This window comes from Nitrosopumilus cobalaminigenes (assembly GCF_013407145.1).
In the GTDB taxonomy this organism is placed as follows: Archaea; Thermoproteota; Nitrososphaeria; order Nitrososphaerales; family Nitrosopumilaceae; genus Nitrosopumilus; species Nitrosopumilus cobalaminigenes.
Genome location: NZ_CP026993.1, coordinates 1,296,522 through 1,411,864 on the forward strand (window position 1 = coordinate 1,296,522; position 115,343 = coordinate 1,411,864).

127 protein-coding genes, 6 tRNA genes and 1 pseudogene (2 of these 134 cut by a window edge) are annotated in these 115,343 nt (G+C 33.2%); 56 read left to right on the forward strand and 78 right to left on the reverse strand.

Annotation, left to right across the window (positions count from 1 at the left end; genetic code table 11):
* A protein-coding gene (locus tag C5F47_RS08010; protein ID WP_179360564.1) for an aconitate hydratase crosses the window boundary here: on the reverse strand, positions 1-1,539 show its 5' portion. The gene continues 726 nt to the left of window position 1, outside the view; 1,539 of the gene's 2,265 nt are visible here — the first part of the coding sequence; it begins with the start codon at positions 1,537-1,539; its stop codon lies off the left edge, out of view.
* A gap of 155 nt (positions 1,540-1,694) precedes the next feature.
* Between C5F47_RS08010 and C5F47_RS08015 the strand changes: the two genes are divergently transcribed.
* The gene (locus C5F47_RS08015; RefSeq protein WP_179360565.1) at positions 1,695-2,327 is read left to right on the forward strand and encodes a hypothetical protein; all 633 of its coding nucleotides are present in this window, start codon (positions 1,695-1,697) and stop codon (positions 2,325-2,327) included.
* Positions 2,328-2,338: 11 nt separating this feature from the next.
* Here C5F47_RS08015 and C5F47_RS08020 read toward each other — a convergent pair whose 3' ends face one another.
* Genes C5F47_RS08020 through C5F47_RS08030 form a run of 3 tightly spaced genes read right to left on the reverse strand, consistent with a single transcriptional unit; the run spans position 2,339 to position 3,629 of the window.
* On the reverse strand, positions 2,339-2,908 hold the full coding sequence (locus C5F47_RS08020) for a hypothetical protein (protein ID WP_179360566.1): 570 nt from the start codon (positions 2,906-2,908) through the stop codon (positions 2,339-2,341).
* Positions 2,909-2,926: 18 nt separating this feature from the next.
* Positions 2,927-3,166: an Lrp/AsnC ligand binding domain-containing protein gene (locus C5F47_RS08025; protein ID WP_014963852.1), complete on the reverse strand. Its 240-nt coding sequence runs from the start codon at positions 3,164-3,166 to the stop codon at positions 2,927-2,929.
* A 43-nt stretch (positions 3,167-3,209) separates the two neighbouring features.
* Positions 3,210-3,629 (reverse strand): EVE domain-containing protein, encoded by a 420-nt coding sequence (locus C5F47_RS08030; RefSeq protein WP_179360567.1) that lies wholly within the window; start codon positions 3,627-3,629, stop codon positions 3,210-3,212.
* A gap of 369 nt (positions 3,630-3,998) precedes the next feature.
* On the opposite strand from C5F47_RS08030, the gene C5F47_RS08035 reads away from it, so the two are divergent.
* A complete protein-coding gene (locus C5F47_RS08035) occupies positions 3,999-4,199 on the forward strand; it encodes a hypothetical protein (protein WP_246271224.1) in 201 nt (66 codons plus the stop codon).
* On the opposite strand, the gene pheT is transcribed toward C5F47_RS08035, so the two are convergent.
* Positions 4,161-5,810: a phenylalanine--tRNA ligase subunit beta gene (gene pheT / locus C5F47_RS08040; RefSeq protein ID WP_179360569.1), complete on the reverse strand. Its 1,650-nt coding sequence runs from the start codon at positions 5,808-5,810 to the stop codon at positions 4,161-4,163. The two genes, C5F47_RS08035 and pheT, sit on opposite strands and share 39 nt — an antisense overlap.
* Positions 5,801-7,189 (reverse strand): phenylalanine--tRNA ligase subunit alpha, encoded by a 1,389-nt coding sequence (pheS, locus tag C5F47_RS08045; protein ID WP_179360570.1) that lies wholly within the window; start codon positions 7,187-7,189, stop codon positions 5,801-5,803. The genes pheT and pheS overlap by 10 nt, the downstream gene beginning before the upstream one ends.
* Positions 7,190-7,240: 51 nt before the next feature.
* Between pheS and C5F47_RS08050 the strand changes: the two genes are divergently transcribed.
* Positions 7,241-8,353, forward strand: coding sequence for a tryptophan--tRNA ligase (locus tag C5F47_RS08050; protein WP_179360571.1), 1,113 nt, complete (start codon positions 7,241-7,243; stop codon positions 8,351-8,353).
* Positions 8,350-8,631 (forward strand): hypothetical protein, encoded by a 282-nt coding sequence (locus C5F47_RS08055; RefSeq protein WP_179360572.1) that lies wholly within the window; start codon positions 8,350-8,352, stop codon positions 8,629-8,631. Before C5F47_RS08050 ends, C5F47_RS08055 begins: the two co-directional genes overlap by 4 nt.
* 148 nt (positions 8,632-8,779) lie before the next feature.
* On the opposite strand, the gene C5F47_RS09690 is transcribed toward C5F47_RS08055, so the two are convergent.
* From C5F47_RS09690 to C5F47_RS08095, 6 genes and pseudogenes are all read right to left on the reverse strand, one after another.
* Positions 8,780-9,928, reverse strand: coding sequence for a CxxC-x17-CxxC domain-containing protein (locus C5F47_RS09690; RefSeq protein WP_246271087.1), 1,149 nt, complete (start codon positions 9,926-9,928; stop codon positions 8,780-8,782).
* Between the two features lie 52 nt (positions 9,929-9,980).
* The gene (locus tag C5F47_RS08075) at positions 9,981-10,310 is read right to left on the reverse strand and encodes a hypothetical protein (protein ID WP_179360573.1); all 330 of its coding nucleotides are present in this window, start codon (positions 10,308-10,310) and stop codon (positions 9,981-9,983) included.
* Positions 10,311-10,362: 52 nt separating this feature from the next.
* Positions 10,363-10,839 (reverse strand): phosphopantetheine adenylyltransferase, encoded by a 477-nt coding sequence (locus tag C5F47_RS08080; protein WP_179360574.1) that lies wholly within the window; start codon positions 10,837-10,839, stop codon positions 10,363-10,365.
* An 81-nt stretch (positions 10,840-10,920) separates the two neighbouring features.
* Positions 10,921-11,193 (reverse strand): annotated as a pseudogene (locus C5F47_RS09695) (hypothetical protein); the annotation flags it as partial.
* 480 nt (positions 11,194-11,673) lie between these two features.
* The gene (locus tag C5F47_RS08090; protein ID WP_179360575.1) at positions 11,674-12,741 is read right to left on the reverse strand and encodes a hypothetical protein; all 1,068 of its coding nucleotides are present in this window, start codon (positions 12,739-12,741) and stop codon (positions 11,674-11,676) included.
* A 308-nt stretch (positions 12,742-13,049) separates the two neighbouring features.
* A tRNA-Ala gene (locus C5F47_RS08095) sits at positions 13,050-13,123 on the reverse strand.
* A gap of 80 nt (positions 13,124-13,203) precedes the next feature.
* Between C5F47_RS08095 and C5F47_RS08100 the strand changes: the two genes are divergently transcribed.
* Positions 13,204-13,752, forward strand: a complete 549-nt coding sequence (locus C5F47_RS08100; RefSeq protein WP_179360576.1) for a thioredoxin family protein — start codon at positions 13,204-13,206, stop codon at positions 13,750-13,752.
* A 39-nt stretch (positions 13,753-13,791) separates the two neighbouring features.
* Positions 13,792-13,866 (forward strand) — tRNA-Ile (locus C5F47_RS08105).
* 7 nt (positions 13,867-13,873) lie between these two features.
* On the opposite strand, the gene C5F47_RS08110 is transcribed toward C5F47_RS08105, so the two are convergent.
* Entirely contained in the window at positions 13,874-14,767 is an 894-nt protein-coding gene (locus tag C5F47_RS08110) for a B12-binding domain-containing protein (RefSeq protein ID WP_179360577.1), read from the reverse strand.
* 116 nt (positions 14,768-14,883) lie between these two features.
* On the opposite strand from C5F47_RS08110, the gene C5F47_RS08115 reads away from it, so the two are divergent.
* Positions 14,884-15,270 (forward strand): hypothetical protein, encoded by a 387-nt coding sequence (locus C5F47_RS08115; protein WP_014965810.1) that lies wholly within the window; start codon positions 14,884-14,886, stop codon positions 15,268-15,270.
* Positions 15,271-15,272: 2 nt separating this feature from the next.
* On the opposite strand, the gene C5F47_RS08120 is transcribed toward C5F47_RS08115, so the two are convergent.
* Positions 15,273-15,394, reverse strand: a tRNA-Leu gene (locus tag C5F47_RS08120).
* A 91-nt stretch (positions 15,395-15,485) separates the two neighbouring features.
* Between C5F47_RS08120 and C5F47_RS08125 the strand changes: the two genes are divergently transcribed.
* Positions 15,486-15,559: transfer RNA gene (locus C5F47_RS08125), tRNA-Thr, on the forward strand.
* A gap of 146 nt (positions 15,560-15,705) precedes the next feature.
* Entirely contained in the window at positions 15,706-16,566 is an 861-nt protein-coding gene (locus C5F47_RS08130) for a DNA adenine methylase (protein ID WP_179360578.1), read from the forward strand.
* Between the two features lie 101 nt (positions 16,567-16,667).
* Here C5F47_RS08130 and C5F47_RS08135 read toward each other — a convergent pair whose 3' ends face one another.
* The 3 genes from C5F47_RS08135 to C5F47_RS08145 form a co-directional block, all read right to left on the reverse strand.
* Positions 16,668-17,318, reverse strand: coding sequence for an ammonia monooxygenase family protein (locus C5F47_RS08135; protein WP_067959013.1), 651 nt, complete (start codon positions 17,316-17,318; stop codon positions 16,668-16,670).
* A gap of 107 nt (positions 17,319-17,425) precedes the next feature.
* Positions 17,426-17,788: a hypothetical protein gene (locus C5F47_RS08140; protein ID WP_179360579.1), complete on the reverse strand. Its 363-nt coding sequence runs from the start codon at positions 17,786-17,788 to the stop codon at positions 17,426-17,428.
* 115 nt (positions 17,789-17,903) lie between these two features.
* Entirely contained in the window at positions 17,904-18,467 is a 564-nt protein-coding gene (locus C5F47_RS08145; protein ID WP_179360580.1) for a methane monooxygenase/ammonia monooxygenase subunit C, read from the reverse strand.
* A 253-nt stretch (positions 18,468-18,720) separates the two neighbouring features.
* Here C5F47_RS08145 and C5F47_RS08150 point away from each other — a divergent pair, with 253 nt between their 5' ends.
* From C5F47_RS08150 to C5F47_RS08160, 3 genes are all read left to right on the forward strand, one after another.
* A complete protein-coding gene (locus C5F47_RS08150; RefSeq protein WP_179360581.1) occupies positions 18,721-19,290 on the forward strand; it encodes a methane monooxygenase/ammonia monooxygenase subunit B in 570 nt (189 codons plus the stop codon).
* Between the two features lie 95 nt (positions 19,291-19,385).
* On the forward strand, positions 19,386-19,700 hold the full coding sequence (locus C5F47_RS08155) for a hypothetical protein (protein ID WP_179360582.1): 315 nt from the start codon (positions 19,386-19,388) through the stop codon (positions 19,698-19,700).
* A gap of 38 nt (positions 19,701-19,738) precedes the next feature.
* A complete protein-coding gene (locus tag C5F47_RS08160) occupies positions 19,739-20,278 on the forward strand; it encodes a hypothetical protein (protein WP_179360583.1) in 540 nt (179 codons plus the stop codon).
* Positions 20,279-20,383: 105 nt separating this feature from the next.
* Here the strand turns inward: C5F47_RS08160 and C5F47_RS08165 are convergent, their stop codons facing one another.
* Positions 20,384-20,653, reverse strand: a complete 270-nt coding sequence (locus tag C5F47_RS08165; RefSeq protein ID WP_014965818.1) for a hypothetical protein — start codon at positions 20,651-20,653, stop codon at positions 20,384-20,386.
* 141 nt (positions 20,654-20,794) lie between these two features.
* Complete coding sequence (locus C5F47_RS08170) at positions 20,795-21,127, reverse strand: hypothetical protein (RefSeq protein ID WP_179360584.1); 333 nt, start codon at positions 21,125-21,127, stop codon at positions 20,795-20,797.
* Positions 21,128-21,251: 124 nt separating this feature from the next.
* Between C5F47_RS08170 and C5F47_RS08175 the strand changes: the two genes are divergently transcribed.
* The 14 genes from C5F47_RS08175 (at position 21,252) to C5F47_RS08240 (ending at position 33,323) form a co-directional block, all read left to right on the forward strand.
* Positions 21,252-21,701: a 30S ribosomal protein S15 gene (locus C5F47_RS08175; RefSeq protein WP_179360585.1), complete on the forward strand. Its 450-nt coding sequence runs from the start codon at positions 21,252-21,254 to the stop codon at positions 21,699-21,701.
* Positions 21,701-23,122 carry a RecJ family nuclease gene (gene recJ, locus C5F47_RS08180; protein ID WP_179360586.1) on the forward strand — a complete coding sequence of 474 codons (1,422 nt, stop codon included), beginning with the start codon at positions 21,701-21,703 and terminating at the stop codon, positions 23,120-23,122. The genes C5F47_RS08175 and recJ overlap by 1 nt, the downstream gene beginning before the upstream one ends.
* Positions 23,085-23,327, forward strand: coding sequence for a KEOPS complex subunit Pcc1 (locus C5F47_RS08185; protein WP_179360587.1), 243 nt, complete (start codon positions 23,085-23,087; stop codon positions 23,325-23,327). The genes recJ and C5F47_RS08185 overlap by 38 nt, the downstream gene beginning before the upstream one ends.
* On the forward strand, positions 23,328-24,590 hold the full coding sequence (gene serS / locus C5F47_RS08190) for a serine--tRNA ligase (protein WP_179360588.1): 1,263 nt from the start codon (positions 23,328-23,330) through the stop codon (positions 24,588-24,590).
* Positions 24,591-24,630: 40 nt separating this feature from the next.
* Positions 24,631-25,242, forward strand: coding sequence for a 30S ribosomal protein S3ae (locus C5F47_RS08195; protein WP_179360589.1), 612 nt, complete (start codon positions 24,631-24,633; stop codon positions 25,240-25,242).
* Positions 25,243-25,268: 26 nt separating this feature from the next.
* A complete protein-coding gene (locus C5F47_RS08200; protein ID WP_179360590.1) occupies positions 25,269-25,697 on the forward strand; it encodes an RNA-binding domain-containing protein in 429 nt (142 codons plus the stop codon).
* A gap of 186 nt (positions 25,698-25,883) precedes the next feature.
* Entirely contained in the window at positions 25,884-27,347 is a 1,464-nt protein-coding gene (locus C5F47_RS08205; RefSeq protein WP_179360591.1) for an NAD(P)/FAD-dependent oxidoreductase, read from the forward strand.
* 34 nt (positions 27,348-27,381) lie between these two features.
* Entirely contained in the window at positions 27,382-28,176 is a 795-nt protein-coding gene (locus tag C5F47_RS08210) for an AAA family ATPase (protein ID WP_179360592.1), read from the forward strand.
* On the forward strand, positions 28,177-29,739 hold the full coding sequence (locus tag C5F47_RS08215; protein WP_179360593.1) for a vWA domain-containing protein: 1,563 nt from the start codon (positions 28,177-28,179) through the stop codon (positions 29,737-29,739). It begins immediately after the preceding gene.
* Between the two features lie 63 nt (positions 29,740-29,802).
* Positions 29,803-31,344, forward strand: coding sequence for a pyridoxal-phosphate dependent enzyme (locus C5F47_RS08220; protein ID WP_179360594.1), 1,542 nt, complete (start codon positions 29,803-29,805; stop codon positions 31,342-31,344).
* A 5-nt stretch (positions 31,345-31,349) separates the two neighbouring features.
* Positions 31,350-31,805 (forward strand): ASCH domain-containing protein, encoded by a 456-nt coding sequence (locus C5F47_RS08225; protein ID WP_179360595.1) that lies wholly within the window; start codon positions 31,350-31,352, stop codon positions 31,803-31,805.
* A 65-nt stretch (positions 31,806-31,870) separates the two neighbouring features.
* On the forward strand, positions 31,871-32,434 hold the full coding sequence (locus tag C5F47_RS08230) for a TATA-box-binding protein (RefSeq protein WP_014965831.1): 564 nt from the start codon (positions 31,871-31,873) through the stop codon (positions 32,432-32,434).
* 20 nt (positions 32,435-32,454) lie between these two features.
* Positions 32,455-32,676, forward strand: a complete 222-nt coding sequence (locus C5F47_RS08235; RefSeq protein ID WP_179360596.1) for a hypothetical protein — start codon at positions 32,455-32,457, stop codon at positions 32,674-32,676.
* 53 nt (positions 32,677-32,729) lie between these two features.
* Positions 32,730-33,323 carry a hypothetical protein gene (locus C5F47_RS08240; RefSeq protein WP_425489564.1) on the forward strand — a complete coding sequence of 198 codons (594 nt, stop codon included), beginning with the start codon at positions 32,730-32,732 and terminating at the stop codon, positions 33,321-33,323.
* A gap of 1 nt (position 33,324) precedes the next feature.
* Here C5F47_RS08240 and C5F47_RS08245 read toward each other — a convergent pair whose 3' ends face one another.
* A complete protein-coding gene (locus C5F47_RS08245; protein WP_179360597.1) occupies positions 33,325-34,020 on the reverse strand; it encodes a hypothetical protein in 696 nt (231 codons plus the stop codon).
* 46 nt (positions 34,021-34,066) lie between these two features.
* Positions 34,067-34,243 carry a hypothetical protein gene (locus C5F47_RS08250; protein ID WP_179360598.1) on the reverse strand — a complete coding sequence of 59 codons (177 nt, stop codon included), beginning with the start codon at positions 34,241-34,243 and terminating at the stop codon, positions 34,067-34,069.
* Between the two features lie 128 nt (positions 34,244-34,371).
* Between C5F47_RS08250 and C5F47_RS08255 the strand changes: the two genes are divergently transcribed.
* The gene (locus C5F47_RS08255) at positions 34,372-34,713 is read left to right on the forward strand and encodes a P-II family nitrogen regulator (RefSeq protein WP_179360599.1); all 342 of its coding nucleotides are present in this window, start codon (positions 34,372-34,374) and stop codon (positions 34,711-34,713) included.
* 159 nt (positions 34,714-34,872) lie between these two features.
* Here the strand turns inward: C5F47_RS08255 and C5F47_RS08260 are convergent, their stop codons facing one another.
* The 5 genes from C5F47_RS08260 to C5F47_RS08280 all read right to left on the reverse strand — a co-directional run bounded on the left by C5F47_RS08260 (position 34,873) and on the right by C5F47_RS08280 (position 43,086).
* A complete protein-coding gene (locus C5F47_RS08260; protein ID WP_012215907.1) occupies positions 34,873-35,112 on the reverse strand; it encodes an Lrp/AsnC family transcriptional regulator in 240 nt (79 codons plus the stop codon).
* 140 nt (positions 35,113-35,252) lie between these two features.
* The gene (dusB, locus tag C5F47_RS08265; protein WP_179360600.1) at positions 35,253-36,215 is read right to left on the reverse strand and encodes a tRNA dihydrouridine synthase DusB; all 963 of its coding nucleotides are present in this window, start codon (positions 36,213-36,215) and stop codon (positions 35,253-35,255) included.
* A gap of 55 nt (positions 36,216-36,270) precedes the next feature.
* Complete coding sequence (locus C5F47_RS08270) at positions 36,271-38,442, reverse strand: thrombospondin type 3 repeat-containing protein (RefSeq protein WP_179360601.1); 2,172 nt, start codon at positions 38,440-38,442, stop codon at positions 36,271-36,273.
* 84 nt (positions 38,443-38,526) lie between these two features.
* On the reverse strand, positions 38,527-40,695 hold the full coding sequence (locus C5F47_RS08275; RefSeq protein ID WP_179360602.1) for a thrombospondin type 3 repeat-containing protein: 2,169 nt from the start codon (positions 40,693-40,695) through the stop codon (positions 38,527-38,529).
* 12 nt (positions 40,696-40,707) lie between these two features.
* Complete coding sequence (locus C5F47_RS08280; RefSeq protein WP_179361830.1) at positions 40,708-43,086, reverse strand: thrombospondin type 3 repeat-containing protein; 2,379 nt, start codon at positions 43,084-43,086, stop codon at positions 40,708-40,710.
* A 195-nt stretch (positions 43,087-43,281) separates the two neighbouring features.
* Between C5F47_RS08280 and twy1 the strand changes: the two genes are divergently transcribed.
* A complete protein-coding gene (gene twy1, locus C5F47_RS08285; RefSeq protein ID WP_179360603.1) occupies positions 43,282-44,310 on the forward strand; it encodes a 4-demethylwyosine synthase TYW1 in 1,029 nt (342 codons plus the stop codon).
* On the opposite strand, the gene rdgB is transcribed toward twy1, so the two are convergent.
* Both rdgB and C5F47_RS08295 read right to left on the reverse strand, forming a co-directional pair.
* Positions 44,288-44,836, reverse strand: a complete 549-nt coding sequence (gene rdgB, locus C5F47_RS08290; protein WP_179360604.1) for an RdgB/HAM1 family non-canonical purine NTP pyrophosphatase — start codon at positions 44,834-44,836, stop codon at positions 44,288-44,290. The two genes, twy1 and rdgB, sit on opposite strands and share 23 nt — an antisense overlap.
* Positions 44,820-45,440 carry a KEOPS complex kinase/ATPase Bud32 gene (locus tag C5F47_RS08295; RefSeq protein ID WP_179360605.1) on the reverse strand — a complete coding sequence of 207 codons (621 nt, stop codon included), beginning with the start codon at positions 45,438-45,440 and terminating at the stop codon, positions 44,820-44,822. Before C5F47_RS08295 ends, rdgB begins: the two co-directional genes overlap by 17 nt.
* 37 nt (positions 45,441-45,477) lie before the next feature.
* Here C5F47_RS08295 and C5F47_RS08300 point away from each other — a divergent pair, with 37 nt between their 5' ends.
* A complete protein-coding gene (locus C5F47_RS08300) occupies positions 45,478-45,804 on the forward strand; it encodes a hypothetical protein (protein ID WP_179360606.1) in 327 nt (108 codons plus the stop codon).
* Here the strand turns inward: C5F47_RS08300 and kae1 are convergent.
* Together kae1 and C5F47_RS08310 are read right to left on the reverse strand one after the other, a co-directional pair.
* Positions 45,798-46,781 carry a KEOPS complex N(6)-L-threonylcarbamoyladenine synthase Kae1 gene (gene kae1 / locus C5F47_RS08305; RefSeq protein WP_179361831.1) on the reverse strand — a complete coding sequence of 328 codons (984 nt, stop codon included), beginning with the start codon at positions 46,779-46,781 and terminating at the stop codon, positions 45,798-45,800. The genes C5F47_RS08300 and kae1 overlap by 7 nt on opposite strands.
* Before the next feature lies 1 nt (position 46,782).
* Positions 46,783-47,970, reverse strand: coding sequence for a redox-regulated ATPase YchF (locus C5F47_RS08310; RefSeq protein ID WP_179360607.1), 1,188 nt, complete (start codon positions 47,968-47,970; stop codon positions 46,783-46,785).
* Positions 47,971-48,042: 72 nt separating this feature from the next.
* Between C5F47_RS08310 and C5F47_RS08315 the strand changes: the two genes are divergently transcribed.
* Both C5F47_RS08315 and tgtA read left to right on the forward strand, forming a co-directional pair.
* Complete coding sequence (locus C5F47_RS08315) at positions 48,043-48,591, forward strand: adenylate kinase family protein (protein ID WP_179360608.1); 549 nt, start codon at positions 48,043-48,045, stop codon at positions 48,589-48,591.
* 31 nt (positions 48,592-48,622) lie between these two features.
* Positions 48,623-50,134, forward strand: coding sequence for a tRNA guanosine(15) transglycosylase TgtA (tgtA, locus tag C5F47_RS08320; RefSeq protein ID WP_179360609.1), 1,512 nt, complete (start codon positions 48,623-48,625; stop codon positions 50,132-50,134).
* A 38-nt stretch (positions 50,135-50,172) separates the two neighbouring features.
* Here tgtA and C5F47_RS08325 read toward each other — a convergent pair whose 3' ends face one another.
* Positions 50,173-50,475 carry an ATP-binding protein gene (locus C5F47_RS08325; RefSeq protein ID WP_007403030.1) on the reverse strand — a complete coding sequence of 101 codons (303 nt, stop codon included), beginning with the start codon at positions 50,473-50,475 and terminating at the stop codon, positions 50,173-50,175.
* A gap of 141 nt (positions 50,476-50,616) precedes the next feature.
* On the reverse strand, positions 50,617-50,829 hold the full coding sequence (locus C5F47_RS08330; protein WP_179360610.1) for a hypothetical protein: 213 nt from the start codon (positions 50,827-50,829) through the stop codon (positions 50,617-50,619).
* 113 nt (positions 50,830-50,942) lie between these two features.
* On the opposite strand from C5F47_RS08330, the gene C5F47_RS08335 reads away from it, so the two are divergent.
* The 4 genes from C5F47_RS08335 to C5F47_RS08350 all read left to right on the forward strand — a co-directional run bounded on the left by C5F47_RS08335 (position 50,943) and on the right by C5F47_RS08350 (position 53,550).
* Positions 50,943-52,208, forward strand: a complete 1,266-nt coding sequence (locus tag C5F47_RS08335; RefSeq protein ID WP_179360611.1) for an MBL fold metallo-hydrolase — start codon at positions 50,943-50,945, stop codon at positions 52,206-52,208.
* A 1-nt stretch (position 52,209) separates the two neighbouring features.
* Complete coding sequence (locus tag C5F47_RS08340) at positions 52,210-53,052, forward strand: DNA-3-methyladenine glycosylase 2 (RefSeq protein WP_179360612.1); 843 nt, start codon at positions 52,210-52,212, stop codon at positions 53,050-53,052.
* A gap of 33 nt (positions 53,053-53,085) precedes the next feature.
* A tRNA-Arg gene (locus C5F47_RS08345) sits at positions 53,086-53,160 on the forward strand.
* Between the two features lie 39 nt (positions 53,161-53,199).
* A complete protein-coding gene (locus C5F47_RS08350) occupies positions 53,200-53,550 on the forward strand; it encodes a hypothetical protein (protein WP_179360613.1) in 351 nt (116 codons plus the stop codon).
* Here C5F47_RS08350 and C5F47_RS08355 read toward each other — a convergent pair.
* The 8 genes from C5F47_RS08355 to C5F47_RS08390 all read right to left on the reverse strand — a co-directional run bounded on the left by C5F47_RS08355 (position 53,547) and on the right by C5F47_RS08390 (position 69,064).
* Entirely contained in the window at positions 53,547-54,011 is a 465-nt protein-coding gene (locus C5F47_RS08355) for a cupredoxin domain-containing protein (RefSeq protein WP_179360614.1), read from the reverse strand. The two genes, C5F47_RS08350 and C5F47_RS08355, sit on opposite strands and share 4 nt — an antisense overlap.
* The gene (locus C5F47_RS08360; RefSeq protein ID WP_179360615.1) at positions 54,011-55,588 is read right to left on the reverse strand and encodes a cytochrome b; all 1,578 of its coding nucleotides are present in this window, start codon (positions 55,586-55,588) and stop codon (positions 54,011-54,013) included. Before C5F47_RS08360 ends, C5F47_RS08355 begins: the two co-directional genes overlap by 1 nt.
* Positions 55,572-56,177, reverse strand: coding sequence for a Rieske (2Fe-2S) protein (locus C5F47_RS08365; RefSeq protein ID WP_179360616.1), 606 nt, complete (start codon positions 56,175-56,177; stop codon positions 55,572-55,574). The genes C5F47_RS08360 and C5F47_RS08365 overlap by 17 nt, the downstream gene beginning before the upstream one ends.
* Positions 56,178-56,219: 42 nt before the next feature.
* On the reverse strand, positions 56,220-60,008 hold the full coding sequence (locus C5F47_RS08370; protein WP_179361832.1) for a S8 family serine peptidase: 3,789 nt from the start codon (positions 60,006-60,008) through the stop codon (positions 56,220-56,222).
* 31 nt (positions 60,009-60,039) lie between these two features.
* Entirely contained in the window at positions 60,040-61,011 is a 972-nt protein-coding gene (locus tag C5F47_RS08375; RefSeq protein ID WP_179360617.1) for a methyl-accepting chemotaxis protein, read from the reverse strand.
* A gap of 102 nt (positions 61,012-61,113) precedes the next feature.
* Complete coding sequence (locus C5F47_RS08380; protein ID WP_179360618.1) at positions 61,114-66,303, reverse strand: hypothetical protein; 5,190 nt, start codon at positions 66,301-66,303, stop codon at positions 61,114-61,116.
* Between the two features lie 215 nt (positions 66,304-66,518).
* On the reverse strand, positions 66,519-67,850 hold the full coding sequence (locus tag C5F47_RS08385) for a ThiF family adenylyltransferase (protein ID WP_179360619.1): 1,332 nt from the start codon (positions 67,848-67,850) through the stop codon (positions 66,519-66,521).
* Positions 67,850-69,064 (reverse strand): threonine synthase, encoded by a 1,215-nt coding sequence (locus C5F47_RS08390; RefSeq protein ID WP_179360620.1) that lies wholly within the window; start codon positions 69,062-69,064, stop codon positions 67,850-67,852. The genes C5F47_RS08385 and C5F47_RS08390 overlap by 1 nt, the downstream gene beginning before the upstream one ends.
* A 184-nt stretch (positions 69,065-69,248) precedes the next feature.
* On the opposite strand from C5F47_RS08390, the gene C5F47_RS08395 reads away from it, so the two are divergent.
* Positions 69,249-69,773 carry a hypothetical protein gene (locus C5F47_RS08395; RefSeq protein WP_179360621.1) on the forward strand — a complete coding sequence of 175 codons (525 nt, stop codon included), beginning with the start codon at positions 69,249-69,251 and terminating at the stop codon, positions 69,771-69,773.
* Positions 69,774-69,777: 4 nt separating this feature from the next.
* Here the strand turns inward: C5F47_RS08395 and hisI are convergent, their stop codons facing one another.
* The 11 genes from hisI to C5F47_RS08450 are packed head-to-tail and all read right to left on the reverse strand — an operon-like array spanning position 69,778 to position 79,524.
* Complete coding sequence (hisI, locus tag C5F47_RS08400; RefSeq protein ID WP_179360622.1) at positions 69,778-70,104, reverse strand: phosphoribosyl-AMP cyclohydrolase; 327 nt, start codon at positions 70,102-70,104, stop codon at positions 69,778-69,780.
* A gap of 23 nt (positions 70,105-70,127) precedes the next feature.
* Positions 70,128-70,931 (reverse strand): imidazole glycerol phosphate synthase subunit HisF, encoded by an 804-nt coding sequence (gene hisF / locus C5F47_RS08405; RefSeq protein WP_179360623.1) that lies wholly within the window; start codon positions 70,929-70,931, stop codon positions 70,128-70,130.
* Positions 70,928-71,635 carry a 1-(5-phosphoribosyl)-5-[(5-phosphoribosylamino)methylideneamino]imidazole-4-carboxamide isomerase gene (gene hisA, locus C5F47_RS08410; RefSeq protein ID WP_179360624.1) on the reverse strand — a complete coding sequence of 236 codons (708 nt, stop codon included), beginning with the start codon at positions 71,633-71,635 and terminating at the stop codon, positions 70,928-70,930. Before hisA ends, hisF begins: the two co-directional genes overlap by 4 nt.
* Positions 71,632-72,237, reverse strand: coding sequence for an imidazole glycerol phosphate synthase subunit HisH (gene hisH, locus C5F47_RS08415; protein ID WP_179360625.1), 606 nt, complete (start codon positions 72,235-72,237; stop codon positions 71,632-71,634). The genes hisA and hisH overlap by 4 nt, the downstream gene beginning before the upstream one ends.
* Positions 72,237-72,824 (reverse strand): imidazoleglycerol-phosphate dehydratase HisB, encoded by a 588-nt coding sequence (hisB, locus tag C5F47_RS08420; protein ID WP_179361833.1) that lies wholly within the window; start codon positions 72,822-72,824, stop codon positions 72,237-72,239. Before hisB ends, hisH begins: the two co-directional genes overlap by 1 nt.
* Positions 72,825-72,849: 25 nt before the next feature.
* On the reverse strand, positions 72,850-73,824 hold the full coding sequence (locus C5F47_RS08425; RefSeq protein WP_179360626.1) for an HAD hydrolase-like protein: 975 nt from the start codon (positions 73,822-73,824) through the stop codon (positions 72,850-72,852).
* On the reverse strand, positions 73,821-74,891 hold the full coding sequence (hisC, locus tag C5F47_RS08430) for a histidinol-phosphate transaminase (protein WP_179360627.1): 1,071 nt from the start codon (positions 74,889-74,891) through the stop codon (positions 73,821-73,823). Before hisC ends, C5F47_RS08425 begins: the two co-directional genes overlap by 4 nt.
* Positions 74,888-76,159, reverse strand: coding sequence for a histidinol dehydrogenase (gene hisD / locus C5F47_RS08435; protein WP_179360628.1), 1,272 nt, complete (start codon positions 76,157-76,159; stop codon positions 74,888-74,890). Before hisD ends, hisC begins: the two co-directional genes overlap by 4 nt.
* A complete protein-coding gene (gene hisG / locus C5F47_RS08440; RefSeq protein ID WP_179360629.1) occupies positions 76,159-77,136 on the reverse strand; it encodes an ATP phosphoribosyltransferase in 978 nt (325 codons plus the stop codon). The genes hisD and hisG overlap by 1 nt, the downstream gene beginning before the upstream one ends.
* A gap of 38 nt (positions 77,137-77,174) precedes the next feature.
* Complete coding sequence (locus C5F47_RS08445; protein WP_179360630.1) at positions 77,175-78,431, reverse strand: hydroxymethylglutaryl-CoA reductase, degradative; 1,257 nt, start codon at positions 78,429-78,431, stop codon at positions 77,175-77,177.
* Position 78,432: 1 nt separating this feature from the next.
* Positions 78,433-79,524, reverse strand: a complete 1,092-nt coding sequence (locus tag C5F47_RS08450) for a PQQ-dependent sugar dehydrogenase (protein ID WP_179360631.1) — start codon at positions 79,522-79,524, stop codon at positions 78,433-78,435.
* A gap of 82 nt (positions 79,525-79,606) precedes the next feature.
* Between C5F47_RS08450 and C5F47_RS08455 the strand changes: the two genes are divergently transcribed.
* Positions 79,607-79,681: transfer RNA gene (locus C5F47_RS08455), tRNA-Met, on the forward strand.
* A 1-nt stretch (position 79,682) separates the two neighbouring features.
* On the opposite strand, the gene C5F47_RS08460 is transcribed toward C5F47_RS08455, so the two are convergent.
* Positions 79,683-81,011, reverse strand: a complete 1,329-nt coding sequence (locus C5F47_RS08460) for a TiaS agmantine-binding domain-containing protein (protein ID WP_425489573.1) — start codon at positions 81,009-81,011, stop codon at positions 79,683-79,685.
* An 82-nt stretch (positions 81,012-81,093) separates the two neighbouring features.
* On the opposite strand from C5F47_RS08460, the gene dph2 reads away from it, so the two are divergent.
* Positions 81,094-82,089 carry a diphthamide biosynthesis enzyme Dph2 gene (gene dph2 / locus C5F47_RS08465; protein WP_179360633.1) on the forward strand — a complete coding sequence of 332 codons (996 nt, stop codon included), beginning with the start codon at positions 81,094-81,096 and terminating at the stop codon, positions 82,087-82,089.
* Here the strand turns inward: dph2 and C5F47_RS08470 are convergent, their stop codons facing one another.
* Positions 82,090-82,689 carry a tetratricopeptide repeat protein gene (locus C5F47_RS08470; protein ID WP_179360634.1) on the reverse strand — a complete coding sequence of 200 codons (600 nt, stop codon included), beginning with the start codon at positions 82,687-82,689 and terminating at the stop codon, positions 82,090-82,092.
* 5 nt (positions 82,690-82,694) lie between these two features.
* A complete protein-coding gene (locus C5F47_RS08475) occupies positions 82,695-83,771 on the reverse strand; it encodes a zinc-binding dehydrogenase (protein WP_179360635.1) in 1,077 nt (358 codons plus the stop codon).
* Positions 83,772-83,858: 87 nt separating this feature from the next.
* Here C5F47_RS08475 and C5F47_RS08480 point away from each other — a divergent pair, with 87 nt between their 5' ends.
* Both C5F47_RS08480 and pheA read left to right on the forward strand, forming a co-directional pair.
* Complete coding sequence (locus tag C5F47_RS08480) at positions 83,859-84,410, forward strand: exosome complex RNA-binding protein Csl4 (protein ID WP_179360636.1); 552 nt, start codon at positions 83,859-83,861, stop codon at positions 84,408-84,410.
* A gap of 3 nt (positions 84,411-84,413) precedes the next feature.
* Positions 84,414-85,229, forward strand: a complete 816-nt coding sequence (gene pheA, locus C5F47_RS08485) for a prephenate dehydratase (protein ID WP_179360637.1) — start codon at positions 84,414-84,416, stop codon at positions 85,227-85,229.
* Here the strand turns inward: pheA and C5F47_RS08490 are convergent.
* From C5F47_RS08490 to folP, 3 genes are read right to left on the reverse strand one after another with little or no spacing between them, the layout of a single operon-like run.
* Entirely contained in the window at positions 85,226-85,693 is a 468-nt protein-coding gene (locus C5F47_RS08490) for a hypothetical protein (protein ID WP_179360638.1), read from the reverse strand. The genes pheA and C5F47_RS08490 overlap by 4 nt on opposite strands.
* Before the next feature lie 35 nt (positions 85,694-85,728).
* Positions 85,729-87,159, reverse strand: a complete 1,431-nt coding sequence (gene guaB, locus C5F47_RS08495; protein WP_179360639.1) for an IMP dehydrogenase — start codon at positions 87,157-87,159, stop codon at positions 85,729-85,731.
* 49 nt (positions 87,160-87,208) lie between these two features.
* Positions 87,209-88,057 (reverse strand): dihydropteroate synthase, encoded by an 849-nt coding sequence (gene folP / locus C5F47_RS08500; RefSeq protein ID WP_179360640.1) that lies wholly within the window; start codon positions 88,055-88,057, stop codon positions 87,209-87,211.
* A gap of 33 nt (positions 88,058-88,090) precedes the next feature.
* Between folP and C5F47_RS08505 the strand changes: the two genes are divergently transcribed.
* Genes C5F47_RS08505 through C5F47_RS08525 form a run of 5 tightly spaced genes read left to right on the forward strand, consistent with a single transcriptional unit; the run spans position 88,091 to position 91,593 of the window.
* Positions 88,091-88,828: a 6-hydroxymethylpterin diphosphokinase MptE-like protein gene (locus C5F47_RS08505; RefSeq protein ID WP_179360641.1), complete on the forward strand. Its 738-nt coding sequence runs from the start codon at positions 88,091-88,093 to the stop codon at positions 88,826-88,828.
* A gap of 35 nt (positions 88,829-88,863) precedes the next feature.
* Positions 88,864-89,433, forward strand: coding sequence for a hypothetical protein (locus tag C5F47_RS08510; RefSeq protein ID WP_179360642.1), 570 nt, complete (start codon positions 88,864-88,866; stop codon positions 89,431-89,433).
* Between the two features lie 4 nt (positions 89,434-89,437).
* Positions 89,438-90,961, forward strand: a complete 1,524-nt coding sequence (guaA, locus tag C5F47_RS08515) for a glutamine-hydrolyzing GMP synthase (RefSeq protein ID WP_179360643.1) — start codon at positions 89,438-89,440, stop codon at positions 90,959-90,961.
* 2 nt (positions 90,962-90,963) lie between these two features.
* On the forward strand, positions 90,964-91,326 hold the full coding sequence (locus C5F47_RS08520) for a hypothetical protein (protein WP_246271089.1): 363 nt from the start codon (positions 90,964-90,966) through the stop codon (positions 91,324-91,326).
* Between the two features lie 6 nt (positions 91,327-91,332).
* The gene (locus C5F47_RS08525; protein ID WP_179360645.1) at positions 91,333-91,593 is read left to right on the forward strand and encodes a DUF2024 family protein; all 261 of its coding nucleotides are present in this window, start codon (positions 91,333-91,335) and stop codon (positions 91,591-91,593) included.
* Here C5F47_RS08525 and C5F47_RS08530 read toward each other — a convergent pair.
* The 4 genes from C5F47_RS08530 to C5F47_RS08545 form a co-directional block, all read right to left on the reverse strand.
* Entirely contained in the window at positions 91,590-92,264 is a 675-nt protein-coding gene (locus C5F47_RS08530; RefSeq protein ID WP_179360646.1) for a hypothetical protein, read from the reverse strand. The two genes, C5F47_RS08525 and C5F47_RS08530, sit on opposite strands and share 4 nt — an antisense overlap.
* 78 nt (positions 92,265-92,342) lie before the next feature.
* The gene (locus C5F47_RS08535) at positions 92,343-93,206 is read right to left on the reverse strand and encodes an ROK family protein (RefSeq protein ID WP_179360647.1); all 864 of its coding nucleotides are present in this window, start codon (positions 93,204-93,206) and stop codon (positions 92,343-92,345) included.
* 44 nt (positions 93,207-93,250) lie between these two features.
* Positions 93,251-94,873 carry a thermosome subunit beta gene (thsB, locus tag C5F47_RS08540; RefSeq protein WP_179360648.1) on the reverse strand — a complete coding sequence of 541 codons (1,623 nt, stop codon included), beginning with the start codon at positions 94,871-94,873 and terminating at the stop codon, positions 93,251-93,253.
* Between the two features lie 44 nt (positions 94,874-94,917).
* Complete coding sequence (locus C5F47_RS08545) at positions 94,918-96,633, reverse strand: adenine deaminase (RefSeq protein ID WP_179360649.1); 1,716 nt, start codon at positions 96,631-96,633, stop codon at positions 94,918-94,920.
* A gap of 118 nt (positions 96,634-96,751) precedes the next feature.
* Here C5F47_RS08545 and C5F47_RS08550 point away from each other — a divergent pair, with 118 nt between their 5' ends.
* Complete coding sequence (locus C5F47_RS08550; RefSeq protein WP_014964306.1) at positions 96,752-97,033, forward strand: 50S ribosomal protein L44e; 282 nt, start codon at positions 96,752-96,754, stop codon at positions 97,031-97,033.
* Positions 97,030-97,227, forward strand: a complete 198-nt coding sequence (locus tag C5F47_RS08555; RefSeq protein ID WP_179360650.1) for a 30S ribosomal protein S27e — start codon at positions 97,030-97,032, stop codon at positions 97,225-97,227. Before C5F47_RS08550 ends, C5F47_RS08555 begins: the two co-directional genes overlap by 4 nt.
* On the opposite strand, the gene C5F47_RS08560 is transcribed toward C5F47_RS08555, so the two are convergent.
* Genes C5F47_RS08560 through cobD form a run of 5 tightly spaced genes read right to left on the reverse strand, consistent with a single transcriptional unit; the run spans position 97,210 to position 101,395 of the window.
* Positions 97,210-97,794, reverse strand: a complete 585-nt coding sequence (locus tag C5F47_RS08560) for an NTP transferase domain-containing protein (RefSeq protein ID WP_179360651.1) — start codon at positions 97,792-97,794, stop codon at positions 97,210-97,212. The genes C5F47_RS08555 and C5F47_RS08560 overlap by 18 nt on opposite strands.
* A complete protein-coding gene (cobS, locus tag C5F47_RS08565; RefSeq protein ID WP_179360652.1) occupies positions 97,791-98,516 on the reverse strand; it encodes an adenosylcobinamide-GDP ribazoletransferase in 726 nt (241 codons plus the stop codon). Before cobS ends, C5F47_RS08560 begins: the two co-directional genes overlap by 4 nt.
* Positions 98,509-99,480 (reverse strand): cobalamin biosynthesis protein, encoded by a 972-nt coding sequence (locus tag C5F47_RS08570; protein WP_179360653.1) that lies wholly within the window; start codon positions 99,478-99,480, stop codon positions 98,509-98,511. Before C5F47_RS08570 ends, cobS begins: the two co-directional genes overlap by 8 nt.
* Complete coding sequence (locus C5F47_RS08575; RefSeq protein ID WP_179360654.1) at positions 99,477-100,316, reverse strand: cobyric acid synthase; 840 nt, start codon at positions 100,314-100,316, stop codon at positions 99,477-99,479. The genes C5F47_RS08570 and C5F47_RS08575 overlap by 4 nt, the downstream gene beginning before the upstream one ends.
* Positions 100,313-101,395, reverse strand: coding sequence for a threonine-phosphate decarboxylase CobD (gene cobD, locus C5F47_RS08580; RefSeq protein ID WP_179360655.1), 1,083 nt, complete (start codon positions 101,393-101,395; stop codon positions 100,313-100,315). The genes C5F47_RS08575 and cobD overlap by 4 nt, the downstream gene beginning before the upstream one ends.
* An 82-nt stretch (positions 101,396-101,477) precedes the next feature.
* On the opposite strand from cobD, the gene asd reads away from it, so the two are divergent.
* From asd to cyoE, 3 genes are all read left to right on the forward strand, one after another.
* Complete coding sequence (asd, locus tag C5F47_RS08585; RefSeq protein ID WP_179360656.1) at positions 101,478-102,554, forward strand: aspartate-semialdehyde dehydrogenase; 1,077 nt, start codon at positions 101,478-101,480, stop codon at positions 102,552-102,554.
* Positions 102,555-102,757: 203 nt separating this feature from the next.
* Positions 102,758-103,093 (forward strand): Lrp/AsnC family transcriptional regulator, encoded by a 336-nt coding sequence (locus C5F47_RS08590; protein ID WP_425489565.1) that lies wholly within the window; start codon positions 102,758-102,760, stop codon positions 103,091-103,093.
* A 2-nt stretch (positions 103,094-103,095) separates the two neighbouring features.
* Positions 103,096-104,025: a heme o synthase gene (gene cyoE, locus C5F47_RS08595; protein WP_179360657.1), complete on the forward strand. Its 930-nt coding sequence runs from the start codon at positions 103,096-103,098 to the stop codon at positions 104,023-104,025.
* Here the strand turns inward: cyoE and C5F47_RS08600 are convergent.
* On the reverse strand, positions 104,020-104,229 hold the full coding sequence (locus tag C5F47_RS08600) for a hypothetical protein (RefSeq protein ID WP_179360658.1): 210 nt from the start codon (positions 104,227-104,229) through the stop codon (positions 104,020-104,022). The genes cyoE and C5F47_RS08600 overlap by 6 nt on opposite strands.
* A 90-nt stretch (positions 104,230-104,319) precedes the next feature.
* Between C5F47_RS08600 and C5F47_RS08605 the strand changes: the two genes are divergently transcribed.
* Positions 104,320-104,475, forward strand: a complete 156-nt coding sequence (locus tag C5F47_RS08605) for a hypothetical protein (RefSeq protein ID WP_179360659.1) — start codon at positions 104,320-104,322, stop codon at positions 104,473-104,475.
* A gap of 70 nt (positions 104,476-104,545) precedes the next feature.
* A complete protein-coding gene (locus C5F47_RS08610; protein ID WP_179360660.1) occupies positions 104,546-105,016 on the forward strand; it encodes a hypothetical protein in 471 nt (156 codons plus the stop codon).
* Between the two features lie 20 nt (positions 105,017-105,036).
* Here C5F47_RS08610 and C5F47_RS08615 read toward each other — a convergent pair whose 3' ends face one another.
* On the reverse strand, positions 105,037-106,341 hold the full coding sequence (locus C5F47_RS08615) for a DUF5679 domain-containing protein (RefSeq protein ID WP_179359959.1): 1,305 nt from the start codon (positions 106,339-106,341) through the stop codon (positions 105,037-105,039).
* A gap of 152 nt (positions 106,342-106,493) precedes the next feature.
* On the opposite strand from C5F47_RS08615, the gene C5F47_RS08620 reads away from it, so the two are divergent.
* Together C5F47_RS08620 and C5F47_RS08625 are read left to right on the forward strand one after the other, a co-directional pair.
* Positions 106,494-106,868 (forward strand): hypothetical protein, encoded by a 375-nt coding sequence (locus tag C5F47_RS08620; RefSeq protein WP_179360661.1) that lies wholly within the window; start codon positions 106,494-106,496, stop codon positions 106,866-106,868.
* Between the two features lie 5 nt (positions 106,869-106,873).
* Entirely contained in the window at positions 106,874-107,557 is a 684-nt protein-coding gene (locus tag C5F47_RS08625) for a hypothetical protein (protein ID WP_179360662.1), read from the forward strand.
* 4 nt (positions 107,558-107,561) lie between these two features.
* On the opposite strand, the gene C5F47_RS08630 is transcribed toward C5F47_RS08625, so the two are convergent.
* The 10 genes from C5F47_RS08630 to C5F47_RS08675 form a co-directional block, all read right to left on the reverse strand.
* A complete protein-coding gene (locus C5F47_RS08630; RefSeq protein WP_179360663.1) occupies positions 107,562-108,227 on the reverse strand; it encodes a hypothetical protein in 666 nt (221 codons plus the stop codon).
* A gap of 234 nt (positions 108,228-108,461) precedes the next feature.
* Positions 108,462-108,875 (reverse strand): hypothetical protein, encoded by a 414-nt coding sequence (locus C5F47_RS08635; RefSeq protein ID WP_179360664.1) that lies wholly within the window; start codon positions 108,873-108,875, stop codon positions 108,462-108,464.
* A 54-nt stretch (positions 108,876-108,929) separates the two neighbouring features.
* Complete coding sequence (locus C5F47_RS08640) at positions 108,930-109,415, reverse strand: acyl-CoA thioesterase (protein WP_179360665.1); 486 nt, start codon at positions 109,413-109,415, stop codon at positions 108,930-108,932.
* Positions 109,416-109,472: 57 nt separating this feature from the next.
* Positions 109,473-110,804, reverse strand: coding sequence for a UbiD family decarboxylase (locus tag C5F47_RS08645; protein WP_179360666.1), 1,332 nt, complete (start codon positions 110,802-110,804; stop codon positions 109,473-109,475).
* Complete coding sequence (locus C5F47_RS08650; protein ID WP_179360667.1) at positions 110,797-111,138, reverse strand: proteasome assembly chaperone 4; 342 nt, start codon at positions 111,136-111,138, stop codon at positions 110,797-110,799. Before C5F47_RS08650 ends, C5F47_RS08645 begins: the two co-directional genes overlap by 8 nt.
* Positions 111,139-111,155: 17 nt before the next feature.
* A complete protein-coding gene (locus C5F47_RS08655; RefSeq protein WP_179360668.1) occupies positions 111,156-111,608 on the reverse strand; it encodes a hypothetical protein in 453 nt (150 codons plus the stop codon).
* A gap of 350 nt (positions 111,609-111,958) precedes the next feature.
* A complete protein-coding gene (locus C5F47_RS08660; protein ID WP_246271091.1) occupies positions 111,959-112,369 on the reverse strand; it encodes a hypothetical protein in 411 nt (136 codons plus the stop codon).
* 273 nt (positions 112,370-112,642) lie between these two features.
* Positions 112,643-112,969, reverse strand: coding sequence for a hypothetical protein (locus C5F47_RS08665; protein ID WP_179360669.1), 327 nt, complete (start codon positions 112,967-112,969; stop codon positions 112,643-112,645).
* Between the two features lie 81 nt (positions 112,970-113,050).
* A complete protein-coding gene (locus tag C5F47_RS08670; RefSeq protein ID WP_425489574.1) occupies positions 113,051-113,392 on the reverse strand; it encodes a nascent polypeptide-associated complex protein in 342 nt (113 codons plus the stop codon).
* Positions 113,392-113,865 (reverse strand): PUA domain-containing protein, encoded by a 474-nt coding sequence (locus C5F47_RS08675; protein ID WP_179360671.1) that lies wholly within the window; start codon positions 113,863-113,865, stop codon positions 113,392-113,394. The genes C5F47_RS08670 and C5F47_RS08675 overlap by 1 nt, the downstream gene beginning before the upstream one ends.
* 91 nt (positions 113,866-113,956) lie before the next feature.
* Between C5F47_RS08675 and C5F47_RS08680 the strand changes: the two genes are divergently transcribed.
* Positions 113,957-115,003, forward strand: a complete 1,047-nt coding sequence (locus tag C5F47_RS08680) for a phosphate uptake regulator PhoU (RefSeq protein ID WP_179360672.1) — start codon at positions 113,957-113,959, stop codon at positions 115,001-115,003.
* Positions 115,004-115,059: 56 nt separating this feature from the next.
* Positions 115,060-115,343, forward strand: partial view of a GTPase HflX gene (gene hflX / locus C5F47_RS08685; protein ID WP_179360673.1) — the start only. It continues 838 nt past the right edge of the window; the window shows 284 of its 1,122 coding nt (coding positions 1-284); the start codon lies at positions 115,060-115,062; its stop codon lies beyond the right edge, outside the window.

Sequence of the window (115,343 nt, forward strand, 5' to 3'; positions counted from 1 at the left end):
GAAACCTTCTTCAGGTACTTCAGGAGCAGGTTTTGGTGGTTCAAGTTTGAATTTTGTTCCATCAGATGCAATTAGATCATCCTTTAATGGATTAAATGATAGTTTTCCACCTAATGCTAATGCAATAATCATTTCAGGGCTGCCAATAAAATTAAGAGTATTTCTACGTCCATCATTTCTTCCAGGGAAATTTCTGTTAAATGTAGTTACAATAGTATTCTGTTGATCATTTTCTAATTCAGGTCTATTCCATTGACCAATACAAGGACCACATGCATTTGCTAAAACAGTTGCACCAATATCTTTTAGAGAATCCATTTGTCCATCTCTCTCTATAGTTCCACGAATTTGTTCAGAACCAGGAGTAACAAGTAAAGGGATTTTTGCTTTGATTCCTTTTGCTTTTGCTTGTTCAGCTATACTTGCTGCTCTTGACATGTCTTCATATGATGAATTAGTACAGCTTCCCATCAATGCAACAGAAATTGGATCAACATAATCTTTTGATACTACATCATCAGATAATTCTGAAATAGTTCTTGCCAAATCAGGTGTGTGAGGTCCAACAATATGTGGTTCTAATGTTGAAAGATTGATTTCAATTACTCTATCAAAGAATTTTTCAGGATTATTTTCAACTTCAGAATCGGCAACAAGTGATTCTTTGTTTTGATTAGCCAATTCAGCAATATTTTCTCTGTTTGTATATTTTAGATAAGTTTCCATTCGTTCATCATAAGGAAAGAGAGAACATGTTGCTCCAATTTCAGCTCCCATGTTTGTAATAGTTGCTTTTCCAGTACAACTGATAGATTTTGTTCCAGGTCCAAAGTATTCAACAATTGCATTTGTACCTCCAGATACTGTTAATTCATCAGCAACTTTCAAAATGATATCTTTAGGTGCCGTCCATCCATTAAGTTCGCCAGTAAGTTTAACGCCTATTCTTTTAGGATAAAGTAATTCCCAAGGCATGCCAGCCATAGTTTCAGCAGCATCTAATCCACCAACTCCAATAGCAATCATGCCAAGACCTCCAGCATTTGGAGTATGAGAATCTGTACCAATCATTAGTCCACCAGGGAATGCATAATTTTCAAGAACAACTTGATGAATAATTCCCGCACCGGGTTTCCAAAATCCACATCCATATTTTGCACAAGCTGATTGAAGAAATTTGAAAACTTCACTATTTTCATCAAGAGAAACTTTCATGTCTATATCTCCTTGAACTTCTGCTCGAATAAGATGATCACAATGTACAGTTGTAGGTAGAGATGTTTGTTTAAGTCCTGCTTGCATAAATTGAAGCATTACCATTTGACCTGTAACATCTTGTAATGCAACTCTATCTGGTTTTAAAAATACATAATCTTTGCCACCTGAGTATACAGTCTCATCAATATTGTTGAAATGCCCAGATAAGATTTTCTCAGTTAAAGTTAATGGTCTTCCTACAATATTTCTATATTTTACAATATTTTCTTTTAATTTCAAATAAACATTAGAAACAAGTTCTGAAGTTGTATCAGTTTCCATAATATGCGATAAATTTATCCCGAATTTAATATTTGCAATTAAAAAATTCAGAAAATTGTTTCAATAGGCATGTAAATTCTTAACAATTATAAGCCAAAAGCAGCTTTTTAATACAGTGTTGGGGAGTTGCAGGTTTTCTAAAATGAGGTATAATTATGGTCAATAAAGGATTTCCAAAATTTGGAATGTCACAAGCAGGAGCATTTGTTGCCGCCCTAAAAAATTACAATTTACCAGATTTCATTTTAGTATTAGTTGCAAAAGAGTGTAAATCTGAACTTTTGGAAAGAGGAAGAATTGATGATAGATTACAAAGTATGAATGATGATGCTTTAGAATTATTGCATAAAGTTTTTGTCGGATGTGAAGAAGATGATGCTGGAAAATATGCTCAGTATAGATTCTATGCATATGTATCTAGCATGTATCACAAATGTGAAGTAATTGTTAATGATACCATTCCTGGAGTGTCAGGTAAAAATCACAAAATTCCTGTTGCAGTTAAAAATAATGGCATGTACATTGCTGTTGCATACAATAAAGCAACTGGAAATCCAGTTAACAAAAAAGAAACTACTAGATTTTATGACATGGTAGATGACATCAAAAAAGGTGATCACGGAACAATGTTAACTGATGGAATTTACGGTTCTTCAGTTGGATTTAGAGGGGATGCATTAGTAGAACTTGAAACATTAAGTAAATCAAGAAATGATGATCCTGAAAATAAATTAGATTTTAAAACTGCAAATTTTGAAAATAATATTTATTCAGTTACAAAATGTTAACTGTAAAAATTTTATTGTAAATTAAATTGTGTAGTATCCATTGTTAGAAACATAGGTTTACCATCAGTTTTTTTAAAATCTTCACCATATTGTTCGAATTCTAATTGTTCAAAGAGATGTTTTGTCCACACATCATGAACATCTTGAATGAATTTTTTATGTCCTTTAATTCTCAACATTTCATGAATTAATTCGTGAGATACAGTAGTACAATTCTTTTCTGCAAGATACAAAGTGTCATTAGATTCTTTTGGAGTTTGCCAAAATACCATTCCAAAATTTTCAGCATGGTATCCTTCACAGGTACAATCAGTCCACCAAGGTTTGAAATGAGTTAGATAGAAATGAAAAACATCCTTTCCTCGTTGTTCATGATCACGTACAAGTGTGTGTGTATCAAGACGTTGAAGAATACTTCTAGGTTTAGTTATCATCTCATCACATTGAATTTCATATTCTTGACCAAACTTTTCCTTTAGCCAAACTTGATAAAATTTACTCATTTTTTTAACATATTCAAATTCAAATTGTCGTTTTTCACGATCTTCTTCAGGTACTACAAAAATAAAATGTAGAATCATAATAAGAAAAAAGGGTGTTTATGTTTGACCTTCAATACCCATCAAGGTAAGAGTTGAACGAATCTTTTCAATTTTTCGGATTTTCCAAGTAATTGTTTCTCTAAGTTTTTCAACAGTATCAGATTCGATCTTGGCCAAAATATCGTATGCACCAAAAGTTCCATGAACTTCCTTAACACCTTCCAAGCCCTTTAGTTGCTGAATAATAGCTTCTTCAGAACCCAATTCACAGTTTATTAAAACATAAGCTGTTGCCATACAGAAATTAAATAAATCGACTATATCAATAAAGCGATTATTGTTAGTTTTGAGACATCTTTAGGATAGCATCCCAGATAGCCTTTGGAACAGGCATTACAGACAATCTTGAAATTCTAATCAACTCCCAATCTTTGAATTTTTTCTCTTTTTTCATCTCATCAAGGGTCACTGGACGTTTTAATGATTTTTTGTATTTTACATCCACCACTATGAAACGTTCTACATCTTCTTTTGGATTTGGATATGGTTTTGAAGTCACTTGCATGATTCCTACAGCTTGCCTTTCATCACCGGTATGATAAAACAAAACTAAATCCCCAGATTTCATTTCTCTCATATGTTTTAGTGCAAGATTGTTATGAACACCATCCCATACAGTGGTTTTTTCTTTTTTTAGTTGCTCAAAATTATATCCTCTTGGGCCACTTGGTTCTTGTTTTGCTAACCAATAATTTACCATTAAATTTTCTGTAGAATTATCGTGGTTTAATGTTTTTGAAAAAGAAATGTTCCCCGGTTCTGACTCGCACAAAATCATTGGTCATAGCCATACGCCTCCTCGCGTTCTAAAACCGGGGTTGCCCATAATGTAGCACGCCTGGGTGAATTAGAAATCACTGGTATCATTACGATCGACTCATCCTAATCCGTCTGCATGCCTGCTCTTGGGCGCATAACGATAATCATACTCCTACTAAAAACCATTGAAATTTTTATTCAAAAAAATGAATTTATTTAAAAATAAATTTCGTGACAAAATATCATTTTTGTGGAACTCAAAAATGAAACGCTTTTTTTTGTTGGAATTTCCCTGTTAATTTTGGGGTTAATGATCATAATTTTCGATTATCCTCAAATTCAATTTCTTGATGAAGTAACATCAAATCAAGATTATGGATATCTTGAAATTTTAGATATACATGAAAGATTAAAAATTGAGATTTCTATTGGAATGGGATTTGTAATTATAGGAATAGTTTTGTTGATTATTTCATTTCTCAAGGGATTTAAGAACAGAATCAGACAATGAAATTTCAAACCCTACAACGGGTACACGGATTTTATAATTTTCAATAATCTTTGAATCAATTTTTCCAATGACACCTATTGGAATATTATTTAGAAGAACTGTTGCACAGTGACCTTTTTCAAAGGTAGGATTAGTGCTGGTTTTTGTTTCAATTTGAACATCAAATCCAATGTTCAATGCAGATTGAAGAATTGATTTAATTTCTGTAAAATTAGCATCTTTGTGGGCACTAATTCCTGAGAAATTAATTTTTTCAGAAATAGGATTATCAATATTAAAGATGGTTCCAGTCTCAAACATTTTTTGAGGATATGATTCATGAATATTTCTAGAAAGATTTTCTAATAATCCAGGAAGAATAGAGTCACGTAAAATTGTGTGTTCTTGACTTTTTGAATCCAATACAGAAATTACTTTTGTAGAATCCCTGTTTGTCATATCATATAATACTCGTTTGCTGGTTAAACTAGAATTCAATGCTTCAAGATATCCTAATCCAATCATTGTTTTGTCTAATGATTTTAGTTTGAGAGATATAGGATTAATTTCTCCAACAGTTTGAGAAGGAGTTAATGTAGGTTCAAGATTTTGAATTCCATAACCTAATGCGACTTCTTCAACTAAATCCATTGATCCAAAAATATCAAATCTATATGCCGGAACAGAACAAACTACGTTATTTCCTTTAGAGGATGCATCCAAACGGGATTTTTTCAAACATGAAATGATTTTAGGAGTTTTCAAATCCAATCCAAGTGTCTGGTTGATCAAGGATGAATTAACTGAAAGTTTTCTTGAATCAAATTTAGGTGAAGAGTTTTTAGATCCTGTAATATTTACTGATTCGAGTGAAAACCCTGCACTTTGTAGCATTGTAGCGACTACAGATAACATATCTTCAGCATCGTCTTTATTAATTCCAGTTACCTCTACGAAGAGATTTTTTGTTTTGGTAGTAACAATAGTTACGGCTGCATTAATTATAGGAGGAAAAGAGACAGTATTTCCATCATCATCTAAAATTAATGGAACTTTAGAAGATTGTCCCAGTAAAGGACCATAATCTTTTCCAACATCGGTATTTATCAAAATTTCTGAAATAGGAACTTCTGTTTCAGAATTTAGCGGGATGAATTTATGATTTCTATTTGTAGTAGTGTAAATGAGAGGAAATGAAATTTTATCAAGATCATGAATGCCGATTGAAGATTTCTTTCTCTTCCTACCTATTCCAAAATGAAGATCCTCTTGCATTGTCATTAATTGTTTGATAGTTTTATCATCGATTTTTCCATTTTTAGCTATAATTCCAGTTACAAATGGTCGAATTTTTGATACATCAGGTTTAACAGAAATTTTGTAGTTGTTTGATTTTTTTATTTTGAGTTTTACTGAACCAGTTTTAATTCCCAGTAATCCTTGTAATCCAAGTGCAATTCCAAAATCAGTAGAGTAGTCAGGCCTATTTGGACTATATTCAATTCTAACTAGATCTTTATCTTCAGATTCAATATCCAATCCAAGAAATGGTAAAGAATCAGAAATTTGTTTTTTTGATACTTTCCCAACTAATTTTTGAAGGCGAGAATAAGATAATTCGACTACTGGCATTTTGTAGTACTCCTTAACCATCCTAGATTATTATTGTAAAATTCCCTTACATCATCTAGATCATATTTTAGCATGGCAATTCTTTCAATACCTCCACCCCAAGCTAAAACAGGTTTAGTGATTCCAAGAGGTTTAGTTACTTCTGGTCTAAAAATACCCATACCAAATAATTCAATCCATTTTCCTAACTTTTCATTGTATACCATTGTTTGAAGAGAAGGTTCAGTATATGGGAAAAAGGTTGGCCAAAATTTTATTTTAGTAATTCCTATTCGTTTGTAAAATTCACGTTGAATTCCCATCAAGTTTCTCAGATTGGCATCTTTTCCAACCACTACCCCTTCTATTTGGTTAAATTCAACAAGATGTTTGTAGCTAACTTTTTCGTTACGGAATACTCTACCTAATGAGAAAATCCGTGCCTCGTCAGGTTTCTGTTCAGCTAAGTGTTTGATTGTAACACATGTTGTATGGGTTCTCAAAACCATTTTTCTTGCTTCGTTAATATCCCATTGATATCGCCAATTCTTTTTGTGAGACTCAGAAACTTTTCTAATTTGTTCAGGAGTTCCAATTTTTTTAGCATTTATTTTATCTAGATAAAATGTATCTTGTAATTCTCTTGCAGGATGATCTTGTGGTGTAAATAACGAATCAAAATTCCAAAAGCTTGATTGAGTCATGTTACCAAGAATTTCAGAGAAACCAAGTGTAACGAATATTTCTCGAATTTCATCTATTGTATCTTTGAGAGGATGTGTTCTTGCTACAAAAATTTCGGGAACTTTTGCTTCAACATCAATTCCCCCAGTGGAGTCAGAAAGAATAATTGATTTAGCAGAATCAGATAAAGTAATTTCTTGAGTCTTTAATACATCCTCAATAATAAAATCAGGTCGTTTCAAAAGTGTGGATAAATCATCTACATCAACTTTATCTTTGGATAATTTTCCATTTCCAATTAATTTGAGAGTTTTTTCTCCAGGTAGTTCAGATGGAGAATTTTTAAGATTGATTTGATCATTTGATGCTTCAACCCAATTATTTTTTCTAGCTAAACCCATTGATGGTCCAAAGACAAAACCTAATTCTTTTTGTAAATCAGATAATTTTTTTGGGCCATTCTTTAGTAGATTTAATAATCTTCTTTCAGGCAATCCTTTTTCAAAAGATTCAATTCCATTTTTACCCAAACTAATAACACTTGATTTTGATTCATTTACAATTGCCAATTCTTTTAATCTAAGCCACTCAATTCCTCGTCGAATTTGATCAGGTGAAAGTTGTGTTGATTTTTCAAGAGATGCAGGAGTTTGTTTGGAAGTATCTCTTAGAGAAGTGATAATTTTTTTTTCAATTTCATGAAAAACTTGCGACAACAGCAAAGAATCCGAAAAAGACTTTTTAAACCTTAACCTAAGTCAAGATGAATGTCAGCTGATGACTTTATTGTAACTCCTTGGCATGTAGAGGGGGATATTGACTATGATAAATTAATCAAGCAATTTGGAACAGAGAAAATTACTTCTGAATTATTAGACAGAATCAAGAAAATTACTGGAGAAGACCATTTTATGCTTAGAAGAGGCGTTTTCTTCTCCCATAGAGAAATGACTAGAATATTAGATGAATATGAAAAAGGTAACAAATTCTTTCTATATACTGGAAGAGGACCATCTGGACATACACATATTGGACATTTGGTACCTTGGATGTTTGCAAAATGGCTACAAGAAAAGTTTGATGTCAACATGTATTTCCAACTTACAGATGATGAAAAATTCTTCTCAAAACCAAATCTCACTTTGGAAGAAACAAAAAATTTTGCATATGAGAATGCTTTAGATTTTATTGCTTTAGGATTCAAACCAGAAAAAACTAAGATTATTATCAATACAAGAAATATTCAAACACTTTATCCAATTGCAGCTCAAGTAGCAAAAAAAATTAATTTTTCAAATACAAAAGCAACATTTGGATTTACTAATGATACAAACATTGGAATGATTTTTTACACATCTCTACAATCTGCTCCATGTTTTATTGAAGATAAGCCAGTATTGATTCCACTAGGAGTTGACCAAGATCCACATTTCAGACTAACTCGTGATATAGCACAAAAAATTGGAAAACAAAAACCTGCATTGATTCATAACATAATGATTCCAGCATTAGAAGGTCCAGGGGGAAAAATGTCAGCATCAGACAACAAGGGTACAGTTTACACAACAGATTCTCCAGATGTTGTTAAAAAGAAAATTAACAAACATGCATTTTCAGGTGGACAGCCAGATATTGAACAACATAGAAAGCTTGGTGGAAATCCAGACATTGATGTGTCATATCAATATCTTAGAATATTTTTTGAACCAGATGATCAAAAATTAAAAACAATTTATGAAGATTATAAATCTGGAAAATTACTTTCAGGAGAATTAAAAGCAATATTGATTGAAAAAATTAATGCATTTCTTGCAGTTCATCAAGAAAACAGAGAAAAAGCAAAAAACCAGATAGACCAATTCTTGTTTGAAGATAAATGAAAATCCAAATCACATGTGAAGATAAATACGAGGCTCAAAAATTAGCCAGCCTTATTTTCATCAAAGAAGGAAAAGAGACATACATTACAGGAATTCTAAACGTTGTTAAAAATGAGTTAGTAATTTCATTGAAGGATAAATCAGCTCACAGTATATTACTCAAAAATGAGGATGAAGTTGAAAATTTTGCAGATTTTATTCAGTCAGTAATCGATAAGGAACATACGTTAATTTCCACCAAAATTAATGAGTATGTTGTAGAAATAGTCAAAGAGTAGTTCTATAGATTAAGGAAGAAATACCCAGTTACAATTCCAACAACCGCAATTAGAGATACTCCTAATGCCTTGAAATCACTATTCATGAATTAATTTTAAAATAATTATAATTAAAGTGTTAACAAATTCTCAAAGATGATTTTACTATCTATCTAGGAAAATATTTACTCTTTTTTGATTTTGGTCTTGATTTATCTTCAGTTCGTTTTGGTGTAGGTTCTCTTATTTGATTACAATTTAGGCAAAATACCTTTAATTCTTCTCTAGCACGATCTGGTGCTGAAATATATTTTCCCCATGAAGCAGCATCACCACCACGACCTGAATTATCTGAAGTGACATCATCAGAAATTGGACTAATTCCTAATGCTCGTTCATCTTTAAAACCACAATTGGAACAAATTTTTCCTCCCAAAATTTCATATAATTTTTCTTTAATAGTTTCAAAAAATTTGTCTGAACCACCTGAAAAGAAACTCTCTTGTTTTCTCAAAAATTTGTCATTTCGTGGTTTACTAGATCTAGAATTACCTCTACTAGATTCTCGTCGAGATGAATTTCGTGAACCTCTGTCATCTCTTGAATATCTTGAACCTCTATCATCTCTTGAATATCTATCATTTCCTGAATCTTGTGGTTTGTTTTGTCTGAAACAATCACTACAGTAAACAGGTTTGTTACTTCTTGGAACAAATGGAACTGTACATTCATCACCACAATCAGCACAAGTTACAGTTGTGGATTCATCTCTACGGTCATTTCGTGAACCTCTGTCATCTCTTGAATATCTTGAACCTCTATCATCTCTTGAATATCTATCATTTCCTGAATCTTGTGGTTTGTTTTGTCTGAAACAATCACTACAGTAAACAGGTTTGTTACTTCTTGGAACAAATGGAACTGTACATTCATCACCACAATCAGCACAAGTTACAGTTGTGGATTCATCTCTACGGTCATTTCGTGAACCTCTGTCATCTCTTGAATATCTTGAACCTCTATCATCTCTTGAATATCTATCATTTCCTGAATCTTGTGGTTTGTTTTGTCTGAAACAATCACTACAGTAAACAGGTTTGTTACTTCTTGGAACAAATGGAACTGTACATTCATCACCACAATCAGCACAAGTTACAGTTGTGGATTCATCTCTACGGTCATTTCGTGAACCTCTGTCATCACCAGAATTTCTAAAAGAACGAGATGTTTTGTTATCTCGTCTGGAATTTCTTCCGTCTGTTTTTCCATCAGAATACTTTGATTTGTAGAGTTCCATTGATAGAGAATTTGTAATCAATTGGTTATAGATACTTAGAGCTTTGATTTGTGCCTAGAATAAAAAAATCACATTAAACTAGAGATTTGTCCATCTCAATTGACATTATTTCTTGTACTTTGAGAAAATAGAGTTTTGTCGAATATGGCATATCATCCAAATTATTGTCTACTACAATCATAAAATATCTTACAGCACGTTTTGAAATATCTAAATTAAATTTCATTGTTAAAACAGGATCTTGGTGCACTTTGATTTTATCTTGAAGCCAAGGAGGGGCCATCTCAATAGTTTCTTTGATAATTTTATCATACCAATATGACAAATTTTGAGGATGTAAACCCTGTTTGAGGTTAGATACATCAGTATCAATTTTTTTCATCATGTGATTAATGATTGCCATGAGGCTCAATCCAAGAATTTTGTTTTATTCCAATTACTCAAAGTTCGGTAAGCTATTTGTCAATTGATAGCAAGTTTCCATCAGAGTCAATTTCTGAGTTTTTGATTCGGGTGGTTGAAATTCTTGTTCCATCCTTTGCCAGAAACATAGGAACAGTGACAATTTGAACATGGGGGAGGTTTTTCTCAGATCTTAATTCATTTAGTTTGTTCCCTTGATTGCTTGTTTCATCACTGACAACTAAAGCCTCAACTTCTTTTTCCAAAACTGCAGGTCCAAAATCATTTTCCAATTTACTAATTTGAAAAGAATTGTCAGGAAATTCTTTTGAAATAATATTTGTCAAATTTTCAAAACGTTGATCATAATTGTTTGTGGGGATTTTGCCTTTTTTTGATGCAAATTCATCACTAGTTAGACCAATGATTACTTTATCGGCAATATCAAATGCATTTGAAAGTAATTTTAGATGACCTTTATGAATAATATCAAAAGTTCCACCCGTTGCAACAAGAGCATATTTTGACATACAAAGTAACAGTATTCTTTGAAAATAAATCTACTAGTCTTAGACGTGTGATTAGAATCTAAATTATTCAGAAATATTATTTTATTTTGATAATTTCATGAATCCTTCTTTGATTAAAAATTGGATTCCTTCAACAAAGGAATTGTCATCAATTTGACCATCAGCCCACCATCCTGCATTATTTTTAATCCAAGCAGGGATTTTGTTATCTTGAGAAACAGAACCTTGTTCAGTTATTGGAATTTTCATGAATCCTTCTTTGATTAAGAATTGGATTCCTTCAACAAAGGAATTGTCATCAATTTGACCATCAGCCCACCATCCTGCATTATTTTTAATCCAAGCAGGGATTTTGTTATCTTGAGAAACAGTGTTTTCAGATGAATTAATTTCAAATGAGATAATTGCAATCGTTGCCTTTGAGTTACCATATTGAGCTTTTACAGTAAATTTCCCTTCACTGAATTTTTCATTTAATGATACCTCATGAGAAAAATTCCTATCAGAATCTACAGAGGTTTTCTGAGTTACAATAAGACTATTTCCAGAACCAAAAATTGTAATTCGTAATGTTCTATCTTCATCATACTTGTTTACAGCTCCAGAAAATATTACAGATTCTCCAAGAAGATATGATTCTTTATCAGATTGAATATCTACAGTGTAATTATTTGAACTGTTTTGTTCAGGAGGTCCACCATATCCTAAGACCATTTGTCCAGTAGAAAATACCAGTATTGAAATTATTGAAATAATGAAAATATTTTTTGTCATCATGATTGAAATTTGATATATCTTTCTGCATTTAAACGGTTAGAAGATTGGGGTAATTTTCTATTTTACAATAATTAAAACAAATGGACCTTGCTCAGCAATTGGGATATTATTTCGATCCCATACAAAAGTTTCAATAAAATACAATCCAGATTTTGTAGGAATCCAATCTATTGTCTGAGTTTCTTCTCCAGTTCCAATAAATCGTCCATCAAATTTTCCAATATACTCAACGTATGGAGATTCACCAGATTCTTTTATCTGAACATAGTAGGTATAGGCAGTTTCATTTGATTCTTGATCTGCTGCAAATTGAATCCAAGTTTTACTCTTAATGTTTACAGGAGAACCAACAGTTAACTCAGATAACGGATTGCCATTAGAATCCTCTACAGATACACCAGAAATTGTAATTAGTTTATCAGGAATTCGTGATTCAGGAATTGGGATATCTACCAAGTCAGAAATAAAAACACTAGATTCTGCAAATAAGAAAAATCCTACTGCTCTAGAATCAATTTCTTCATCTAACTCAAAGGATACATCAGTGTTCAAATCTACGTTTCCTAGTTCTATTGTAGATACACTTAGAATTCTTGGAGGTTCAAAGCCATCATAAAATGCAAGATGGACTTTAGTATCAGAACTTGGAGCTCCTCCATTTTGAAGAACTCCTGAAAATCTAAAGGATTTGTCTAAAAATACATCAGTAGAATATACAGTAAGTCCTTTTTGTTTTTCTACAGAGGAATCAAATCCCAATAGAGAAACGGATGCCTCAGTGATGGCAGGATTTGGGGTTTGAGAACGTATTGAATAAGTAGATTTTCCATTTGGAGCAATTACCTCAAGAGTTGTATTTCCCTGTACAATTTCTAAAGGAGTTGGATCAAAATCATCATAGAAATTTACTTGAATTTTGACATTAGTTACAGGGGTTAAGGGATTGTTATTTTCAACAATTCCAACCACAACAGTATGACCTTCTGAATCTTGATACACAAATGGTGATTCATCTTGTAATGAGACGGTTAGTGTTGGAGCATTATCATAGTATTCTTGAGAAAAACCTTGTGAAATAGGAATTAAGAGTAATACCAAAAATGAGCATAAAATTACTTTCATCATAATTTTCTTTAGTTTGGAGATTAATTTCAGGTAGCATAACAAATAGTGAACAAGAAAGGTAACAACGTTAAACCCAGTTTACACTAAAAGTTAGAAGAATAAAAAGAAATTAAAAATAGATGTAATTATTTTATTTTCTCTTTGCGGTAATTGCTAACCAGTAAATCAAACCTGGTGCTAAACCAACAATGAGTGGAATCCATACAGGCCATCCATCGACTACACTTGCCATAAGAGAAAACCGAAACTTATCCTATTTAAATCCATCCAGCAGTCTGAATTTCAGCATAGATCGGGAAGTTAGAAAGTGGACCGGACGGAATTTGAATCCGTGACCCCCCGCGTGCAAGGCGGGTATACTACCAGGCTATACTACCGGCCCACACGAAGAATGAATAAACTGTGGATTTTAATTGTTGTCTTCTTGGCAAGGATTTTATTTGAAAACATGATCGATTCAACATGGTACTTTTAGAATCTCAAATCAAACTAAAGACAGGAGACATAGCTCCTGATTTTGAATTAATGGGAATTGATGATAAAAAACATTCATTGAATGATTATAGTAACTACAAGGGAATTTTAGTAATTTTCATGTGTAATCATTGTCCATATGTTAAAGCCAAAGTAGATGCACTCAATGAACTCTATGAAAAATGTGGAAAAGACATAGCAATAATTGGAATTAACAGTAATGATTCTATAGATTATCCAGAAGACAGTTTTGATGCAATGAAAGAAACAGCAAAAGAGAAAGGATTTGGATTTGATTATTTAGTTGATGAAACCCAAGAGATTGCTAAGAAATATGGTGCAATGTGCACTCCAGACCCATTCTTGTTTAATGCACAAAAACAACTAGTTTTTCATGGAAAAATAGACAATGCAATGAAACCAGATGATGAAGCAACTGAAAAAACAATGATTCTCAATATGGAGAAATTAATTGCAGGTGAAAAAATTGAAAAAGATTTTGACCCCTCAATTGGCTGCTCAATCAAGTGGAAATAAAATTAAACTTAAATGACTCTAGCCTAGAGATTTGTTCGTGGGCTCGTAGCTCAGCTTGGCTGGAGCGTTCGACTGATAATCGAAAGGTCATGTGTTCGAATCACATCGGGCCCATTTTTCATTATTTTAAATTTTCAGATACTGTATGAGACCATTGTAAAATTTCTTCAATTTTTTCAGATACCAAGTCAGAATTCATTTTTGTTTTTTTAGATGCTTTTCCACAAAGGACCAATTTCATTTTTTCCCCAGATTTCTCTTTTATTGGATTAATAGAATCTGCAAAAAAGTTTAGGCCTTCATCAGTTTGTGAAAAGACGACTATTACCAAAATACCAGGTTTTTGCTTCCAAATTTTAGATATTAATTTTTGAAAATCAAGATCAAACAATACATCAATTGCTGAGGACATATCTCCCAAATGAGAAACCTTCCAACCATCAGAATGGTAAACTGCAGATGCTGCTTCAGAATACAATCTACTTTGAGCATCAGATGCAATGACTACAATGTTCTTTTTTACATCAGAGACCACTTGAATCTGATTAAAAATTTGCAGGGATTTTGATATGGTATTCATTAAGAGGTTTTGTTCTGAAGTTCCAATTTTTCCATCATCAAATAATTTCTTCACATGATCAATTGATGGGAAAATCACTTCTAAAATCAAACGATTTACTGTTCCTCCAGAATGCAAACAATTACGAATTAAAGAATAAACTTGGTCCTCAGTTCCTTTAACCAAATATTCAAGATATTGTGGTGCCACTTTGAAATAATCATCAGGGAAATTGAATGATTCTTGTCCTGGTTCTAAAAACCACAAAGTAACATTTCCAATGTTTTTTTGTCGGAGCAATCCTTCAGCTGCAAAAACTTTGAGATATTTTGACATGGTAATTCTGTTAATTCCAATTTTTTCAGAAATCTCTACTCCAGACATTCCAGAGACGGCATCATCTAATACTGAAATCAGTTTTTGTCTTACCTCTTCTGTAGAGTAACCTTTTCCCATAGTGCTCTTGGACTATGGTATTCTATAAAGACTAATTTTCATTAGTGCCATGAGGCATGAGTTTAGAATAAAACATTATATACTTAGTACTGTATAGTACGGTAAGGAAAAGTAAATTGCCAAAAGCCGGATTCAAATCAATCACTGTCTCAGAAACTGTTTATGATAAATTCCATGAAGTTTATCAAAAGAGTAAAGACGACCTAACAATGAAAGGGGTCAACAGTTTTGCTGGCTATGTAACTTACATGTTAGAGGAGATGATGCAAAAGGACAAGACCTTTGCAAGATATGCTCCAAAGATTGAAAAAATTTCAATTGATGATGACCGTGTTGTACTAAAAGATAATATTAAAAATAGAATTGCCGAAGTTGCGATTCAGAAAGGAGAATTGTTTTGTCAACTATGTGATGAGAAAGATTGTGTCCACGTTGGATTTGTATTCTCATTACCAGATGTTTACGAAGTCCTAAACTCTAGAGGAATTAAAAATCCAAGATAGAGTGGAGGAGGTGGGATTTGAACCCACGAACTCCTGAGAGACAGGATCACCCATTATTTGATCTTAAGTCCTGCATGTCCAAAAGCACAAAGTGCTTACTTTGGCCAGGCTTGATTACTCCTCCAAAAGGATAAAAATCTGAGTGAAATTTAACAGTTTAGAGTAAATTCGCCCAGAATGAAGAATTATAAGGATTTTCTGCAGGGTGAATTTGTGCTTCGGTAGCTCAGTCTGGTAGAGCGTTACATTGGTAATGTAAAGGTCACGGGTTCAGATCCCGTTCGAAGCTCCTTATTCCTTAATTATGTAAATTATCATGAATTTCGAGTAAATTACAAAATTTGTATTTAAGCTATTCTGAGACTAGGAAAAAGTTAGTTCAAGATCAAATTATTTTATCTAAAGCACAGTTAATGATTTTTGCAATAGCAATTATTGAAACAAGTTTACCGACAAATTGCAACTACCCCAAAACCATTTGTAAAATGGGCAGGTGGTAAACGTCAACTAATTCCTATCTTAAATGAAAATCTCCCAAAATCTTTTGGCACGTATTTTGAACCATTTATCGGGGGAGGTGCATTATTGTTTCATATTCTTACTGAGAGAAATGCTCAAAAATGCAGTATCTCAGATTTGAACACAGATTTAGTTTTAACATACACTACAATTCGAAATAGAATAGATGAACTAATTTCGTCTCTAAAAAGCCATGAAAGAAATTATCAAAAAGATTCAAAAACATACTATTATTCAGTTAGAGAATCTAATCCTAGAAGCGAAATTGAAAAAACATCAAGATTGCTCTTTTTGAATAGAACTTGTTTCAACGGATTATACAGAGTCAATAGTAAGGGGAAATTCAATGTACCTCTAGGCAGTTACACAAATCCTAACATAGTAAATGAAGAGAATTTACGCTCAGTTAGTGCCATTTTGAACACAAGTAAAGTCGCTATCAAATGTAGAGATTTCGAAGCAGTTCTAAGAGATGCAAAAAAAGGAGATCTAGTATATTTTGATCCCCCATATCAACCAGTAAGCGAAACTGCCAATTTTACAAGTTATACAAATAAGAGCTTCACATATGATGATCTTAATAGATTATCTGAACTTTGTATGAAGTTAGACTCTAAAGGATGTAAAGTTCTATTATCAAATTCTGATTCAAAAGAAGTTGCAGAAATATTCTCAAACAAATCTTGGAAAATAAATAGAATCCAAGCTAATCGTTCTATCAATTCAAACTCCAAAAAACGAACTGGACACTTTGAGTTATTGATAAAAAATTATTAGGAAACTTCAAACAAGATTTTTTTAATTTTCATAATCAAAAAATTTTGTAGAGAATACTCTAAGGAATAGATAATAAAATGAAAAGGAAAAGGTTGGAGTTTTTAGTCCCACTTTGACCAAGCGGCCATCCATCTGTATGTCCAAGTGTTCAATTTACAACCTAAAGCTGCAAATGTACATGCCAATACTGCACCTGCACCTGCACCGAGAGCAACTGGGCTGTTATAGAATTTACCTACTTGCGGTTCGATTGGTGTCATATATGGTGGCAATGTTGGTCTTGGATATTTGAATGCCGTTTCTAGTGGGTCTGCTACTGTTATCAGGTTTACCATGTTGAACAATGGTAATGACATTCCTACTAGTACGCCGCCGAACAGTATCAAGCTGTGCTTGTTCTTCTTTGTTGCCCAGTAAACCAAGTCCAACAGCATTGCTGAAGGTAGCCAAACTGGAGTTACAATGAAGTCATATGGATAACCAAGTGCGAACCATGCGCCTTTTGCTACCCATGTGTATACCGTCATAATTAGAGCGTAGTACGTTGCTGTGCCTGGAACGCCTGTAAATGTAAGATAGTATGTAGCACCTACAATTAGCATCAACGTTTGCGATATTGAGAATACCGTGTACGAAGTCCAAGCCCAGTCAGTGTAGAAGATGTAGTCTCCTGCATTAATTGTTAACAGTGTTGAGTTAACTGCAACTACTACTATGAATAAGTAGTGTGTACATCGTCTTAACCAGACCATATGAAGGTGAAGAAACGGTCAGTATATAAAATTTTAGAGTTTGATGAAGATCGTTAATCTAAACTAAAAAGGAAAATGAAAAAGAAGTGTCTGAAGGGTTTATCCTTCTAGTTACCAACGTATAGTGATATGAATAATGTACCTGCTGTAACTGCAGCAATACTGCCTGCTACGATACCATTACTATTCTTGTTGGAACCTTCTTCCATGACTTTAACACAGAAGATGTAACCTATTGCCTCAATGATTGTCAAGACGATGAATGCAAAGTGACCACTTTGAGTTGGGTATGCCCATGGATAATAGAAGTATCCTGCTGCGGTACCACCAAAAGTTGCTAACCATGCTGCCCAGAATGAAATTGTAATCATACCAGTCATGTTTTCAACACGTCTACCAATCATTCGTTCTACGTCAGCGCTTGATGATCCGCCGCCACCGCCAGAACCGAATCCTTTAGGAAGAGTCATTATGGAATTATTCTAATTCAGAATCCTTTTAAGTCTTTCTTAAACTGGGGGGCTAAGTACGATCTACGGCTTTAAGAAAAATAATAAAAATAAAAAATGTGCTAATGCACTTTTTCTAAGGAATTGCTCTGCTGTACAATTTGCCTTCTAAGGCCATCTTGTACATCTCTGCAACGTATGGATTCTCTCCTGGAGTTTCTGCACCAAGTTCTACGAGTCGAGCATATACTCTAACTACGTATGCGAGTGCACCCATGAAAGCCACTACGACTCCCATGTTAAACATCCAGTGATTTGGAACTGCAAAGATTTCTTCTACAAACCAGAAATGCCACATCTCATTGACACCAATAGTAAACATGGTTGCAAGGTAACCAAGAATGGTCATCTTCAATCCAGTGTTCATTGAATTATTTGGGCCTCTAAGAACTGGGATTTTTCTATCATAGATTGCTGCTGCTCCCCATCCAAGTGGTAATGTGATGAAATGGGAATATAGCCACCAGTGAGCTGGTGTAAAAGCACTATCTCTGATAGAGGTTTGATGCAAAGAACCATCAACGAAGTTATCAACTTCGACTGATGCTGCAGTAGAACCCATAGCAATAACGATGAGCCAGATTTTCTTTAGTCTCTGGATCTCAACTTCTTTTGGGATTAATGCGGGCATCTGTGCCATGTATACAATCATGTGAATTCGGAATATAAAGTAAGAGTTCTAGATAGGGGATTTTTTATCCAATATTTTATAATAACTTAGAAATAATATCAAAATATTACATTTTATTATCTTTAAAACTATTTAAATTTGAACATTATTTTATTGATTTCAATGTTATACATCAACGATTAACATTAAAGATAGCATCGATCCTCGCTGTTAAGGTAAAACATATAACGACGTGTTTTGATTCCAAAACTTAGGGATAACTATGGTCGAAAAAAGAATTTTCGTATTTGGACTAGCTGTCGTACTTGCACTAGGAACATTAGGTTTCAACTGGGTTGAATCCGTACTTCCAACTGCAGATGCACACGGTGTCCAAGCACAACTCCAGAGTCGTTTCATCAGAATTGAGGATGAAACCTTCAACAGACAATCCCTACAAACTGGCGAAACCTTGACACTTCAAGGAACTTTAGTTAGTTTAGTAGAAAGAGACCTAAGAGGATGGCTATCCATTTTCACAGAGTCAACCAACGCAGGTAACAGATGGGAGATGTTGGCAAGAGATCCACCAGGAAACGTCTTTGACATTCCAGGTAACTCAGTCATCGATTACTCACTATCTGCCAAAGCACTTGAAGCAGGTGTATACCACGTACACACCCAACTCAATGTAGCAAAAGTTGGTCCAGGACTTGGTCCAGGTCAAACAGTAGTAGTTGAAGGAGATCCAATTATCAAACCAATCCCATATACTAACATCGCATATCAATCAATCATTATCGGTGTTGGATATGTCATTACGTTTGCAACACGACCCTGGCAAGTAATCTAAACCACCCACTTTTCCTTTTCATTTATTAGATATTCCTTACGTTTGGCGTAAGAAAACAGACCAAGTTTTATCTTCTAGAAAACAGTAATGAAAATATGCTAAGTTTCAAAATTACAAAGTTAGATATTTTTCAAAGTTATTTTTTTGGGGAAACAGAATTCCGTTCTGACAAATACAAAGTGAACATACAAAATCAAAGAAGAGGAAAAGTTCTAAAGTTACCTTTTGAGATAAAACCAAAAAGTGAAAAAATTGTTGTGAGAGTATCAGGAGAAGGAGGTTTGTTTATGGAAGATTATCTTCCTTACAAAGGAGAATCAGAATGGCTTGAAATTGACTCTGATGAAATTACCTATTTTCTTGCAGATCATCAAGATCAATGCGATACTATCGAAGTCATGTATGAATAAAGGAAAGGACTTTAAGGAATCTGGTCAAAGCCATCACGATGAAATATCCTGGAATGGGCGATCCCTTCAAAAGGAAAAAAACACTCAGATTTCTAGCAATCACAGCAATTATTGCAATCTCAGTAGGAGTCACCAGTTCAGTTCTTCAAGGTCAGTTTAGTCAAAACGATCCTCTCAAAGTCTGTATTAACGATAGAGATACACCTTACAAAATGAAAATCAGTTTAGAGTTAATTATTGATGGTCTCCCAACAGAGATTCCTGCAAATATCAATGCCGGATTAAATGAAGGAGAATGTAAGAGAACGATGTATACTTTGACAGATGATGGAACCATCTATGTTGAATGGGAAGAAGAATATGATTGGCAAATTGGACACTTTCTGTGGATGTGGGATTTCCCTCTAAGAGATATGGATCAGGATAAATCTACATTTTATGTAAATGATAAAGAATCATCACAATTCATCAATACTCCATTACAAGATGGATATCACTACAAAGGAGTATTCACTACAAAGGATTATGATTCATCCAAAGACAAAGACTTCCTCCCAGAACTAAAACCAGAAAACTAGAATTTGTAGACTTTGTAAAAATTTATTCTAATTTGTATTAAAGAAAAATTCCATAGTTTTCACTGAAGGATATTAAAAATAATGAAAAGATGAAAGTTGGTAATTTTACCAGTATTTACCGTTGTCTGGAATGAGACCGATACCTTCTCTTTCAAAGTGTCTGTCTAATTCATCAACCCATCTTTCACGGTTGTCTTTGTAAGCCCAGCCGTGTACACGTAACCAGAATGAGATAATTCCAAGAAGGAATATTGTGAACATAATGGTTCCGAAGATGTAAATCATTACATCGTAAAATAATGGATCATAGTTTGGTCCTAGTTGTCCTGTGATTGAAGACAGGATGCTTAGGAAAGTACCTACGATAGGAATCATAATAATTTGGCTCTATTTGTGCGATATATACATTTCTTTTATTATCATAAAGTACGAGATCAGTATTCACTATTAGAGAGAAATTTTGTTCTTAGTATCCACTAAGGATAGATAATAAAATAAGAGAAAAGTGAGGATTGATTATCCTCTTCCCATTGCTGCGTATTTGCCTGATCTTCCTCTAATGAAGAAGGCTCCTGCAATACCACCGAACACTGCACCTGCAATAACGGCTGCACCAACTACACCACTGGCATCAAGATATGGAGTTCCTGAACCAGAAGATGGATTTGCTTCAGCTGCTGCGATTCTTCTTGTTTGAATCTCAAGTGCTTCTTCTAATGTGTATGATCCGGTTTGTCCTTCGCTACCTACATTACCCATGTATTGTGCAAATGCTACGGATGAACTTGCAGACATTCCGATAGTGAAGACAGCGATTAAGGATGCTGCTAATAGTATTTTTGTATTCATACTGTTTACCTGCTCGTTTTGGCGCCAGAGACTTATTTAACTTTTATTCTGAACCCCAATTTCGAGTTCAATGTACGAGATCAGTATAAGTAACGTTTAATTCTGTTCTATTATGAGCCAAATCATGGGACGAATGCATACACATAGACACGGAAAATCACATTCCATTAGACCAGCTACACTTCGTGCACCATCATGGATTACTCAAAGTCCTGCAGAAATTGAAGAACTTGTAATAAAATATTCTAAAGACGGTTTAACTCCTAGTCAAATTGGAATTAAATTAAGAGATCAACATTCCATTCCTCTAATCAAACCAATTACCAAAAAAAGTATGGGTCAAATTTTAGAGGAAAATGATTTGAAAGCAGAAATGCCAGAAGATCTTGAAAACATTGTTAGAAAAGCAGTGGGTCTTCAAAAACACCTCAAAGCAAACAAGGGAGATAATAGAAATGTCAGATCTTTGGAATTAATTGAAGCCAAAGTTCACAGACTATCAGTCTACTACAAAAGAATTGGAAGAATTTCCAAAACATGGAAGTATAAATCCGTGGTTGCTCAACTAGAGTAATGACAAAATCACTTGATGAATCACTTTCATTTTTCAAAGATAAAATTACAGATTGTATAAAATCAAAAAAATCAATTTCAGTTACAACTCATATGGATTGTGATGGATTAACATCAGGAAGTATTATCACCAAAGCACTAATCAGAGCAGGAGCAAATTGTACTGTTAGAACATCTAAAGAATTTAGTAAAAATGTTCTAGAATCATTCAAAACAGATTCTCGAGACTTTCATGTAGTTACCGATTTGGGAGGAGGCTTTGCAAATGAATTAGACAAAACACTTGGAGATAATTGGATAGTTTTAGATCATCATCAAATTTCAGACGAAGAGAAAGAAAATCAAAATGTCATAAACTCTTGGAAATATGGAATTGATGGAGGAACAGAAATCTGTGCTGGAGGTATGGCATATTTAGCCTCAGTAGCCCTTGATGAAAGAAACTCAGATTTATCAGCACTAGCTATTGTTTCAGCATTAGGGGATAGGCAAGACCAAGGAGAAAGAAAATCATTTACTGGTAAAAATTTTGAAATTGCCAACATTGCAAAAGAGCAGGGTTTGGTCGATATTGATTTAGATTTGTTATTGGTAGGTAGAGAAACAAGACCACTTGCAGATGCATTGGCATTTACCTCACAGCCATTTATCGAGGGATTAACATGGAATAGAGAAGCATGTTTTTCAATCCTAAATTCCTCAGGAGTAAATCTGAAAGAAGAAGGCAGATGGAGAGTTCCAGCCGAACTAAATGAAGAAGAAAAGAGACAAGTGATTGAAGCAATTACAAAATTTGCCTCTGGAAAAAATGCCACGGAAATAATGACAGAGTTAATCGGATATACCTACACATTCCCAAGAGAAGATAATCGAAGTTTCCTACGAGATGGAAGAGAATATTCAACCATGCTAAACTCATGTGGAAGAATTAATCGTTCAGGTGTTGGAATGGCAGTTTGTATGGGAGATCGAAATAAAATTCTAAGAGAAGCTGAAACTATTCTAACAGATTATAGAAAAATGATTAGAGAATATATGAATATTTTATCTAATGAAAGATGGAGAATTTCTGAAAGTGAGACATGTGTTATGGTAAATGGTGAAGATATAGTCCCAGAAACAATGACTGGGACAATTTCATCACTCATTGCAGGTTCTCCTAAAAATTCAGGAAAAATTGTAATCTTGAGAACAAAGGCTGAAGAAAATACCATAAAGTTCTCGTCACGAAAATCATTTAGTTGTACATCAGATATCAACCTCAGTGAAATAATGAGAACAGGTGCTGAGAGATTTGATGGTATAGGTGGAGGTCACAATGCAGCAGCTGGAGCAAAAATAACTAAAGACAAATTGGATGAATTCCTCAAATATTTAGAAGTAAATGTCGTTAACGTGTCAAGTTCAGGTAACTCTCAATAACATATCTAAAGAAAAAGCCGAAACGGTGAAAAAAGCCTTAGAGCCAGACAATGTGGATTTTCCAGAAGGATTGAGTCTTTATGTTGAAAATATTGATAACAAACTAGTTTTTAATTTCGAAAGTAAAAAGAATATGAAACATCTTACCAGTACAGTTGATGAAGTAATGGAACATATCCAGGTTGCACTAATGGTGATAGAATAAATGCTAGATCCAAAAATTATCAAGGAAAAATCCCAAGTCATTAGAGATATGCTCAAAGCTAGAGCAGTGGATTTTAATTTAGATGCATTAATTGAGTCAGATCAAAAAAGACGTGAATTCATTCTCAAAACAGATGAATTACGAAAAAAGAAAAATGAGATAGGTATTCAAATTGCTCAAAAGAAGAAAGCAGGAGAAAACACAACTCAGATTTTAAATAAGATGGTTCAAGTTTCTGCTGATCTTACAAAATTAGAATCTGAACAAGAATCAATTGAAAAAATCTATTCTAAATTATCATTAACAATTCCAAATCTAATTCATGAATCAGTTCCAATAGGAGATGAAAGTGCAAACAAAGAAGTGAAGAAATGGGGGAATATTCCAAATTTTGATTTTAAAATAAATGATCATATCGATATTTCAGAAAATTTAGATTTAGTTGACCTTGAAAGGGCAGCAAAAGTAGCTGGTGCCAGATTTTATTATTTAAAAAATGATCTTGTAAGATTAAATCAATCACTGATTCACTATGGATTAGATTTTCTAGCAAAAAAAGAATATTCTTTGGTTCAGCCTCCATACATGATTAATAGAGAATCAATGGAAGGAGCAGTAATTGCTGATGATTTTGAAGAAGTCATCTACAAAGTAGAAGAAGAAGATCTGTACATGATTGGAACATCTGAGCATGCCATGGCAGCAATGAGAGCAAAAGAAATCATCGAAGGTAAAGAATTACCCTTAAGATATGCTGGTGTTAGTCCATGTTTTAGAAAAGAAGCAGGTGCACATGGAAGAGATCAAAAGGGGATTTTTAGAGTTCATCAATTTGATAAAATCGAACAGTTTGTATTTTCAAGACCTGAAGATTCTTGGAAAGAACATGAGAAAATGCTAGCTGTTGCTGAAGAATTTTATCAAAGTTTGGAAATTCCTCACAGAGTCATGCTATTATCATCTGTAGATATGGGAAAAGTCTCAGCAAAAACATATGATATTGAAGCTTGGATGGCAGGACAAAATGCCTATAGAGAAATAGTTTCATGTTCAAACTGTTTAGAATATCAAGCAAGACGATTGAAGATTAGATTTAGAGATAAAACAAATGAAGATACACAATATTTGCATACTCTAAACAGTACTTTGATAGCCACAACCAGAGTTATGGTATCAATTATGGAGAATTTCCAAACCAAAGATGGACACATTAGAATTCCTAGTGTTTTACAGAGTTACATGGGAAATCAGAAAGAGATCTAGTGATATACCCTTATATTTTGGGTTCAAAGGTCGTTAATAATTGGCACGTAGAAAAGGTCGAGTAAAGGACAAGTGGCGAGAAAAACGCTGGGTTACAGTATATGCACCAGATTCGTTCAACAATGTCCCGATCGCATATGTTCCAATAACAGATGATGAAAATGCAGTTGGAAGAGTTTTAGAAGTTACATTATATGATATTCTAAAAGGTGATCCTTCACAACATCAATACAAAATCTATTTCCAAATCAACAAAGTTGAAGGTGACAAAGCAACAACAATTTTCAAGAGATATGAGTATTCAAAAGAATTTTTGCGTAGTTTAGTTAGAAGAGGTTCTTCAAAAATTAATTTCATTATCGATATTAAAACAAAAGATGGCTATATCTTTAGAATCAAATTACTTGCATTAACACATAGACAACTTAACACATCTAGACAACATGCACTCAGACTTATCGCAAGAGATGTAATTAACAAAACAATTCCTGAAATGACAATTGATCAATTTGTTCAAGCAACATGTTATAGTAAAATTAATTCAGACATTATGGCAGCATTCAAGAAAGTAATTAGAGTAAGACATGTAGGTCTTGAGAAAGTCAAACTCATTAGAACTGCAGATAAAGAAACAAAATTACTTGAAGCATAATCAAGTAAAATTTATCTTTCATAATTATGGTTCATAAGATTGAAATTTCAATTCATGTGATAGTTCATGCAACTGAAGATATTACAAAAATTTTCCAATCTTTTGAAGATGTTTTGAATGTAAAAGAAGAAGATTTTGTAATTGAGGAGACAGAAGGACATTACGAAAATCCAATAACATTACTAAATGCAAATATTGTAAAAAAACAGGCTCAAAATCTTATAGATAAACTGCTTGAACTTCTCCCAGATGATCAAGTGGAAGATTTGATTGAAGAAATTGAAGACAGGATAGAAGATTCTAGATTCCATTTAAGATTAGACAAACAAGAACTTGTGAAAGGTAATCTAGTCGTAAAAGAAAAAGGCACAATAAAATTAAAAATTCACACACCCATTTACAACAAAAAAGACACTGTCAAAATATTTTCTGAAATTTTGAAGATTGTCAACTAGATTAAATAGTAATAAAACAACTATACAATTTGGGAATGAGGAAATAACAGCCGCTCCAGTCTGAGCGAAAGCTTTGAAGACGCCGCGACGAACCGACCCCTTTTATCGATCAATATTTTCAATATACAGATTTTGTAGACTATTTCATGGTATTATTTTAAATACGGATAAACAGACCGGAATATCGTGTCAGATTATGATGTTATCATAGCAGGAGGAGGTCTTGCTGGGACAATTACTGCACAAGCTATTGCTCATTATGGAAATCAAAATCTGAAAATTTTAGTTGTTGATAGAAATACAGAATTTCTACCAGGTAGAAAATCATTAGCTGGTTGGGTATGTGGAGATGCATGTTCAAAAGAAGCAGTTGATTTTATGTCAGAGAGAATCAAAGTTGAATGGACTAGACCTGAAATTGAACATGATGTAAAAGGAGTAATGGCATTTTCACCTGACAAAGAAACTTCAATTCCTTTTGATGGTGATGGATTTATGTTAAATCGTCAAAAATTACCAGAAATTCAAAATGAAAGATGTAAAAAAATGGGTATCGAATTTGAATATGAAATTAATCTTACAGGCTTAATCTACGAAGGACAACAAGCAGTTGGAATTCAAGGAGTAGATAATAAAACAAAACAGCCATACAAAAAAACAGCAAAAATTGTAATTGATGCTACAGGGGTTACATCCATGCTTAGAAATGGACTCAAAAATTCTACAAAAGTAGAAAAAAGAATCGATAGACGCGATTTAGAATCTACTGGAAGATACATCATGCATTTTGAAAAAGGTGAAAATGATCTTACTGAATTTGATCCAGATTATTGTATTATTCATTTAGATCAAGACATTGCACCAGGTGGATACGGATGGGTATTTCCAAAAGGAGACACTAAAGTTAACATTGGTCTAGGTGTTGAGAAATCTCTTTTAGATAGAAGGAACAAACGACTAGGTAAAAAAGACAATGTTGAATCACTAATGAAAGAATATCTTCACAGAAATACTGCAATTAAAAATCCAAAATTATCAGAGGAACCACAAGACATTAACAATAATTCAGGAGTATTCCAAGTTTCAGTTAGAAGACAAAATGATTGCATGGTATCTGGAGGATATATGATGGTTGGAGATTCAGCATGGATGCCAAAACCAATTGATGCTGGTGGTATAGGTCCTGCTTTGATTGCAGGTACAATTCTAGGAAACAATGTAGCTCAAGCATTAGAAGCAAATGATGTTTCTGAAGCAGGATTATGGCAATACAATTTAGATTACATCAAAGAGTATGGATACAAAACTGCAGGTCTTGAACTCTTTAGACGATTAATACAACAAATGTCCAATGAACAAATTAGTTATGGTATGAAACACTTTTTGGGTAAACTTGATGCTGAATCAATCAGTAAAGGTGAACATCCAGACTTTTCAGGATTAGGAAAAGTTGGCATGATAATCAGAGGTGCAATGAATAAAACAGTTGCAGATGGACTCAGATACACTTCTAAAGAAAATCAATGGTTAGTTGAACATTATAATAATTATCCAAAAGATCCATCAGGATTTGATGATTGGAATAAAACATTACATCAAAGACTAGAGGAAGCATTTACAAAAATAGAATCATTTGATTCTAAGAACTAATATTAAATATTGTAGAAATCATTGAAAACATACTTTGGAAGAAGCTCAATATCTTGATTGGAATAATTCAACTCAAATTCTAAACAAAGCATATGAAGCAGGTCTTTTTGTGCTCATTATCGGTCCAAAAGGAACTGGTAAAACATCTCTAGTCAGAGATTTTGCTAAAAACAAGAATATCAATCAAGAATCAATCAATTTTAGTCTCAGAACTAGAGAAAGTCATTTGATTGGAACTAAAACATTGACAGATGGTACTGTGAGTTTTGAAGAAGGATTACTCATAAAATCCATGACGAGCGGAGATATGCTTTATCTAGATGAAATTAATTCAGCAGAGGCAGATGTCTTACTCAGATTAGATGAGGCATTAGATGATAGACGTCAAATTGTATTAAAAGAATCAACGGGAGAAGTTGTTAAAGCAAAAGAAGGATGGTTTGTAGTTGCTACAATTAATCCACTATCACATAGTGGAACAAAAGAATTACCACCACAATTACTGAGTAGATTTCCAGTAAGAATAAGATTAGAATATCCACCAGAAAATATAGAATTAGAAATTGTGAAAAAATATGTTTCAGGAAATCATGAAGCAGAAATTATTCAAGCAATTAAACTAGCAAATACATTAAGACAAGCTGCCGCTGTTGAAGAATTATTTTATTCACCCAGCTTACGAGAGACCATTGCTTTTGGAAAATTATTAGACAAGGGAATGTCACCAAAAGAAGTTGCAGATATTGTTTTTGGAAATGTCTATACACAATGGGGCAATATTGAATATCAAAAGGTAAGTGACATTATTACTTCGATGTTTGGAAATTAAATGCAATTAATTAAACTACAAAACGATTCATTAGTTGAAATAGCAACTTTTCTTGTTAGAAGATGGTCTGAAAAAGACAACATTACAATAGAAATTTCAGATAAGACAGAAACTAAATCACGATTAAAAGAAAATAAAGTAATCATAACTCCATTAGAAAAAAGAATTGGGGACGATTTCCAAAAATATCGTCAATTTAGAACATCACTATGGTATGAAGCCATGAGAATAAAGTATTGTAAAAAAATTCTCAGTGATGATCATGCATTTGGTTTTATTCTCAATACAATGGAAACTCAAAGGATTGAACAGTTGGGAAGAAAAGTTTGGAAGGGGATGGATAATGAAATTCTATTCAATTACACCTACATGCTAGTTTCACGGCCTCAATTACACACAGTTTATGGAAAAGCAAGGATTGTAGAGGCATTTTATCAATATTTTATGTTCGGCGTAATCAAAGGAGAGATGCAATCAAGTAATTTTGAGAAAATTAAAAAAGCAACAATATTCGCAAAAAAAATTGTCAGTCAAGCAATTGATGAAAAACAAGATACTGATTGGGTTGAGAAAAAAGTTAGTGAAATAATCAAAATGCTGGATATTGATTCCCTTCTAACCATTCCAATATCATTACCATTTATGAAAGCTGGAATGGCATTATCAGAAGAAGAACTACTAAAGGTCTTAAAAATAATTTCAAAAAATAAAGAAGGAGACATAGGAACTGTTGATCCTTCGTCAATTCTTCGCGGGGATGATGTGTATGACGAATACAAAGTGTTGCTAGATGAAAATAAAAAAACAGAAAACAAAGGATTATCTTCTGAAACTATTGGGATTCAAATTCCATCTACAAGAAATGTAGATGAATCAATAATCTACGATATGCGATTGATAAATGGATTGAAAATAAAATTTAAAGAATGGAAATCAGGTTGGAAAGAACAACATCTTAGATCTGGAGATGAATTTGATGAAGAAAACTACATTGAAGGACATGAACCATTTTTTACAGATGTGAAAAAATCAATTAAAACAAAAATTGTAATTTTATTGGATCATTCCTCCAGCATTGCATCTGATGCTATTGAATACAAAAAAGCAACTCTAGCACTTTGTGAAGTCTTGGCTTTTCTTAAAGTAAAATTTGCAGTTTACGCCTTTAGTACAGAAAACAGAGCAATGGTATGCTGGTCAATAAAGCCTGATAACGTTAAATGGAATAGCATAACTGCAAAAAGACTAGCACAAATTGTTGCAAATGGTTCTACACCATTAGCAGAGGTATATGGCAAAATGTTTCCAACATTGCAATCAAAAAGACCAGATATTTTTTTGACATTAACTGATGGTGAGCCATCAGATCCAGATGCAGTTAGAAGTATGACAAAATCATTCAAAGGATTGGGGATAAACATGGTTGCGTTAGGATTAGGCCCAAACACTATCAGAGCTACCACAATAGCCAATAATCTAAAACATTTAGGATATGAAAAAACCATGGCAGTGAGTAGGTTAAATGATATTCCAAATAAGGTAATGAGTATTTTAGAAGGTTAATTTTTCAAAATTATATCAGGATGTTATATATGAAGCAAAAAATTGAATGGTTCTAGAGAAAATATGGCTGAAATAGATTTCGATAAACCATTACTTGAGAAGTTTGAGCAAGAAATTTGGAATAAAATTCCACATTTAGAAGGAGGAAAAGTGGTTAACGCAACTCCATTAGTTGATCTTACAAGTGATCTTAAAGAATGTGCAAAAAGTGTGTACAAATTGGATATTTCAGATTTAGATTTGAAAGTGTATGGAAAATTTGATGCTAATTTATTATCAGGTTCAATCAAAGTTAGACCTGCAATTCACATAATGCATGATGCCATTAAAACAGGTAAATTGAAAAGTGGTCAGACAATCATCGAGGCAACATCAGGAAACTTTGGAATTGCTTTAGGCCAAATGTCAAAGCTTGGATTAACTGTAGTGTCACTTGTTTCAAGAAAATTACAAGAAGGAGTCTTTAAGGAATTAAGAAATGAAGATATTCGAATTATGGATCTTGATATGGACATTTGTCCAGCACCAGGTATGAAAGACAGTGATGCTGATGCATTAAAAGCCAAAGCAACTGCAGGCAATGTTCGTTCTCAATTAGCAGAATTAGGTTTTGATCCTACAATTTTTGATAATTCAATTTCTGAAATTGAAACATTGCTAGCTGCACAAGACATTATCAATTTAGCAAAATTACTTGCAAAAATTTATGGATTTTTCTGTCCTGAACAGTATGATAATGAATTAAACATTAATGCTCATGAAACTATTACAGCGGTAGAAATTGAACAACAATTAAAAGAAAATTCAGATTCTTTAGAAGATTATAGAATTTGGTGTTCCTTTGGAACAGGTGGCACATCTGGAGGATTAAGCAGATACATGAATGAGAAATACGGAAAAAAGGCAATTCATGTTGTATTCCCAGTCCCAGGTCAAGATGTAGCAGGAATTAGAACAAAGGCCAAAGCTGATGGTTTGAAATTGTATAATCCAGATACATATGAAGCTGAACATGAAGTGGATTTCGGACAAGCAAAACATTTGCTAAAATTCTTTGTAGAAAAAGGTCACAATATTGGTGAAAGTACTGCACTTGCACTATATTCTATTCTAGAAAAGCTTAGTGACGGAGACAAGGGTAAATTCATAGTTGTAGTTGCTGATGGTATTGAAAAATACAAGAAAAACCTTGAAGCAATGTCAAAAAATCAACGCATTCAAGTCTCATTAGATGAAGCAGCATCAAGTGTTCAAGAATATGACAAAATAATTTGGGTTCACACTTCATACACTCCAAAAGAAGAAGGAATTGAAATGATTGCAAAATCGCTAGGCGTTGATAAAGAAAAAATTGCAATTCCAAAGGCAAGTACAATAAATCAATTATTATCTACACAACAAATTCCAGATGAATTAAACAAAGATCTAGATGGCTCTAAGGGTAAATCATTGTTAATTTGTATGGCTGGAAACACATCATTAATGACTGCTCAAGTGCTTGCAAGTAAAGGCATAGTAACAGAAAGTTTGAATGGAGGCATAACAAATTTGCCAGAAGGACAAGGCAAAAATCCAGGTCAATACATCAAAGCAGCTACTGAATAACAGCGTTGAAGTGTCTTTCAGTTTCACAACCATTTGCTGATTTAATTATTTTAGGAAAAAAAACTATAGAGTTAAGAAACTGGAATACTAATTTTCGTGGAGAATTTTTAATTCATTCTCCACGAAAAATTAGAGTGGAGGATTCTAAAAGACTAAAAATTGAAAAAAAATTTGTTACAGGTGCAATTATCGGTAAAGCACAATTGTATGATGTAAAACAATATAATTCAATTAAAGAAATAAAATCGGATCAAAAATTTCATTTTGCATCAAAAGAATTTCAAAACAAAACTTTTGGTTTTATGTTAAAAAATGCTAGACCATTAAGAATTCCAATATCTTGGAAAGGTCAATTAGGATTCTTTGATGTAAATATTCCTAAAACCAAAATCAAAAACAAAGAGATAGTGTCAGACATCATTGATGAAGAATACAGATACCAATGGATTGGACATCATTAGAAAAATTAAATCTTGAAACAAAATCGGACTAGTATATATAAAGGGCATATATAAAGTCCCACGTTATGCCTCAAACAAAACCAATTGTTAGTGTTGAAAATGTTGTAGCATCAGCATCAGTTGATCAAAAAATTGATCTAATTGAAATTACAGAAAAATTTCCAGATACTGAATATCATCCAGAACAATTTCCAGGATTAGTATTCAGATTAACAAATCCAAGAACTGCAACATTAATTTTCAGAACAGGTAAGATGGTATGTACTGGAGCTAAATCCGAAGAGATGGCAATAAAGGCAGTCAATACAGTTGTCCAAAAATTAAGAAAAGGCAAAATAAAAATTAAAAAAGATGCTGTAATTACAGTTCAAAACATTGTTGCAGCAATTAACCTAGGTGGCAAAATCCATTTGGAAAAAGCTGCAAGAACGTTACCAAGAAGTATGTATGAGCCAGAACAGTTTCCAGGACTCATTCATAGAATGTTAGATCCTAAAACAGTTATCTTGTTGTTTGCATCTGGGAAATTAGTATGTACTGGAGCTAAAAAAGAATCAGATGTTTACCGCTCTGTTCATAACTTACATGCATTATTAGAAGAAAAAACTCTAATGATTTATGACCAATAAATTATATGTTATTTTAAAAATTGACTAAAGATATTTTTGAAGATGAAAAGATCAAATTAACTCCTGAAAAAGGATTTGATTTGATTGGGATAGATTATTTTGCAGAGCCAGGTAATCAATTGTACTTAATTGAGCATTTTAAAATGTATCAAGATGCTTTGAATGCAAAAAAAGATAGAAAAAACCCAGATGAGTATTTTGTACTGTACAAGGGTACAGGAAATGAATTTTTTTGTAGATAGACTAGAAAAATCATAAAACTTTACAAAGTTTTACAAACTCTCTTATCATTCTGATGGAAGTTAAAAAAATATTGCCTAATGAAACAAGTGATTTAATCGATACACTGTATGAGAAAGATAATCAGGTTCAAACTGAACAAATCTCAAAACAAATTACTCGTAAAAGTGCAAAGGCAAAATATCAGATTTTTGATGAATCAGAATTTACACGTGGAAGAGAAGTTCTAGGAGACCTAATTGTGCACGGAATGATGGCCTCTGGAGGCACAGATATTGATTGGTTAATTGAACATAAAGGAAGTTTCATCATATTAGAATTCAAAGGATTTCATAATGATAAAATCAACATCGCAAAGGGTCAAATGATAGCATATGAAAAATTACACGAAAAACTGAATCTAGCTACAAAATGCTATCTTTATGTTGTAGGATGTGATGATATTGATTTTTCCAATCCTGATTCAACAATATGGATTTTTGAAATGAATCAATGGAAAGCAGATGCAATTCCCAAGAATACTACGGACATTTATGGTGATGATACAGGTAAACAAAACAAATTCATTGTTTACCGTGAATATATGGATGAAATTAGCGTAGAAAGATTACGAGATTTGGTTGATTCTCACTGGAAAGAGTTTGAATAAACTATGCAGTAAATGAAAAAGTATCAGATTTTGTTTCTTTTCCATTATCAACTATAATGGTATATGTTCCAGATTTTTCCCATCCGACACCACCCGCAATAGCCAAGGTTGAAAATCTACCATCACTTTTCAACGATATTTGTTCTGCCCAAACTAATTCATTGTTTTGATTTTCAATTGAAAGGTTTACAGTTCCAGATGTTTCAGATACACCACTTATTGATATTAGATCCTTGTTGGCATATGATGTTAAATCAGTTTCAATAGATAACGAAACTGGAGTTGTGTCTATCGGTGAATCAATTTTTGGAGTACCGATTGTAATGTCACTAAAGGATACTGCAGCTACAACGATTATTATCAAAGCTAAACCCCCAAGACCCATCATAATTTTTTTATTTTTTGATTTAGAGTATGATATTTCTGGTACAGAAGTTTGGAAAGATTGAGTTTGTTGTACAGATTGAGTTTCAGGAATTACAACATCTGGAATTACTGGTTTTTCTTCAGCAGGAGTTGGAGTAAATTCAGGTTTTTTACCCAAATGCTTTTCAGCTAATTTTCTCACATAGTTTCGCTCATAATTGCTAATGACTTCATTACGTTCACAAGCTCTACAGATTTGTTTTAGTATTCGATCGTCTCCAAAATCCTTATCCAAAAGAGCCTTTACATCATCCAGTAATGGATTAGTCATGTGTTTTTTCTCTCAAATTGATTATTTATGAATATATGTCAGAAAGCTATTTTGAATAGATTTTTTGGGCTTGGATAATGACGGTTCGAATGTAATCCTTGGCAGTTGAATCAGTAACACCCATTTGTTTTGCTCTTTGATATAGATCATTTTCTCTTGGATTTGTCAGATAACATTTCAAAAGATAGTTTAGTCTATGAGATCTTTTTTCATCACTTTTCATATTTTATTTTATTTTTTGGTACTAAAAAGGCCAGAGGATTATGACATAACCAATTAGAGGCCATTGTATCATAAAATTTGAATAAAAACATATGATCTTTTTTAAATAATACGAAAAAATGAATGCAAATGAAACGAATTGAGGCAACGGTTCAGGCAACTAAAATTGGTGCAGTCACTGAAGCAATCAGCGAAATTGTAGGTGGATTCACTATTCTGGAAGGAAAAGGTAGGGGTTCTGGAGCTAGACAAGAAATGAGATCTGGTAGAGGAACTGGTACTATTACTGCAGAATACAATGAAGTTGCAACTGTTAGTACAATTGTAGATGACTCAGACGTAGAAAAAATTTCCTCAGCTATTGCTGATGCAGCTTTTACAGGAAAAGGCGGAGATGGAATTATTATCGTATCCAATGTGGATACCGTCTTGAATATAGCATCTAAAAAGAGTGGTTCTGAAGCCCTCTAATCATTTTCTTTTATCAAATCTATATCATTAATTATTGAAAATTAAACTGCTGAGAGGGTGACAACCTCCTCTCAGGGGTGTTATCCCTTTGGGGGACATGTTTTTTGAAGGGATGGTGTAGTATTACAATTTGAGTATAAAAGCAAAGGATTTTGAAGATTATTGTTGACCTTCAATTCCCATTAAGGTTAGTGTTGATCTAATTTTTGGAATTTTTCTTATCTTCCAAGTAATAGTTTCTCGTAGGGCTTCTACTTGACTTGATTCTACTTTGGCCAAAATGTCATATGCACCAAAGGTACCATGTACTTCAACAACACCTTCAATTGATTTTAGTTCTGAGATTACTGCTTCTTCAGAACCAAGCTCACAGTTTATGAGAACATAAGCCGTTGCCAATTATGATTCAACTCCTATTTTCATACTTAAAATGCTCTCTTGAAATATATAAGAATAGTCCGATTTACTTAAAAATTCATTATAAAATTGGTCAGCATCATAAACAAATGTAAAGTAATTTTAAATTTTTTAAAAAACTTCTAAGGAGAGTTATAAGCATCATGCATAATTTTTTCTAATTCCTCAATATCTTTTGTAAAAGTGATTTTTGAACGTAGTTTAGAACCGCCATTCATTCCTTTAGTGAATCGCATAGCTTGACCTTTGATATTGGCAAATTTTATTTGGTATTTATTTGTGAGATGCAAATAATCAAAAAAAGAATTTAGTCTATCTTTGAATGAATATTCCTTGTAAGAATTGGTCTTCAAATAATCATTAATTTGTTCAAATAGAAATGGATTTCCCATTGCACCCCTACCAATCATTACATAATCACAATTTGTTCTATCAATCATGGTTTTAGCTTCTTCAGGTGTAGTGATATCACCATTTCCAACAATTGGAAGGCTAGAAATTTCTTTGAGTTCTTTGATTAATTCCCAATCAGCTTTTCCAGAATAACCCTGGCTAACGGTTCTTGGGTGCAATGTAATCATTTGAATTCCTTCATCTTCAGCAACTTCTGCAATATCTCGAAAAAGGAATTTGCTTGCATCAGTAACTCCTGAACGAATTTTTAGAGTTACAGGTTTTTTTACTGCATTGACAAGAGTGCTAAAAATTTGTTGAGTCAGATTAACTTCTTGTAATAGTGCACCTCCTGCCATTTGTGAAGTTATGTGAGGTGCAGGACAGCCCATATTGTAATCAATTATATCAAAATAAGGTTCTACAATCTTGGCTGCTTTTTCTAAAGCATGAAGTTCAGAACCGAACAATTGAATCGATAATGGACGTTCTTCATCAGAATATTCAATAAATTCTTGAATAGTTTTCATTTTTTCTCTAAGTTGATTTTCTTTAGCAATGATACTGTGAATGTTTGTAAATTCAGTTACTACTAATCCAGCACCCATTTTCTTACATTGTAATCGAAGTGCAGGATCACTTACTCCGGCCATAGGGGCCAAAAATGCTTGACTAGAAAATTTTGGAAGCATGGTGGAACTTTACAAATTGAATATATTTATCATTCAAAAATATGGAAAAATTGTATTAGTTATCTGGACAGCCGTCTTCATCTCTGTCACCATCATAATCCTCAGGGTCAAGAGGACACAAATCTTCATCATTTATGATATCATCTAGATCATCATCATGGACAAATCTTTGTTGTTCTGGAGCAGTATCTGGGCAGCCGTCATGATCATTGTATTTATTCCAGGTTTCTGGATTAGTTGGACATGAATCAATTGAATCATAGTAACCATCACCGTCAGAATCAATTCTTGTTGGAGTAGTAGATTCTGCGGCTAGTACATCAGGACAACCGTCCCAATCAAGATATCCATTAAAGTTTTCTTGTTCATCAATACATGCATCTTTTCTATCATCTATTCCATCACCGTCAGTGTCAGCAAAACTATGGGATGGTATAACAGAACCAGTAGAATCAGGACATCCGTCTTCATCCTGATAGAAATTATAAGTTTCAGGGTCTAATGGACATGCATCAGAAACATCAACAATTCCATCTAGATCAGAATCTAGAGTAAATACAAATTTGTCAGGACATCCGTCTTTATCTTGGAAGCCGTTAAATGTTTCAGGTTGACCAGGGCAGGAATCTAAATTATCTGGAATTCCATCGCCATCAGTATCTGGAGTGCCTTTGTTATCTGCCAAATTATCTGGACAGCCGTCAGTGTCTTGATACCTATTGTAAGTTTCTCTAGCATTAGGACACTGATCTACATTATCAGTAATACCATCAAAATCAGAATCGCCAAACGAGTCATAGGCTATAGTATCAGGGCAACCATCTTCATCTTGGAATCCGTTATATTTTTCAGCTAATGTTGGACATGCATCAAGTATATCTGGAATATAATCATAATCAATATCAGATAAAGCAGATTTTGAAAATCCTTCAATATCTGGACAGCCATCTGTGTCTAAGAAATTATTATAATTTTCTGGCTCATCAATACATGCATCCCATCTATCATCTATTCCATCTCCATCTTTATCTGGAAAAATGTAAGATGACACAATAGAGCCAGTAGCATCTGGACAGCCGTCACCATCTTTGAAAAAGTTGTATGTTTCTGGTTCATTTGGACATGCATCGTTAACATTTAGAATTCCATCCATATCTGAATCTAATTTAGAATCAAAGCTATCTGGACAACCATCAGTATCTAAGAATCCATTAAATGTTTCAGGTTGGTTTGGACAATGATCTAGATTATCAACTATTCCATCACCATCATTGTCTGATGTAAGTTTGTTATCTGGAATTAAATCTGGACAGCCGTCACTGTCAAGATATTTGTTGTAAGTCTCTTTGGAATAAGGACAAGCATCAAATTGATTTAATATTCCATCACCGTCAGTGTCACCAGTTATAGCAAGTTCGATTTCATCTGGACAACCGTCATGGTCTTGGAATTTGTTAAAATTTTCACGTTCTAAAGGACATGCATCAACAGAGTCAAGAATACTATCATAATCTGAATCAATTAATCCATTAGAAGCATTGCCAAGAACATCTATACAGCCGTCCCAATCAAGGTAACCATTATAATTTTCTGGTTCATTAATACATTGATCCCATCTATCATCTATTCCATCACCGTCAATATCTGGGAAAGAATATTGGGAATCAATTGAATCAACATTATCTGGACAACCGTCTGCGTCTTGGAATTTGTTGTAAGTTTCAGGCTCTAGTGGACATGCATCTAAAGCATCAGAAATACCATCTCGGTCAGAATCTCTTAAAGTAAAAGCATCATCTGGGCAACCATCTTTGTCGTCAATACCATTGAAAGTTTCAGCTCGACTAGGACACAAATCCATAAAATCAGGATAGCCATCACCGTCAGTGTCAATAATACCTTTTGGAGTATTAGGTGATAAATCTGGACAACCGTCATCATCTTGGAATTTGTTGTAAGTTTCTTTCACAGTGGGACAATTATCAAGATGATCTTGAATTCCATCATAATCAGCATCATACCATGGAACAAAGTCTGCCGGACAACCATCAATATTGTTACCATATTGTGGGTCATAATCTTCTAAAAGATGAGGACAAAAATCAAGAGCATTTGGAACACCGTCACCGTCAGAATCAATATCTTCAGCTGCAAAAACATTACCTGGCATCATGCCAATTGTGGATGTAAGTAAAAGTAAAAATCCTAAAAGATATTGTTTTTTCATGCTCTATGACTCCGCTATTATCAAGTATTTATTAAGTCTCACGTTGTAAGAGTTCTTCAAAAGTTAGAAATCAAGGAAACGGAGTTAGTTATCTGGGCAGCCGTCTAAATCTCTGTCACCATCATAATCCTCAGGGTCAAACGGACATAGATCTTCATCATTAATGATACCGTCTAGATCATCATCATGGACAAATCTTTGTTGTTCTGGAGCAGTATCTGGACAACCATCACTGTCAAGATATTTGTTCCAAGTTTCAGGACTAGTTGGACATGAATCAAGTATGTCAGGATATCCGTCACGATCAGAATCAGCATATTGTGGAGTAGTTGATTCAGCACCAGGAATGTCTGGACAACCGTCATGGTCTAAATAATCATTATAATTTTCTGGCTCATCAATACATGAATCCCATCTATCTTGAATACCATCACCGTCAGTATCTGGGAAGGTGTATTGTGGGTTTACAGAGTCAGTTGAGTCTGGACAACCGTCACTGTCAAGATATTTGTTGTAAGTTTCAGGCTCTAGCGGACATGCATCTACAATATCTGGAATTCCATCACCGTCAGTGTCAATTTTTGAAGATTGTTTATCTGGACAACCGTCTGCGTCTTGGAATCCGTTAAATGTTTCAGGTTGATTTGGACATAAATCTACAATATCTGGAATTCCATCACCGTCAGTGTCAGAAGTAAGTCTATTGTCTGCTATGTAATCCGGACAACCGTCATGGTCTTGGAATTTGTTGTAAGTTTCTTTTGCTAACGGACATAAATCTAAATCATCATAAATTCCATCACCATCAGTGTCAACTACTGCATTATAATCAACACTATCTGGACAGCCGTCTTCATCTTGGAATTTGTTATATCTTTCAGCTAAAGTTGGGCATTGATCTAAATGATCTGCAATACCATCATAATCAGCATCCAACATATCACCAGCTGTTGTACCAGGAATGTCTGGACAACCGTCATGGTCTAAATAATCATTATAATTTTCTGGCTCATCAATACATGAATCCCATCTATCTTCAATGCCATCACCGTCAGTGTCTGGGAATGTATACATAGAATCAATTGACATAACATTATCTGGACAACCGTCTGTGTCTTGGAATTTATTGTAAGTTTCAGGTTCTAGTGGACATGCATCTAGAGTATCAGAAATACCATCTCTGTCTATATCAGACATTAAACTTTTATCTGGACAGCCGTCACCATCTTGGAATCCGTTAAATGTTTCAGGTTGGTTTGGACATAAATCTAAATTATCAATTATTCCATCACCGTCAGTATCAAATGCAAATTTGTTGTCAGCAACATAATCTGGGCAGCCGTCTGTGTCTTGGAATTTGTTGTAAGTTTCAGGACTAAAAGGACAAGAATCATTATGATCTGCAATACCATCACCATCAGCATCACCAGTAATCATTAACTGTAAAACATCTGGACAACCGTCTGTGTCTTGGAATTTGTTGTAATTTTCACGATCTAGCGGACATTCATCTACATCATCTGGGATACCATCGTAATCAGCATCAGGAGCCTCCAAAGAGGTAACACCAGGAATGTCTGGACAACCGTCATGGTCTAAATAATCATTATAATTTTCTGGCTCATCAATACATGAATCCCATCTATCTTCAATGCCATCACCGTCAGTGTCTGGGAAGGTGTATTGTGGGTTTACAGAGTCAGTTGAGTCTGGACAACCGTCACTGTCAAGATATTTGTTGTAAGTTTCAGGCTCTAGCGGACATGCATCTAAAGTATCAGAAATACCATCTCTGTCAGAATCCTTTGAAGTCATTGTATCATCAGGGCAACCATCTTTGTCATCAATGCCATTGAAAGTTTCTGGTTGGTTTGGACAAGAATCCATAAAATCAGGATAGCCATCACCGTCAGTGTCAGCAATACCTTTTGGAGCATTAGGTGATAAATCTGGACAACCGTCATCGTCTTGGAATTTGTTGTAAGTTTCTTTCACAGTAGGACAATTATCAACATGGTCTTGAATTCCATCATAATCAGCATCGTACCATGGAACAAAATCTGCCGGACAACCATCAATATTGTTACCATATTGTGGGTCATAATCTTCTAAAAGATGAGGACATTGATCTAGACTGTTTGGAACACCATCACCGTCAGAATCAATAGACTCAGCTGCAAAGACATTGCCTGGCATCATGCCAATTGTGGATGTAAGTAAAAGTAAAAATCCTAAAAGATATTGTTTTTTCATTCTTAGATACTCCTAAGGGTCAGGACATCCATCAGTATCTCGGTCATTGTCATAATCCTCAGGTTCTAGAGGACACATGTCATTTTCATTTATTATTCCATCCAAATCAGCATCATGTTTGTAACGTGATTGTTCTGGTGCAATATCTGGACAACCGTCATGGTCTTGGTATTTATTGTAAGTTTCTTTTGAGGTACCACATGCATCTACATCATCATATATGCCATCCCCATCAGTGTCAACTCTAACATTTCCAGTTGGCAATATGTCAGGGCAACCGTCATAATCTACATACTTATTCCAAACTTCATTTTGATTTGGACACATATCCATTACATCAGGTACGCCATCACCATCTGAATCTGGTTGTGTATTATCAGTATCAGGGCAACCGTCGTCATCTTGGAAACCATTATAATTTTCAGCAACTAGAGGGCAATCATCATAAACATCGTTTATGCCATCATTATCAGAATCAATTACAAATGATTTTGATACTGAATCAGGGCAACCGTCGTCATCTTGGAATTTATTGTAAGTTTCTTTAGCAGTTGGACATGCATCGATTCCATCTGGAATTCCATCCATATCTCTATCATTCTTTAAGATATACTCATCAGGACAACCATCTCTATCTAGTATACCATTGAAAGTTTCTGGTTGATTTGGACAATGATCATCGTAATCATTGATTCCATCACCATCTGAATCTGGAGTACCCTTGTTGTCTGCTACATTATCAGGGCAACCGTCCAAGTCTTGGAATTTATTATAAGTTTCAGGAACAAGTGGACATTGATCATTTTCATCAATTATTCCATCAAAATCAGTATCCAATTTGGTAATAAAGTCAGGATAATCAGGACAACCATCGTCATCTTGGAAGCCATTGTATCTTTCCCTATCAAGAGGACATTGATCAACTGAATCTAATATACCATCAAAGTCAGAATCAGCCCCAGTTGGACTATCAGGACAACCGTCGTGATCAAGATAACGATTCCATGTTTCAGAAGCATCTGGGCATTGATCTAATGAGTCTCTAATCCCATCACCATCTGAATCTAAAACAGAAACATCAGGACAACCGTCGTGATCAAGATAACCATTTACAGTTTCAGCAGCAAGAGGGCATTTATCATTTAAATCAGAAATTCCATCACCATCATAATCTTGTCCAATTACTCCAGATACACTATCAGGACAACCATCAAAGTCATTAATTCCATTGTAAGTTTCTTTAGCTGTAGGACATTGATCCAAATTATCTGGAACTCCATCTCTATCTCTATCACCAGCGCCATAAGAATCTGGACAACCGTCTCTATCAAATACACCATTGAAAGTTTCTGGTTGATTAGGACACAAATCAGCAAAATCATTAATTCCATCACCGTCAGTATCAGGAACTCCTTTATCAGAACCTACAAAGTCAGGACAACCATCCAAGTCTTGGAATCTATTGTAAGTTTCTTTTACTTCAGGACATTGATCAATACTATTTGGAATTCCATCTAGATCAGAATCAACATCACTAGAATATGGTGGAATATCTGGACAACCATCGTCATCTTGGAAACCATTGTATCTTTCTGGATCTAATGGACAAGCATCATTAGCATCCATTATTCTATCACCATCAGCATCATTTAGTGTACCATCAAAAGATGGAGATGCATCTGGACAACCATCATAATCTGCAAATCGATTAAATGTTTCAGGATCATTAGGACATATATCAAATTGATCAGCTATGCCATCACCATCTTTATCATTAAATGAAGTATCTAATGCAACATCGGGACAACCATCAGTGTCTCTATAACCATTATACACTTCTGGTTCATTAATACACAAATCAATTTTATCTGGAATTCCATCATTATCAGTATCTACAAAACTAGAAGTGTTAATTGCATCTGGACAACCGTCTTCATCTTGGAATCTATTGTAAGTTTCAGCACTTAATGGACATTCATCAGCAAAATCTGGAACTCCATCTCTATCTCTATCACCAGCGCCATAAGAATCTGGACAACCGTCTCTATCGAGTACACCATTGAAAGTTTCTGGTTGATTAGGACACAAGTCAACTAAATCAATGAACCCATCACCATCGGAGTCAGGTGCGCCGCCGGCTCCAGCTCCAGGTAGAGTATCTGGACAACCGTCTTCATCTTGGAATTTATTGTAATGTTCTTTAAGATTTGGACATTGATCAATATGATCTTCTATACCATCATAATCTTCATCATACCAAGGGACAAAATTTGATGGGCAACCATCTACTGTTCCCTCATAATCTTCTTGTAAATTAGGACATGCATCCATAGAATCATCAACACCGTCTTTGTCTAAGTCATCAGCGGCATAAATTGGGTTAATAGGCATACTAGTTAATGTGGCTACAAGTAAGAACAGAAATGCTAAAGAGTGTATTTTTTTCAAAGCCTAAAAATACGTCGAGGATCCAGTTATTAAACCTCACTCTGAAATCGACTAAAAATTCGAATAGTTTTGGGTAAAGATTCCATGTTGGACAAAAATCTCGATCAATTTAAGTAAACCAGAACACGATCTGAACTCATGAGTTGTTCAGGGGAAACTGTCGAAGAAGAAGAGCAACTACTACAGATCAAACCAGTAATTTCTGCACAATTAAAAAAAGCAAAGTATGGCATAGCTGATCACTCAACAGTGGGACTTTGTCATTGGACAAAAAAATCATTCAAGCATGAAGGCAGTTGCTACAAACACAAGTTTTATGGAATTTCAACTCACAGATGCATGGAGTTTTCTCCGGCTGGAATGTATTGTGAAAATAGATGTGTGTATTGTTGGAGACCTATGGAATTTTATGATTCAATGAAAATGGAACCAGAACAAGTTGCAGAACCAAAACAAATTCTAACAAAGCTAATGGGTGAAAGAAAAAAATTGATCAATGGATTTTATGGAGATTCAAGAAATGATAAACAAAGATTAGATGAATCACTATTGCCTGCACATTATGCAATTTCACTTTCAGGTGAACCAACAATGTATCCAAAACTTCCAGAATTGATTAAATATCTTAATTCACTTGAAGCAACAAAATCAGTTTTTCTTGTTACAAATGGACAAGAACCAGATATGATTCAAAAGTTACAAGATGAAGATGCATTACCAACACAATTGTATCTTTCAACAAATGCTGCAGACTATGAATCATTTATGAGAATAAACAAGCCAAAATATGACGACTCATGGGAAAGATGGAATAGAACACTTGACATGTTAAAGGATTTGGATACAAGAACTGTATTGAGAATTACTTTGATTAGAGATTATAATGATCAAAAAGAATCAATCCCATTATTTGCAGAAATGTTCAGAAAAGCAAGTCCACATTTTATTGAAATTAAATCATATATGCACATTGGACGTTCAACTAATAGACTAGAGCACGAAAATATGCTAGAAATGGAAGAAGTGAAAAAATTTAGTGAAGAAATTGCAAAGCAGAGTAAAATATTTTCTATGATGGATGAAAGTATTGTATCAAGAATTTCAATATTACAAAATAATGAACGGTTTATTGATCGTTACATTCCTACTTATTCAAATACCATTTAGAAAATTTTTTTAGTGCTTTGTATCTATGAGATAATTCATTTTTATTATTCAGTTCAGCAAAAGTTTTCTTAAAATTATTTGGAATAAAAATAGGATCATATCCCCAACCTTTTCCTCTTTGGGTTTTAGATATAGTACCATTTTGTTTCCCATCAAAAGATTCCAAAAGTGTTTTGTCACAATAAGTAACGATTGAAAGAAATTTCGCCTTTCGATTATTTTTTATTAAATTAATAATTCCTTTGTTACCTATTGTTTTGAAAACATAGGATGAATATGGACCTGGAAAACCATCTAGAGAATCAACGAATAAACCATCATCTTCAATTATGATAGGTTTTTTGAATTTAGAAAAAGCATCTCTTGCTTTTACTATTGCTATGTCATGAAGTGAATTTGATTGAATTTCTTCTAAATCAGATTTTAAAAAACCAAGATTTATTCCAAAAGAATCTAAAATTTTTTTCGCTTCCTGATATTTGTGATTATTAGATGAAACAAAAAATAGATCAAACGACTTGTGCATATCTACCACGACTCTCTATATCTGAAACTAGTTTAGTAATTTTGGCATAATAGGCACTTCCAACGATGGATTGGTAACCATTAAGGAAATTTTTCCAAGAAGAAACCATGATTTTTGCATGTGCACTGTTGAGAATCTCTTTTATCAATCTTAAATCAACAGCATGATCTTCGGGTTTTATTGAAATTTGAGATAAACCAAAATCAATTACATAAACTCTGTTTTGAAACAAAATAAAGTTTGAAGTTGTTAAATCACCATGCATAACTCCATTCTTGTGTAATGTGCCTACTAATTTTCCAATATCTTTTGATAGTTTGATGATTTTTGATTCAGATAAATCATGTATAGGAGTTCCAGGAATTTCTTGCATTGTAATAGAAGTATTTTCTAAATTCACAAAGTAAACAAGAGGCGCATTGATGCCATACGACTTTACAAGAGATAACATTTGAGATTCTTTAATTGTTCTCTGTTTACGAATTTTGGAATCTAGTAAAGGATTTCTATATTTTTTGGCTTTTCTGATTTTCAATATTGCCTTTGAATTTTGCCAATTTGTTTGATATAGATCTGCTTCAGCACCTTTTTTGACTAATTTCATTAACATTATATCCAGAAGAATTCAATAAAAATTAATCATGGACGAGGGAGAGAAAAGAATCAAACAAGAAGATTGTAGTGAGGATAAATTAGGAGCAGGAATTTTAACATTAACAAATAAGAGATTAGCATTTGATAAAACAAATGCAAGAATTATGGATTTCTCCAAACGTTTTGGAGATACTGTACTAGATATTTCATTAGACAAGATAACAAAAACATGGAAAGAAGGATTGTTAATGAAAAAAGTGTGTTTTACAGCAAAAACAGAGGAAGGAGAACAAACTTTCAAGTTTGGTGTTTTCAATACAAAAAGCTGGGTCAAAATAATTGATCAAACAATTAGTGAAAACAAAAATCAGTAATCTACTTTAACAGAATCTAATCTCCAAGATTGTGTTACAAATGTATCTTTTAATGAAACACCCTGTTTAATTTGAGATTCTAATAGACCAGTCCAGCATATTTGACTACCACAGTCTCCAGCATATTTTAATGGGACTACAAAAAATTTGCAACCATGTCTTTTACATACATCTTTAAGCATTTCAGACAATCGTTTGTTAGCTGCAACGCCTCCAACAATCATTAATTCTTTTTTTCTAGTAAATGACAAAGCACGTTCTACGGCTTCACTAATCATTGCAAAAGCAGTTTCTTGAAGAGAGTAACATGCATCTTCTTTACTTTTCATTGCTACAGATTTTGTTGCTGACAATAATCCAGAAAAAGATACATCATTTCCCTTGACAGAATAAGGTAAAGTTACATAATTTGTAGAAGAATTTGCCAACTCTTCAATATTTTTTCCACATGGAGAGGCATATCCAATTGATCGTCCAAATTGATCAAGTAATTGACCCAGTGTAATATCTAATGTTTCACCAAATACTCTCCATTGCTTATTTAGAAATGCCAAAAGCATTGTATGTCCTCCAGAGACTAAAAGTACTAAGGGATTTGTTGCACCTGTAAGTAATTTTCCTAATTCAATATGTCCAATTGCGTGATTTACAGGATAAATAGGAATTTTGTAAAATGATGACAGAGATCTTGCAACCACAGCTCCAACCCGTAAACATGGACCCAAACCAGGACCAGCTGCATATGATATGATATCCAAATCCTTGATTGAAGCATTTGCTTCTTTCAGACAATCAGATAGAACTAGTGAACTGTTTTCAATATGATGGCGAGATGCTTCACGAGGATGAATTCCTTCCCCTTCTTCAGGTCGGTAAATTTTCCTAACATCAGATAATATCTTTCCTTTTTTCCCATTTTTTTCAATTATTGCACATGAAAACGTGTGAGCTGTGCTTTCAATTCCAAGACCCAACATATTAGCCACGACTTAGAGTAGAAACGATTTTGATAACATCGCCATTTTTTAGTTTTTGATCACCACTAATTCTTTGTTTTGTTTTGCAATCAATTGCATGTAAGAAGCCTTTTGCAATATCAGCATGGATTAAACTTGCCAAATCTTTTGCAGTAGAGTCTTGTGGAATTAATTTTGTATCAGGTAAAATAACACCATCTTTGTTTGTTAGCTTTGTCTCGTCTTCTACAGGATATACTACAATGAAATTTAGTGAATCAAACACTGCAGTGTTTAAAATTTTTTGAATTCCTGTGGAGGGGATTTTTGAAAAAACTGATGTTACTAAATCAAGAGCTTTTTGTTGGGGTGGAGGAATCTCTTTTCCTTCAACAATTGAAAATCCTTCATCACCAGAAGAATAGTTTACAATGCCAGCTTTTGATGCTTTACGTAAAAGTAATTCAGTTTCTGCACTACATGGTATAACATTATCTGATATTTTTTTGATAATATCAAGATCTTGACAAAGATCAGCTTTGTTTGCTGCAATTATCATAGGTTTTGTATTTTTTCTTAATTCTTTAACAAAAGTTTCAATATCATCATCATTCCATTCTTTAGGATTTTTAGCCATAAATCCTAACTTTTGGAGAATTTCTTGAACTTGAAAATCTTTAATTCCTAATCCAGAAAATCTTTTTGCAATACCATCAGTAAGTTTTGCTCTCTTTTGATCTATTTCACGAGTTATTTTATCCCATTCTCTTTTCAAAATATCTGCAAACCATTGATCGAATTCATCTTGAACAAATGCGACATCTTCTAATGGATCGTGAGTTCCAACTGGTACAGGTTGTCCTTGAATGTCTGTAGTTCCAGCAATATCAACAACATGAATTAAAACTTCAGCCTGTCTTGCATCATCAAGGAATTGATTTCCTAATCCCTTACCTTCATGTGCACCAGGAACTAATCCTGCGACATCAATGAGTTTAACTGGAATGAATCTAGTACCATTGACACATAAATCATTATCATGTTTAATTTCAAAATGTTTGCAAGCACAATCTGCTTTCACATATGCAACTCCAATGTTTGGTTCAATCGTAGTAAATGGGAAATTTCCTGAAGCTACAGGGGTTTCAGTTGCAGCTGAGAAAAATGTAGATTTTCCAACATTTGCTTTGCCTAGTAAACCAATTTGCAATAATTTGAAAAATCCAATTCTACTTATTAGTATTGCAGAAATCGTTTAATCTATGGATTATGATTTTAGGTCATGTCAATTGTAATTACAGGAAATCCAGGAGTAGGAAAACATACCATTACAGATGAAATTGTCAAGAGATTGAAATTAGATTTGTTAGACATCAATTCAATTGCAAAAGAGTCAGGATTATTTGAAAAAAATAGAGAGACAAATGACGTAGATATTGAAGAACTTGAAAAAATCCTAGATCAAAAAATTTCTGAAAAAAATGTGATTGTAGGACATTTGGCACCATATGTTTTAAAAAAGAATCAAGTGAAAACGATGATTGTGTTAAGACGAAGTCCTTACGAGTTAATTCAAGTTTACAGCACTAGAGAATATTCTGATCAGAAAATCAAGGAAAATACGGGAAGTGAAATTTTAGGAATTATCGCACATGACGCAATTAGTAAATTTCAAGAAAAAGTATTTCAAATTAATGTCACAGAGAAAACAATTTCAAAAGTAGTAGAAAATGTAATGGAGGTAATTACAAAGAATAATGGAAATGAGGAAGTTGATTGGTTAGAATTAGTACGAAAAAATAATGATTTGGGAAAATTTTTTGTTGATTGATTAAATAACGCCTTTGAATTTGATTAATTACTTGTTTGAAATATCCAAAACCGATTTAGCAGGAAGAATAGGCACACTCTACACAAATCATGGTAAAATTGAAACTCCAGCATATGTTCCAGTGATTCATCCTGTGAAACAAACTATACCATCTAAAAAAATTAGAGAAATTGGTTTTGATTTAGTTATTACTAACGCATACATTACTAGAAATAATTACGGTGAAGAAGCAGTTGAAAAAGGAATTCATAAAATAATTAATTTTGATGGAGGTATTATGACAGATTCTGGAGGATATCAAGTTCTTGAATACGGTGATGTTGACGTGTTGCCACCAGATATGGCAAATTTTGAAAAAGGTATCTTGACTGATTTTGCAATTCCACTTGATAAACCAACAGGGTATGGAATGCCAATTAAAAAAGCAGAAGAATATGTTAAACATACTCTGAATGTTTGTAAACAAACTCTAGATGATAGTGCAGACAATGGTCAAATTTGGATAGGTCCAATTCAAGGAGGGGAACATTTTGAGCTTGTTGGAAAATCTACGAAAAGTTTAGTCAATATGGGATTTCAAATGCTTGCATTAGGAAGTCCTGTGGAATTTATGGAATCCTACGAGTATAGATTATTAGCACAGATGATTGTAGCTGCAAAAAAACAGATGCCACATTCAATCCCATTACATCTATTTGGTGCAGGACATCCTCTCACCATTCCATTTGCAATAGCTTTGGGATGTGATACTTTTGATTCAGCATCTTACATGCTCTATGCTAAACAATTGAGATACATCACAGATGATGGCACACGATATTTATCAGACATTTCCGTATTTCCTTGTAATTGTGAAATATGTTCAAAATACACCCCTGATGAATTTCGTGAATTGGAGGCTACCAAAAAAATCAATGAATTGGCAATTCATAATTTGTATGCAATAAAGCTTGAAGTTGATAAAGTAAAACAAGCAATTCATGAAGGGAGATTATGGGAATACGTAATTAAAAAAGCAAGGGCCCATCCAAAACTATTTGAGATGATTGAGGTAATGACTGAAAATTATGAATTCCTTGGTTTGAGTACCCCTAAATTCAAAGAAAAAGCTATTTTCTTATTTAGTGAAGAGGATCAATATAGACCAGAAGTTCAATCTTTCCATAAGATTGTTAGAAAATTCAAATCAAAGAAAAAGAAATTAATCATAACTAAAGAATCCAGTACAAAACCAGGATATCTTTCTCGTCAATACACTGGATTGAAAAAGAAACTCAAAGATTTTGAATCATTTCAAATTTGTCAATACAATCCAATTTTAGGATTAATTCCAATAGAGATTTCAGATGTTTTTCCTGCAGCCCATCATGAAACATCAAGATTAGATTTTGAACCAAAAGTATTTCCTACATTTGAAAAAACATGGAATGAATTCTTTTCAAATAATAAATTCTCAGAGATACATTACGATAAGGAAAATGAATTTCTGAAGTATTTTGTAAAGACTTTACCAAAAGAGATCAAGAAAAAATCTTTTGCGTAATTAAAAATAAGAAAAAAGAATGTGCTAAAAGATGCTGCTTATAGAGCGGCGTCTTCTGCCCAACCTTTGATGAAGATACCGTTTTTGTGAAGAGGTACTGGTTGTCCAGCAGTGTAATTCATTGGTCTCATCCAAAAGATTGATTTTGTTGGGCATACACCGATGCATGCACCATCAGAAATACATCTTTCTGGGTAGAAAACAAATGCTTTACCTCTCTTCCAGCCTTCAACAGGTTTTACCCTAAGGACATCAGGACCAAGAGTTGTACAGATTTCTACACATAGTGCACATCCGATACATCTTTGTTCATCAATGTCTGGAAGTATTGCTATTGGCATTACAAAATTAAGATTGGTTGGTGACTATTTAAACCATGATTGAAATTCATAACCCTGTTATGAAAAAGATCGATTCAAAAAATATGCGCAGAATCTAGATTAAGAAATTTAAAAAACAAAAAGATAACGTGATGTGCACGTTTATTTTCTCATTGCGTCTATTTGACCAGAAGTTACCCAGTCAAGTAGTTCTGCTGAAGATGGATTAAGGTCTGCTTTTTGATTCATCAGATTGTTAACCCAGATCCAGTTAATTTGGTTTAGAAGTACTTTATTTCCTTCATCGCCTGCACGAGTTTTTGCTACGACAGCTTGATCTTGTTGAGCTATCCACTCATCATAGGTTCGTCCCATGAGGATCGGATCTTAGCTTACACTAATTAAAGCTTTTGTAGATTCCATGACAGGCATAATGATCGGATCGCCTCTAAGAAGGTATTAAGGTAGATTAGAATTCATTTTAATTCTTGAATGTTAAAGTTTTAGGTGCTGCAAACGAAGTAGGCAGATCGGGATTTTTAGTGGATTGTAATGGAACAAAATTACTGTTAGATTATGGCGTAATGTTTGGGCGTAGGGGTTCTCCTCCTCAATATCCACTTCATGTAAAACCAAAAGATTTGGATGCAATCATCATTACACATGCACATTTAGATCATTCTGGAAATGTTCCATCCCTTTTTGTAAGTGGGAATACTGACGTATATGCCACCCCTCCAACATTTGACCTTTCAAAATTACTGATTAATGATATGTTAAAAATTGAAAAAAATGCACATCCATTTGATCTGCCTGAATTGAATAATATGATGAAAAATGCTAAAGAAATCGGATTTAAACAAAAAGTAACCAAAGGAAATGCAACTTTCGAATTCAGAGAATCAGGACATGTGATTGGTGGAAGTACTGTATTAGTAGAATCAGAGAAAAAACGTCTTTTCTACACAGGAGACATCAAAACAAATGGCTCTCGAATGCTTAGAGAAATGGATTTAGACATTGGAGAAATTGATTTGTTAATTACCGAGAGTACATATGCAAAGACAGAGCAAAAACCAAGAATAGAATCAGAAACAGAATTAATTGAATTTGCAAATGAGGTAATGGATAGAAAAGGGATATTATTTATTCCTTCATTTTCAGTTGAACGTTCTCAAGAGATTGCTTGTATCTTAAGAAGTGCAAATTTCAAACATAAAATCATCATGGATGGTATGGCGCTCAAAGTAAATGAAATAATGTTTAAGCATCCAGAATATCTAAGAGATCCTAAAGTATTCTCTGAAGCAATCAAAAGTGCAACTGCAGTAAGAGAACATTCTGAAAGAAAACGAGCAATGGGTGAACCTTGTGTTGTAATATCTCCAGCAGGAATGTTAGTTGGAGGTAATGCAGTCTATTATTTACAACAATTATCTTTTGATAGTAAAAATGGAATTGCCCTAGTATCGTATCAAGGGGAAGGGACACCAGGTAAAAAATTACTTGATACAGGAATGGTGTCAACTAGAGGAAAAGATCTAAAGGTACAAGCAGAAGTAAAACAATTCCAGTTTTCTGGACACGCAGATAGAAAAGAATTGTTTGATATGATTAAACAAATTAAAGGAAATCCAAAGGTGTGTACTGTTCATGGTGATGCTGAATCATGCGAGATGTTTGCCAAAGAAATTCATGAACAATTTGGTTTAGAGACATTTTCACCTGCAGTAAATGATGAAATAACCATCTAAGATGCAAAAGAATCGCATCATAAACGTAGATAATTCAATTAACAGTGGTCAAGTATTTCTTTGGAGAAAAAATGGCAAATATTGGTACGGGGTCAATGGTCAAGATATTTTAAAAATAACTGATTCTGGAACGATCAAATCTTATCAAAATATTAAAACAGATTTTTTTCGAAAAAGAGATAATATTGAAGAAATAATTAAATCAATTTCAAAAGATGCCATTACAAAAGATGCAGTGAAACAATATCTAGGGTTAAGAATATTAGAACAAGATCCTTTTCAGTGTTTAATTTCATTTATTGTATCATCAAATTCTAACATTCAAAAAATTAAAAGTAGTTTAGAAAATATTTCAAGAAAATTTGGAAAAAGAGTAAAATTTGATAACCAAGAGTTTTTTTTATTTCCCAAACCATCTAAACTTGCAAAAGCATCAATAGATGAAATCAAAAGTTGTGGTGTTGGATATCGTGCCAAATTCATTAAAGAAGCAGCAAAGATAGTATTGTATAAAAAAATTGATTTTGAAACTTTACAAAAAGATAGTTATCAAGAAGCAAAAGAAAAGATATGTCAAATTCCTGGCGTAGGAAACAAAGTAGCTGATTGTGTTTTGTTATTTTCATTAAACAAACTAGATGCTTTTCCTTTAGATAGATGGATGATTAGAATATTAGAAAAATATTATTCTAAACAATTTCAACTTGAAACAAAAACAATCACAGAAAAACAATATGAAATTCTTCATGAAAAAATTGTGAAACATTTTGGTCCTTATGCAGGATATTCACAACAATTTCTCTTTAAGATGGAAAGAGAAAATTACCAAAAAAAGTGGCTGTAAACCCTTAAAATGGTAATTAATTGCTAGGTTTTTGGGCCCATAGCTCAGCATGGATAGAGTGCCGGACTTCTAATCCGATGGTCAAGGGATCGAAGCCCTTTGGGCCCGCTTAACAAAATTATTATTCAGAGTTAAGAGTAATTATTTATGAAAGATTTAGAATTCAAATTAAATTCAACAGACATCCATCCAAATTCAGAAATTAAAGGAACAATATCAGTATCATATCCAGGAAGATATGATGGGGTTGTGATAAACACACAAATTTTGGATTCAAATGAACACATCATTTACAAATCATATAACGATAAGAAAATCTCTCAGAATGTTTCAAGATTATTTATCAACAAAGATGTAATGCCTGAACATAAAGCAGAATTTACAGCATTGATTGATTTTGTACCAAATCAAGATCATGAAGTAAAATTTAGAGTTTCAATTATTGAACAGCACAAAGAAATTGAAAGTCAGATAATTTTTGCAAAGTATTCTATCTAGAATCTACTCTTTTCCACTGAAATAGAGCCAGTCATCCATGGATGTGGTTGACAGTGATAGTGTACTTCTTGGGGTTCAGTAAACAAAAACTCGTATGTATCTCCAGGTTTTAAGACTCCAGTAGAACCAAAGTCGCCTGAATAACCATCTGCATGACGATGATCAGGAGTTACAGTATGAGCAGTATCATCATCATTTACCCACCTTACATTATTTGTAAATGTCAATAGTACTGTTGGATCATTTGGAACATAATTCTCATTGCCCTCAATTACAGCACCTGGAACAATTTTTATTTCAAAAAATTCTTCTTCAGGATGCAAAATATGATCAGCTACAGATGGTTTTGCCATAGATTCAGGAAGATAAAATGAAGTGTAAAAGACGGTAACTGCACTCATTCCAACAATTAGTGCAATCAATCCTATACCATATGCATGACTTGATGTAGGTGAACTCATTATTTTTTCACTCCATTAACATCAGGATTTGTATCAGCTCCAACTCCTAAATCAGCCTGAGTTTTTGGTGTAGGTACTTCAGGTGCTAATTCTTTTGTTTCAGGTTTACTATTAGAAGTTCCTTCACCTTCAGGAAGTTTACTTTGTTCTACTGATTCTTCAGATTCTGCAAGCATTGGTTTTTCTTCAACTACAGGCATAGGTGCTGGTGGAGGGGCATTCTTTTGCTGACTCATTGCATATCTATACACATGGAAGAATGCTGCAAATACTAACAAAATGATTCCAATAAAGAATAGAGAGATATTCTTCATTCCAATCAATGCTGCATTGTATGCTGCAATATTCAAGAATACTTGGAATGCTAATAGTGCAACCAGTAACCAATTAATCCATTTTTCAGATAGATTAATGGTAGCTACCTTTTGTGGACCATTACTTTTAGCAAGTTTTGATTTTCTTTCTGCTTCATTTGCTAGCTTAATCATCATGTAAGTAAATCCAAATCCTAATGGAACTAGCAATATCATCACACCATAGAAGAATATTGGATCAATTACCAGACGTTCTACTAATGGAAGTGAGATATCAGGTGAGATATAGAATCCCCAGTATGTTGTAACCATAATTTGGGCAAGACTGGTAATACCAAATGCAGTGATTATTGGTCTATCCCTCCATGAGAATTTCTTGTATCTGTCGATGAATGGGATTAACACGAATGATATAATGAATAATAACGGCCACAGCAACCCAGTTACAAATTTGTCATATTGTGTCCTCATGAATGCATAGATTCCTGTAAGATACCATTCAGGGACAGTGACACCAGGCGGTACTGTGGGTTCAAACTTGAATCCCATATCAATTGGGAAGACACCACCAGTGATCAAAATAGCACCACCAATTGCCATTACCATTGGTACATCAAATACCAAGAATCTTGGGAAATGCACGGCCATTAATCCTAGCATTACAATAGGTAGCAAGAACACATGTTGTGCATAGAATCTTAATACAAAGTCGGAGAACCCACTACCCAGCGCCGCATCACGAATTGTTGGTCCGACAACTGGAATTGATGTGGTTAACGACGCTGCAATACTAATTGCAAGTTCCGCTCGTTCACTAAATATAACATCATATCCTGTAAATGCTTCAAGAATTGTAACAGTACCAAGAATGACACCAGTCATCCACAAAACTTCATTCCTAATTTTGTATCTTCCACTAAAATACTGATAATACATGTGAAGTACAGCTAAAAGAACCATAGCATTTGAGCCATGATAGTGAATATTTCTAATATGAAAACCAAATGGGACTTCATCATTAATGAATTGAACACTGTCCCAAGCTCTATCCAAAATTGGTTGATAGTAAAACATCAACAATGCTCCTGAAACTCCAAGAATTATGAATACAATGAATGTGAGCATTCCCAAGAATCCAAATGGACTTACAAATCTTGCAGGGAATGAAAATTTAATTGCAGTAAAGATAGTTCTGTCTACTCCATCCCAGAGCCAATAAAGGAATGCTACAACCCCAGTTCTTCTTTCAAGCGAAACGGCCATATCCAATTACTCCATTATCATTTGCGTTAAACTTTGGTGGCATGATGAATACAAGACCATCTGAATCAATATCTAAAGTTAATTTAGGCAATGTGTTTGATGGTGCAGCTTGAACTGATGCTGGACCAACAAATGCAGTTCCAGTTAGCGGGTCATACATACTACCATGACATGGACATTCACCTCTTTTTCTTCCATCATCAGGCCAATATTTCCAAAGACACCAAAGATGTAAACAAATCATACTAAAAGCTCGTAACGAAGAAACATCATTTTTTCCTCCACCTAGTTCTTCAGGAAGTCTAATGAATTGCCACTTACGAAATGCTTCTGCATCAAGTGCTGCATCACCAGTTGCCGGATATGTAATTACTTCAGCGTGATTAATTGGGTAAGTATTGATATTTGCTTGAGTGCCATCAGGTAAAATTACTGGAACTCTTTCAAGGGATGCCTGATTAGGGTTTGGCATGAAATTACCAAATGGAACAAAAGGCGCAAAAGCCAATCCTGTGCCTGCCGCACCCATCAATTTTAGAAAGTCTCTTCGGGATAATCCGCCAGACTTTTTTGTCCCCAGTTCTGACATTCAGCTTTCGTACTCGCCAAATTGCTTATAAACCTATTTCAATTATTTAGGAGGTTTTTGTCTCATGATGAAAATCAAAACAATTCCGATCGCAATTCCAATGACTATACCAATTCCCATACCAAGACTAAATGAGGGCTCTATTTCAGAATCAATAGAATCTTTTGGAGTTTTTGTTTCAATGATCGTTTCAGAATCTTCAGAATTTGTTGAGAATGGTTTTATTTCAATTTTATTTTGAGTTGAATCAATGTTCATGTCAGGAGAAATATTTGTAAATTTTGCTGCAAGTGTAATTGGCTCAGTAGTTGAAATTCCACCAAACAAAGTTGAATGTGTTAAAAGTGTGTAAGTACCAGTTTGATTTATTGGCACATACAAAACAGTTGAAGTATCATCTTTATTTTTCACTGGGAAAAAACCTCCACCTTGACTAAAAATTGAATTACCAAGCCAATCAAGCGAAGCCCATCCCATAAAATGTCCAAAGACTCCAGACGGAACATTAGTTTGTATTATTTCTCCAGACGGATCCATAACAAATACAGATAGATTTGTGTCATTACTTGTCCATGAAAGTTCTATAGCTGCTGTATTGATAGATTCATTTTGAATATCAAAATAATATTGTCTCCAATCACCTGCCATGTATCTATTAACCATATCAAATGCACCTTTTGTGTATCCATTTCCATAAAGAACATCATCACTAGAAGTTCCTTTGATTAGAATTGTAGAATCATTTTCAGTGACAGGTTGTTTAATGACAAAGGATATCGGGGCATTAACAGTATGTGTCTCACCTTCAAAAGTTAAAAAACCCTGATAGACTCCAGTTTGAAAATCATTTGGAGTTACTAATGTCATATCAACAGTTGATGAATCTTGAGGAGGAACGGAAATTGTATCAGATTTAGACCAAAGTAATGACCATTTTTCTTTTTCATAATGACTAGCAGAAATTGTGTAATCCATTGATGTAGAATTTTGTTTTGTATCACCTAACCAATATGAATATCTGGTTGGAACAGGGTAAACACCAACAAGTGGAACTCCATCAAATTTTTCATTAGGTTCTGAAACTCTAAGTTCTTGAACAGTTCCCCAAGATCCGGCTCTATTCACCATTGAAAGTTCATCACTTGTAATTTTTGTATCGTTATTATTATCAAGCCAATCATAAAGGTACAGAGAGGCAATTTTCAAATCATCTGCATAAACATCAGAGGTACTATTCATAAAATCATGAAATTTAAAATTAACATTTAGAATCATTAAAGAAGATTCATCAGGGATAGGATCATCATTATTAAAAAATGTCAATAGTTCAGAAGAGTTTCCAAGTTCAGATAATTTAACATAATTTGGAATGAATGTACCAGTATCATTTAAGATAGAATCTTGTTGTTGAGGAATTGTAGTACCGTTAAATTGTGTTTTTGAGATTAAAGACAAAGTTTGTGGCTTTACATTGATTGTAAGAGTATCATTTGTAGGGTTGTCAATAGTGAAAGTTGTTGTTGTTCGTTCTCCAGGAAGTAAATGTCCTGCAAACCAGCTTGTCATTGGAAATGAACGTATAGGTAGATTAAATTTTTCAAATCCTATTGAAGTGGAATTAATTTTTTCTATTGCAGGGTCAAGTATATTTTTTATATTTTTATACGAACCATCATTGTACACAATAAAAACTCCATGTTCCCCATTTACATAATTCAATGCAGTTTCAACATTTGTCAAACCAGATCCTTGAGTAAGTGGATCATTCTGAAGATCAGTTGCAGTAGACATTAAGATATTTTTGATAGTGAAAGAATCATAGTCTAAAGATTGTTTTTTCATTTCTTCAATTAGAACTGCTGCACTTCCAGATACAATCGGTGCAGCCATACTAGTACCTCCAAATAATGAAAAGGATTCTTCTTTGGAATCTTTGTTTACTTTTAACATGTTTGATGGAACAAATCCATGAGCCCCTATACTCATAACATCAGGTTTTGGATCTCCAATTATTCCTGGTCCTCTACTAGAAAAATCAACTACATTGTTTGAATGAGTTGTTGTATTTCCAAATCTAGGTTGATCTTTGAAAGGTCCATATCCAACAAAAACATTGTTTGTTGTGGCACCTACTGAAATTCCAAATGGTGATGCATTAGGCAATCCAATTGTACCATATCCATGACCAGAATTTCCTGCACTGGAAATTATTGTAATTCCAGGATAATCATCATCCAAAGAAGTAGGGGTTGTCAACATACTTAGAATTAGTGATAGAATATCCATTCCAGGAGATGCTTTGAAGGAAGGAAAATTTGAAACTCCCCAACTATTGGAAATTATATCAACTCTGGGTTGACCCAAAAATTTCCATGTGTGATCTTTATTTTCAAATCCTGCAGACCATAACCATCCGTATACAGTATCACCAAACCACAAAGCCTTTACTGGTACAATTTTTGCATCAGGTGCTACACCGGTAATAGAATATTTTTTTGAGTTGTTGTAAATGTCGTAAACTTCTTGTCCACGAGAAGTAATAGATGCCGCACTAGAAGTTCCATGACCCATAAAATCAGTCATCAAACCAAAAAATTCACCATTTGAGTCTAGTCCAGGTAAAAGAGTTCCATTAATTGCTTGTAGAGTATCATCAATATCTGTAGAATTATTTTTAATTACACCGTAGACATCAAGAACTTGTGCTCCAATGGTTCCCGCACTGTAATCATTTTTTCCATCATCATTTGAATCATAGACGAGGAATTCTTTTCCACTTCCTAATACAATTGGTTTCTCATCTGTGAAATCAAAATCATAATTTGGTTCTTGTCCTCGCTCTAGATCAAATCTAGTGTAATCTTCCCAAGAAGTACTCAAATCAGGAATTATAGTGTCATAAACTCCAGATGTAAAAGAGTCAACTACAAGAACTGGAACAACTTGTATTTTTGCATATTGTCCTCCTAATGCACCTTGATAAATAACACCTAAATGATAAATTCCACTTTTTGATTTGATATAATTTCTATTATCATCGCCAATTTTCATATCAATAGCAAGAGTTCCATTAAAAATTACTGATGAACCAATTTGTGGAAAAAAGGAATTGTATATTGGTATCTGGCTTCCTTGTCCTCCTTGAGAAACATCAAGGAATACACCTTCACGTGTAACATATGCTGATGATGTCATATGAGAAGGAATGGGTTTACTATAATTTCGTATAATTTCATTTTCATCAATATATGCAAAGAAAGTTGCATTCGTTAAAACAATCCCTTGTCCATCCGGATCAAGCATTATAGGATGATTAATTTTATCTCGAGCAAGAGAATGTTGAATGTCAGGATTTGAAAAGTCTACACCTGTATCAACAATAGCAATTATGGTTCCATTTCCTGAAGAATCATATTTTTTCTTTGCCAAATCAGAACCAGTGATGTCACCAATTCTAGAAGCATCTTTGATTTCTTTATCAGATGAATGATAATCCAATTTAAAATCTTCAACAACATAATACCCTTGTGAAATTAAATTAGAAGCAGAAGATTCAGAAAGAACAGATACTGAGAAAAATCCATAATCAGATTGAATATTATAAATTGAATTTGTTTTTAAAATATTATTTTTTTGTAAATCAGTACCAAAAATTAAATATCTTTTGAAATTATTTTCCAAGAAAAAATCAGAGTCTATTTCTATAATATCAGAATCAAAGGATAGTGTGTTTTCCATGTCTTGGTCCAAATCGACAGGAATGAAAGCATGTGAATTTGCAATCATTGGTGAAAAAAGTAATACTGCAAAGAAAATCGCCACTTTGGGCATTAATTGGTTTTTCATTCTTATGTTATTATAACTATCTTCTTCTTGCAAGGATTGCCACTTGTAGTGCAACAATTAATCCAACTGATGCAATGATGGGTAATAACAATGCGTTAAGTTGTGCAGAAGATTCACTGATAGATTTTGCGGATAGTGCAAAAGTTCCAATATTTTCATCAATTTGGCTACTTGCATATTCTAAAGTTGTGTCAAATCCTGCAATTTCAGATTTTAGAATATCTAGTTCGCTTGATGTTTCATCTAAAATTGAGTTCAGTTTAATTATTTGATCAGAAATACCACCCAAATCTTGGCTTAAGACATTAGTTGCAGCAGAGCCATGAGATGTTGTTCCTTGACTAAATGCCACTACATGAAATACATGGGTTCCTTCTTCAATTGGAGTGTAATCTACATAGTATAATCCCTGATGTAATGTTTTGAATGAATTTGTCAATGTAACAGATATTCCAGATGGGAGATGAACATGTGTTGTTCCCAATAATTCCTTAGGTTCATTTCCAATTAAAAGGCCATCACTAGTTGTTTGAACAAAAACTCGAATTGGTTGACCAATTGCTGCAGTTTCAGGAGCGAAAACTAAAGTATTCACAAATCTTTCTACAGTCACATCAAGTAAGTCTGTGGTAGATGAAAATTTAATATCAATTTTTTGTGATGCACCATTTTGTTCTGTACTGATCACTTCAACAGTATATGTTCCATATGGGAAATCAGTTGATGGTTCAGGCCATGTTAATAATGCATAATTAAATGAACCATCTTTTTCAGTAGTTATTTGGTCAAATTTTGCAATAGACTCATCTGGTGCAAAAACTCTAATTATTAGATTTTCTTCAGGTAAGCCATTTCCATAAACTTGTAAGTTATGTGCAGGAGAATACACTTTACTATTTGTAGATAAAACTAATTCTTCTGCAAAAGAATTCGGTATGTTTATTATTAATAGAACAAAAAGACACGAAAAAAGAATTTTAAATTTCAATTTAATTAATTGTTAATCTTCTCCTAGATATTACTTCTGGAAAAATTGTCTATAACTTACGTTAAGAAGGATTCAAAAAAAAGAAAAAAAGGATAATTTGAACTAGTTTACGTTGACAGTTGTACTAACTGGTGGTGATAATGCCGTTGGATTATCTACTGATTCCCACACGAATGCAGTTGCTGTGTAGCTACCACTTTCGGTTGGAATCCATGATAATGCCGGGCTGAATGATTGACCAGCAGATAGTGAACCTGTAATCCATGCTAGTGAGACTGTAACACCGTTACCATCTTGAATCTGTACCAAGTATGCGAATGTTTGCTCTCTATCCTGACCATTTGCTAAGTCAGCACTGATTTGTACCTGTTGGTCAACGGAGACAGTATCTAAACTGTTACCGAATGCATCAACGGTTCTCAAGTTAGCAGCTGGTGCTCTCTCGAGAGGTGGTACGACAGTGCCGATTAGTGAAGTGGCAGTAATATCGAGTTCATCTGCAGTTGTGTACGGATCTGGTAATGTATTGTCCTCATATTCTGCGGTGACAGTGTCACCTTCTGCGACTCTGAGTCTATGACCAGAAGATTCATCAGAAACTGTAAAGAATACAGTACCCTCGAAAATTCCAGTTGCCTCATTAGTCTCAGTTACAGTAAGGTCAATACCTCCGGCATCGGAGTCAGACCACACGTCGACATCGAAGTTGTCGACTGCTTCTGGATCTAAGTTCATGTCTGGATCAATTACTCTTACAACACCTGTTCCGCTAGCTGGATAACTTGCTTCTAACCATTGTACCTCACCGATATTCCATCTGATTAATGATGAACCGACTACAGTTTCATCCTCTGAGAATTCAAAGGAGACAGTAAGTCCGTCATCGTCGTCAGTTTGTAGGAATCCATCAGTTGGGCCAGAACCAGTGGTTCTTGGGTTAGTATCGTCATTCTCATCACCATCAGCATCGTGTGCGAATCCAGTAAGTATAACCTCACCAGTAAAGATGCCTGTGTCAGTTCCAGTTTCAACAAGTTTGTAGTTGTCAAGATCGAATCCTCTGGTGCTGATCTTTATTGGATCAACATCAGTATTTCCGATTTCGTCAACTAGGTCACCGTCGAAGTTGTGATCTGGAGCGACAATAGTGATATAGACTTTATCAGTCCATGAGTAGACTTTTTGATCAAGTTCTACAGTTGCACCAAAGTTAGAAGTAAAGATTGTCAAATTGACATCTTCATCTTCATCACCAACAAAGTCAGATCCACTTGGACCCCAGTCAGTATATTCTAGAATAATTTCCTCTCCTCTTTCAAGGCGGTCGTTATCTAGTTCTTCAGGGATTTCGATAACAATCTGGAAGATACCAGTGCTGTCACCTGTTTCTCTAAAGTTACTTGGTTCTGGGTCGAAGGCTGCTGAGTTAGTTGTACCACCAAGGTTACCCATGGTAATAGTAGCTGCGTCAGAATCCCATTCGATTAAGTCTAAGTCATATGTTTCTGCACCATCATTGTCCAAATCAAGGTCTGGTTCAATGAGGGTTAAGATCATATCGGAGCCGATAATGTATACAGACTTGTCAGATTGTAAGACACCATTTCTAAGGTCAAAGGTAGCGGAGTCAGTAACAGTATTTGCATCACCAGAAGCATCAGCTGGGTCAGTGTATTCTACTTGGAGGATATCTCCTTGTAAGATACAATAATCACCTGATGTTGCGGCAACGTCAAATCTGCTTGTGGCTGCGTTATCTCCAGTTGCTGAGGTTCCATTCGTTGGAGTGAAATCTTCAGTATCTGGGCAAGTTTGACTTGCTGGACCGTCAGTATATCTAATGTCAAAGTCAATCTCGAAAATACCTGCATCTGGTGCGATTTCTACTAATGGTCCGAGTTGTCTTGCGACAGCACCGGAGTTTGCAGTTGTGCTGATTCCATTGTCATCAACATCAATTACACCATCAACGACTGTTGGGCTTCCAGCATAGCCTAGCACGACTGAGTCAGAACCTCTGATAACAGAGATCTTGACTGGTCCTACTGAAGCTGCTGCTGTAAACTCAGCAATCTCGTCTTCACCACTTGCGGATATATCAAAGTCTGGGTCGTTAACTCTAATGTGAATTGTAAGATCTCCATTCTGTAAGAATTCACCGCTTTCAATTTCATTATCGGTGTCAGTCATACCAGTTGCGTGAACTGGGAAGATTGCTCTACCTTCTGGGGTTTCGGTAGTGGTTACACTCTCGAAATCAGCTGGTACACCAAATGGAACTGGATAAACGGTTCTATCTAGACTAACAGAACCAGTATTGGCTCTGACGCCTGCAGAATCACCGACTTCTATAATTTCACCAGATGCATCTCTGAAATCAACATAGTTGACTTCAATATCGAGACCGGTTACGGACTCGGTGAGGCCTGGATCTGCTGTAGTTCCTGCTGATGGACAATAGACTGATGGAATTTGGAAGTCACCAATGAAGACACCAGAGTCTTGTGAGGTTTCAACTAGAGTAAATCCAGTTGCACCTAGACCGGTATCATCAGTGTTTTCTTCTAATTCGTTAGAGCCTGTTGCTGTTTCACCATCGCTGGTACATGTGTTAACTGCTGGAGTTGTCCACAATGTATCATCGAAGGTAATATCTAGGATTCTTCCTAGATCACCAAAGGATAAGTCGGTTGGAAGTCCTGCTTCTCCTACTTGATCATAGACATCATCAGTTGTAGTTGAAACTACAGTGTAGATATCTACCAAGTCGGAGTCAGTGTTAAGATCTAAGTCTTCTAGTGTGATAGTAACTGTGTCAGCTGTTTTGTAAGAATCGGAATCAAAAGATACAATACCAGAGTGGCTAGGAGCCTCTTCTTGGTCTGCAACTTGTGTTGATACACCATCAGCACCTAGGTCCAGATAATTAACTCTTGGAGAGTCTTCATCTGTTAGGTCTTCAATTACGATGAATGATGGATCATCTGCAATTGGGGATAGACCAGTATAGGTATCTGCATCAAGAATATTGACTTGGTTGACCATGATGTATTCCAAGCTACCTTCGAAGGTGCTTGTATTATCACCAGTTTCTTCCACTTCAATTCTTATGATTTGGTTTGCGACTCTTTCGCCGGATTCATCACCATCGGATTCAAATCCGAAGGTAAAGAAGTCAGCTACAACAGATTCGTTAATTGCGCCATCAATTGCATAACCGGAGTTAAGACCATCATCAAATACAAACAACAAACCAATATTATCAGAGTCATCCATATCAAAGATTGCCTTGACTACTTGGTCAAGATCTGCAGATATGTCAGTTCCACTGGTTGAATTGATTAAGCTGATTGATTGAGCATCGGTATCATTAACTAATGAGATAGCTGTTAAACCTGCAGTGGTATTATTACCTGAAAAGATATTCGTACCAGTTGTTTGGTTTAGCAAGTATACATCGTATGATCCAGTGCTGTTGATACTTCTTAAGTCCATGTTAAACAAGTTAAATCCGTGAAGTCTATCACTAATGTCTGCTCCTTGCGGATTAGAAATTGAGTTGAATAGTTCTTCAGCTGTTACGCTTAAGTCAATGATTAATGCTTTAGCATCAGTCAGACTAGCGCTTGGATCTATGATTGCTCTTTTACTAAATTTATCGACTACAACAGTTGCAGTTACGTTACCACCAGTTGTATTTAATGCGCTCAATGATTTTACAGGATCACCTTGTCCTCCTGGGAGGGCAGTGTTGACTTCTGTAAATGCAATTGTTGCATTGGTAAATACTGCACTTTGTCCACCGGTACCACCAGTTCCGTCATCACCTAAAGTGAATGGGTTACCAGTTTGTAATGATGGGATAAGTGGAACATCAGGGTTGTTAAGATCAAGATCTTCATCAACTCTACTGTTCTGGTTTGCATCTGAATCAACTAATACTACTGGAATTTCTTCACCAGAGTTCCATTCATCATCGGCTGGTTGGATATCGATTGAACCGAATCCAAATCCAACGAGAACAGTCTTTGGTGTCTCATTGTAATCAATGCTTGCTGATACACCTCTGTTGGCATCGCTTGCGATAGCCAAGTTTGATACATCAGAATCATCATAGTTTGCAAAGAGACCAGAGTTTGATGATAGTTCGGTAAATGTTACTGGTTGACTTCCAGGTGCAATTGTTCCGTTTCCGGTTGCAACTGTGGATGCTTCAACGGTTGCGGTTCCGTTAGTAACAGAATCATCGTTGTCGATAATTCTTAATACTTCGTTACCTACACCTTGTGCATCTAAGTCAATAAGTAAGATACCGTTATCTTCAAACATAAAAGCATCAGTTCCGAGACTGTTGGTTAGGTCTACAGCACCAGCACTACCGTCAGCAGCAGTTGCTCCATTTTCATCGAACAATTGATAGAAGACAGTGTTGTTAGTTGCGATAGTTCCCCAAGTCCAAGAATCTTCGTCTGTTGGGTCAATGTTTAGTTGTACATCAGTTAGTGTGAGGTGTACGTTTGCACCAGTTGGGAATACAGTTCTATCTGATTCTAAGTTGGCAAATTGGTCAACTGTATCAAAAGTTAATGTGGTTGATTGAGCACCACCACCTTTGTTATATGTGACTACAACGCTGCCTGTTGGATTTAGATCATATAGTTGGATCATTGGGAAAGCGTTAGCTGGAAGGCTAAGTTGTCCAATTCCATTTCCTGTTGCTGTATTTCTGTTAGCTGTTTTGTTTTCTCTGATTACGTTTTGGTAATCTACTGTTCCAAATGTTCCAGCTGCACAAACGGTTGATAGACCTGAAGAGGTCACATTACCATTTACTGGCTGGGTTGGGAAGAAGACACCTACTGTATCGGTGAAGGATATGCCTGCTGCTGTTGTTGCAGATGTGGCATCACAGCCTGAACCGAAGTCCAGACCTTCTCCTGGTAAACCGACAGTTGCGTCTGCAGCTAATGCTGCATCAGAGTCTGCAAAATAACCATACCAATTACCGTCAGTAGCTTGGGCCATTCTCAGGTCTTTGCCTTGTACGGTAACGTCTGGTTCACCTTTACCCTCATCTGTATCACTAATATCAGAATCAATTACAACTACTTCGATGACCATAGGGCCAGCCATGTAGTTGTCAAATTGAGAGTTTTCTGCGGAAACAAATAGGTTAGCGTTGGCTGCATGTGCTGCTGGCATTACACCAGGAATAGCAAATGTCATACCACCGGCTAACATAATTGTCATTAATGTAAGACTAGTTATTTTACGTCCTATTTCGTTATTCATGTTATTGATAATTTTCTTAAAAATTAGTATAAAAGGCTAATGGACGAATTGTCCACAATTATGGTATTTTTTGTAATTATTTTATCAAAAATCTAAATTTGATGTAATTTTTAGACAACATGATCATATTATTTGCAGTTTATCTCATAAAATTTCAAATGATCGTTAGATTTTTTATGTTTTATCGATAAATTATGAAATTCTTATAGCCTATTTTATGCCTTGATCTCTTTTCCAAGAAGAGTTTTGTATAATGATATAGCATCAGTCTCATCTTTTGGACCAACTACAACAGCTGACCCTCTTTTCATAAAACTAACAGATAATTCATTTGTTCTCAAAGATAATCCCAAGTCACCCTGATTATCAACAGTGAAACCTTTTTGTTTTCCAATAGCAGTAACACCATTTACATCAAGATCAAATGTTTCCGTCGGAGTAATAGAGTAAGTTCTCTTTCCACGATTGCGCCCACATAGTTCTTCTAAAATTAATTCTTCTTTTGTAACAACATCTAGTTTACCTGAACCACATATTGGACATTCATCAGCTCTAAATGTTCTAGTACTATTGAAATCAAGATTTTCTAAATCAATATGTAGAATTCTCTGAGAGAGATTAGGAATTTTTCCAAGAATAATTTTAACAGCTTCTGCAACTTCAATTGCACCAACAATAGAAAGAATTGGGGGGTGAACGCCTTCAATACTACATGTTGGCATTGTATCCTCATCTAATTCAGGGAACATGCAAAAGTAACATGCAGATTTTTTTGGTAAAATAGTAAACGCTTGTCCAGATGTTCCAACTGCAGCTCCTGTAACAAATGGGATTTCAAACTTCACACATGCTTTATTCAATGCATATCTTGCATTAACACTATCAAGTGCATCAATTACAACATCACAACCTTCAACAACTTCTAATGCAGTATAATCATTTACAGATACAGCTAAAGCTTCAACATTACAGTCAGGATTTAGTTTCTGTAATTTTTTTGCAACTACTTCAACTTTAACTTGACCAACATCATCCTCATCAAACATCATTTGTCTATGTAAATTTGATAGTTCGATTACATCTCTATCAACAATACGCAAAGTTCCAACTCCCATTGTAGCCAATCTAGAAATTATTGGGTGTCCTAAACCACCTGTTCCAACAACACAAACTTTAGCATTTTTTAATTTTAATTGTCCACCATATCCAATTTCTTCTAGCATCACTTGTCTTGAATATTTGTCAAGTTCTTTTGGGGATAATTCTTCTGAACCACCTGCAACCGCAGGCAATATGTAAACTTCATCACCATCATTTAGAGAAGTGTCAATACCATTTGCAAATTTTGCATTTTTGCCATTAATGTAAATATTAATCAAAGATCTGGGAGTTCCATCACCTTCTAAAACTCTACGCTTAAAATCATCACCTAATTGTTCAGAAATTTTTGAAAATGCATCCTGTAAAGACTCTGCAGAGATTTCAATTTTTTTCTCACCACCGCCAGCATTTAGAACAGATGGAATAGTGAATGTGATATTTGCCATTAGTTTACTACCGCCGATATTTCACCAATGTCAGCTTTCATCACAGTTGGTTTTTGTAATACTTCCATTATAGATTCAGTTGCTTTTAATCCATTACCAGTAACATAGCATACTACTTTGTCATTTGCATCAATCTTTCCTTGTTCAACCATTTTTTGAAGAACAGATATTGAAACCCCTCCTGCAGGTTCTGTAAATATTCCTTCAGTCTGTGCAAGTAATAAAATTGCATCAAGTATTTCTTTATTGTTTGATTCTTCTGCAAATCCATTATACTGTTCTAATCGTTTCAAAACATATCTACCATCTCCAGGATCACCTATTGCTAAACTTTTTGCAACGGTGTCAGGATTTTCAACTGGGATTACTTCCTTACTATTTTTCTTAAATGCATCAACTATAGGTGCACAACCATGTGGTTGTGCAGCAATCATATGGATATTTGAAACATTATCAAGTAAGGAAACAGTCTGTAATTCTTCAAATCCTTTACAAATTGCATTAAGCATTGCACCACTTCCTACAGGAATAATCAATTGATCAGGTATTTGCCAATCAAGTTGTTCTGCAACTTCATACGAAAATGTTTTGGATCCTTCAACATAATGAGAACGCATGTTAATGTTTACTACACCAATTCCTTTACTGTCTCCAATTTGTGCAGCAATTCTATTTGCATCGTCATATGTTCCATCAACTGCAATGTAGTTTGCACCATATGATAATGCTTGAGCAATTTTAGCCATCTCAATATTACTTGGTGCAAATACATGACATGGCAATCCAGCTTTTGCTGCATGCGCTGCAGTAGCTGATGCTAAATTTCCAGTTGACGCACAACCAACTGCAGTTAATCCAAATTCTTTTGCTTTTGATATTGCAACTCCTGCAGGTCTATCTTTGAAAGAAAATGTTGGATTTACAGAATCATTTTTTATGTAAAGATTGTTTAATCCTAATTTTTTTCCCAAATTATCAGCTTTGATAAGAGGAGTCATACCTGCACCAATGCTTACAATGTTTGATTTATCTTCTATTGGAAGTAATTCAAAATATCGCCAATAGGTTTGTTCACGATTTGCAAACGTATCTTTAGTAAGTGTGGGAAAATCATATTTTACATCAAGTGGACCAAAACAGTCTTCACAAACATACTTGAAAGCAGTGTCATATTCTTTTTTACATTCTCTACATTGTAATGATGTTCTAGTCAAGATCAGTATCTCCTTTGAGAATATACATAAAAAATCCTAATATCAAGTTAAGTGATACTTAATTTAAAGGATCAAAAAATATAATGAATAATAGTAATCATAGGGGGAAAAATAGGAAAACACAGAATTTGTGGAGATCATAATTATGAGGAAGGTTTTTAGTTATTTTAAAATGATAATTTTTGTGAATAATAAATTCATAATTCCAATAAGCATAGGAATTGCCATAATTATTGCAGGAATTATTATAATATACGTTCAAGAAAATGAAATCTCAAAATCTAATAATGAAGTTAGCTTAGAAAATCCTTTGATAGAAGAAGGTCATTTTATACCAGCAGAAAGAGATTGGCAAACTTCAGGTCCATTTCAAATTGATCGTTCACAGTATTTACTTGGAGAGAAAATTTTCTTAATAACAGGTGATTTAGAGGAAAATGAAAAAGGCCAAGTAGCATTTCTTAAACAAACAAATGAAACACATTATACTGTTTTTCAAACAATTCCATTTGATGGAACAAAGAAACCAATGTTCAATTATTATACAGACATTAAATTATCAAAAGTACTAGGGTTATGCTCGGTAGATGATGTTTTAGGTGAATGGACTGTAGTTTTTAGAGGAACTAATTATCCAAATTTGAAATTCACAATAATTAATGAAACAATTCCAGGTGAAGGGCATGCATTTGAAACACCAGTATGTTAAAATTTTATTTTAAGTTATTGTGAAAACAAACTTTTTCACCGGTATGGCATGCAGGTCCTGATGGTTCAACAAGATAAATTATTGCATCTGAATCACAATCAACCAAAATCTCTTTAATTTTTTGAGTGTTACCAGACTCTTCTCCTTTCATCCAAAGTTTATTTCTAGAACGACTCCAAAACCAAGAATTGCCAGTTTTTTTGGCAAGTTCTAATGATTCTTTATTGGCATAAGCTAATGTAAGAACATCTTTTGTATTTGCATCCTGAACAATTACTGGAACCAAACTATCACTTTTTTCAAAGTCAATATCATGAATTGATTTTTCCATGTTTACAAATATAGATTTCAGTATTATAATCTTACAGGAATTTCCCTATCTTTCAGATAGGATTTAACACCATTTACTCCATGTGTTTCATAATGAAATATTGAAGCAGCTAAAGCAGCATCGACATTAGATTCCTTGAAAATATCAACCATGTCTTCAGGTTTACCACATCCTCCTGAAGCAATAACAGGTATAGAAACAGAATCTACTACAGATTTTGTCAACAATACATCATATCCATCCTTTGTACCATCTTTATCAATACTAGTTAGTAAAATCTCTCCAGCCCCTAAATTTTCTGATTCTTTTATCCAATCTATGACATCAATTCCTGTTCCTTCTTTTCCGCCATAAATGAAAACTTCAAACCAAAATTGTTTTCCATCTTCATTGAAAATATTTTTTGTTTCATCAATATTGTAATTTCTTTTTGCGTCAACTGCAACCACAACACATTGTCGACCAAATAATTCCATTAATTCTGTAATCACTTTAGGATTTTTAATTGCTCCAGTGTTGATTCCGACCTTATCAGCTCCATTTAGTAAAATATTTCTAGCATCTTCTAGAGATTTGACTCCGCCACCAACAGTGAATGGAATATCAATTACTGATGCAACTTTTCTTACCAAGTCTTTGATTGTTTTTCGTTGTTCATCAGATGCAGTAATATCCAAAAAAACTAGTTCATCAGCACCTTCATTACTATATTTTTCTGCAAGCTCTACTGGATCACCTGCATCCTTAATGGATTCAAAATTTAATCCCTTTACCACTCTTCCATTTTTTACATCAAGACAAGGAATAATTCTTTTTGTTAATGTCATGATATTTTTTTTGCCTCTTCAATGGAAATTTTTTTCTCATATAGTGCTTTTCCAAGGATTACTCCAAAAGCACTTTTTTCTTTTACATCTTTAACATCAGAGATATTTGAAATTCCTCCACTTGCTATTACATTTGCATTTGACAAGTTACATGCCTGCTCTAAAAATTCCAAATCAGGTCCTTCCATAGTTCCATCACGACTAACATTTGTTAATAAAAATTCGGTAAAACCCATTTCAAGAAATTCTTTAATTGCAGGAATTAATTTTATTCCTGTACCTTTTTGCCAACCGTGAATAACAATCTCGCCATCTTTATGATCAACTGAAATAACAATTTTTTCTGGGCCAAGTTCAGATAATAATAATTTCAAAAGAGGTTTGTCTTTGAATGCCAACGTTCCCAACACTACTCTTTCTGACAGTTTAGCCATCTCCAAAACTAATGATTTATCTCGTAATCCACCAGCAACCTCAACTGGAATTGTTAGTGTTTCTAGAATTTTTTTGATCATTTCTAGATTTGAACCAATTCCAAGAGTAGCATCCAAATCTACCAAATGAAGTATGTCTGCTCCTGCAGATTCCCATTGTTTAGCAATATCTACAGGGTTTTCGCTATAAATGGTCTTTTGATTTGGATCACCTTTGTACAATCTAACTACTTTACCATCCATTAGATCAATTGCAGGTATTATTTTCATTGCCTACACTCTTTGAGGAAATTCTCTAGCATTATTTTTCCCACAGTACTAGACTTTTCAGGATGAAATTGAGTGCCAAAGAAATTATCATGTTCTACTACAGCTGGAACTTTAATTCCATAATCAGATTCTGCAGTTATCACATCATTTGAATCAGGTTTAACTCTATACGAGTGAACAAAATAAGCCCAAGAATTATTTTCAACTCCTTCAAGAATTTTTCCTGGTTTTTTTATCTCAAGATTATTCCAACCCATGTGAGGCACTTTCATTGATGATGGTAATACAATTACTTCACCATCAATTACATTCAATCCTTTCTCCTTTCCTTCTTCACTTTTTTCAAAAAACATCTCCATTCCAAGACAAATTCCTAGTACAGGCATATTACCTACATATTCTTGAAATTGAATTTTTGAGAAATCTCTAATGCTGTTCATTGCAGGATCAAAATTTCCTACACCAGGAAGTAATAATCCTGAATAGGTATTTTTATCATTAAAATTAGTAATTACATCTACTATAGCTCCAACTTTTTCAAGAGAATTTTTTAGGCTGAAAATATTTCCAGCACCATAATCAAAAATTGCAACACTTACCATTACATTGAACCTTTTGTACTTGGAATTCCTTTCTGTTTTTTATCAAGTGTAGATGCATTTCTCAATGCAACAGCAAGTGATTTTATTGCAGCCTCTACTTTGTGGTGATCATTATCTCCATACTTTACAGTAAGGTGAATACAACTATTGAGATTTTGTAGCAAAGATTGGAAGAAATGCTCTAAATCTTCTTTTGATACATCCTCAATTTTATTTCGTTTGATAGATAGCGTTAACTTCCAATATGGTCTTTTAACTAAATCAATTGAAGCCTCAGCAAGGGATTCATCCATCGGTACAGAAGCATAACTAAATCTTGTAATCCCACGTCTAGAGCTTAATGCCTTGTCAATTGTTTGTCCAATTGTAATTGCAGTATCTTCTATCAAGTGGTGTTCAATTCCATCATTTGATTTTGCATCAACTTTGATATCCATCATCCCATGTTTTCCAAATGATATAATCAAGTGATCAAGGAAATTAATTCCAGTTTTGATAGATGTTTTACCAGATCCATCCAAATTAACGGATACAGATACGCTAGTTTCCTTTGTATTTCGTTTAATTGATGCCTTTCTTGGTGCCATTTTTCTCACAGATTATGTAATTGCATCAATCTAAATTTAATACCTTTGGTAATTGATGGATAGAATCCAACACCAAAATGGCATTATTTTTCTCAAACAAATCTAACTTGGCTTGAGGATTTTTGCTAGTACCTATAATTCCACAGAATACTGTCTCATGTCCAGAATCAGTTGTTTTTTTAGCCATGATAAAGTCCTCCATAGAATCTCCAACATAAAGAGAACAAATAGAATTCATTCCTTGGATAGAATTTAGTAGTGATTTAGGATTAGGTTTTGCCAATTCACGTGATTCATCTTCAAGAAACATAGAATTCTGTAAATCAAATTTTGATAAAAGAGATTTTAATGAATATCTAACTGATTCTTTTCCTCGTCCAGTTACCATAGCAAGTTTTGAATTAAATTTATCTAGTAATTTTTCTATCAAAATATCATTTATTATAACATCATCTTGTTCAATCAAACCAGATTCAGAGAATTTTGAAGTTTGATTAAATAATTTTTGATATAAGTCTGGTCCATAGAAAAGCTGATCAAATATTTGATAAAGTGGATTTTCATGATGAGTTCCAGGATAGGATAATTGTTTTTTGATATTTGATACATCAGTTAAAGTTTCAAGATATTTTTCTACTGAAATAATTCCAGTTGAATCAGAATTTTTTATTACATCAAAAATAAAATTTCTTTGATCTTTTTCTAATTGACTTGCAGCAACAAGAGAAATAATGGCAGCATATGTTAAATCAACTTCATCATTAAAACCACCAGTAGATTTGAATCCATCAATAATTTCAAAATCAATTTCAATAGGATTAGAAATTTTTGCCAAGTTTTCTAATACATATTGAGTTGTTTTGATTATTGCTAAATCATAAGATTTTGTAATGTCAATTAAAACACCATCACAATCAAAAATTATTGCATCTACATTATTTAGAATATCAATTTTAGAATCATCTACATAGATTCCTTCAGAATTTTTTATCAGAGTCATCCTAGTAAATCACGAATAGCAAGTAAAAATTTTGAATTCATTTCTTTAGTTCCAATAGTTACTCTAAGACATCCATCATGATTTCCAATTTTTCCTAGTTTTCTAATAGAAATTCCCTGTTCTGCCAATGCTGAATATACTCGCTTATAGGCTCCATGAGCATCAAAAAGAACAAAATTAGCCTTGGAATCAAACACTTCAAAGGCATCATATTTTCGTAAAGTTTCAATTATTCGTTTTCTCTCAATTTTGATGGTATCAATAGCATCTTTCATCAAATTAGATTTTTCTAGAGCCTGAATTCCAGATTCAATAGTAATGGTACTTACAGGGTATGGGTATTGTAAAACATTCATGAAAGATTCTGTAAATTTTTTGTTTGCAATGAAATAACCCAATCGTAATCCAGCTAAACCAAATGATTTTGAAAGAGTTTGAACAACTATAAGATTTTCTTGAGTTTTAGTTAAATTAGAAAGAGAGTATTCACTAAATTCTCCATATGCTTCATCAATAATTACAAGGCCATCAAAAGATTTGATCAATTTTTGCAATTCATTTTTTGAAAATTGAAATCCTGTAGGATTGTTTGGAGAGTCAAGATAAAGGATATCAGCATTTTTAGATTTTTTTGTAAAATCTTTCATGTCTAATTCCATATCATCAGAAAATGGAATTGCAATTAATGGAATATTATAGAGTTTACAACGTTCTTCAAAAAATCCAAAAGTAGGATTTGAAGTTAGAACCTTGGTTTGTTTTGAAGCAAAATTTGAAAGAATCAAATCTAGAATTTGATCAGAGCCATTTCCAACACCAATCATATACGACGGTATTTTTGTAAATTTAGATATTGCATTAATTAGTCTCTCAACACCACCGAGAGGATATTCCCTAATATCAGAATTTTTTCTTGCAGAAGAAATAATATCATTTTGGAATTGTTTGGAAATAACATAATTTTCATTCGAATCTAATTTTACTGAATCTTGAATAAATTCTGGTTTTTGGTATCCCCCAATTGAATTAAATTTTTTTATTTTTTCTTCAAACCAATTTTTTTTCAATTTAATCTACCCCTAACTGCTTCATAGTGATTGGAAAGGCCTTCAGCTTCAGTCAATATTTTGATGTATTTTGAGATCTTTGAAAGAGATTTTTTAGATGATGTAATCTGTGTGTTTACTTTGATGAAATCTAAAATAGAAAGGGAACCTCGAATTTTTCCAAATCCATTTGTTGGAAGTATGTGATTTGAGCCTAAAATATAGTCACTAGCAGCTGAAGGAGTGTTATTTCCTATCAAAATTAGACCAGAAGAAGTGATTTTTGAGGATATTGATTCAGAATTTTTGGTTATAATTTGCAAGTGTTCAGGAGCTAAAATATTTGCAAGTTTTATCATATCAGAATTAGTCTTACAGATTCCAATAAATCCATTATTTTCAAGACTATATTTTGCAATTTTTCGTCTCTGGATTGTTGGAAGCAATTCAGAGACGATTTTCTTAACTGATGCTGCAAGTTTTTCAGACGTAGTTATCAAATAACAAAATGTGTCATTGCTGTGTTCAGATTGAGAAATCAAATCTAGTGCAACAAATTTAGCATTAGCAGAATTATCAGCTATAATTCCTAACTCAGTAGGACCTGCAAGCATATCAATACCAGTCTGTATACTTACTAAAGATTTTGCAGATGTGACAAATGCCCCACCGGGACCTACAATTTTGTCAACTTTGGGAATGGATTTTGTTCCATAAGATAATGCACCAATAGATTGTGCCCCGCCTGTTTTGTAAATTTCATTAGCGCCACAAATATCAGCAGCTACAATTGTTAACGGATCAATCTTTCCATCAGAATTAGGTGGAGATACAACTACTATTCTTTTGACACCAGCAATTTTAGCTGGAACTACAGACATCATTACAGAACTTGGGTATCTAGCTAATCCACCTGGAATGTAACATCCTACACTTTGAATTGGAATGAAATTTTTAGAGATTTTTATTCCATCATGATTGATTGTTTTATTTTTTAATAGTGATTTAACCACAGATTCTGTTTTGCCGAGTCTATCTTTTGCTAGTTTAATTGCATCAAGTTCAGCTTTTGACACTTTTGAATAAGCATTTTTTATTTCATTTTCAGATATTCGTAAGGAAGAAATATTTGCTTTACTGAATTTCTTTTCATATTTCCTAACAGCAACATCGCCATTTTTTCTAACATTTTTTAGTATAGATTCGACTATGGTTTTGTTGTTTTGAGGCTGTTTTGGGATAATTTTTTCTGCAAACGTTTCAACATTAGATACTTTGATTATTCTCATCAATTTTCTTCGTCACGCTTTATCTCCTCAAGTTCAAGTATTTGTCTTGGTTCATGAACTACAAGACCTTGAGCAATTTTCCTTAGTTTAGGAATAAGTTTGTGGAATTCTTCTTTTTTAATGACTGTATTCACACCAAACCATCCTTGTTCACTTAATGGACTTATTGTTGGTTTTTTGAGAGAAGGCATCTGTGTCAACAGTTTTTTCAGATTTTTTTCCTCCACATTTAGATAAATGTGTAAGAATTTTCTTCCATGAACTGCACCTCTCATCAACGTAACAATATCAAAGATTTTTTCACGTTTTTTAGGATCTTTTAATGATTTTTTATTTACAATCAAATGTGCAGTTGAAGTTAATACCTCATCTACAATTTTGAGTTTATTTTGTTTAAGAGTTGTTCCAGTCTCAGTAACATCCATTATTGCATCAACATCTTCAGGAGGCTTTGCTTCAGTTGCACCAAATGATAAATGAATTTGAACATTTTTGTTATTTCCTAATCGAACCCAAGGAGTTACAATAAGAGGATCTTTAGAGCCATAGTATTTTTTGTAAGACTTGCATTGTTTTAGAAATTTTGAAGCAGTTGTGAGATACTCAGATGAAATTCTAAGTGTTTTTTTCTTTTTACCATAATCTGCAATCATTTCATCAAGGTTTTTGTAGCGATATTTATCTGGAAATGCAATCACTAATCTAATTTTTCCATATTCTAAATCCAATATTGGTTCAACATCAGAATTTGTTTCTCCCACCCAATCTTTACCTGTAATTCCAACATCATACAGTCCTTCAGCAACCAATGTTGGAATTTCTTGAGGACGAAGCATTTTGACAATAATACTAGGATCATCCAAATAGACTCGATAAGTTCTACTTTTCCTATTTACCTTAGTCCAAGATTTTTCTAATAGTTTGAAAGTAGCATCTTCAAGACTACCTTTAGGAATAGCAAATTTTACTTCAGACATTTTCAATTTTTTCACTTTTTAGGTATATAATCGCATGTTTAAATTTGCTCAAGCAATTCTTTAGCCCTATCAAGTGAAATTTTCTTTTCTTCAATCATTTTTTGTACAATTTCATCTATTTGATCAGTGGTTGCACCTGCAGCAGCAGCCAAATTTCTTGCATGTAAACGCATATGTCCTTTTTGAATACCTTCAGTTGCAAGTGCACGAATAGCACTATAATTTTGGGCCAATCCAGTAGCAGTCATAACACATGCAAGCTCTTGTGCAGATGATGCACCTAGAATTTTTGCACATACTTTAGCCACAGGGTGAACATTTGCAATTCCTCCAACAATACCTACTGAAAGAGGAATCTCTAAAATGCCAACTAAATTTCCATCATTGTCCTTGCTCCATTTACTTAGAGATCTATAAGTTCCAGATTGTGCTGCATAGGCATTTGCTGCTGCTTCTATAGCTCTACTATCTTGACCAACAGCATTTGCAACAGCTATAGTTCCATTCATAATTCCTTTGTTATGAGTCACAGCTCTATACACATCATTATCTGCAAATTCAAATGCAGAAATAATATTATCAACAACTTGTTCTCCACCTACTGCTTCTTTTTCAAACACAGCAGTTGCTTTGACCATTCTTCTAGTTGAATAATTTGAGAGGATTCTCAATAATGCTCTTCCACCAGTAATTTTTTCAATCAGTGGAGAAACGGCTTCACACATAGTATTGGTTACATTTGCACCCATTGCATCACCAACATCAATCAATAATTCAACAATTAGCATTTTACCAGATGGAGTGTCAATTTCTTTACATGAAATCTCTTTTGCACCCTTTCCCATTTTTGACAAGGTATTACTTTTTGAATTAGCTAATTGAAGAATTTCATTTGTTGAATTTTTAATTTGTTGAATTGCAGAAGATAAATCAACATCCAAAATTTGTATTTGACCAATGCTAAAAGATTCATTTGCTGTAACTTCAAAACCACCTTTAATTCGTGCAATTTTAGCACCTTTTGATGCAGCAGCAATTACCGAGGGTTCTTCAATTACCATTGGAACTACATAATCCTTATCATTAATCTTGAAGTTTGTAGCAACTCCTAATGGAAGTGAAAATGTTCCAATTGCATTTTCAACCATCTTGTCTGCTTTTTCAAAAGAAATTCCGCCATTTTCATTTTGTAAAATTTCCAATTCCTCAATTGAAAGATTTGCAAAGTTTCCAACAATGTCTAACCTTTCTTTTCTAGATTTTTCAAAAAATTTTGAAATTGATGAATCTGGCATTTTATTTCAGTATCCTCAATAGTTTATCATCCATACTATCTGGAAAACCTTTTCCATCAGTATTTGAAGTAATTACATACAGACTACCATCTTGACCTTGTACCACATCTCTAACACGTCCTATTCCACTTAGAATGGATTTTTGAGAACTAAGTCCTTCATCAAAATCCAATTGATAGAGATTTGCAGCTCTCATAGAAGCCATAATAAATGAAGATTCAAAATCCAAGGACTCTCCAGAATAATACAATATGCCTCCAGGTTCTATACTTGGATCATAGCAAAGGACTGCATCTTCAAATTTTTCATTCCCAGAACATTGTTGCTCAGGCCATCCATAATTTTTACCTGCTTGAATCAGATTAATTTCATCATTTTTTTCTGGTCCAAATTCTGCTACAAACAAATTTCCACTATCATCCCAAGTGATCCCTTGAGGATTTCTGTGTCCCAAAGAGTATACAGGTGAGTTGTTAAAGGGATTATCTTCTGGAATGGTACCATCGTCATTAATTCTTAAAATTTTTCCTGACAATGAATTAAGATCTTGAGGAAGGTGAGAAGCATCAGAAACTGTACCTGTTCCTACATACAATTTGTTATCAGGTCCAAATTTAATAAAACCTCCATTTGTAAATGAAGAACCAGGGATTTTATCTAATATAGTTTCAGCAGTAACAAGTTTATTTTCTGATTCAGTAATTTGTAAAATTTTATTCCACAAAATATCATTTTCTTCATAAGTCATGAAAACATACATCAAATGATTTGTAGAAAAATTTGGGTGTAATGCAATTCCTAATAATCCACCATCAAACACATCTGCAGTACGCAAAGTAGCTAATGGAGATTCTAACAAGGTATTATTTTGAATTACTCTAATCAGTCCATCTTTTTCAGTAACAAAAATTCTATCATCAGAAACTGCAATAGCTCTAGGCTTAGTGAGATTTTCAGCTAATACAGTTACAAAATCACTATCAGAATTTGAATTTGGTTCAGGCAAAGGTATAGGATCATTTGGGGAAGTTAAAACTAATACAGAAAATACTATGGCAAAAGCGATTGCAGCGATTTGTATTTTTTTATCCATGAAAAGACAATCTTTTCAAATCCTATTAATTACTTTCAAGAATTTGATAAAGCGTATATACGGCTCAACTTCATTTATGTTCAGCGGGGTGGGGAAGCCAGGTCATCCCGGCGGGCTCATAACCCGCAGTTCAGTAGTTCAAATCTACTCCCCGCTACTTAGTTTCTATAAACACAAAACCATGAAATTGATTTATCAAATTTTGAAGATTTGTTATTCATACCAATTCGCTGTAATGGTCGTGTAAGATGCCTATGTGCAGATATTTTCGGTAGATAGAGTTGTTTTTTGATCTTTCTTGGAATTTCAATAGAGATTTTTTTAGAGGCTTTTCTTCCACAACGAACACATTGGAATCCTTGATTCTGGCCTTTTGACTTCATTTTTTTGTGACATGTATTACATTGAGGGTTTGATAGGACAGTGTTCTTTTTTAGTGAAATAATATCAATAAATTCTAGATTAATTATTCGTGGAAAATGTTTAGAAGCTTTTCTAACTCCTCCACCAACACTAATTTTATCTCCTTTTAGTAAATTTGATGCAATTATAGTCATACCAGTTGGTTTGTAAACAGCACACCAAAATTCATGATTCTTAGAAATAATTTTAAAGAATACATGTCCTCCTTTTACAATTTTTGGATTATTGGATAAAACACCAGAAATTTTCCCTGATGCATAAGGTTTCATATTTTCAAAATTTAATTCATTTTTCAAATGATCTCCAGTTCCTTGATTAGATTTGAAAATCATATATCCATCTAATTTTTCATTTGTTTTGATAATTTTGGTAGCAGATAACAGAGAATCTACATTTTCACCTCTAACTCCATAGAAAACAGGATCAGGTCCATGAGGAGTTATTAAAACTCGACCTTTCTTAGTGTCAAAACTATTGAAAGTATTAGGAGAAGTTTTTTCTTGCATATGTTTTACACTCTCTGTAGAAATTTTTCTTTCTTTACCAAATTTTGGTTTTTTACGGTAGCTTAAAAGTTCCAATGTATGATCTTCAAAATCATATCCTATTGCACCTATAGCACCAACCAATCCTTGACCATTTCCTTGATAATAAATCTCAAGATTATTTTTTTTAGCAAATGTTTTTGCATTATTACGATTAATTAATTGCCATAAAGCTAATTTACTAAATTTAATAAATTCAGTTGGGATACTATCACTTTCAAAAAATACTAATCCCGGATTAGCACCATTTTTAGTATCAGAATATTTTGATACAAGATTTTTAATTTGATTTTTAATTTTTGATGGATTTTTTGTTTTTATTTTAAAAGAAACTGCACCGTTTCCCCTAGTTTTCCATGGAATGTTAGGATTGAACCTAATTAATCGTGGAAAATCCAAAAATTCTGTTTTTTGTTTTTGGAGGGAATCAACAATTTTGTATGCTAAAAAGGTGGTACACATACCTTTAGGGGAATCAGTATCATCAAATCCTACATTAAGTATAGTTTCCTTTTCCATGACTTGTTTTAATTGATTAGACATTTTTAGTTGTTGTAACCTTCAGTTGATTTAAATTAATAACGTGCCATTCCAAGCTGAATTGATCATAGTAGATGAAGCAAGAATTTTCAAAGAAATTGAAGAAAAGAACCCTGCATCTGTTTCATTAAATGGTCCAGATGGCATGCTACCTCAAATTCAAGATATGGCAATTAAAATTTCGACAAAATATGACATTCCAGCATATGTTTTAGCAGATACTACATGGGGAACTTGTGATTTGAATACAACAGGTTCAAAAATTCTAGGTGCTGAAATTCAATTTAACATTGGACATACAATTAATACAGAAGCACTAGAAAAAAATTTAGTTTTAATTGATGCTTTTGATGATGTTGGATTTGATAGTGTTGCAGAACAATGTACAGATATCTTAAAAGGAAAACTAGTTTCACTTGTCACAGACAGTCAACATTTACACCAAATGGATAAAGTTGAAAAAATTTTAACAAAAAATGGAATTAAAGTAAAAATTGGAAAGGGAAAAGGACAACTAAATGACGGTCAAGTATTTGGTTGTGAATTTTACCCTGCAACAGAATTAAAAAAAGAAGTTGATGCTTATGTATTTTTAGGACAAAGTAATTTTCATGCAGCAGGAATTGCATTATCAACAAATTTGCCTACATTTGTTTTAGATCCTTATTTTAATGAAGTAAGAGAAGTGACAGAATTTGCGCGTTCACTCAAAAAGAAAGCATCTCTAGCAATATTCAAAGCAGCAGAAGCAAAATCATTTGGAATAATTATTGGATTGAAAGAAGGACAATTATCAAAAGTATTTGGATTAAAATTCAAAAAAGAATTAGAAAAAGAGGGAAAATCAGTTCAATTATTTGCACTTACAGACATTACAAATGAAAGATTAAACAATCTTAGAGGGATTGATGCATTTATTCAGGTTGCCTGCCCAAGAATTTCTACAGATAATCAATTTGACAAGCCAGTATTGTCTACTCCACAGGCTAATGCACTTCTAAAAGTTTTACGAAAAGAAAGCATTGGCGAATATCTAGAAATTCCTCACTGGTTGTAATTACAAAATTAATTTTTTGAATCTAGTATCATTAGAGAGTTTTTCAAAGATTTTTGATTTTTTAGCTTTTATTTTGTATTGTAGTCCTTGAGAAATAGCCTGTTCTAGGAAAGATAAGGCATCATCATTTTTAGATAACAAGGCAAAGTTGCATGATTTATCAAATAAAACATCCCCATTTTCTGGATAATCATTCAAAATTATATTACAACATTGAATGGATTCATCATATTTACCCATAGAAAATAAAATTCGTTCTTTATGATATAATGCAATATTATATTTTGGATTATTATTTAGAATGTCATTACAAATTGATAAAGCATTATCAAAATTGCCTTGTTTTCGAAATGAAGATATTTTGTTAACTAGAACAGAAATATCATCTGGAGAAATTTCTAATGCTGCATCATAACACTTTATGGCATTATCAAATTCTTTGAGTTTACTCAAGGCATATCCTTTATTATTAAGAGAACTGATGTGTTTAGGATTTTCATCTAAAATTTTATCATAATAGGTAATTGCTTCACGTAGTTTCCCTTGTAGAAATAATCTATTTCCCTCATCTAAAACGGAATTTGTTTTTGGATCATCCATTTTTATCAAGATTCTGGTTTGATCAAAATTTTTCCAAAGAGTCCTTTACCTTTGAGCATTTTTGTATGAGCTTCTGCAGCATTTTCTAAAGAATAAACAGAGTCAATGATAGATTTTATTTTTCCTTGGGACATCCAATACAATCCTTGTTCTAATTCAGCTCTAGTACCTTGAGTTGAGCCTAAAATATTGATCCCCTTAAAGAAAATGTGACGCAAATCGGTTTTAGCGTTATACCCAGTGGTTGCACCAGTTGTAATTATTGTTCCACCATAATTCAATAAAGTCAATTCTTTGTTCCAATGTGAACCTCCAATGTGCTCAAAAATTACATCCACACCCGGAGCATCTCCTAGTGGTTTAGGAATTTTCTTTGCAATTGCTCTTACTTCTTTATGCCAATCTTCTTTCCTATGATCAACTGCAAAATCAGCTCCTAGTTCTAATAATTTATCCAATTTATCTGGACTCGCAGTTGCTATTACAGTACATCCATAAAGTTTAGCAATTTGAATTCCATAATTCCCAACTCCAGAGCTTCCGCCCATCACAAGAACAATTTGACCTGGTTGAATTTTTGCTCTACCAACTAACATATGCCAAGAAGTTAACATTGTCATGGATGCGGCTGCTGCTTCATCATATGAAACACTATCAGGAATTTTTACCACATTAACTTCTGGAAGATGAGTATATTCACAGTAACCACCCCAAAGCGGACCAGTTTCAAAACCCCAAATTGTACGTTTTTTACAATCGAATTCTCTACCTGCTGTACATCTTTTGCAAACTCTACATGACATATTACCATGAGAAACAACCCTATCACCAACTTTGATATTTTTTACATCATTTCCAATTGCAGTGACTTCGCCAGCTGCATCTGTACCAGAAATATGTGGTAGTGGAATTGCCAAAGGTTTTCCTCTCATTCCCCAAATGTCATCATAATTTAGAGCGGCAGTTTTTACTTTGATGATTACTTCATTAGATTTTGGTTCTGGTATTGGAATATCTTTAATTTTTAAGATTTTAGAAAAATCGTCATTTTCAGTATATTCTTCATATACTAGCGCTTTCATGATTTTTATCAAATTCTTGAAGATATATGATTTATCAAGATCCTTTAAACCACAAACAATTATAATCATAAATACAAAATTCTCATTATGTCTGAAAATGCAATATTTCCAGGAGACAAAATAGCATCTATTGAAGAATATGAGGCGGGAGACAATGCTTTTGATGATGGAGATATGGTTAGAGCCGCAACAGTTGGAGAGAAAAATATAGATAAAATTGCAAGAACTGCCAACATAAAACATCCAAAACTTCTATCAATTCCTAAAGTTGGCGATGTTATTATTGGGACAGTTGCAGCAGTGATGTCTTCCATGATTGCTGTTTCTATCGATTACATTAATGGAAAGCCAACAACCTCAAAAGTAGAGTGTGTTTGTGGAACACGTAATTTGAGAATCCGAAATGTTGCATTGGTAAATGATATTGTTACACTAAAAATTCTAAATCACCTTAATGGTACTATTCATGCAACAATTAGTGAGCCAAATTTAGGGGTTTTATTCACTAAATGCAGAAAATGCGGTGGCAAAGTTGTTCCAATGCGCGATGCAATAAAATGTACAGATTGTGCTTGGATTGATGAGAGAAAACTTTCTGCAAACTTTGGAAATAGTGATTTCGTAAATTTACGAGGTTAAGAAATGATACATGTTTCGTTCCAAGGTGAACGAGGTGCTTATAGTGAAGCTGCAGCAAAATCATTTTTCAATGAGCAGATTGAAACAATTCCTAAAACCACATTTGCAGATGTGTTAGAAAGTACTTCAAATGACACTACACAAAATTCAGTTTTACCAGTAGAGAATTCTATAGAAGGAAGTGTTGGAGAAAGTTATGATTTGTTATATTCAACTTCCCTAAACGCTACAGGTGAAATATATCATAGAATAGAACATTGTTTAATTGGAATTGGGAAAATTGATGAAATAGATACAGTATATTCTCATCCACAAGCTTTAGGTCAATGTAGAAAATTTATTGAGGAACATAACATGAAAACAATTCCAGCATATGATACTGCAGGAAGTGTAAAAATGGTAAAAGAACTAAACAAATCAAATTGTGCATGTATTGCTAGTAAAGATGCAGCAAAAATATACGATATGCCAATTATTCAAGATAATATTGCAAACAATCTGAACAATTATACCAGATTCCTGATTCTATCAAAATCAAATAGGTCTGAAACGGGTAATGATAAAACATCAATAATATTCTCAATAAAACACGAACCAGGCTCATTATTCAGAATAATTGAAAATTTTCACAAAAACAATGTTAATCTGACAAAGATTGAATCAAGACCAACAAAAGAAAATACATGGGAATATAATTTCTATGTAGATTTTGAAGGGCACCAAAACAATGGAAAAATTTCTGAAATGTTAGATAAAATTAAGAAAGAAACTTTATTTATGAAAATTTTAGGTTCTTATCCATCTGCTAAATTAAGCTAAAAGCCTTTAGGTTTTCTTAAAGTAAAACCCATACTAAATCCAATGATTACCATTCCAGAAGTAATTACCATAAGATCAAAAGTGAACCAAATTGGGTCAGAACTTCGAATTAATTCTCCAGTAATAGATATTTCAGAATTACCAGTGTTTTGAACTAGGATTTTTGTTTCACCGTCTTCTAAATGAACCCAATCTAAGTCTAATTCATTTTTGTATGATGTATTAGGTATCTGTAATCCTTCTCCAGGACTTTGAAGTTTTAGATCAAAAGCATCGCCTGTAATTTTCATATATTGTTGTGTATGAGCAGGAGCGGGAATTGTATATGGAATTGAATCACCTACAGATAATGTATAATCCTCCTGAATTGTAATTGTGCCAATATGAGTAAGTAAAGAATAACCTCCAATTGCAATAATTGCAGTTCCAACTATTAATCCAATAATAGTTCTTTTTGAAAGCATGATGAAATTACTTTAGATACTGCTTAAAAAATTATCTACATCAATGATACATCATGAGGCTGGCTTTCTGCAAATCCAGCTCTTGACATTTTAATAAATTCTGCATTCTCTTGCATTTGGGGAATTGTATGAGCACCACAGTAACTTAAACCAGAACGTACTCCTCCAGTTAACTGTTTTAAAATATCAGTTACAGTTCCTTTGTATGGAACCATTGCCTCAACACCTTCTGCAACATAATCATTCAAATCATCATCTAGTGACATTGAGCCTGTTTCTTTAGATTTTCTTCCAATAGATGCAGCTAATGATGCCATTCCACGATAAACTTTGAATCGTTTACCATTTTTAGTCAATACTGTTCCTGGTGACTCATCAGTTCCTCCAAGCATACTACCTACCATAACAGTAGAAGCACCAGAAGCTAATGCTTTAGTTGCATCACCAGAGGTTCTTGTTCCACCATCAGATATTATTGGAATTCCATGATCATTGCCAATTTTTGCACAATCCATTACCGCAGTTAACTGTGGTACACCGGAACCAGTAATTACTCTTGTAATACAAATAGAACCAGAACCTACACCAACTTTTACTGCATCAACTCCAGCTTTAATCAAATCTTCAGCCCCTTGAGCAGTTGCAATATTTCCTGCAATTAATTCACAATTTGGAAATGCTTTTTTGATATTTTTAACAGTACTAATTGCATTTTCACTATGTCCATGAGCAATATCAACAACAAGTACGTCAGCACCTGCTTCCAAAAGAGATTCACTTCTTTCTAAAAAGTCACCTTTTACTCCAACAGCTGCTCCAACCAATGGTCTTCCTTTACCATCTTTTGATGCATTTGGAAAATCAGCATTATTTGTAATGTCCTTGCTTGTAATCAAACCTTTAACAATTCCTGAATCATCAACAATTGGTAACTTTTCAATTCTATGTTTATGTAGAATTTCTTTTGATTCTTCTAAAGTGACTCCAAGTTTTGCAGTAATAACATCTTTAGTCATCACATCTTTAATTTTATTTTCTTTATTTGCAAATAGTAAATCTCTTTCAGTTACAATACCTATCAATTTAGAATTAGAATCAACTACTAAGAGTCCAGAGATTTCTTTATCTTCAGCATAATCTAAAGCGTCCTCAATAGATTTATCTGCAGAAATTGAGTATGGGTTTTCAATCATTACACTGCCTGATCGTTTTACTTTGAGAACTTCATTTGCTTGCTCCTTAATGGTCAAAAATCTATGAATGATACCTATTCCTCCTGCACGCGCCATAGCACCTGCCATAGATGATTCAGTCACAGTATCCATATTTGCACTCACAAATGGAATGTTAATTGAGAGATTTCGAGATAACTTTGTTGTTAGATCTGTTTGGCTTCTACTAGTAATATCAGAATATTTGGGTACGAGAAGAACATCGTCAAAAGTTAATCCTTCTTTGAATTCCAATGAAACCTTGTTAAGAAAGTAAAATATTGATTATAAGCCTTTGTGTTGTTTATCTTAATGCAGAGGCGATCGTTATAGCATCTTTAGTGGCCTCAACATTATGAGTACGAACAATATCAGCTCCATTCATTACCGAAACAGTTTCTGCTGCAATGGATCCAAATAGTCGATCAGATGGATCATCTTTTCCTAGAAATTTCCCTATGAATGATTTGTTAGAAACCGAGATCAAGATAGGATAGTTTTGTTTTACAGAAGTTAGATTTTTTAATATAGATAGATCTCTTTCCAACCAATCTGTTTTAATTTTTGTGTAAAATGGTCCCTTTCCAGTTTTTCTAAAAAATCCAATAGCAGGATCTAATACAATTTTATCTGAAGGGATTTGTGATTTTAATGCTATTTTCAAACTATCCCTAAGTAGTTTTTTGGTGGTAGTTACAGAATTTCCAAGAACTGTTTTAGAATCATATGCACATAAAATTAGTGAAGGAGAAAATTTCGAAACAACATCTTGCATTTTTTTATCAAATTTTAATCCAGAAACATCATTGATTATTTCAACCCCGTATTCCAAAGCATCTTTTGCAACTTTTGCTCTACATGTATCTACGGATATTGGAAGATTTGAAGAATTTTGAATTATTGTAATTGCATTAAGAATACGCGTTGATTCAGTTTTTTCTGAAACTGTGGTAGATAGATATGGTGCAGTAGACATTCCCCCAATATCTATAAAATCTGCGCCTTGATCTTCCATTAGTTTGACTGTATTTTTTATATTGATTTTGTTAGTTTTGACAGATTTTTTGTAAAAAGATTCAGGACTTGTATTAAGAATCCCCATAATACGCACAGGATTCTTTCCTCCTACCCTTACGTTTGCAATTTTTGCCACATGATTTATCAAATCTAATGCAATTTGAGTGATATGATGATTTTAGGTTGGAAGAAAAGATACTCTGAGATTTTAAAAGAGTTCAAGTATAATGAAAAAATGGATAATGAATCAGCCATTATTTTAAATTCAATTTTAAAAAAATCTGATATAAACAAAAAAATTATGAAATTACTTAAAGGAAAAACAGTTTTAGTTATTGGATCAGGGCCATCTTTATCATATGCTATTCCAAAATTAAAAAAATATAAAAAAATTGTAAAAATAGCTGCAGATAGTTCTCTTAAACCACTTGTGGAAAATGGGATCATTCCAGATATTGTTGTAACAGATTTAGATGGAGATGAAAAAGTACTTGAAAAAATTGGAAAAACAAAATCAATTTTTGTTGTACATGCACATGGGGATAATTTAAAAAAAATGGAAATTGTAAAAAAATTCAAAAATTGTACTGGAACAACCCAAACTACACCGTTTGGTAAAATTGAAAACTTTGGAGGTTTTACAGATGGAGATAGAGGAGTTTTTTTAGCAAATCATTTTCAAGCAAATAAAATCATTTTATTTGGAATGGATTTTGGAGAAAGAATAGGGAAATTTTCTGAAACTAAAAAAGGAGATAGGAAAATTAAATTATTGAAATTGAAAAAAGGGGAATCTCTTTTGAAATGGCTATCTACATTTACAAAATGTGAATTATTTACTACGTCAAAGGCAATTAAAGGATTCAAAAAAATATCATACAAAGAACTGGATATTATAATTACCTAGAATGCATTTAATACCCATCCCTGATTAATGAAATTATGAAATTCTCCGAAGAGCAAGTAAAAGAGATTGTTGCTTTGAAGGAAAGTTTGATCGAACAGATAGATAAACATCAAGAGGGTATAGAAATGTTAGAAAAAAATATCTCTGTTTTGGACTTGTTCTTAAAAGACTCTAGTTTCACAAAAGCCTCAGAATTAGGAAAACAAAAAGATGTTGAAATTAAACCTGAGACTGTAGAGAAACCAGTTAAAAATTCAATTCCAATTAAAAGAGTCAATGATGGAAAAATCATTGCAAATGCATTTGTTACACCAGATCAGGTTTCCATAATTTTAGATAATGAGATTGTGATAAATGCAGACACACCACCTTTCAAATCATTCTTCTTAGATAGAATTATTGGTGAAATGAAAAGAAAAGATACAGTAGAAGCAGAAAATGGAAAAATCCAAAAAGAATCAGTAATTGATTACATTGTAAATAAGAATGGTGCAGACATTAGAGAAATTATAATAAAAAACTATAGACAGAAAGAAAGAGTAAATGAGTTAATTAACACAGCAGGGTGGTCTTTAACTCGAATGCTAGAAAATGTAAACAAGTGATAGTATGGATAAAATTGTAGTTTTAGATTTTGGGTCACAATATAGTCACTTGATTTGTAGAAGAATCAGAGAATTTTCTGTGTATGCAGAACTTGTTCCATACGATATTAGTTATGAAGAATTGCAGAAACTAAATCCAACAGGAATAATTTTTTCAGGTGGTCCATCTAGTGTTTATAGTTCAAATGCACCAATTCCAGAAAGTAAAATTTTTGATATGAATTTACCATTACTTGGAATTTGTTATGGTCATCAATTGATTGTTAACAAATATGGAGGAAAGGTAAAGAGAGCAAACAAAGAATATGGTTCTTCATTACTTACAATTGACAGTGATAAAGATCTTCTAAATGGGGTTGGTGAATCAGTTAGAGCATGGATGAGTCATGGGGATGAAGCAGAGCAAATTCCAGATGGTTTCAAAGTAATTGGACATACAGAAAGTGCCAAAGCAGCTGCGATTGCATCAGAAGAAAAATCAATTTATGGAATTCAATTTCATCCAGAAGTAGTACATACAGAACAAGGTACAGAAATTCTCAAGAATTTTGTGTTAAAAGTTTGTGGGGCAAAACAGGATTGGACCATGGAAGGTTTTATCGATAATGCAGTTGAAAAAATTTCAAAAATTGATGGCAATGTTCTTTGTGGGGTAAGTGGAGGAATAGATTCTACAGTAGTAGCATTGTTAATTCACAAAGCAATTGGCGATAGACTAAAGTGTGTTTTTGTAAATAATGGTCTTTTACGGTATAATGAAGAAAAAGAAGTTGAAGAGATGTTCAAAAATAATTTCAATGTAAATTTTACAGCAGTAAATGCAACAGATACATTTCTTGGAAAACTAAAAGGAATAGAAGATCCTGAAAAGAAAAGAAAAATTGTAGGAGAAGAATTTATTCATGTTTTTACTGAATTTGCTGAAGGGAATGGACCTTTCAAATGGTTAGCACAAGGCACACTATATCCAGATGTAATTGAAAGTGGAGTATCAAAAGGACCAGCTGCAGTGATTAAATCGCATCACAATGTAGGAGGATTACCAGATTGGTTGAACTTGGAAATTTTAGAACCATTAAGAGATTTGTATAAAGATGAAGTGAGAAAAATTGCTAAAATTCTTCAAGTGCCAGAAAAACTTTTCATGAGGCACCCATTTCCAGGACCTGGTTTATCAGTTAGAATAATCGGAGAAGTAACACCAACTAAATTAGAAATTTGTAAAGTTGCTAGTAAAATTGTGGAAGATGAATTGATGGAAGCTGGTCTGTATGAAAAAGTGTGGCAGGCATATGCAGCAGTAGGAGATGACAGAGCAGTAGGAGTTGTCGGAGATGAACGAAGATATGGAAATATAGTCATGATTAGAGTTGTAGATTCAATTGATGCAATGACTGCAGATTGGACTAGATTACCACATGGATTACTAGAAAAAATGAGTAATAGGATAACAAATGAGATTGAAGATGTTACTTGGGTTACCTATACCATTTCAAGTAAACCTCCAGCAACCATAGAACCTCAATAGTGATGGAATTGAAATACGAAAAAATTTGTGAGCAGATCTTAGAATGTGACAAAAATATTCGTTATGTAGGAATATACGATTTTGGAGAGCTATATGATAAAATGCGACCTGGATTAAAAAGTCACTTATCAAGAGAGGAAACTGAAATGTCCTTATCACAAGCAGTTTATCGATGGTCTACAAGGAAAAAAACTGCCGATAAAATAGGAAAGCCAATCTATGCATTAGCTAAATATGAAAAAATTTACAGAATAACTATTCCAATTGGTGGTGCAGGATTAATTTTAGCAAGTGTTGAATTAGATGCAGATGTAAATCAAATTGTTGATAAAATCATATCAATTAAAAATGAGAATTCACCATAGATAGATATGGATTTTCATGTTTTTGACTCATATGTAAAAGCAAAAGATGGACATACAATGCATTTTGATGTTGTAACTGACAATAGTGATGTTGAAAAAGCAATAGGTTTTGCAAAAGAATGGCTAAAATCAATTGGGGAAGAATCAGCAATAGTCACTACAAAAGAATGTAAGTTTTGTCATACTCAATCAGTTCCAGAAGATATGGAAATTGAAATAATGACAGATGGATATTCTATTTCAAAAATGGAAGGATGTCCAAATTAATTTGAATTTACGTCTAGAATTCCTTGTGAAATAAGATATTCAATTGCAACTAATAGTTCATTTTCTGAAATAGTTTCATCTGCATACCAGACAAAAATATCGTGAACCCATACAGGAATTTTAGATTCAGTTTGCTCAGAATTATCAATTTGTAATGATTCTACCTGCGAATTATTTTCAGATTCTTCTTCTTGTATTTCAACTGGAATTGGTATTGTTTCAGTCGAATTTTGGATAAATAATTCAGGCATACTTGATTTGATTACAGAAAATGTAGATGTTTTTTCACTTGTTCCAAATTCTGAAAAAATTCTCATATCATAGTATCCTACAAGAGATTCTTCATCTGCATCAGGTTCAAGATAATGTAAGATTTGAACAGTAAACAAATCATCATCTACAAATTTTGGAAAAATTTCAGTTGTTTTGATTATTTCACCATCACTTGATCTAATAATTTGCATGAAATGATATCCATCTTGAGGATTATAGTTTTGTATTTGAATATTAGCTCTAATCATTTGGGAATTTTTATCTAAATCTATCGTGTCTCCTGAAAGAAAATCAATTGTGACAATAGGTAATTCTTCATTACCATAAACTGTATTAATTTGTAATAGTAAAATAAATGAAAAAAGTACGAATGAGATTTTTGGGAATAATTTTTTCATAATACTGAATAAATTTAATTAGATATATCTACAATCTACAATTTTTTTGACAAAGAGATTCCAAATTGGAATAATACATCACAACATACAGGCGCCAAAAACACCTGCTGAATCACCTAATTGATTTTTCAAAATTGGCGTATCAACTAAATCTGAGAATACTTTACTGTGAACGGATTCTTTTCCTTCAGTATACAAAAAATCAATATTTGATAATCCACCACCTAAAACAACAGCATCTGGATCTAAAATATCAATTACGTTTGCAAGACCATACCCAAAATTTTCTAAAAATTCATCTTTCCATTTTTTTCCATTTTCATTATCTAAATCCATAATAATTTCTGGAAGTATTTTTGATTCTCCAGTTAATTTTTTCCATTGATTTTCAAGTGCAGGACCACTAATGTAGGTCTCCACACATCCACATTTCCCACAATAGCACGAATTGCCCTCACGATGAAGTGTATGATGCCCCCATTCTCCTCCTATGTTGGTTCTTCCTGGGTATAGTTTTTTATCAATTACAATTCCACCACCTACACCTGTTCCTAAAATAACACCAAATACTAAATCAAAATCTTTAGCAGCACCCATTGTTGCTTCAGCCATTGCAAAACAATTTGCATCATTTTCCATAGAAATTTTTTGGTTAAGATTTTGTTCTAAATCTTCTTGGAATGATTTTCCAATCAGACATTGAGTATTGCTGTTTTTGATCAACCCAGTTTGTTTAGAGATTGCTCCAGGTGTACAAATTCCAATGGAATAGTTTTCTACATTTTTAGATATTTCGTTTACTAAAGATGTAATTGAATCTAAAATTTTTTGATAATTATTTTGAGGAGTTTGAATTCTTTTTTTATTAATTACTTTTAGATTTTCATCTATCAGAACAGCTTCAGTTTTTGTACCACCTAAATCTATACCAAGTTTGTACATCAGTTATTAACAAAAATTAAAACGCTTAAGCTTTATCTAAAATTTTAGCCCATTGGAGGCATACCGCCGCCACCTGGAGCTCCAGATATAGCGATAACATCATCGATTCTAAGAACCATACATGCTGCTTCAGTTGCAGATTTGATAATTTGTTCTTTAACTACAATTGGTTCGACCACATTGATTCCCATCATATCTGCAATCTTCATATTTTTAGCATCAATTCCAGTCCATTTTTGACCTTGGTTTTGTTTTGCTCTAAGGTTAGCCATAGTATCAATTGGATCCATTCCAGCATTTTCAGCAATAGTTAGAGGAATTGTTTCTAGTGCTTCTGCATATTTTTTAATTGCAAGTTGTTCTCTTCCATCAAAATTATCAGCCCAATCTTTGAGTAATGAGGCTGCAAATGCTTCTGGAGCACCGCCACCGGCTACAATTGCTGGTTTTTCAATGACATCTTTTACGACCATCAAAGAATCATGAATTGAACGGTCAACTTCATCAATTACTCTTTGTGTTCCACCACGAATTAACATGGTAACAGACTGTGGATGTTTGCATCCTTCAATGAACACCCATTTATCAGACTCAACTTTCTTTTGGTGAGCTAAATCTGCAAGACCAAGATCATTTTCTGAAAGATCATCAAGATTACTAATTACACGTCCGCCAGTAGCTTTTGAAAGTTTAATCATATCACTTTCTTTTACACGACGTACTGCCATAATTCCATATTTTGCAAGATAATGTTGTGAAATATCATCAATTCCTTTTTGACAGATTAAGACATTAACTCCTACATCATGTAATTTGTCAACCATAGATTTTAGCATTCTATTTTCTTCTTCTAAGAACATCTGCATTTGTGTTGGATCAGTAATTCTGATTTCGGAACTTAGTTCAGTTTTTTCAATTTCTAATGCAGAATTTAGTAATGCAATTTTTGCTTTCTCAATTCTTGTAGGCATTCCACTATGAACAATTTCTTTATCCAAAACAATTCCTTTTACAATTTGTGTATCATCAATTGAGCCGCCTGCTTTCTTTTCAACTTTGATATTTTCAAGATCAACAGAATAAGTGTCACCTTTCTTTGTAGCAATACTAAGAATGGCATCAACAATAATTTTTGAAAGGAATGAACTATCTTCAGAAATTAATTTTGATTGCATACTAGTTGTGGCAATTTTTAATAGAGATGCTTTATCATCAGGTTGAATTTTCTTTGCCAGTTGAGAGTAAATTTCAAGTGTTTTATCGGATGCTGCTTGATATCCATCAATAATTGTTGAAGAATGTACATCTTTGTTTAGAAGATCCTCTGCTCTTGCCAATAGTGCACCACCAAAAATTACAGAAGAGGTTGTACCATCTCCTACTTCATTATCAACAGTTTTGGAAATTTCAACCATCATTTTGGCTGCGGGGTGTTGAACATCAATTTCTTTTAAAATTGTGGCACCATCATTTGTAATTGTAACGTCACCTAAGGAATCAACTAACATTTTATCAAGGCCTCTAGGTCCAAGACTGCTTCTAACTAATTGTGCAACTAATTTTGCGGCTGCAATATTGTTTTGTTGAGCATCTTTACCTTTTTGTTGTAAAGCACTCTCTTTGAGTACTAATACAGGTCCATTTGGTCCTTGTTGAATTGATGCCATTTAGATTCAGCTTCAATCCACTAAATCCCCCTTTTTAACATTACTTACTTGATCGGTGAAATGTAGCTACGTTTTTTCACATCAACAATTCCCCCAGAAAGTATTCTTACTGAGGGTAAAGCAAGAAAAGGCAAGAATAAAGGAATTAAATGAGGTCGAGAAAATTTTGAACCAGCATCTACAATTGTAGTATTAATTTTTTCAAAATTAGATGAGACTTTTTCAAAAGAATCAGTTGAAATAATTCCTCCAAGCTGTAATGGAAGCGAAGCAAGAACTTTTCCAGATTTAACTGCCACAAGTCCTCCTTGATTTTTGATTAGATGGTTGGATGCTATTGCCATATCAGAATCATTTGAACCTATTACAATCATGTCATTTTCATGAAAACTCCATGTTGAAGCAAAAGCTCCTATATCTGCTCCAAAATTTTCAAGAAATCCAATTGAATGTCTATTCGTTCCATGAATTCTATCAAATGCTGCAACTTTCCATATATCAGAATCTAAGGAAGCAGCTACATTGCCATCCTTTGAATGGAGTTCAGTCGAACCCAATTTTGTAATTATTTCAGTTTGCATATAGATAGTATTTGCAATTACATCTTTCTTTTTGGATTTTATTAGAAAATCATTTTTTGAGAAATTTTTTAATTTTACAGTTTTTTTAATCCAAGGAGAAATTATTTTCTTTTTGATAGGAGTTACAATTTGCCCATTAGATACTACAAGTTTTCCTCCGACGAATACTTTGTTTGGTTTGAATGATTTCAAGTCATCAAAAATTAGAATATCTGCTAATTTTCCAGGTGCGATTCCACCAAGATCTTTACCCATATTATAATAATCAAAATTATTCTTTGATGCCATTGTAATTGCATCAATTGGTTTTAGACCAAGTTTAATTGATTCACGTATACAATGATCAATATGTCCAAATTTTGAAATATCAAGGGGATCAAGCCCATCTGAACAAAACATCAAACGATTAAGATATGTTCCATGGGACAAAACACGTGGAATGATTTCTTTCAAATCACGTCTAATGGAACCTTCTCTAATCATTATCCACATTCCTAAACGTAATCTTTCTAAAACTTGATCAAAATTAATTGGTTCGTGACAAGACAACACTCCAGATGAAACATATGCGTTAAGTTTTTTTTCACTTGCCCCAGCAGTATGTCCATTAATTATACAATCACATTCCAACATTGCTGAAAGCGATTTCATAGTTTTTGGTTCACGTAAAGTAACTTTAGTCCATGAAAAAACTTCTCCCATTCCAAGAACATGAGGATGTTTAACTGCAGATTTTTCTTGTTGTAAAGTTAAGGATTTACTATTACTGAATTTTCCATCTACAGGTAAACCGCCTGGAACTACTTGAAAGATTCGGAGGGGGAGATTTTCACCAAGTTTAAGAAATTCATTAAAACCTCGATTACCGGCAACGCTAACAATATCAATTGGATCAGAAAACAGAGATGTAACGCCACAAAGTAAAGCCTTTTTTGCAAATTCAGATGGTAATACAAATTGATCAATATGCAAATGAGGATCTGCAAATCCAGGACTTGCATATTTCCCTTTTACATCAATTGTAATAGTCTTGGGACCAACTGTATGTGATGCATCAGGACCAACATATGCAATTCTATCATTTACAATAGCAATCTGAATTTTTGGAATAATTTCTCTAGTATAGACAGATAACAAATTGCAATTTTTTAAAATGAGATCGGCCTTCTTATCACCCATCGCTACGGAGTTTAGATTAGAGATCGAATTAGCTAGGCTCGAAGTCACGTTTCTTTATTGGATTTTGCGCCTATTATAGATTCAATGCTTAAATTACGGATGGAGAGGTTTTGTTGATATGAACATCCCTAAGGTGATCCGAAAGTATTGTGCCAAATGTAAAACACATACTGAACAAAAGGTCTCCATTTACAAGGCTGGAAAAAGACGTGGTTCTGCAAGAGGTGAACGTAGACACGCAGAGCGTAAACAGGGATATGGTGGACAGAAATTCCCAAAATTAGCAAAACCAGCCAAAGTTACAAAGAAAGTTACTCCTCTTATGACATGTACAGTTTGTAAAAAGAAATACAATAAAAAAGGCGTTAGAATTAAGAAGTTTGAGTTGGTAGCAGCATGAAGAAAGATCACGTCGAAATTCCAAAACCTTCAAGTAAGTTTCAAAAAGTCAATTGTAATGAATGTGGTGAATTGCAAGTAGTTTATTCACATGCATCAACACAAATTGCATGTAATTCTTGTGGCAATACTATTTCAGAGCCAACAGGATCAAAAGCCCTGATAAATGGTAAAATCTCAGGTAGTGCTGAGTAAGTTAAAATCTTCTTTAGAATTTAGATTAAAAGCAATTCTCTTATCATCAATTATAATATAATTTTCTTTTAAATTATTTAATGATGAAATCTTTTTTGAATTAATCAAAGAAATTCCAGTATAATGACATTTTTGGTTATCAAAATCAACAGTGTATGTAGATTCCATACCAAGTGAAGTTAAAAATTTGTTAGTAACAAGAATACTAGTCCAAATATTTTTAGGATCAAAATGACTGATAATGTTTTGGATAATTTCCATATCTAAAAGCGGTAAATCTCCAGAAGTAACTAAGACTGCATCATCAATAATTTTTAATGCAGAATTAAGATCTTCCACATAACCAAGTCCAGAAGTATCAAAGGTTTCAACATTATTTTCTTGGAGTAATTTTTTTGTTTTAGGAGAATTAGAACTTGTTACAGCTAAAATTTTTGAAAAAGAATTTGAATTCTGTAATGAATCAATTACATGAAGAATTACAGGTTTTTTGTATTGAAGTAATAATTTTTCTCCATCTAATTTCATTCTAGTACCTTTACCACCTGCCATTACAAGACCAATCATATTGAAACAAACACCATCAAAGAAGCCAATCGCGTAAATTCATTTGTTGCACCAAGTACATCACCAGTGATTCCACCAAAACTACGAGTAGATATAGCCAATAAAAATAATGTAAGAATAATAGTTACTCCTAGCATTATCAGTCCTGTGGTTTCACCAATTACTATCACAGGAATTATCATGATGAGAAATGCAGCTGAAAGTTTTTTCTTGTCTTTCATGAATACAACAAAGGGGGAATTCGAGCCTAGTGAGGCAGATTTGCCTAAACTGGCCATCAATACCATCGAAAATTTTGCTAAAATTTCACTAATCAAAATTGCTTTAAACAAATCAAACCCACTAGTAAGTGAAATAGTAATAATTAGTCCAACAAAATACAATACAATTGCAACAATTCCTGCAGACCCAGTAGAAAGATCTTTCATAGCCTGAAGTTTTTTTTCTTTAGTGCCCTTTACCATGAGACCATCTGCAAAATCAGCCAAACCATCTGCATGATGTATGCCAGTTACAATTGCAATAGATGCAACAACCAATAAGCTAACTAACAAGGGTTCTAAGATGAAAGATAATCCAAATCCTAAAGAACCAATCAATAAACCGATTACAATTCCAACTATCGGAAAAACAAACATGTATTTTGCAATATTATCTAAAGTAGCATTAGATGAAGGGAAAATTGTTAAAAATGAAAAAACAGATCCAATTTCTTTAAGCATGAATCCACCATCCAATTATTGATAAAATAGTAATTATTGGAATAGTTACAATTCCAAAAAACAGGACAGAAGTAAGTTTCATAATGGATATTGCAGAATGCACGTGATCTTTTGTTAGAATTATTTCACCATCACCTAATTTGTAATGATTAATTTTTTCAAATTTTGTTTCAAGTGCTCCAGCTAAAGCAGCCATTGGATATCCTGCATTAGGACTTTCTGTATTCTTACCATCTCTGATCATTATTTTATAAGATTCTCTCCAATTTTTTTGTAAAATTGCAGCTGAGATGATCATGATTAATCCAGTAAGTCGAGATGGGATATAATTTAAAACGCTATCACAAGATGCTGCAAACCAACCAATGTTTTTGAAGATATCTGTTTTGTAGCCAATCATCGAATCCGCTGTATTTACTACACGATAGACAAATGCGCCAGGCAATCCCAATAAAGCATAATAGAATAATGGACCAGTTATCCCGTCGACAGTATTTTCACTGATACTTTCAAGCACGCTTGAAAGAATGTGATTTTTGTCTAAATTTTTGGTATTTCTCTTAACAATCATCGAGAGATGAGTTCTGGCCACATCAAGGTTTTGTTCATCAATAGATTCCAAAACAGAAATTGCATGTTTTTCCATTCCACGAATAGCAATGGTAGTTTTTAGTAAAACACCACCAATAATTACTGAAACAATTAATGAAATAAAATCAACAGTAAGTAAAGAGATTCCAATATCCAATCCAAAAAGTAACAAGATAACTATTCCAGAAGTAATTCCTACAACACACATACCACCAAATTTTTCTATAATGGGATGATCATTTTTTACAAGAGGCGTTAATTTAGCAATTAAAGAACCAATCCAAGCGGTTGGGTGATATTTATTTTTAGGATCTCCAAATTTAAAATCTAACAAAATTGCAAACCCCACTACAAGTAAAGACTCTATAATCATTGTAACAATCTCTCAATAGAGTTTATGTCAATGTTGGATTTCACAGTTTTTGCCAATTCATTTAATTCATCATCAATTTTTGAAAGGTTTTTCTTAGTCCATTGAATTTCTTTGGGATTTGCATGAAGAGAATCTTCTTCTGGTAAATCCAAATTCATTAATGGAATAGTTCCCATAACAGGAATTTTTGTAATATTTTTGAGTTTTTGAAATCCAGGTTTTAAAACTTCTAAATCTCCTCTGAATTTATTAAATACAAAGCCTTTTACAAGTTTTTGATATTTTTTTTCAATTAGAGCCATTGTTCCGACAAGGCTAGCAAAAGATCCACCTTTGTCAATATCTGAAACTAATAATACTGAAGCATTTGCCTTTTGAGCAATTTTCATATTTGCAATATCATATTTTTGTAAATTGATTTCTGCAGGAGAACCAGCACCTTCTAGAATTACTAAATCATTATTTTTTTGTAATGTTTTTAGAGATTTTGTTGCAATTTTAATTCCTTCATGATTAACAAATTTTTCATAGTAATCTTTTGCATGCATTTTCTTGTATCGTTTACCATTAAGATAGATAACACTATTGTAATTACCGACAGGTTTTAGTAAAATTGGATTAAGATCAGGAGTAATTTCACATCTTGAGCCCATAGCCTGAATAGCTTGAGCACGAGATATCTCAAATTTAGGCGTGACATATGCAAAATTAGACATATTTTGAGACTTGAATGGTGCTACACGATATCCTTTATCAGAAAAAATTCTACATAGTGCAGCCACTATTGTTGTTTTACCTGCACCAGACGATGTCCCCTGAATCATTAAAGATTTCATCTAATCTTCTCCAGAGCTTTTATTAGTTTTAGATTATCTTTATGGGATTTAACAGCAATGCGAATATAATGATTGTTTAAACCTCTAAAATTTTTACAATCACGGACTAAAATTTTCTGTCCAAGTAATTTTTTTTGTAAATTTGTTGAATTGTTTTTGGTTTTAATTAGAATAAAGTTTGTAGATGACTTGTTACAATCAAAACCATTTAATTTACTGATTTTATTTGTCAAATAATTTAATTCTTTTTTAATTATTAAATTAGATTTTGTAAGATGTGATTTATCTTTAAGGGCAATGTTAGCTGCATCTTGAGCTAAAGAATTTACGCTCCATGGAATTTTAATTTTTTGTAATATTTCTATCATATATTTTGAGGATACAGCATATCCAATTCTTATTCCGGGTAACGCAAAAGATTTAGTCAGTGAACGTAAAACAAAAAGATTGTCATATTTTTTAACATATGAAATTACAGATTCATTTGATTCTGGAACCATTTCAATAAAACATTCATCAACAAATACAATTGTAGAAAGTTTTTTTGCTTTTTTAATAATTTGAAGTAATTGATTTTTTTCTAATAGTTTTCCTGTAGGATTATTTGGGTTACAAATAAAAATACATCCATTTTTTGGAATCATTGAAATGAATTGATCAAGGTTCTCTGACAGATTCATTGTTTTAAAATATAAGATTTGAGAGTTGTTTAGTTTAGCTGCTGTTTCATATTCTTGAAAAGTTGGAATCGGAATCAAAATCTTCGTTTTTTTAGATAAAAATGCAAAACAAAAATTATAGATTATTTCAATTGCACCATTTCCAACTAAAATGTTTGATTTTTCTAATTGTGTGTATTTTTTTAGGCTCAAAATAACTGATGATGAACTATAATCAGGGTAATTTTTGATATTTTCAATATTTTTTTTAAGAATTTTTTTTACTGATGTTGGAGTTCCTATTGGTGAAATATTTGAGCTAAAATCAATGATGTTAGAATCAGTGCTCTGAATAGTATTTTTTCCACCATGGATTACCGGAATATGTCTAGTGATGGAGGATTTTGTTCGTATTTTCACAGTTCCAAATAGAATTTGCCGATTTAGTATGTTGTGGTAATCCAGAAAACGATTATTAATTGAAGGCGATCATGATTGAGTTATGGGCAAGAAAAGAGTAGCAATTATCGGAGTTACAGGTTCAGTAGGTCAAGAATTTGTACAGTCATTAAATAACCATCCATGGTTTGAAGTGACTCAAATTGCTGCATCTGAACGTTCAGCAGGAAAAAACTATCTTGATGCAATAAAAGATGCAAGTGGAATAGTAGCATGGGATGTAGGTGGTGAAATTCCAGAATATATCAAAAAAATGACAGTTAAAAAAATTGACGAATTAGATGTTTCTCAATTAGACTTGGTGTTTTCAGCAGTTGAATCAGTAGCTGCTAGAGACATAGAAACCAAGATGGCAGCAGATTTGCCAGTAATTTCAACTAGTTCAGCCTATAGATATGAAGATGATGTACCAATTCTAATTCCAGGTATTAATGACGAACAAACAGAATTACTTGAAACTCAAAAGAAAAACAGAAATTGGAAAGGTTTTGTAGCACCATTACCAAATTGTACCACAACAGGTTTAGCAATTACACTAAAACCATTACTTGAAAAATATGGAGCAAAAAAAGTCATGATGACTTCTATGCAAGCAATCTCAGGAGGTGGTAAATCCGGAGTTTCAGCAATGGGAATTACAGATAATATTCTTCCATACATTCCAAAAGAGGAAGGAAAAGTAAGATTAGAAACAAGAAAAATTCTAGGTAAACTAGTAGATGGAAAAATTGAAGATGCAGATATTAGAATCAGTTGTACTTGTACTAGAGTTCCAGTAATTGATGGACATACTGAATCAGTTTTTGTTGAGACTACTGAAGAAATTGATCCATCAAAGGCTAAAGAAACCTATGATCAATGTAACAAAGACATTTCAGTAGCAGGATTACCATCAGCTCCAGAAAAATATTATGCATTTCATGAAGATCCAACTAGACCTCAACCAAGAATGGAAAGAACTGTTGGTGATGGAATGACTACAACAATTGGAAGAGTTGAGAAAGAGGAATTGTTTGATAATGGTTTGAAATACATGTTGTTCTCACACAATAAAAAAATGGGTTCAGCAAAAGGAGCAGTATTGTTAGCAGAGATGTTATACAAAAAAGGCAAGATTTAGAGATTTTTTTGCAATTTTTTCAATAATAACTTTATAAGATCCAGAAATCTAGAACGACTCAGGTGTTTTAGACGGCAAAAGTTGATGACCTAGATTTACAAATTTTATCAGAATTATCCAATGATGCCTCAATTTCTGTTCCTCGTTTATCAAAAAAAATCAATGTTAATTCCTCTGTAGTATATTCAAGAATCAAAAGATTAGTGAAAAGAAAACTAATTGAGAGATTTACAATTGTTGTCAATGACGCAGAACTTGGCTATAACGTCAAGGCATTAACTGGAATTAATATGGATACAAAAAAACGAGATCACATTATTGAAGAATTATTCAAGATTGATGGAGTAAGAGAGGTTGCAGAGGTTACAGGTAGATTTGACATTCTAGTAACAATGTATTCTAAATCATTAGATCAGATGCATAAAATGGTCTCCGAACGAATTGGCAGAATTGAAGGAATTCAATCTTCTGAATCATTTATTGAAATGAAATCACGAATGAAAGCAATGCCATATATGCCATCAAAGGATAGTGACTAATATTGCAAAAGCAAAAATCACAATCAAGAGTAGCAGTATATTATGAATTAACAAAGCCAAAAATTTGGTATTTACTAGTTTTTACTGCATTTGGTGCTGCGTTAACTGCATCGAATATTTACGATATTGAAATTTCTCCAGCAACATGGCTTTTGATGTTATTTTCAGTTGCAGCTGGATCTGCTGCTGCAAATACTTTGACAAATTATCATGACAGGGATATCGACGCAATAATGGAGCGAACAAAAGAGAGACCTTTACCATCAAAAAGAATCTATCCTGCGGTAAAAGCAAGGAATTTTGGATTAGCATTAGCAGGAATATCTTTGATTTTAGCATTTGGAATTTCATTTACTACTACATTAGAACAAGGTGCATGGGCAACTGCATTCATTGCATTTGGATTAGTTAACAATATTCTAATTTACTCATATGTGTTAAAACGAAATTCAAGAACTAACATAATTTTAGGTGGATTATGTGGTGGTTCACCACCAATGATTGGATGGGTAGCAGTCAGTATGTCAGATTTATGGACTATGGGTTTAGCAATGGCAGGATTGGTATTCATTTGGATTCCAATGCACATTTGGGCATTAACACTGCATTTCAAAGAAGATTATAACAAAGTCAATGTTCCAATGTTAACTGCAGTTCAATCAGAAAAAACTTCTGCTAGAGCCATTGCATTATCTACAGTTGTAATGGTAGTATTTTCAATAGCCCCTTTCTTTATCACAACTCAAGATGGTGAAGAAATGGTAGATGCAGTATATCTTTGGACAGCAGTTGCATCAGGGGCATTAATGCTCGGATTATCTGTATGGGTAATGATTAAACCTATGGAAAAAGCTGCATGGACATTGTTTAAATTTTCTAGTCCATATTTGGCAGTACTATTTATTGCACTAATGGTTGATTCTGCGTTATAACATACTGCCTTTATCATCTAAGCTGTTAAGCTCTTTTGTAATTTCAGAATGATCATCAACTAAAGTTTTAAGTTCATTTTTTAGTTCTTCAGAATTCCATTCAGATGAAATTAGAGCTGTTAATTTTGCAACAATCCCCCATTGAATATTATTTTGATCGTCAATTAATTTCAAAAACCTTTTTCCTTTCTCATCATCATTCATAATTTTTTGACATATAGGAATCATAAAAAGTTAGCATTGGTAATTACATAATTTCAAAGTTTTATTAGGAAATAAATGATATTTTTTGTATTGCAATGTAGTATTTCAGAATGTAAAGAAAAAGCTATTCAAACGGTAAAAATTAGTTTCAGAGAGACTAGAAATCTATGTGATGGGCACTTTAAATTATTCAAAAATAAAGACATAGAGCATTTTCCAAGATTTTCAAAAGCATCTGATTATTAATTCAAGCAAAAAGAATATCAAAAAATGAAAATGTTGAAAGATTTAACACCTACTATTTTTAAATTACAATATGGCAGCCAAGAAAAAAAGTACTTCAAAGAAAACAGTGAAAAAAACTGCTTCAAAACCAAAAAAACAAGTTAAAACTTCATCAAAGAAACCAGAATTTGAAAAAGCATGGAAAGATTACAATTCTGCTTTGAATGGATGGAAAGAGTCTCTTGCACAATGGCAAAAGGCTACAAATGAGACTTTGATGACATATCATGATGCGTGTCAAAAAGCGTTAGAATCAGATGCTGAAATGTTGAAAAAAGTTAGTAACAGTTGGGAAGATACATGGCAAGAAATTGGACCAGAATATATTAAACAACAAACAAAGATGATGGAAAATATCTTTAAAGAGACAAATATTGAATCAATAAAAAAATTCAATGTTCAATGGGAGAAATTCCTAAAAACTTCTGGAGATGATTCAATTATAGCATATCAAGAAGCCATCAAAAAATTCAACCAGGCATGGCAATCAGGTCAAATGTGAATAGTTTACAAACCTAAAATTTATTTTTTCATTTTACCTATTCTAAAAACTCTACAATCACATACTGAACAAAATCCTTTGATTGCAGGTCTTCCATTTTTCATTTTAGTTTCTTCTGGATTTTTTATGATTCTTTTAGTTTTACATCTAACACAATACGCTTCTTGTGAAATTGGATCAGGGATTTTATTTTCATTTATTTCGGAAGAATAAAGTTTATTTTCAATATCATCAAGTTTTTTGTTTTGTTTTCGTAGAGTTTGAATGATTTCATGTTCAATGTCAACAGCCTCAAGTTTTTGAATTTCTCTTTCTAATTCCTTTACTTTGGAAATTTGTTCAGGGGTAGCTTCCTCTGGTTCAAGGAATTTTTGTTTGGATAAAGCACTCTCTAAATCATCAATTTGTTGTTGCAATTCATTAACTTGAGTTAATTGTTCAGGGGTAGCTTCCTCTTCCTCTGATTCGGTAATTGGTTCAAGGAATTTTTGTTTGGATAAAGCACTCTCTAAATCATCAATTTGTTGTTGCAATTCATTAACTTGAGTTAATTGTTCAGGGGTAGCTTCCTCTTCCTCTGATTCGGTAATTGGTTCAGGTGCAAGATCTAACTCTTGAGGTAGTTCTTCTGCGGATTCTTTTGGTAATGAACCTCTAGGACTGGAAGGTGGTTCTGATTCGGTAATTGGTTCAGGTTGTGATTCTAATTCTTGAATTTGTTTTTCTAATTGTTCTAATCGGGTTAATTGTTCAGGGGTAGCTTCCTCTTCCTCTGATTCGGTAATTGGTTCAGGTGCAAGATCTAACTCTTGAGGTAGTTCTTCTGCGGATTCTTTTGGTAATGAACCTCTAGGACTGGAAGGTGGTTCTGATTCGGTAATTGGTTCAGGTGCAAGATCTAACTCTTGAGGTAGTTCTTCTGCGGATTCTTTTGGTAATGAACCTCTAGGACTGGAAGGTGGTTCTGATTCGGTAATTGGTTCAGGTTGTGATTCTAATTCTTGAATTGTTATAGATTCTTCAAATTTAGATTCTGGTAAATCTCCCAAATAATCTAATTTTGCTTTGTTAGCATCTATTCGAATATAAGGACTTCCTCCAATTGAAAAAGTTTCAAGTTTGTGTCCTTTTTTCCATGAATTGTTTCCACGGTAGATTGTAATGTAAAATAATCCATTCTTAATATCAGATGCAATTGTTAAACGATCAACTGGTTTACCTTGAGTAATTCCTTTTTCAGTATCTTGATGTCTTGTAGCTACTAAGATCAAATGTTCAGGATCATAGCTAACTTCAGAAATTAAGTAGTCAGCCCATTTCTTCATTATAAAAAATAATAATTTGCATCTACTAATTAAGCGATGATTTTAACAAAACAAGATTACCAAAAATAGAATTTTAAGGTCAAAATCTGATTAAAATTTCTCAAAATAGGCACAAATAGGATTATAATTGGTGCAATTTCATTATTAGTTGAATGGAAATTTCTATTGAACCATGGAAAAAATTGATTATTCATGAAGTAATTGAATACAAATTTGAAGATTGGGTAAAACAAATTGCATTTAGTACACGTTCCTCAGGTGGAGGAATTCCAACTATGCAATGGACAAACGGAGTAGTTTTCTCTCCAGCAAATTTTCCAACAACTAATTCAACAGTTGATGAACAATTAAAAGGAACATTACATTGGTCTTCAGTTTCATTTGCAATTAAAGATAAATTTGAAAAACAAATTGTTAAAGAGAATGCAACAATAAATTTAGTAGATGTAAGTGTCAATGAGATTTTTAAAGAATTAGCAACCAGTTTAAAAGCACAATCAAAATATGCATCTTCAAAATCTGATTAATCCTAATGAACATAGAAGAAGAAGTAGAAAAGTGTGAAATTTATCTAAAACAAATCAAACAATATGATCCTGATCCATTTTATGTAAAGCATTTTTTTAATCAATTTATTCTTTCGATAGATAATATAATTTCAAGGATTTTTGAAGAAGCAAATACAGATTTCGGGTTATTTGTATCTCAACAAATTTCAGAACAAAGTTTTAACGAAAAAGCAAAAAAGAAAAACGATGAAAATGCAATTAAATTTTCTACTTGGTTTTCATCAAAATTTACAGAGGAACATGAAAATCCATATCCTAATTCAATAAAAAAAATTTGTGATTTTAGAAAAAAATTTGAAAAATTGCCTGAAATAAAAATTATGATTAGGGCTTCTGATAGATACAAAGATGACATTAATCAACAAATCAAAGTTAATCTTAATCAAGGAAAAATTCGTTCAAAGGAAGAATTAGAAATTGAAATCAGAAGACAGTTACCAGTATTTTTAGAAATAATTAATCATAAAAGAAGAGAGAAAAATGAGCCTAAAATAGAAGAAAATCAAGTTACTGCATCAACATTTGTTGAGGTTGGAAATAAGGAGGATATCGAAATTGCATACGCTTCAGAAATTTACATTCCAGTATTGAAACGCTTAGTTGAAGAATCAAGAGATAAAATTTACGAGTTATCTAAAAAACAATGAGATATCAATCATCTAATCCAAAAATGGAATGTTCAGTTTTAATTTTGATGATAGGTAAATATGAAAAACCGTGATCAAAATTATCTGAAAATTCTGGATCTTGGCCCTGATTTCCTTGGTATTTTACAAAATGTTTAGTGGGTTCTGATTCCAACTCAACATAATTGAAATTATAGTATACTTCATCCATTTCTAATGATGTAATGTATCCCATTATCCAAGAATTTTTGTGAGGTACAGCATAAAGAGTTAGATTTTGTTCATCTGGGAATTCTGGATCATATGTTAATCGAGCTAAACTTCCTAAATCTTTTACTTTAATGGGATGGAATTGATCTGAGAGTTTTTCAGATTTTGTTTGTAATGAGGAAATCTCTGAATCCATATGAACAATAGGTGCATAATGGGAATTGGTTTTTGTGGAATCTACAATATCACAAATTTCTTTTCCAGAGTTAACCTGGTAAGAAACATATCGTCCCAATTTAGGCATTGGAGCATAAAAAATTAGCAAGGTGTTTGCCAAAATGATACTAGATGAAACAACTCTAGAGCCATCAAGTTCTTGAGAATAGACTCGTTTAGGATATTCTTGTAAAGCACATGCCAATCTTGCTAAATCATCAAAGCTGGATAATTCTACAAAGCATTCATTTTGTGTAATAGACATCAAAAAATTGTAAGTTGATCATATTTTTATTCTTTCCACATTGTATCGATTTTTTCTATCAAAATACTCCATAATAAAATGGAAAATTATTAATTTTCCAAAAACAACTAGTGAAATTAAAGATAGAATGTACTCACCTAGATAATACAAATAACCTGTAACTCCTATTGCAGTCATTATTTCAATAGCAGTACAAGAACAAAAAAAGAGAAATTTTTCTCTCAATTCAAAAACTTATTGTGATTTTGGCCACATTGAAGTCCAAGTTTCAGCAAATTTTTTCATCATTTCACCATATGCATTCATCTGTTCTAATCCAGATGAACTAAGTGCCTTTTGCCAATTTTCAGTAAATTGTTTGAAGGTAGCAGTATTAGTGTCATTGAGAGCTTTTTGCCAATTCTCACCAAATTCTTTGAATGAATTCATTCCTGCGTCATTGAGAGCTTTTTGCCAATTCTCACCAAATAATTTCATGGTTTCTGCACTAGATTCGACAGTTGCTTTGTCCCACACACTGTTGAATTTAGATTGCATGTCGTTACTTGCATTTTGAATTTGCTCAAAAAGAGATTTCCAATTTTCAAGAGATTTTGTATATTCTCCCCATAATGAATCCCATTCATTATTTTTTCCTTGTTCAGACATTAACTAAAGATATGATTCATTATTCTTAAATGGATCTATGTGAAAAGTGTGGCTTTATTTTTGACGATTTTTTAATCGGTTATCCATTCGAATTTTACCCTCTTCAAATTTGATTCTGTCATCATCTGTTTTGAGAGATAATTTTGGAACATGTGTAGGTCTTCCATTTTTGTCAAGAGCCACAAATGTAACAAATGCAGTACCAGTAACAGTTCTAATTCCAGTTACTATATCTTCAGCTTCTGCCTTCACTTCAATTTCCATTGATGAATTATGAACATAGTTGATTCTAGCATTTAATGTTAGAACATTTCCAACAAAAACAGGTTTCAAAAAATTAACACTATCCATAGATACAGTTACCGCGTTAGATTGAGAATGACGTTGAGCAACAATGCCTGCCACCATATCGATATGTTTTAGAATTTCACCACCAAATACATTGCCGGCTGGATTTGCATCAGATGGGAACATTCGAACAATTACTTCTGCATGTGACTCTGCAGGACTTTTTTCTCTAGGATGGTTTTCAGATGACATTTTTAATCTAATTTTTGTTCCCAATCAGGACAATTTAATTTAATCAGTTGATTTTGTCTATTTGAAATATTTTTCAAGTTTAATCTTGTCAATTTTTGGAATTTTAGCTAATTCAAATCCTTCAGGCCTTTTAGATAGAGATCTAGTTGCATCTATTCCCATTTTTGCAGTTCGTAATTTTTGTTGATTGCTAGAAGGATCAAGACTAGAACCACGGACATTTTTGATAATTACAAGATCCTTATCAGCTTGGAATCTGGTTGCCATAGCATATTCTATAGATTCAGCACTATTAACATCAATATCTTCATCAACTACTGTTACTTGTTTCAAAGAACGATGGGATTCAAATGTTTTCTTGATAATTTTTTGGGGATCAGAGTCATTTTTCTTTTTAATTTGTACCACTGCATGTAACCAATTACATCCACCATCAGAAAGTGAGACCTGTTTAGTTTGTGAGAAAGATTTTTTCAATTCTCCATTTAATTTTGATTCAATAGGCATTCCCATCAACAACCTATGTTCTGAATATCCGGAAAGAACATCATGAAAAATAGGATTATTTCTAAAAAACATATTTTCAATCTCAAAAACTGGTTGAGATCTTTTATGATCATATGTCTGTAGCATTTCAACCATCCATTCAGGATGAGTTTTGTCTTGAAGGATTTTTCCTTCCATAACAATTTCAGCACCAGATGGAACATTCAATCCAGAAAAGGGTAATTTTGCTAAAGTTAATTTTCCACCCAAAAGTGAATTTGCAATATCGATTTCATCTTTTCCCCAATCAGCTTGATATGCACCTGCAATAGAAATTGCAGGGTGAACACCGACTGTGATAGCAATTTTAAGATCCTCGCCATGTTCTTTAGCATCAACAAAGCATCTATGGGTATGACGACCTTCCACCATCCGAATTGAAAGATGGGTTTCATCAATAGGCATCATTCTATGAAAAGAGGAATTTTGTTTTCCAGTTTCAGGATTTTTTGCATATGCTACAGATGATGTGATAAATGGACCTGATTCTTTTTCAAAATGAGTTACAATAGGCATGGAAAGGATGTTTTTTGACTTGTTTTCCATAAATTTCCCAGAAGAGACAATTTTAGGTTTTTTAGCTTTTTTGATTGCTAAAATTACTTTTTCATGAATGTTAGATTCATTTCCACCTACGGCAATTCCAAATCGTTTTCTAGTTCCAATTAAATTTGAAATTAATCTAAAATTACTTTCCTTAATTTTTTCAAACATTACAGCATGTGAACCATCAACCTTAGCTGTGATTCCAGCTATTTCGAATTTCGTGGATACCGGAGTTTTTACAGTTTTGAGTTCATGAATTTTCTTTATTTGGGAAATGTAACTTCTTAAATCACTCATTCTCAATCATATCCATAATCTCAGACATTAAGGCTTTTGCTGTTTCTGGCTCTAATGGTTTTTGAATAAAAGTAGATGCCAGAGCAATTCCTCTCATCCTAGTACTAATTCGTTCAGCAATGAGTTTCAGAAAAAGAGCTTCAGATCTAGATGGAATTATAGTTGTGGTAATTGGAGTTGGTCCAGTTGCTAATGAAACAACCATAGATCCTAATTTGTTAGAACCTTCAGAAACTGAAACAAAATAACCATTTTCAAATTTTTGAATTTGTAAAGAAAAACTTCGACTCTCCAAATTTACCATTTTCTGGAAAAATCCATTTGGAGAGGTCAACAAGCTACGAACGAGTCTTATGCTTTTATTGCTATTGATTCACTCTTCTGGGACTCTATAACTTCAGGGTTCTTCTTGCAATTCTTCTCATGTTTATCAGGATAAACGAAGAGTTTTTCACAGTGTTTGCACGGAGTTTTCTCTTTAGTTTTAGATTTTGTTGTTTTTGATTTAGCAGTTTTAGCTTTTGATTTAGATTTTGCTTTAACAGTTACTTCTTGAACTTCTGATTCAATTTCAGTAGCTGCTGCAGCTTCCATAGAATCAGCCTCAACTCTAGCTCGCAATTTTGCTTTGTATTTCAAATTACGTGGTTTTGTTCTTAATCTATATCCACAACATGGACACCAAAGTCCTTCCCATTTGATGAATATTTCACAAATCTGGCATCGACGTTGTCCAGAAGCATATCTTCCAGTGCCAACAGGCTTTTGAGCCTTATATCTAACACAAATTCCTTTACAAGTCATCTTGGTATTATTGTATAGAATTCATAGCTATATAAGCATGGATCGATAAAATTCATACAAAATAACATTAAACATTGAAAATATTTTATATTTTATACCGATCAAAATTAGTATTTTCAAATAAAAACACGAAATCAACAATAAATATGTATAGCTGATTTTAAAATCATATTATTTGAAAAAATAGCACATTACAATATAGACGTTTAACAAAAAATTTCGTTTTTTTTCAAAAAACTAATAAAAATTTATGATATTCTCATACTTTCATCATCATCAAGTCATGAAATAAAGGGTTAATTTTAAAAAATTACATTTTTTCAGATATTTTCAGAGGAATTTTTAATTTTCTAACCAGTTATGGACAATGGAAGAATTGAATATCGATATCCATCCCTTTGAGAAATATATTTTGCAGAAAGCATATCTCGTTTTCCTCGTTGATTAAAATTTTTAATTTTCAAACTAGTTCTTCTTTCATCTACAAATTCTAAATCAAATGATGAACAAAATTTTAGATTCAACATTGTTACAATTTGTTTTGCAATATTCATATTTCCATCTCCAATTTTTAGGATTTTTCTTTTTGCTCTCAGACCACCCAGAATTCCAATGATATGAAAAACTAATTCTTCAATCGAAGTATGAACTGAGCTCTCAATTTCTACACCATAATAAAAAATGGACAACCCCATTCTTTGACCAGGATCAATTCCAAGAATTAGGTCTTCTTCTTCATACCCAAGATTTAGTTTTTGCATCATCATTCCTCTAATTACAGTAGGATGATGTTCTAGGATGTCTTCATGAAGTAAAATTTTCTTACATTTTTTAGGGGATTCTTTCCTTGTAGTAAATACAAAATTGCCTTCAAAATCAGGGATTTCTTCAGGAAGAATAGAATCAAAAGACAGATTAAGATTCTTCAGATAAGTTGAAAATCTATAGTACGGTTTAGCATAAGTAGTTGCAAGTCCAATACGAGAATTCTGTAAGGGATCTATAATTTATGAAATGAAATATGAGATTTAGGTTTATGCCTTCAAAACTGTTGACACTACATGTTTGACTGCTTCATCAAAATTAGTATCAATAGTAGATTTAATTTCAGACAATTTTGCATCTCCTTCTTGAGCAATTTTTGTAGATTCAGCACTTGCTTTTTCTTTTGATGCATTGATAATTACTTCAGCCTCTTTAGTAGCCATTTCTCTAGTTTTTTCTAATAAATTATCAATTTCATTAATAGCCTTTACAGAAAGTTGTTTTTTCATGTCTCCAACTTTACTAGTTAGAGAATCAAGATCATCCTCTAAGGCATTCAAAGATTTTATAATTCCAGTTACCTTGGATTCAGCCATACTGCTCATTATACTTCAAATCTAACAATTCCATTACTTAAATCATTCATTTTTAGGCACAAAAACAAGAGATTTTGAGTACTATCCTGTAGTTAAGAGCAAAATAGCTCTTGCAAGATCGCCTTCTGCCTCTTCTAAAGCATTTTTCGCCTTTTCCTCATCAACACCTGCTTGTTGACTAACTAACTGGATATCTTCTTCTGAGAAAATTGGCACTTCTAATTCTCGTTCTTCATAACTATCTGCAGTTACTGTAAAAATTGAATTATCTTTTGCCTTCATTTCAGTAACTGAAGGTTTTGCAATAATGATTTCTTTTTTATCAGTTTTAATTATCACCTCTTGGACATTGGATAATTCGTTCATATCAAGACCCATCTTATCCATCATCCTTCGCATTTCGCGGTTTCCTCCTCCTCGCATCATGATTTTATTTCCTCATTACGACTTTTTAAACTATCTCTGACTTTGATGGCTACTCCTCTGTCAAAATCAGATATCATTTCTGAAGATAGTATTGCTCTTCCAACAGCTATTACTTGATTTTTAAACAAAACTGGAGTATCTGCTGCAATCCGTACATTTTTCCCACATGATACTACATGCTTACAAAATACTGATCTACCTTGTTCTACAAAAGGGGCTGCATCTGCATTTATTTCAACACAGTTTTCTTTGAATTTTTTATTCTTCAGTAATGTCTGAGCAAAATGGGTGCTAATGGCCAAACTGCCATCAATACGTAAAGTGCATAATAATTTTCCCTTGTGTGAAACTGTTCTTATTCTACCAGTTTTTCGTGAAAATGTCATTTCAGCATCTTTTGGTAAAGATTTTGATGTTCCATTACCAAACAATGCATCTAGGGTTTGTTGGAGTTTCAGGATATGATCCATGCTCATAGTAGAATCTATTCTAAATATTAGTTCAATGCAAGTCTATATCATTAGGCTTAAACTATATAGAATGCAATTTTCTCTTTAGATTATGGAAGATGGTGGAGAAACTAGGAAAATTCAGTTTACTGGAAAATCATCATACATAGTTTCATTGCCAAAACAATGGATTATGGAATTAGGTCTAAAGCAAGGAGATCAAATTAGAATGGTCAGAAAAGGTTCATCAACATTAGAGTTGTATCCACCAAAATTTGAATCAAGAACTCAGAAAAAAGAAGATGCAGTTATTGAAATTGAGGGAGAAGAAGAAGCATCTTCTATTGTTAGAAAATTAATTTCATTGTACTTTTTAGGATTCAAAACAATTAACGTAAAACCAAAAAATGGGAGATTAAATGCTCATCAAAGAAACACAGTGAAAGAAGCTGTAAAACGAATGCTAATGGGTTCAGAAATAATTGCGGATTCAAGTGGTGGGATCACGGTTCAGGTACTTGTCAATTTATTAGAATTATCTGTAGATGGAGCTTTCAAGCGAATGATTCACTTGGCAAAATCAATGTCAAGTGATGCAATTTTGGCAGTTAAAGAAAATAATTTGGAATTAGCCCAAGAAGTAATCAATACAGATGATGAAGTGGATAGATTTGGATTTTATATAATTCGACAATTAAAAATTGCAATTCAAAATGAACACATGCTAAAAGAGATGGGTTTTAGAAATGCTAGAAATTGTTTAGGATACAGACTAGTTGTAAAAAACATAGAAAGAACAGGTGACCATGCAGCATTTATTGCCAAAGATCTGATTGAATTTAAAAAACCAGTAAAAAAAGAGATTCTACAAAAATTACAGGAAATGAATGAATTTTGTTTATCTGTTTTAGATGATTCATGTCTTGCATTATTCAAAGAAGATTACAACCAGGCTGAAAAGACAATTACAAAAATCGATGAAATATCAAAATATGAGAAAAAAGTTAGAGATGCATCAAAATCGCTAAAAGATGATGAAGAAATCTATAGGGTTAGAAGAATGACTGAGAATATTCGAAGAGTTGCTGAATATGCTAGTGACATAGCAGAAATAGTTTTGAATATGAATATAGAAAAAACACTAAAAAAATCAGATTAATTTCTAAATAATGTCCAATACAATTATCTTAGATTCAATTAGAAAAATGAATTAGAATGAATTCTGCAATTTTAATCACATATGATCAAGAAGATGCCATTAATGAGGCCAAAGGACTATGTGATGCTGCAGGATATGAAGTAGTTCACATAATCACGCAAAATTTTCTGCAGAAGCCAAAATATGGGATTAGTGGAGGAGTACTAGAACAGTTAGAAGAGATTGCGGATAAATTAAGACCAAATGTAATCATTTATGACGAAATTCTAAAACCAAGTCAAAATTACAATCTTGCAACGGTACTACATAGAGAAGTATTAGATAGAGAAGCGTTAATTCT

What these genes read in the sequence shown, in the direction of transcription:
- kae1 (WP_179361831.1), bottom strand. Translation starts at nt 46,781, where the DNA reads ATGTTGGGTCTTGGAATTGAAAGCACAGCTCACACGTTTTCATGTGCA.
- C5F47_RS08245 (WP_179360597.1), bottom strand. Translation starts at nt 34,020, where the DNA reads ATGACTAATCCATTACTGGATGATGTAAAGGCTCTTTTGGATAAGGAT.
- C5F47_RS08445 (WP_179360630.1), bottom strand. Translation starts at nt 78,431, where the DNA reads ATGCCAGATTCATCAATTTCAAAATTTTTTGAAAAATCTAGAAAAGAA.
- hisI (WP_179360622.1), bottom strand. Translation starts at nt 70,104, where the DNA reads ATGGAAAAATCAATTCATGATATTGACTTTGAAAAAAGTGATAGTTTG.
- C5F47_RS08350 (WP_179360613.1), top strand. Translation starts at nt 53,200, where the DNA reads ATGAAAGATTTAGAATTCAAATTAAATTCAACAGACATCCATCCAAAT.
- C5F47_RS08075 (WP_179360573.1), bottom strand. Translation starts at nt 10,310, where the DNA reads ATGGCAATCATTAATCACATGATGAAAAAAATTGATACTGATGTATCT.
- C5F47_RS08645 (WP_179360666.1), bottom strand. Translation starts at nt 110,804, where the DNA reads ATGAGTGATTTAAGAAGTTACATTTCCCAAATAAAGAAAATTCATGAA.
- C5F47_RS08175 (WP_179360585.1), top strand. Translation starts at nt 21,252, where the DNA reads ATGGGACGAATGCATACACATAGACACGGAAAATCACATTCCATTAGA.
- C5F47_RS08640 (WP_179360665.1), bottom strand. Translation starts at nt 109,415, where the DNA reads ATGTCATCTGAAAACCATCCTAGAGAAAAAAGTCCTGCAGAGTCACAT.
- C5F47_RS08680 (WP_179360672.1), top strand. Translation starts at nt 113,957, where the DNA reads ATGGAAGATGGTGGAGAAACTAGGAAAATTCAGTTTACTGGAAAATCA.
- C5F47_RS08560 (WP_179360651.1), bottom strand. Translation starts at nt 97,794, where the DNA reads ATGATTGGTCTTGTAATGGCAGGTGGTAAAGGTACTAGAATGAAATTA.
- C5F47_RS08610 (WP_179360660.1), top strand. Translation starts at nt 104,546, where the DNA reads ATGGCAGCCAAGAAAAAAAGTACTTCAAAGAAAACAGTGAAAAAAACT.
- C5F47_RS08470 (WP_179360634.1), bottom strand. Translation starts at nt 82,689, where the DNA reads ATGGATGATCCAAAAACAAATTCCGTTTTAGATGAGGGAAATAGATTA.
- C5F47_RS08240 (WP_425489564.1), top strand. Translation starts at nt 32,730, where the DNA reads ATGGAAGTTAAAAAAATATTGCCTAATGAAACAAGTGATTTAATCGAT.
- C5F47_RS08135 (WP_067959013.1), bottom strand. Translation starts at nt 17,318, where the DNA reads ATGGTCTGGTTAAGACGATGTACACACTACTTATTCATAGTAGTAGTT.
- C5F47_RS08360 (WP_179360615.1), bottom strand. Translation starts at nt 55,588, where the DNA reads ATGGCCGTTTCGCTTGAAAGAAGAACTGGGGTTGTAGCATTCCTTTAT.
- C5F47_RS08340 (WP_179360612.1), top strand. Translation starts at nt 52,210, where the DNA reads ATGCAAAAGAATCGCATCATAAACGTAGATAATTCAATTAACAGTGGT.
- hisA (WP_179360624.1), bottom strand. Translation starts at nt 71,635, where the DNA reads ATGAAAATAATACCTGCAATTGATCTAATGGATGGTAAAGTAGTTAGA.
- C5F47_RS08160 (WP_179360583.1), top strand. Translation starts at nt 19,739, where the DNA reads ATGAAATATCCTGGAATGGGCGATCCCTTCAAAAGGAAAAAAACACTC.
- C5F47_RS08330 (WP_179360610.1), bottom strand. Translation starts at nt 50,829, where the DNA reads ATGGGACGAACCTATGATGAGTGGATAGCTCAACAAGATCAAGCTGTC.
- C5F47_RS08510 (WP_179360642.1), top strand. Translation starts at nt 88,864, where the DNA reads ATGAAATTCTCCGAAGAGCAAGTAAAAGAGATTGTTGCTTTGAAGGAA.
- C5F47_RS08050 (WP_179360571.1), top strand. Translation starts at nt 7,241, where the DNA reads ATGTCAGCTGATGACTTTATTGTAACTCCTTGGCATGTAGAGGGGGAT.
- C5F47_RS08520 (WP_246271089.1), top strand. Translation starts at nt 90,964, where the DNA reads ATGGAATTGAAATACGAAAAAATTTGTGAGCAGATCTTAGAATGTGAC.
- asd (WP_179360656.1), top strand. Translation starts at nt 101,478, where the DNA reads ATGGGCAAGAAAAGAGTAGCAATTATCGGAGTTACAGGTTCAGTAGGT.
- C5F47_RS08505 (WP_179360641.1), top strand. Translation starts at nt 88,091, where the DNA reads ATGATGATTTTAGGTTGGAAGAAAAGATACTCTGAGATTTTAAAAGAG.
- C5F47_RS08170 (WP_179360584.1), bottom strand. Translation starts at nt 21,127, where the DNA reads ATGAATACAAAAATACTATTAGCAGCATCCTTAATCGCTGTCTTCACT.
- C5F47_RS08035 (WP_246271224.1), top strand. Translation starts at nt 3,999, where the DNA reads ATGATCATAATTTTCGATTATCCTCAAATTCAATTTCTTGATGAAGTA.
- C5F47_RS08535 (WP_179360647.1), bottom strand. Translation starts at nt 93,206, where the DNA reads ATGTACAAACTTGGTATAGATTTAGGTGGTACAAAAACTGAAGCTGTT.
- C5F47_RS08625 (WP_179360662.1), top strand. Translation starts at nt 106,874, where the DNA reads ATGAACATAGAAGAAGAAGTAGAAAAGTGTGAAATTTATCTAAAACAA.
- C5F47_RS08355 (WP_179360614.1), bottom strand. Translation starts at nt 54,011, where the DNA reads ATGAGTTCACCTACATCAAGTCATGCATATGGTATAGGATTGATTGCA.
- C5F47_RS08570 (WP_179360653.1), bottom strand. Translation starts at nt 99,480, where the DNA reads ATGATTATAGAGTCTTTACTTGTAGTGGGGTTTGCAATTTTGTTAGAT.
- C5F47_RS08300 (WP_179360606.1), top strand. Translation starts at nt 45,478, where the DNA reads ATGGACGAGGGAGAGAAAAGAATCAAACAAGAAGATTGTAGTGAGGAT.
- C5F47_RS08490 (WP_179360638.1), bottom strand. Translation starts at nt 85,693, where the DNA reads ATGCTTTCAAAAAGAACTATTATTGGATTAATAGTTGGAACTGCAATT.
- C5F47_RS08385 (WP_179360619.1), bottom strand. Translation starts at nt 67,850, where the DNA reads ATGGCAAATATCACATTCACTATTCCATCTGTTCTAAATGCTGGCGGT.
- C5F47_RS08145 (WP_179360580.1), bottom strand. Translation starts at nt 18,467, where the DNA reads ATGGCACAGATGCCCGCATTAATCCCAAAAGAAGTTGAGATCCAGAGA.
- C5F47_RS08550 (WP_014964306.1), top strand. Translation starts at nt 96,752, where the DNA reads ATGAACATCCCTAAGGTGATCCGAAAGTATTGTGCCAAATGTAAAACA.
- C5F47_RS08370 (WP_179361832.1), bottom strand. Translation starts at nt 60,008, where the DNA reads ATGCCCAAAGTGGCGATTTTCTTTGCAGTATTACTTTTTTCACCAATG.
- C5F47_RS08220 (WP_179360594.1), top strand. Translation starts at nt 29,803, where the DNA reads ATGGCTGAAATAGATTTCGATAAACCATTACTTGAGAAGTTTGAGCAA.
- C5F47_RS08600 (WP_179360658.1), bottom strand. Translation starts at nt 104,229, where the DNA reads ATGAATGATGATGAGAAAGGAAAAAGGTTTTTGAAATTAATTGACGAT.
- C5F47_RS08575 (WP_179360654.1), bottom strand. Translation starts at nt 100,316, where the DNA reads ATGAAATCTTTAATGATTCAGGGGACATCGTCTGGTGCAGGTAAAACA.
- C5F47_RS08555 (WP_179360650.1), top strand. Translation starts at nt 97,030, where the DNA reads ATGAAGAAAGATCACGTCGAAATTCCAAAACCTTCAAGTAAGTTTCAA.
- serS (WP_179360588.1), top strand. Translation starts at nt 23,328, where the DNA reads ATGCTAGATCCAAAAATTATCAAGGAAAAATCCCAAGTCATTAGAGAT.
- C5F47_RS08325 (WP_007403030.1), bottom strand. Translation starts at nt 50,475, where the DNA reads ATGCCAATAGCAATACTTCCAGACATTGATGAACAAAGATGTATCGGA.
- C5F47_RS08185 (WP_179360587.1), top strand. Translation starts at nt 23,085, where the DNA reads ATGTCGTTAACGTGTCAAGTTCAGGTAACTCTCAATAACATATCTAAA.
- C5F47_RS08015 (WP_179360565.1), top strand. Translation starts at nt 1,695, where the DNA reads ATGGTCAATAAAGGATTTCCAAAATTTGGAATGTCACAAGCAGGAGCA.
- recJ (WP_179360586.1), top strand. Translation starts at nt 21,701, where the DNA reads ATGACAAAATCACTTGATGAATCACTTTCATTTTTCAAAGATAAAATT.
- C5F47_RS08150 (WP_179360581.1), top strand. Translation starts at nt 18,721, where the DNA reads ATGGTCGAAAAAAGAATTTTCGTATTTGGACTAGCTGTCGTACTTGCA.
- pheT (WP_179360569.1), bottom strand. Translation starts at nt 5,810, where the DNA reads ATGCCAGTAGTCGAATTATCTTATTCTCGCCTTCAAAAATTAGTTGGG.
- C5F47_RS08635 (WP_179360664.1), bottom strand. Translation starts at nt 108,875, where the DNA reads ATGTCTGAACAAGGAAAAAATAATGAATGGGATTCATTATGGGGAGAA.
- rdgB (WP_179360604.1), bottom strand. Translation starts at nt 44,836, where the DNA reads ATGCACAAGTCGTTTGATCTATTTTTTGTTTCATCTAATAATCACAAA.
- C5F47_RS08545 (WP_179360649.1), bottom strand. Translation starts at nt 96,633, where the DNA reads ATGGGTGATAAGAAGGCCGATCTCATTTTAAAAAATTGCAATTTGTTA.
- thsB (WP_179360648.1), bottom strand. Translation starts at nt 94,873, where the DNA reads ATGGCATCAATTCAACAAGGACCAAATGGACCTGTATTAGTACTCAAA.
- C5F47_RS08090 (WP_179360575.1), bottom strand. Translation starts at nt 12,741, where the DNA reads ATGATGAAAGTAATTTTATGCTCATTTTTGGTATTACTCTTAATTCCT.
- C5F47_RS08215 (WP_179360593.1), top strand. Translation starts at nt 28,177, where the DNA reads ATGCAATTAATTAAACTACAAAACGATTCATTAGTTGAAATAGCAACT.
- C5F47_RS08615 (WP_179359959.1), bottom strand. Translation starts at nt 106,341, where the DNA reads ATGAAGAAATGGGCTGACTACTTAATTTCTGAAGTTAGCTATGATCCT.
- guaA (WP_179360643.1), top strand. Translation starts at nt 89,438, where the DNA reads ATGGATAAAATTGTAGTTTTAGATTTTGGGTCACAATATAGTCACTTG.
- hisB (WP_179361833.1), bottom strand. Translation starts at nt 72,824, where the DNA reads ATGGCACCAAGAAAGGCATCAATTAAACGAAATACAAAGGAAACTAGC.
- C5F47_RS08080 (WP_179360574.1), bottom strand. Translation starts at nt 10,839, where the DNA reads ATGTCAAAATATGCTCTTGTTGCAACGGGTGGAACTTTTGATATTATT.
- C5F47_RS08530 (WP_179360646.1), bottom strand. Translation starts at nt 92,264, where the DNA reads ATGAAAAAATTATTCCCAAAAATCTCATTCGTACTTTTTTCATTTATT.
- C5F47_RS08200 (WP_179360590.1), top strand. Translation starts at nt 25,269, where the DNA reads ATGGTTCATAAGATTGAAATTTCAATTCATGTGATAGTTCATGCAACT.
- twy1 (WP_179360603.1), top strand. Translation starts at nt 43,282, where the DNA reads ATGAGTTGTTCAGGGGAAACTGTCGAAGAAGAAGAGCAACTACTACAG.
- C5F47_RS08480 (WP_179360636.1), top strand. Translation starts at nt 83,859, where the DNA reads ATGTCTGAAAATGCAATATTTCCAGGAGACAAAATAGCATCTATTGAA.
- C5F47_RS08275 (WP_179360602.1), bottom strand. Translation starts at nt 40,695, where the DNA reads ATGAAAAAACAATATCTTTTAGGATTTTTACTTTTACTTACATCCACA.
- C5F47_RS08230 (WP_014965831.1), top strand. Translation starts at nt 31,871, where the DNA reads ATGCCTCAAACAAAACCAATTGTTAGTGTTGAAAATGTTGTAGCATCA.
- C5F47_RS08165 (WP_014965818.1), bottom strand. Translation starts at nt 20,653, where the DNA reads ATGATTCCTATCGTAGGTACTTTCCTAAGCATCCTGTCTTCAATCACA.
- C5F47_RS08055 (WP_179360572.1), top strand. Translation starts at nt 8,350, where the DNA reads ATGAAAATCCAAATCACATGTGAAGATAAATACGAGGCTCAAAAATTA.
- C5F47_RS08620 (WP_179360661.1), top strand. Translation starts at nt 106,494, where the DNA reads ATGGAAATTTCTATTGAACCATGGAAAAAATTGATTATTCATGAAGTA.
- C5F47_RS08295 (WP_179360605.1), bottom strand. Translation starts at nt 45,440, where the DNA reads ATGAAATTAGTCAAAAAAGGTGCTGAAGCAGATCTATATCAAACAAAT.
- C5F47_RS08475 (WP_179360635.1), bottom strand. Translation starts at nt 83,771, where the DNA reads ATGAAAGCGCTAGTATATGAAGAATATACTGAAAATGACGATTTTTCT.
- C5F47_RS08255 (WP_179360599.1), top strand. Translation starts at nt 34,372, where the DNA reads ATGAAACGAATTGAGGCAACGGTTCAGGCAACTAAAATTGGTGCAGTC.
- C5F47_RS08100 (WP_179360576.1), top strand. Translation starts at nt 13,204, where the DNA reads ATGGTACTTTTAGAATCTCAAATCAAACTAAAGACAGGAGACATAGCT.
- C5F47_RS08450 (WP_179360631.1), bottom strand. Translation starts at nt 79,524, where the DNA reads ATGGATAAAAAAATACAAATCGCTGCAATCGCTTTTGCCATAGTATTT.
- hisF (WP_179360623.1), bottom strand. Translation starts at nt 70,931, where the DNA reads ATGACATTAACAAAAAGAATTATTCCTTGTCTTGATGTAAAAAATGGA.
- hisH (WP_179360625.1), bottom strand. Translation starts at nt 72,237, where the DNA reads ATGGTAAGTGTTGCAATTTTTGATTATGGTGCTGGAAATATTTTCAGC.
- C5F47_RS08425 (WP_179360626.1), bottom strand. Translation starts at nt 73,824, where the DNA reads ATGACTCTGATAAAAAATTCTGAAGGAATCTATGTAGATGATTCTAAA.
- C5F47_RS08365 (WP_179360616.1), bottom strand. Translation starts at nt 56,177, where the DNA reads ATGTCAGAACTGGGGACAAAAAAGTCTGGCGGATTATCCCGAAGAGAC.
- C5F47_RS08665 (WP_179360669.1), bottom strand. Translation starts at nt 112,969, where the DNA reads ATGGCTGAATCCAAGGTAACTGGAATTATAAAATCTTTGAATGCCTTA.
- C5F47_RS08020 (WP_179360566.1), bottom strand. Translation starts at nt 2,908, where the DNA reads ATGATTCTACATTTTATTTTTGTAGTACCTGAAGAAGATCGTGAAAAA.
- pheA (WP_179360637.1), top strand. Translation starts at nt 84,414, where the DNA reads ATGATACATGTTTCGTTCCAAGGTGAACGAGGTGCTTATAGTGAAGCT.
- C5F47_RS08030 (WP_179360567.1), bottom strand. Translation starts at nt 3,629, where the DNA reads ATGGTAAATTATTGGTTAGCAAAACAAGAACCAAGTGGCCCAAGAGGA.
- C5F47_RS08525 (WP_179360645.1), top strand. Translation starts at nt 91,333, where the DNA reads ATGGATTTTCATGTTTTTGACTCATATGTAAAAGCAAAAGATGGACAT.
- C5F47_RS08315 (WP_179360608.1), top strand. Translation starts at nt 48,043, where the DNA reads ATGTCAATTGTAATTACAGGAAATCCAGGAGTAGGAAAACATACCATT.
- C5F47_RS08380 (WP_179360618.1), bottom strand. Translation starts at nt 66,303, where the DNA reads ATGAATAACGAAATAGGACGTAAAATAACTAGTCTTACATTAATGACA.
- C5F47_RS08025 (WP_014963852.1), bottom strand. Translation starts at nt 3,166, where the DNA reads ATGGCAACAGCTTATGTTTTAATAAACTGTGAATTGGGTTCTGAAGAA.
- C5F47_RS08250 (WP_179360598.1), bottom strand. Translation starts at nt 34,243, where the DNA reads ATGAAAAGTGATGAAAAAAGATCTCATAGACTAAACTATCTTTTGAAA.
- cobS (WP_179360652.1), bottom strand. Translation starts at nt 98,516, where the DNA reads ATGCTTAAAGAAATTGGATCTGTTTTTTCATTTTTAACAATTTTCCCT.
- C5F47_RS08460 (WP_425489573.1), bottom strand. Translation starts at nt 81,011, where the DNA reads ATGGAAAAGGAAACTATACTTAATGTAGGATTTGATGATACTGATTCC.
- hisD (WP_179360628.1), bottom strand. Translation starts at nt 76,159, where the DNA reads ATGAGAATAATCAAAGTATCTAATGTTGAAACGTTTGCAGAAAAAATT.
- C5F47_RS08140 (WP_179360579.1), bottom strand. Translation starts at nt 17,788, where the DNA reads ATGACTCTTCCTAAAGGATTCGGTTCTGGCGGTGGCGGCGGATCATCA.
- C5F47_RS08675 (WP_179360671.1), bottom strand. Translation starts at nt 113,865, where the DNA reads ATGGATCATATCCTGAAACTCCAACAAACCCTAGATGCATTGTTTGGT.
- C5F47_RS08660 (WP_246271091.1), bottom strand. Translation starts at nt 112,369, where the DNA reads ATGCAAAAACTAAATCTTGGGTATGAAGAAGAAGACCTAATTCTTGGA.
- dusB (WP_179360600.1), bottom strand. Translation starts at nt 36,215, where the DNA reads ATGCTTCCAAAATTTTCTAGTCAAGCATTTTTGGCCCCTATGGCCGGA.
- C5F47_RS08630 (WP_179360663.1), bottom strand. Translation starts at nt 108,227, where the DNA reads ATGTCTATTACACAAAATGAATGCTTTGTAGAATTATCCAGCTTTGAT.
- hisG (WP_179360629.1), bottom strand. Translation starts at nt 77,136, where the DNA reads ATGTCTGAAGTAAAATTTGCTATTCCTAAAGGTAGTCTTGAAGATGCT.
- C5F47_RS08670 (WP_425489574.1), bottom strand. Translation starts at nt 113,392, where the DNA reads ATGCGAGGAGGAGGAAACCGCGAAATGCGAAGGATGATGGATAAGATG.
- C5F47_RS08110 (WP_179360577.1), bottom strand. Translation starts at nt 14,767, where the DNA reads ATGGGAAAAGGTTACTCTACAGAAGAGGTAAGACAAAAACTGATTTCA.
- C5F47_RS08155 (WP_179360582.1), top strand. Translation starts at nt 19,386, where the DNA reads ATGCTAAGTTTCAAAATTACAAAGTTAGATATTTTTCAAAGTTATTTT.
- C5F47_RS08655 (WP_179360668.1), bottom strand. Translation starts at nt 111,608, where the DNA reads ATGACTTGTAAAGGAATTTGTGTTAGATATAAGGCTCAAAAGCCTGTT.
- C5F47_RS08280 (WP_179361830.1), bottom strand. Translation starts at nt 43,086, where the DNA reads ATGCCTATTAACCCAATTTATGCCGCTGATGACTTAGACAAAGACGGT.
- C5F47_RS08270 (WP_179360601.1), bottom strand. Translation starts at nt 38,442, where the DNA reads ATGAAAAAACAATATCTTTTAGGATTTTTACTTTTACTTACATCCACA.